The following is a 115,343-nucleotide window of genomic DNA, read 5'->3' on the forward strand; positions in this document are numbered from 1 at the left end:
TGAATATTTGCCAAAATGGAATTACCGTGCTGTTCCGACAATTGAGTAAATAGTGAAGTTATTAAATTTTCATTCCTTAGCCCGCACTACCAACACCGAACAAGGAGCCTCAGCCACAACCTCCGCACTCACCGAACCCTCCAAAATTCGCTTTAAACCAGTCAAACCCCGACAGCCGATCGCAATTAAATCCGCCTTATAAATATTAGCCAAACGCAAAATTTCCTCTGCTGGCTCCCCTGACACAATTTCTAAATCGCTCTGGCAAGGCAACTTTTCCTGATAAGATTGCAGTAACTTCTCCACTTCTCGGTAAGCAATTTCATCTCCCTGAGCGTGAGGTCGATCGACAACCGTGTCAAAATCCAACGTACCAGAACTGACAACATGAACTAGAATCACCTTTGCCGTCGGTTCTAGCTGAAATTGCCCTACAACTTGCAATACCTGAGTCGCTAACTCTGAATTGTCGATCGCTACCAAAATAGTATTCAATACCGTGCACCTTTAAATCTCAGATAGTAGACTTTAAATTTATCCTTGATTGTCGCCTACTTTCCACAATTTCGCGCTGCCCACCAACATCATCATTACCTACGCACAAACCCGGTTTCTTAACATAATTGCGTCATTTAAGCCAGATACTTGAAGAAACCGGGTTTCTTAAACCCGCAGTCCGTAAGTAGGTAGGTGCAAATAAACTTTGCCGCCTGTCACAGAATGTAAAGCTACCGTAATCGCCAGCGAATTGCTTCGTTTGACTGCGTTTCACTCGTTTTTGACTACTTATGTATTTTCCCGCTCATCTACTTAAATCTCGATCGCCAATCCCAAATCTACCATCTAAAAATCACCCTCATTTTCTGTCCGCAGCCGCACCGAATCAGCATGAGAAGGAAGCCCCTCTGCTTCGGCTAAAACATTAATCGCCCTACTCACCTTCTTAAGTGCAGCAGGCGAATATTGAATCAAACTCGAATGCTTCATAAAAGTTTCCACACCCAGCGGGGACGCATAGCGCGCAGCCCCAGAAGTCGGCAAAGTGTGATTCGGGCCAGCCAAATAATCACCTACAGCTTCCGGCGTCGAGCAGCCCAAGAAAATCGCCCCAGCGTGGCGAATTTGGTCGAGCAAAGCCCAGGGATCTGCAACTTGCAATTCCAAGTGTTCCGGGGCAAACTCGTTAGAGAGTTCCGCCGCCGCTTTGAGCGAGTCAACTACCACGACTAAACCATAGTTGGCGATCGCCTTTTCTGTTAAAGTTCGGCGCGGGTGATTGGTCAACTGTCTGTCTACCTCAGCAACCACTTTCCTCGCCAGCACCGAATCCGCCGTCAGCAAAATTGCCGACGCCATCGAATCGTGCTCAGCTTGAGCCAACATATCCGCAGCTACGTGTACAGGATTAGCCGAGCCGTCTGCTACGATCAGCACCTCCGACGGGCCAGCCAGAGAATCGATCCCCACCGTCCCGTAAACCAGTTTTTTAGCCAGGGTGACGTAAATATTCCCCGGCCCAGTAATTAAATCCACCTTCGGAATAGTTTCCGTACCGTAGGCTAAAGCTGCGATCGCCTGCGCCCCGCCTACCCGATAAATCTCATCAACTCCCGCTTCCTGAGCCGCCACCAGCACCGCAGGATTCATTTTCTTCTCCTGTCCGGGGGGAGTACACATCACCAGTCTCGGAACCTTGGCGACCTTCGCAGGAACCGCATTCATGATCACCGAGCTTGGATAGGACGCCTGACCGCCAGGAATGTAAATTCCCGCTCGATCGACCGGGGTGTAGCGTTTGCCCAAAACAATCTCGTCATCACCAAACTGCACCCAAGACTTCGGGACGCGCTGTCGGTGAAACGCCTCTACCTGTTTGCAAGCCAGCCGGATTGCATTTAATAATTCTTTCGACACCTGCTGGTAAGCAGCATCCAATTCGGCGCCGCTCACCCGTAAATCTTCCACATTTAGGGTCATGCGGTCAAATTCAGCAGTGTAGTGCAGCACAGCCTGATCGCCTCTGCGCCTTACAGCTTGCAGCACCTCCCGCACGGTGGCTTCTTTGTGAACAACAAGTTCGTCATGGGTGCGATCGCAGATTCGTCGCAGTTCAGCTTGTGCCTCAACCCACTGAGTAATGATTCGCAGCATGGAGATTAGGAATGCCGTCTATAAATTCACTAACATTTGCTTGACAATTGGGGATTTTTGTGGCGCTCGATTTCCTGCAGAAGTAGGTCACCACCAGTCCACAAGCTTAAACCGCGAGACTCGCGGCATTTGCAAAGGCTTCAGTGCAGCGTTTAAATCTCTGTCGAGTATTTTGCAACACTGAGGACAAGTCACAACCTTTCTGAGGAATTGTGCGCCATAAAACCGGGTGCGGAGGGAGAGGGTTCGATCCCAGAGCGGGAGAGTGTCCGAGCCCGAGAGTGAGTGAGGGGGAGAGTGTGCAAGCGGGAGAATTTTGATTCTGCCTTCTACCTTCTACCTTCTACCTTCTGCTCCGGCTACCTTGTACCTTCTACCTTCGGTAAGTGCTTCTTGCCGAACCCCAAATAACCCGTACTCTTTGTTATAGCTTAACTTGGATTTTTCAGGGAATCACATTCTTTGCAGAATAGATGCTATATTAGTTTTTCCAACACCTGATAATTTTTTTATAAAAAAACGCCAAATTATTGTATACTTGAAAATTGCGCGCAAGAAACCGTGACTTTAACTCGTGACTGTGGAAACACCGCAAAACGCCTTCTTAACACCAGTGTCATACCTTTGGGTATCGTCAGGGATACAAAGCAGGCAGTTAAATGAGTCAATAAAAAATTATTGCGCGGGCGATCGCCAAAAAATACCCACAGACTCAGATTTATCTGAGCGAATGGAGAGTGGCTGTCTGACTCAGCCGTTTAAAATCAAGCTTTTTGCGGATCGATCCCGAAAAGGTTGTCCTTCCAAATCCCCGTGTCTTGAGACTGTCTTGAGACTAAGGTGTATCAATGAATACCTACTTCCAGCAACTGAACTATGGCTAATATTAAGTCCGCCGTCAAACGAGTCAAAATCGCCGAACGCAACCGCTTGTACAACAAATCTTACAAGTCAGCGGTCAAAACTTTGATGAAGAAGTATTTTGCGACAGTTGACAAATACGCCGCAGCTCCGAGCCCTGAATTAATGCAAGAAGTCCAGCAGCGAATGTCTGAGGCCTACAGCAAAATTGACAAAGCTGTCAAAAAAGGTGTACTCCACCGCAACAACGGCGCTCGCAAAAAGTCCCGCTTGGCAAGAACCCTCAAGCCACACGAAGCATCCTCGGTAGCATCTTAAGACAGAAGGAAGTTCGGCAACGGATTGTGTACGGGATTTAATGGATTTAATCGATTTTGAGGGAAGAATTCAAGCGTGAAGTTCGGCAACGGATGGTGTATGCGATTTAACGGATGGATACTGAGGGAAATAAGGAAGAGGAAAGATTTTTCCTACTCTCCCCCTCTCCCAGTCTTCCACTTGCTTGCAGTCTCCCACTCCCCACTCTCGCCCTCTCGCCCTCATACCTCACCCACTGGGACTCTCCCGTATCACCTCTAATCTGCTTCCCCCATGCAGCTCATCGACACTCACGTTCATATCAACTTTGAAACCTACAAATCTGAGTTAGAAGCCATTCGAGAACGCTGGCGCGAAGCTGGTGTAGTTCGGCTGGTTCATTCTTGTGTAGAGCCAGAAGAGTTTGCCGGAATTCAAGCAATCGCCAATCAGTTTGCCGAAGTCTCCTTTGCGGTGGGACTCCACCCCCTAGATGCCGACAAGTGGAAAGACGAGACTGCGAGCCAGATTAGGGAATTAGCAAGTTCGGACTCTAGGGTAGTGGCGATCGGCGAAACCGGACTGGACTTTTATAAAGCAGACGATCGAGAACACCAGTTTAAAGTGTTTGAGGCACAGCTTGAAATCGCCCAGCAACTTGACAAACCAGTCATTATCCACTGTCGCGACGCCGCCGCCCCAATGGCCGAAATGCTGAGGAACTTTTGGCAAACACGCGGGCCAGTGCGCGGGGTCATGCACTGCTGGGGAGGTACACCCGAAGAAACCAAGTGGTTTTTAGACCTAGGTTTCTACATCAGTTTTAGCGGCACAGTCACCTTTAAAAAAGCCTTGCAAATACAAGAATCAGCTTGTATGGTAAATAGCGATCGCATCCTAGTCGAGACAGATTGCCCTTTTCTCGCCCCCGTACCCCAGCGGGGAAAACGCAACGAACCAGCCTACGTCTACTATGTAGCCGAACAAGTTGCTAAATTGAGAGGAGTTTCTCTCTTAACTTTGTCCCAGCAGACAACCGAAAATGCGTGTCAGCTATTCGGTTTTTCAGTTTAGCTATAGAAGAACAAAGAAACGATGAAAACAGGTCGATTTAGGGGCCAGCGATAGAGAAAATCCCATTTATATCCTGCAGAAAAACCGGATTCATCCTTTATTGGAGATTCTTTTGGCGTTGCCTGCTGCGATCGGATTTGCGTCCTATAATAAAAAGAACCGACCGATCGGGCGTTGGCTTACTATCCGCGACTGCGATGTCGCCCGGGAAATGCCAACACAACGCGAGTACGCTAACCTTCGGGATCGGCAAAAACTTCACGCAATACCTCAAAATTTCACGCTCAAACTTACACATCAGAAAAAACTTGGAAACTCAGCAATTTGGCAATAGCTGTCAAGTCAATTTTAGGAGTCAAAAGTGTAGAAATTTTATCCTGGAACACCACGATATCGGAGCTAAAAGCATCTCAATCGAAGCCAAAATCAGCATAAAACTTATGCGAGCAACCAGCACAAATAACCGTTGCAGCAGTTGGCAGGATCGCAAAAATATCATATAAATTCTCTCACACAATCCATCAAAAAAACGCAACAAGGTAAAAAAGCCAAGCCTTGGCGCCATGTAAAAAGCTAGAGCCACTGCGAAAAAAGGATACCCATGACCACTAAAGATTACACAGAATTCGCCTTCACCTTGCCCGACCTGATCGAAATCCAGCGGGCAAGTTTTCGCTGGTTTCTAGAAGCCGGGCTGATCGAAGAACTCGACAGCTTCTCCCCGATTACAGACTACACGGGCAAGCTGGAACTCCACTTCATGGGCAAAGACTTCAAACTCAAGCGCCCGAAATACGACGTGGACGAAGCCAAGCGCAGGGACAGCACCTACTCGGTGCAAATGTACGTACCCACCCGCCTGATTAACAAAGAAACAGGGGAAATCAAAGAACAAGAAGTTTTCATCGGCGATTTGCCCCTGATGACCGAGCGCGGCACTTTCATTATCAACGGCGCCGAACGGGTGATTGTCAACCAAATCGTGCGATCGCCCGGGGTCTACTACAAATCAGAAACCGACAAAAACGGTCGCCGTTCGTATAACGCCTCGCTGATCCCCAACCGAGGTGCGTGGCTGAAATTTGAAACAGACAAAAACGATTTAGTCTGGGTCAGAATCGACAAAACCCGCAAACTCTCAGCCCAGGTGCTGCTCAAAGCTTTGGGACTCACAGACGGCGAAATCTACGACTCCCTGCGACACCCGGAATACTTCCAAAAAACGATCGAGAAAGAAGGACAATTCGGCGAAGAAGAAGCTTTGATGGAGCTCTACCGCAAACTGCGTCCCGGCGAACCCCCCACCGTGGCGGGCGGCGAACAGCTCCTCAACTCGCGCTTTTTCGACCCCAAACGCTACGATTTGGGCAGAGTCGGCCGCTACAAACTCAACAAAAAATTGCGATTGACAGTCCCCGATACCATGCGGGTGCTGACATCGCAAGATATCTTGACGGCGATCGACTACTTAATTAACCTCGAATTCGACATCGGCTCTACCGACGACATCGACCACTTAGGCAACCGTCGCGTCCGCAGTGTCGGAGAACTGCTGCAAAACCAAGTGCGCGTCGGCCTCAACCGCTTAGAACGGATCATCCGCGAAAGAATGACCGTCTCCGATGCCGACTCCCTCAGCCCCGCTTCTCTGGTCAACCCCAAACCGCTGGTAGCAGCAATCAAGGAATTCTTCGGTTCCTCCCAGCTATCCCAGTTCATGGATCAAACCAACCCCCTAGCAGAACTGACGCACAAGCGCCGGCTTTCAGCCTTAGGTCCAGGAGGTCTGACACGGGAACGCGCCGGCTTTGCGGTGCGAGACATTCACCCGTCCCACTACGGCCGGATTTGCCCGATCGAAACACCAGAAGGCCCCAACGCCGGTCTGATCGGTTCCTTGGCAACCCACGCCCGCGTCAACTCCTACGGGTTCATCGAAACTCCTTTCTATCCAGTAGAAAAAGGACAGGTGCTGCGCGACAAAGCCCCCGTTTACATGACAGCCGATGAAGAAGATGATTTGCGCGTCGCCCCCGGAGACATCAGCCTCGACGAAAACAACAACCTCTTGGGCGAAACCGTAGCCGTCCGCTACCGCCAAGAATTTACTACCACCACTCCGATGCAGGTGGACTACATGGCGATTTCGCCCGTGCAAATCGTCTCCGTGGCGACATCGCTGATTCCGTTCCTGGAACACGACGACGCCAACCGAGCTCTGATGGGATCGAATATGCAGCGGCAAGCTGTGCCGCTGCTGAAACCAGAACGGCCCCTAGTCGGTACGGGCTTGGAAGCTCAGGCAGCGCGAGATTCCGGGATGGTTGTGGTTTCCCGGATTAACGGCGAGGTAATTTACATTGACGCTACCCGAATTATTGTCAAACCCCTAGCTGTGGATGCCGAATCGAATTCCAGCGAAGAACATTTCCTGATTCGGGAATACGACGATCTCAAAGTCAAACAGCCCTCGGTTTGGAAGCAAAAATATGCTGGCTGCATCGAACACGAACTGCAAAAATATCAGCGCTCTAACCAAGATACTTGTTTAAACCAGCGTCCGCTGATTTATGAGGGCGATCGAGTAGTTGCCGGTCAAGTTCTCGCCGACGGTTCCTCCACTGAAGGGGCAGAACTCGCTCTGGGCCACAACATCCTCGTAGCTTATATGCCTTGGGAAGGCTACAACTACGAAGACGCGATGCTAATTAGCGAGCGTTTGGTGTACGAAGATGTCTACACTTCGATCCACATTGAAAAATACGAAATTGAAGCCCGCCAAACCAAACTCGGCCCCGAAGAAATCACTCGCGAAATTCCTAACGTCGGCGAAGACGCGCTGCGCCAGCTAGACGAACAGGGCATTATCCGCAAAGGTGCCTGGGTAGAAGCCAGCGACATCCTAGTCGGCAAAGTCACCCCCAAGGGCGAATCCGACCAACCGCCGGAAGAAAAACTGCTGAGGGCAATCTTCGGCGAAAAAGCCCGCGACGTGCGCGACAATTCCCTCCGCGTCCCTAACGGCGAAAAAGGCCGCGTGGTGGACGTGCGGGTGTTTACCCGCGAACAGGGCGACGAACTGCCTCCCGGCGCCAACATGGTCGTCCGCGTCTACGTAGCTCAAAAACGGAAGATTCAAGTCGGCGACAAAATGGCCGGCCGCCACGGAAATAAGGGTATTGTGTCCCGGATTCTACCGATGGAGGATATGCCCTACTTACCCGACGGGACTCCCGTTGACATAGTGCTCAATCCCTTGGGCGTACCGTCGCGGATGAACGTAGGTCAGATTTTTGAGTGCTTGCTAGGATGGGCCGGCGAAAATCTGTCGATGCGGTTCAAGATGGTGCCTTTTGATGAAATGCACGGCGCTGAAAAGTCGCGGGAAACCGTACACGGCAAGCTGCAGGAGGCGCGCGAAAAAACCGGCAAGCCTTGGGTGTTTAACGAAAAGCACCCCGGCAAGACTATTGTCTACGATGGCCGAACTGGGGAACCGTTCGATCGCCCCATCACCGTCGGCATAGCCTATATGCTGAAGCTGGTGCACTTGGTAGACGATAAGATCCACGCCCGCAGCACAGGCCCTTACTCGCTGGTAACGCAGCAGCCTTTAGGCGGCAAAGCGCAGCAGGGGGGTCAGCGGTTCGGGGAAATGGAAGTCTGGGCTTTGGAAGCGTTCGGCGCAGCTTATACTTTGCAAGAGTTGCTGACTGTCAAGTCGGACGATATGCAGGGCAGAAACGAGGCTTTGAACGCCATTGTTAAAGGCAAAGCCATTCCGCGCCCCGGTACGCCGGAATCTTTCAAGGTGCTGATGCGGGAGTTGCAGTCTTTGTGCTTGGATATTGCCGTGCACAAGGTGAATACATCTGACGAGGGCAGCGAACACGTTGAGGTGGATTTGATGGCGGATGCTGGGGGCAAGCGATCGCCCTCCCGGCCTACTTACGAATCGCTTTCTCGTGACGAACTTGACGAGGATTAGGCATTAAAGATTAAAGATTAAAGATTTTTTGACAGCATTCAATTCTTTAATCTTTAATCGACAATCTCAAATTAAAATGCCTCAGCAGTGGTACGAACACTGGTGAGGCGAATCAACGCTCTAAAGAGGAGAGACGCTGACATGACTATTGTAACAGTTGTCCCAGGAATAGAAGGAGAAGTTGACCGGGCGACTGGCTGTATTAACTGGCGAGGGAGCAAGTTTGGCAACGGTTACGCGCGCAAGTGGCTCGAAGGCAAAACGGTATTAGTCCATCGATTAGTCCTCGAATCAAAAATAGCAGGATTCCTCGGTTCCGGTTATTTTGCTTGCCACATCTGCGACAATCCAAGCTGCATCAACCCAGCACATCTCGTCGCTGGAACTGCGGCTGAGAATACGCAGCAGATGATGGGGCGCGATCGCAAAACTCCCAGACGCAAAAGTATTCCGGGTATTGGCCAACTCTCGATCGAACAACTGCGGGAAATTCAGCGTCAATATTTAGCTGGAACCATCAAAAGCCACCTAATAAAAGAGTATGGCGTACACTATGAAACTATTACTAAGATACTTCAGGCAAAAATTCCCCATAACTTCACTACAGTTCCCCCCGGTTTTGTAGGAGAAATTCAAGACAGCGGCTGCATAATTTTTCAAGGTGCAAAGGATGGTCGAGGTGGTTATGGCAGGTACTTTAAAAATAGGAAATCCCAATCAGTTACTCGTGCTGTTTTAGCAGAGAAATTAGGATGTGCAGTTCCGACTTCGATAGATGCTTGTCATACTTGCGATAATCCCAGTTGTATTAATCCAGAACACCTTTGGGGTGGAACTCGCACTCAAAATTTATTAGATGCTTCTAAGAAAGGACGCACTCAAGGCAAAAGTCATCCCCTTTCCAATGCCAAATTAGACTGGGAAAAGGTGCGAGAAATTCGACAAAAACTAGCAGCAGGACAGAGAGTGAAGGATGTAGCTCACGAATACAGTGTTGGTCGCAAAACCATACACGATATTAAGTATCACGTCACTTGGAAGGAAGCAGGCGAAGAGGTTCCAGTTCCTCGCATGGGTGGATATCTCGATCGCAAATTGACTTTCGAGCAAGCTCTTGAGGTACGAAAAAGAATTAGAGGTAGAGAATCAATCTCTAAAATCGCTGATGACTTTGGAGTATCGTCAAGTGTCATCTCTGATATTAAAAACCACGTCACATATAGAGGAGTATAACATTGATTTAAGCCGTGAAACAAGCCAACAAAAAAGATAAACTACCACAAATAATCGACTGTAAATTATCAATTGGAGTCAAGAATGGCTAAAATAGAACAACGCTTTGATTACGTCAAGATTGGGTTAGCTTCACCAGAAAGAATTCGACAGTGGGGAGAGAGAACTTTACCCAACGGTCAGATTACTGGAGAGGTGACAAAACCGGAAACCATAAATTATCGCACGTTAAAACCTGAAATGGATGGCTTGTTTTGCGAGCGCATTTTTGGGCCTGCAAAAGATTGGGAATGTCATTGTGGCAAGTACAAACGAGTTCGCCATAGAGGCATTGTTTGCGAGAGATGCGGTGTTGAAGTCACTGAATCTCGCGTCCGCCGTCACCGGATGGGATTTATTAAATTAGCAGCTCCAGTAGCTCACGTTTGGTATCTCAAAGGCATCCCGAGTTACATGGCAATTCTATTAGATATGCCGCTGCGAGATGTCGAACAAATCGTGTATTTCAATGCCTACGTTGTCCTCAATGCAGGTAATGCAGAGAAGCTGCAATACAAGCAATTGCTCACGGAAGATGCTTGGCTGGAAATAGAAGACGAACTTTACAGCGAAGATTCCACACTCACAGGTGTAGAAGTGGGGATTGGTGCTGAAGCTTTGCAAGTTTTGCTGCAAAATATTCCGCTAGAAACTGAAGCGGAAAAGCTGCGGGAAGATATTGCTAATGCTAAAGGTCAAAAGCGGGCGAAGTTGATTAAACGCTTGCGAGTTATTGACAACTTCATCGCTACGGGTTCTCATCCCGATTGGATGGTGCTCAATGTGATTCCGGTGATTCCCCCGGACTTGCGGCCGATGGTGCAGTTAGACGGCGGGCGTTTTGCAACCAGTGACCTCAACGACCTCTATCGGAGAGTCATCAACCGCAATAACCGCTTGGCGAGACTGCAAGAAATTCTGGCGCCGGAGATTATCATCCGCAACGAAAAGCGGATGCTGCAAGAAGCTGTGGATGCGCTGATTGACAACGGTCGCCGGGGCCGGACGGTGGTGGGGGCAAACAACCGCCCGCTGAAGTCGCTGTCGGACATCATTGAAGGGAAACAAGGTCGCTTCCGGCAAAACTTGCTGGGGAAACGGGTTGACTACTCCGGACGTTCGGTGATTGTGGTGGGGCCGAAACTGAAAATTCATCAGTGCGGTTTGCCGAGGGAAATGGCGATCGAACTGTTCCAGCCTTTCGTCATCCACCGCCTGATCCGCCAAGGATTGGTCAACAACATCAAAGCTGCCAAAAAACTGATCCAGCGCAACGATCCCAGCGTTTGGGACGTGCTTCAGGAGGTGATTGAAGGACACCCGGTAATGCTAAACCGGGCGCCGACGCTGCACCGTTTGGGGATTCAAGCCTTTGAGCCGATTTTGGTGGACGGGAGGGCAATTCAGCTTCACCCGCTAGTCTGTCCGGCTTTTAACGCTGACTTTGACGGCGACCAAATGGCCGTGCACGTGCCTTTGTCTCTGGAATCTCAGGCGGAAGCACGCTTGCTGATGCTGGCTTCTAACAACATTATGTCGCCGGCAACCGGAAGACCGATCGTTACTCCTTCTCAAGATATGGTGCTCGGTTGCTATTACTTGACAGCCGAAAATCCTGATGCTCAAAAAGGAGCCGGTCACTATTTCTCCAACCTCACGGACGCGGTTGTAGCTTACGAACAAGGAGTCGTTGACCTGCACTCTTACGTCTGGGTGAGGTTTCAAGGCGCCATAGAAAACACAGAACCCGAGGGAGAACCGCTAAAGGTGGAACGCTCGACCGACGGTATAGTGACGAAAGAATACAAGTTCCGCCGGGTTCGGGAAGACGGAGAGGGCAAGGTGATCAATCAGTTCATTCGCACTACTCCGGGCAGGATTATCTATCACCAAACCATCGAATCAGTAATTAACAATTAGAAATTGGGAGGAAAATTGGTAAGAGGTAATGGGTAATCGGTAATCGGTAATAACTGACAAATAATCGCTAACAAATAATAGCGACCCAAGCAGGAAAATTTACCAATTACTAATTACCAATTACCAATTACCAATTACCAATTAAGTAGGTAGGTGCAAATAAACATTACTATGGGTAGGGCGGGTGAGTGCATTCATCTCCTCACTTACATCTCCTTCTTATACGCTAAACCGGCCCCTACAAGATGCTTCTGGTTTTTTCGTGCCGCTCTACTTACCAATTACCAATTACCAATTACCAATTACCAATTACCAATTACCACTACTCAGAAAAATGACAGAAAAGAAGGAAATTGTTTTTCGCAATCGAGTTGTTGACAAAGGTCAGCTCAAAAAATTAATCTCTTGGTCTTTCATGCACTACGGAACGGCCCGTACAGCGCAAATGGCAGATAAACTCAAAGACTTGGGTTTCCGCTTTGCCACACGAGCGGGAGTTTCGATTAGCGTAGACGATTTGCAAGTGCCCCCGTCGAAACGATCGCTCCTCGATGCAGCCGAAGAAGAAATCCGTATCACAGAACAAAAATACACCAGAGGCGAAATCACTGAAGTCGAACGCTTCCAAAAAGTAATCGATACCTGGAACAGCACCTCAGAAGACCTCAAAGACGAAGTAGTCAAAAACTTCCGAGCCACAGACCCCCTAAACTCGGTCTACATGATGGCCTTCTCCGGTGCGCGGGGGAACATTTCTCAAGTGCGCCAGCTAGTCGGAATGCGCGGATTGATGGCTGACCCGCAAGGAGAAATCATTGACTTGCCAATTAAAACCAACTTCCGCGAAGGACTCACCGTTACCGAATACATCATCTCTTCCTACGGAGCGCGCAAGGGTTTGGTAGATACGGCTTTGCGGACGGCAGACTCGGGCTATCTGACCCGCCGTTTGGTGGATGTATCCCAAGACGTAATTGTGCGGGAAGTGGACTGCGGCACCCAGCGGGGAATTCGAGTGCGGCCGATGACGGACGGAGCAACAGTGCTGATTCCCCTGAAGGACAGGCTGCTGGGGCGCGTTTTCGCCCGAGATGTGGTGCACCCTAAAACCGGGGAAATCGTGGCTTACGGCAGCGAAAAAGCTGTCCGAAATCAGCCAATTACCGAGGAGTTGGCGGGGGAAATTGGTAAATCTGGGGTGGCAGAGGTATATTTACGATCGCCCCTAACTTGCGAATCTACGCGCTCGGTCTGTCAGCACTGCTACGGCTGGAGTCTCGCCCACTTGCAAATGGTGGACATGGGAGAAGCGATCGGCATTATTGCAGCTCAGTCGATCGGGGAACCGGGAACCCAACTCACCATGCGTACCTTCCACACAGGTGGCGTATTCACCGGAGAAGTGGCGAAACAAGAACGCGCCCCCTTCCCGGGCGTAGTGAAATTCAAGAATTTGCGCACCCGCTCGTTCCGCACCAGACACGGCGAAGAAGCACTGGTGGCAGAAAACAACGGCAAACTTGTATTTGAGGGCGACGGCTTTGAAGAAGGAAAATCCGGCGCCAAAAATCAAAAACTGAAAATCGAATTGGCGATCGTCCAGGGTTCTACTCTGATGGTCAAAGACGGACAGCGCGCCATTCCCGGTCAAGTTTTGGCAGAAGTGCCGATCGTCGGTCGCGCCGCCCGCAAAACTACGGAAAAAGTCACTACGGACGTAGCCTCCGACTTAGCCGGAGAAGCCAAATTTGCTGATTTGGTGCCAGAAGAAAAAACCGACCGCCAAGGGAACACAACCCGCACAGCCAGCAAAGGCGGGCTGATTTGGATTCTCTCAGGAGAGGTCTACAACTTGCCCCCCGGCGCCGAACCAGCGGTGAAAAATGGCGATCGCATTCCGGCCGAAAGCGTCATTGCCGAAACGAAACTCGTCTCCGAACACGGCGGCGTAGTCCGTATCGCTGACCCGAGAGAAATCGAAATTATCACCGCGCAAGTCCTGCTCGACCAAGCCATCGTGCGGGCCGAAAGCGCAGGCGGCCGCGACCACTACACGATCGAAACAGCTTCTAAGCAGCGGTTTTCGCTGAAGACGGCTCCCGGGAGCAAGGTGATTAACGGGGAAGTGGTGGCGGAACTGCTCGACGACAGCTACCGCACAGCGACAGGGGGCATTGTCAAGTACGGCGGGGTGGAAGTCCACAAGCGCGGCAAAGCTAAACTTGGCTACGAAGTCGTCAAAGGCGGGACTCTGCTCTGGATACCGGAAGAGTGCCACGAGGTGAATAAGGATATTTCTCTGCTGCTGGTGGAAGATGGCCAGTACGTGGAGGCGGGTACTGAGGTGGTTAAGGATATTTTCTGCCAAACCAGCGGGGCAGTGGAAATCACTCAGAAAAATGACATCCTCCGGGAAATTGTGATTAAACCGGGGACACTCCATGTGGTTGACCGCCCGCCGCTAACTCTCGGGGAAGGTCAAATTGTCAACGCGGGTCAAGAGATTTTCCCGGGCTTGATTGCCGAAGAGTTGGGCTATGCCGAGTATATCGAAACTCCTGAGGGCCCGGCTTTGCTGCTGCGGCCTGTGGTGGAATTTCCAGTACCTGACAAGCCGCCGGTGCCTTCTCAGACGGCGCTGAATGAGTCAATCTCTTTGAAAGCGGTGCAGCGACTGCCCTATAAGGATGGGGAGCGCGTCAAATCGGTCGAGGGATTGGAACTGCTGCGGACTCAGCTTATTTTGGAAATTGGTTCCGGAGCTCCGCAATTGGCGGCGGATATCGAGCTGCTGCCGGATGAGGAAGATGCTATGGCTTTTGGGGCTGACGGTTCGGGACCGGCTTGGGGTTCGCCTGAAGACGTTAGTGCGTCGCAAGAGTTGGCGATGACTGTGGCCGATGGGGGCGATCGAGCTTCAAAAACTTTCCGCTTGCAGTTGGTGATTTTGGAATCGCTGGTAATTCGGCGGGACGTGTCTGCCGATCCGACTCAGGGCAGCACTCACACGCGGCTGTTGGTGGAGGATGGGCAGTCGATCGCGCCCGGGGCAGTAGTCGCCCGCACCGAGATTCTCTGCAAAGAAGCGGGTATCGTTCGGGGCATCCGCGAGGGACTTAACGAACCCGTGCGCCGACTGTTGGTAATGCGGGATGCGGATTCTATTTCGATCTCTGTGGCGGGTACGCCGGATGTGAGTCCAGGTCAACTGCTGGTGGCTGGTACTGAAATAGCTCCGGGGGTTGTTCTTGAAGAGTCCGGCCAAGTTGTGAAGGTTGTACCTGCGTCGGAGACAGAACCGGCGAAACTCTTGCTCAGAGTGGCTCGCCCTTACCGGGTTTCGGCCGGTGCGGTGCTGCACGTAGACGACGGCGATTTGGTGCAGCGGGGTGACAATTTGGTGATTCTGGTGTTTGAGCGGGCAAAGACTGGGGATATCATTCAGGGTTTGCCACGGATTGAGGAACTTCTCGAAGGTCGCAAGCCGAAGGAAGCCTGTATTTTAGCCAAGCGGCCGGGAACGGCTCGGGTAGTTACGGATGATGATGTTGTGGAACTGGCGGTGATTGAGGATGATGGCCGGATTGAGGAGTATCCTTTGTTGCCCGGTCAAAACCCGATCGTTTCCGACGGACAGCGCGTGGGCGTTGCCGAAGCTTTGACCGACGGGCCTGCTAACCCTCACGAAATTCTAGAGGTGTTCTTCCACGTGCTCAAGGAGCGGCAGCCTACTTTTGAGGCGGCTTTGGAGAGTTTCCAACAGGTGCAGACATTTTTGGTGAATGAGGTGCAGTCGGTTTATCAGTCTCAAGGCGTGGATATTTCTGATAAACACATCGAAGTAATCGTCCGCCAGATGACTAACAAGGTGAGGATGGAAGATGGCGGCGATACTACTATGCTCCCGGGCGAGTTGGTGGAATTGCGGCAGGTTGAGCAGGTGAATGAGGCTATGTCAATTACTGGTGGAGCGCCTGCGGATTATACTCCGGTGTTGCTGGGGATTACTAAGGCTTCGCTGAATACTGATAGCTTTATTTCTGCGGCTTCGTTCCAGGAGACTACGCGGGTATTGACTGAAGCTGCGATCGAAGGTAAGTCTGACTGGCTGCGCGGTCTGAAGGAAAATGTCATCATCGGCCGCCTAATTCCTGCAGGTACTGGGTTCAATGCCTATGAGGATGCTGGGGTTCAGGATGCGGGTTTTGATGGTGCTGTGTTTGATGAGGACATCCACGATTTGCAGGAGGATGTGGTTTTGGACGATCGCACTGCACGTCGCGCTTATACGATCGAGAGCGGTTTTGAGATCGGGCGCGGGTCAGAGCTTGAGGCTGATGAGGATTTTGAAGAAGTTGAGGTTGATGATGACGATTTTGTCGCTGAGACTGAGGATGATGCCTTGGGGCCTGATGCTGACGATGATGATGATATCGGTTTTGACTTCGATGAGGACGAAGACTAATAATAGTTTTGAGATTGCATGAATGAGTGAATAGCGTTGCGATCGCTGAGGAGAGGTTCCTCGCCGCAACGCACTCTTCGATCTCATGAGTTGAAAAATCTCAAATTTTTCCTCACTCATTAAAAGTCAGAACTCGTCGCATTGTGCGATCGGGATCTCCAAAGGAAAAAGGAAGAAGGAAGAGTCAGAATTCAAGAAAACTTTGTAATTCAAGAGTTTTAATGGTTTGTTGTTTCAAACAAAAAATTCTTTCTTCCTTCTTCCTTTTTCCTTCTTCCTTCTTATTCCCACTTAATGTATGGTTCACTCAATCAGGCAGCAAAGCCTTGATCTGATCGACAAACTCTTGATGGTCTACCACAGGTTTAGAGATGTAACCATCAGCACCGCTTTGATCCAGAAATGTTTCTTTATCACCGGCCATCGCGTGAGCAGTCACCAAAATAATCGGCAGCGAGGCCGTTTGCGGGTCAGCTTTGAGCAGTTGAGTAATCTTAATGCCGTCAACAGATTTCCCCTGGTACACGCTGCGGGAAAGTGACACATCCATTAAAATCAAATCAGCTTCGCCGTTTGCAGCAATCTGCATCACCTCTTCAACATTTTCCGTGTGCTTCACGGCTAAGCCCCCCCGCTTAGTCAGAATTTTGGAAAAAACCCGAGCATTAACCAAATCGTCCTCTACAATCAGAACGGTTTTCATAAATAAATATGGGAAGTATAGAAACTTTGTGACTTTAGTCCAAAGAGGAACACGGCACGGGGAGTACATTCCCCGTCAAAAATGCAGAGTTTTTAGCGCCATCAGCCGGGAACCCTGCAAAACCCGTATGTATATCTTTGATCTACTAGGTGTCAGAAGGTGTAAAGATGCCTAGAAGCATCCAGTACCATCATCATTTAGACTACTACACACAGACAGTTTAGTTGTTTTTTATAACTAGACCTGACACTGGTGAGAGTCTCAAGATTCTCAGGTAGCAGGTTTCTAGTACAATCTTGGGCGCATGGACGATGCCTAGAAACCGGGTTCTCGATCGTTTCGGCGGGCTATAACGAAGTATTGCTACGAAAAACCCGGTTTCTGACTACCCGTGCGTCCAGGACTATAGTATCCTCTCTTTCGGTCAAGCCTCCGGCTTCTACCATTTTAGATTTTAGATGGGGAATGAGTGACTGGATATGGGTTTGGATCGCCGGCCTACAGTTGCATTCTTTTTTGAAACTGATATGAGAGTCGGGGATGTGTGACAATTATTTTCTTTCCTGCTCTTAGAATCAAGCCGTGTTTATTAACATACTCCCGCCGCAGCATTCGGAGTAGCGAATCTAGCGGGGATTGTTGGAAATTCCTAATTCTCAGTTTTGACCGATCGAGACGGCTTAAAATATCGACGCTTCCGTTCATCAAGCGGAGGTCAGACTAGGAGATGTCGCGATGAGAGCTTTTGACTGCTGAATTCTTCAATATCGCCATTTTTGACACTCTCAAGCGAGTCACCGCGACGCTCCATTCTGGAATAAGCCAAAACTTGGACTTCACTCGTAGTCCAGACACCTCTACACGCTCAAAACAAGTACCCCTACCAGAGGTATTGCAATTGGGCTTACTTTTTTTTTAATGCTTTCCGAGTCGATCGCGCTTGCCAAAATGCGCTAGGCTCTATCTTCTACCAGTGCTGATTGATCAACGCTACGGCTGTACCGAGACGAGATCGATCGGGCTTTTCTCCTGAAGAGAATATTTCTTCGCGTAGATGGTTATTTCTAATTGCAATTAAATTCTATCATAGATTGACGGGGACTAAAGTCCCTCGTGACGCTTTGCTAGGAAGGGCTAAAGCCTCATTACGTTCTGAGCTTCTGGCATTCGGTGTTCTCCTGTGAATCAACCTTCTGACGGCGGGCAGTAAATAGACAGGTAGGCGCAAATGAAGGCAACATAGAGGTTAGGGTAAGAGTGGAGAGTAAGAGGCAAGCGTTGCCCGTCTTCGGCACTCTGATTCTGCTTTCACAAGTTAAGTTTATTTTTATTCTCCAACTGGGCGGCTGGGCCGAACTTTCGGTTCGCCTGCGGCAAACGCTTTTCACTCGAGACAGGCAACCTCGGCATTATTGACAGAGGCTGTCTTCACTCAGGAATTAACGGACACAAGGACTCATGGCTAAACAACTCAACCTACTTTCCGGGCAAGTAATTTCTACGCCTCTGCACGCCGAGATGCAGCAATCGTACCTCGAATATGCCATGAGTGTGATCGTCGGGCGAGCTTTGCCTGATGTCCGCGACGGTTTAAAACCGGTTCACCGTCGAATTTTGTACGCGATGCACGAACTCGGTCTGACGCCAGACCGACCTTACCGCAAGTGCGCGCGGGTCGTTGGAGATGTTTTGGGAAAATATCACCCTCACGGCGACCAATCGGTTTACGACGCTCTGGTGCGCATGGTTCAGGAGTTTTCGAGCCGCTATCCTTTGCTTGCGGGTCACGGCAATTTCGGTTCGGTGGACAATGACCCGGCTGCTGCTATGCGCTACACGGAAACTAGGCTGGCACCGATCGCCCACGAAGCTATGCTAACCCAAGTCGGCGATGCAACTGTTGATTTTACTGCTAACTTTGACAGTTCGCAGCAGGAACCGACTGCGCTGCCTGCTCAGTTGCCGTTTCTGTTACTCAACGGCTGTACTGGCATTGCTGTGGGGATGGCAACTAATATCCCGCCGCACAATTTGGGGGAGGTGGTAGACGGTTTAATTGCTTTGATTGAAAACCCGGAACTATCGGACGAGAAGTTGATAGAACTGATTCCGGGCCCTGATTTTCCGACCGGAGGGGAAATCGTCGCTACAGAGGGCATTGTTGACGCCTACACTAAGGGTCGAGGCAGCATTGCGGTCAGGGGTGTTGCTGGGGTGGAAGAGGTGCCAGGTAATCGCAAGGTGCGCACTAAAACGGCGATCGTGGTCACGGAGTTTCCGTTTCAGGTAAATAAGGCGGCTTGGATTGAAAAGGTGGCGGAGTTGGTCAATTCCGGCCGCCTCGACGGTATTTCTGATTTGCGTGACGAGAGCGATCGCGAAGGCATTCGAGTTGTGATTGAACTCAAGCGGGAATTTACCCCTGAAGCGGTTCTCGCTCGCCTTTACCAACAAACTGACCTGCAAACAAATTTTGGCGCGATTTTGCTGGCAATTGTTAACGGTCAACCGCGACAGTTGACGCTGAGACAATTGTTGCAGGAATTTCTGGATTTCCGGGAAGTGACTCTTACCCGCCGCTACAATTACGAGTTGCAGGCTGCGGAACGCCGCTGTCATATTGTCCAAGGCTTAATGTTGGCTTTGACAAATCTCGATACAGCGATCGACATTCTCAGAAATTCTCCTGACGGCTCTACTGCTAAGCAAACTTTGCAAGTTCGCCTCAATTTGAGCGAAAGTCAAGCTGATGCTATTTTGGCGATGCCGATGCGCAGGCTGACTGGTTTGGAAAGGCAAAATTTGCAGTCTGAGTTTGATGAGTTGATGGCTAATATTCAAGAATTGCAGCGGTTGTTGAGCGACAGGCGCGAACTTTTGAAGGCTTTAAAGAAGGAATTTCGATCGCTCAAACGCAAGTACGCTGACCCCCGCCGCACTAAATTCGCCAATGGAACTGGACGCGCAGCAAACGCCGAACCACAATTTTCTGGTAAGAAAAATTCTGCGGTGAAGCAGTTGTCGCCGGCAACGATTCAGCCTAACTTATTGCCCGTTCTAGAGGCAGAGGAAACTATAGTTGAATTTTCGCACAAGCAGTACGTGCGGCGCTTGCCCGCTGGCGAACGGCCTCGCTCGAAAAGTCGCGAAAAATCGGTTTCAGCTTTAGAAAAAAATGAAGATTTTATTGTTACCGCAAAGCAGACGAAAACCGATCGCACTTTGGTCATCTTAACTCCTAACGGCAAAGCTTACCCGCTGAAAGTGGCCGATATTCCTAGTAGTAGCCCAAAAGACCGGGGAACGCCGATCGTTAGTTTGTTGTCGCCGAGTGCTACTAAAGAAAGTGCCGGTCGCGCTTTGTCGGAAATCACAGTTGCACACTTTATTTTGCCGGAAAATTCGGAAGCGGCGGATTTAGTAACTCTGACTCAGCAAGGGAAAATTAAGCGCTTGCCGATGCAGGAATTTGCTGATTTGACTAATCGCGGCGTTACTGTTGTTAAACTCAAGGAGGACGATCGGCTGCGCTGCGCCAGTCTGGGCAAAGTCGGCGAGCAAGTGGCGATCGCAACTTCAGGAGGCCGAGTCCTCCGGTTTGATATCGATGACGAACAACTGCCGCCAATGGGCCGCGCCGCCCAGGGTTCTCAAGTAACCAGGTTGCGGAAGCAGGAACAGTTGGTGGGCTGCATCACTCTCGACCCGGACGACAGTTTGGTGCTATTTTCGGAGTTGGGTTGGGCAAAACGAATGCCTGCAGGTTCTGTCAGACTTACTAACCGAGGTGAAATTGGCACTCAAGCTTTTCGTTTCTCAGAGCCTAAAGATGCTTTAGTTGGCTTGCTGCGGGCTGTTCCCGATACGGATGTCAAACTTTTAACTAATTCTGGCCGTCTACTGCGATCGGCTATTGATGCTATAGCTTTTTGGGGGAAAGATTCTGGGGGCGATCGAGTTTTTGACCTCAATCCGGGTGAAAAAATTATCAAAGTTATCAGCAGTCAATAGTTCTTAGTCATGGGTCATTCATTGTGTCATTATTCGCTGTGAGTCAATTAAAGATTGCCTTTGTTGTCTTCGAGCGTATACGTCCAATTCCATTCCCCATTAAGCCTTGTTCCCAGGCAAAGCCTGGGAATACATACCCGGAGGCTCTGCCTCCAATTCCCCAATCTAAAATCTAAAATCTAAAATCTAAAATTGTTTGATGGCGCAAGTTGTATTAGAAAATATCTACAAAAGTTTTCCGCTCCGCCAAGGAGAACAGGAAAAAGAAGCAAACAGCGTCGCAGAAAGTGTCTCGCCTGCGGCCGATCGCCCTTCCTCTAACAGCGTTTTGCGCCGCATTAACCTGACGGTCGAAGACGGGGAATTCATGGTGCTGGTGGGGCCTTCTGGCTGCGGAAAAAGCACTTTGCTGCGATCGATCGCCGGTTTGGAAGTTTTGACGGCCGGCAATATTTGGGTTGGCGATCGGGTGGTTAACGATTTGCCTCCTAAAGACCGAAATATCGCTATGGTATTTCAAAATTATGCTCTCTATCCTCACTTAACAGTTTACGATAATCTCGCCTTTGGATTGCGTCGCTCCGAAAGGGAGAAAGAGGAAGGAAGAAGGAAGAAGGAAGAAGGAAGAAGGAAGAAGGAAGAAGGAAGAGAGAAGAAAGTAGAAGGGATAAGGGGGAAGATACAAGGAGAAGAAGGAAGCATCCAGAAGAGAGAAAAAATTAGGAAGAAGGTAGAAGAGGTTATTAATTATTTAGCTTCTAATTCTTTTAAAAATCATCTAGTTTATCCTTTGTTTGAGGACTTTTTAGGAGGAGCGACTCGCAAGCTGCCTCCGGGTTTGCGCTATTTGTCGGAACGGGAAAAGGCAGTAGGAGAACGAGTCCTGAAAGTAGCTGAATTATTGCAAATAGAATCTCTTTTAAATCGCTTGCCGAAACAACTTTCGGGAGGGCAAAAGCAGCGCGTAGCTTTGGGTAGGGCAATGGCTCGAAATCCTGAGGTGTTTTTGATGGACGAACCGCTATCGAATCTTGATGCGAAATTGAGGGCGGAAACTCGATCGCAAATTGTGCAGTTGCAGCGACAGTTGGGAACTACAACTATTTATGTGACTCACGACCAAACTGAGGCGATGACTATGGGCGATCGGATTGCTATTATGAATAGAGGTCAGCTTCAGCAAGTAGCTCAACCTCTAGAGCTTTACAACAAGCCGGCTAATTTGTTTGTTGCTGAGTTTATCGGTTCTCCGCCGATGAATTTTTTGTCGGTGGAATTTAGCGCTCCGCTGTTGATTTCTCACCCGCAATTTCGCTTTACTTTACCCGATATTTGGGCAAAAAGTCTACAACAATATGACGGGCGAGGGCTAATTTTGGGCATTCGGCCGGAACATCTGAGCATTCACCCTCCTGCTACCAAAAATCTTTCGGTACAAGTGGAAATTGTAGAGGCTTTGGGACACGAAACTTATTTGCGGGTCTGTTTGACGGATGCTCCGGCCGTGCGGATGCAAGTGCGGGTTCCGCCTGAGCGATCGATCCGAGTTGGCGAGGAGCTTTGGTTGGCCATCGCCCATGACAAAATTCACTTGTTCGACCCCGATACTGAATTGGCTATTTTTCCTGTTAGGTAAAATCCTCAAGGTCGATCGACCGTTTTGACCGATTTTATACTTCACAAAGTTGAAGTTTTTTCAAGTCACTGTTATATTAATTTACATAAGCCTTACAAAAGTTAACGAAAGGAGTTCGCACTATGCAAGAACAAAAACGCAACGCTTGGAACTGGGGCTTCAGCGAAGGAGCCGAAAATTGGAACGGTCGTTTGGCGATGATTGGTTTCTCTGCCGCTGTCATAATCGAATTGGTTTCCGGTCAAGGCCTGCTTCACTTTTGGGGCCTGATGTAATTTTCTAGTTAAGACTTTTGTGACACTGCAAAGCTTGGGAGTTCCGTAACGGACTCCCTAAATTTTGGCAGCGCGATTTGGGCAACAAATAGCCACTTGATCCGTGCAGTTAGCAGCACAAAATTTAACAGCTATAGCCCAAACCGGGGCGGGGGGTCTCCCCCCCAAAAAAGAGTGCGAATCACTCTTTTGGGTGATGCTAGAAAATTACTCTAGCGGATATATTCTTTTAAGATGCTGTTGCGGTTGGGATGGCGCAACTTCCGCAGGGCTTTAGCCTCGATTTGGCGAATCCGCTCGCGGGTGACGTTAAAGATTTGACCAATTTCCTCCAAGGTCTTCATCCGTCCGTCATCTAAGCCGTAACGCAGCCGCAGTACATCCCGTTCTCGGGGGCTGAGAGTATCCAAAACGCTTTCCAAGTCTTCCCTGAGCAAGTTTTTTGAGACTTGATCTTCTGGTGTTTCCCCGTCTGATTCAATAAAATCTCCCAGACGTGAGTCTTCCTCTTTGCCGATCGGAGTTTCTAGAGAGATTGGCAACTGTGCGGACTTAGCAATGAACCGCAACTTCTCGATCGTCATCTCCATGCGGGTAGCAATTTCTTCTTCCGTAGGCTTGCGACCCATTTCCTGAGACAGGAGTTTGGTAGTTTTCTTGATCCGCGAAATGGTTTCGTAAAGGTGAACCGGCAGGCGGATAGTGCGCGATTGGTCGGCGATTGCCCGGGTGATGGCTTGACGTATCCACCAAGTTGCGTAGGTAGAAAACTTGTAGCCTTTTTCGTGATCGAATTTTTCAGCCGCCCTGATCAGACCTAAAGAGCCTTCCTGAATCAAATCTTGGAAAGACAAACCGCGATTCATGTATTTTTTGGCGATCGACACCACCAAACGCAGGTTTGATTGCACCATTTTTTCCTTTGCCCGACGGCCGACGTGGAGTCGGTGACGGAATGCAGGGAGTGCCATATCTACAGCATTAGCCCATTCGCTGTCTTTGGGTTCGCGGTCTAACTCTTCAAGCAGTTGTTCTCGAACTCGCTCTAATTCCAGCAAATCTGCAATCTTGCGCGCTAGTTCAATCTCTTCGTCAGCTCGCAGCAGTCGAATCCGACCGATTTCTTGCAGGTAAAGACGAATAGAGTCTTCAGTATAATGCTTTTTCTTTGCCTGTGCCCGACGACGGGCTTTGGCACCTTTGCCAGATTTAGTGTCTTCCTCAGATTGAGAATCTAAGAATTCTTCTCTATCGTCTTCTTCGTCGATAAAGAGTTCCAACTCGCTCTCAGGTAGAACGCTTTCGGCGCTCCGAAGCAACTCGATAGTTTCCATTTGGGGTGTGATTGTGGTTTCGAGTACGGTGTTAGCCTGGATCATGCCGTCTTCCTCATGCTCCTGAATTAAAGAATAAATAACAGTGGAATAGTGTCTGTTTGTAGTTTAGACAAGTTAGCCAGTATTGACATTCCCGCAGGAAGAAATAGTGGGATTTTCGGTCGGCTAGCTGGATATGTTACCGAAACTGCACCAGTTTTATGAGTCAAAGTTCCAGTTATGGTTTGAAGCAGGGAGCGCATTCAATCGATCGCAAAGTTTAACATCGCGACATGGGATTGAGCGTGCGGCTTTTTCTTTCGGAGCGAGTTACCACATTATCTGCGATACCTTGCCCAGAGAAGCAAACCATGAAATGCGATCGATCGCACCTCAAAAAATACTAACTTTTTTACTCTGTACTTCGATCTTTTACCAGTACAAGTTTTCCGGCACGGAACCCTCTAACTTTTGTGTTCGATGTGTCGAACTTTTTATGCGCCTGGTGCTTTCATGATGTTGTCAGACATGACAGTTTCATGGCAAATTTTCGCCACCTTGGATGCGGGTCTGCTGGCTCAAATGCAACAGCAGAGATTCAAAACACCAAACGGGGAGAATCGGATCTTGCAAAGACCTTTCCGATTGTAGCCTTTCTCACAAAAAATGGAAGTTGTTTTCCATTGTTTGTCAAGAACTAGGAAAACTCTATCAGCTTAGCTTGACAATAGGGAATCGTGTCTAAATCTGCTAAATCCTGAGAATGGCCAGTAAAAACTTTGGCACAATCGAACGGCGCTGTTTTCTGCGCATATCTGGGTGAACGGCTGCGGCGTAGTTGGCCAGACAGTTAGCAGACAGTTTTTGACTTGCCGGAATTGGGACCAATACAATCCGTGTAGATACACCCATCATTACCCTGTTTCCCTGAATTGAATCATACGCAATGTGCGATTGAATAAAGCTCGTAGCTTTAGTTTTAAGCCGACAACTCTGGATTAGAGACCGACTCTGACCCCAAATGAAGCGTTGCGGGTTGAGTAATGCAACAGGGGCTTTCATTGTTAAGTTAGCTCAAATCTCAGAAATTGGGTTTAATTTTGACGTTAAATCACATTAAGTTCTTAACGTCACTTTCTCATTTAAGCAGTTCGACACGAGTTTGTCGCGTCAGCGGCAAAAACCACCCGGATAAATTCTACTGAGACTTAACGCAATGCGCAATGCTCGGCTGCAAACTGCTCTAAAATTTGTTGACTTCCGGCTGGCACTTGCGCGATCGCACTTTCTCACAAAAACCACAATTCGCCATCTTCCGGAAGTATAACTTCACGATTCCTTTAAATATATCGTAACAGTGTGAAGATTTAATAAAGCCCTTTAATCAATTTTAGGTAGCATTCTCGAATTGTCTTGATAATTTCAAGCAGACGGAACAAAATCCACAGAGGGCGTTGCTGCAACTGCCTGCAGATGATAACTCTGCAAGGGAAGGAAAATTTACCAGTTAGCGATGTGCTTGCTCTTGTTGGACAAGGCATAAGCTGCTGGATGCACTTAAAGATTTGGAGCGGTAGGACGCTGGTGCGATGCTCAAAGTTTTGTTATTATTTACAGAGCTTCCTCAGAAAGAACGTATCCGGGCTTTATTTTCTACCCGCCTTTAAATTATGTGGCTTGACTGTTAAGGGATGAAGCTATCAAGAAAAATTTCCGCTCTGTGTCTATATTGACAACCCAAGGAAGGTTTACTAGAAAAAAATCACCTTTGCAAGAGAAAAATTCAGTAATTAATCGGGGCGATATTATCATCTTTTTATAGCGCGTGTTTGTAGTCAGGACTTCAATTTTTTTTTGTGAATAAGGACTAAAGTCCTGACTGCGAACTTAATTTAACCGCGACACAAATTACTGCTGATTCCGCAGCCGAGGGTTAACAAACTCGTTTAATCCTTCCCCCACCAAAGACAGTCCCACTACCATTAAAGTCATTGCCAAACCGGGAAACAAAGCTGTCCACCAAATGCCGGTAGGTAGCGCATCTAAAGCTAAACGCAAGTCGTGTCCCCATTCGGGAGTTGCTTCGGGAAGTCCTAATCCGAGAAATCCTAAACCTCCTAATGTTAAAATTGCATCGGCAGCGTTGAGGGCAAACAGCACCGGTACGCTCTGAATCACATTCAGAAACAGGTAGCGCGAAAGCACTGTCCAAGTGTCAGCACCCATTGCTCGCGCGGCTTCGACAAATAATTCGGTTTTGACGCTGACGGTGTGATTCCTGACGACGCGGTAGTATTGAGGGATGTAGGAAATGCTCAGGGCGATCGCAGCATTCAAAACTCCTTTTCCCACTACAAACGCTAGCGTCAGAGAAAGCAGCAGCCCCGGCAAAGTATAAATTGTATCCATTAAAAATAACAATACTCGATCGAGCTTACCGCCCAAATAACCGCTAACCAAACCCAGCGGCACACCGATAAACAAACTCAAAGCAGTGGCTAAAATTACCACTTGCCAAGCCGCCCGAGAAGCAAACAGCGTGCGGGAAAACACATCGTAGCCGCTGCGGCTAGTACCGAACCAATAATTCGCCGACGGCGGTTCGTGGATGGGGTTAATCAAAGCCTCAGTAGGATTTTGCAGCCATCCCCAAGCTTGCATAGCTGGAGACAAGGTGGCTACTAATACAAACACGGCAGTTATTGTCAAACCTGCCCACATCATTTTCATTGACAGGCTTGACGGTGAGGCACTGTTGAGAAATCGCGGCAGTCGGAGGCGGCTTTGAGCCATAATGACGATCGACCAATATAAGACTTTTAGATTTTAGTAGGACTCAGGCGAAAAAACCCGGAACTGTTAAAAATCCTCTTTCTTATTCGCCAAACACTCGCGAGAAACCGGGTTTTTTCGCGGGATGCAGCTAAAAAAAAAATCGGTTTCTCCCCTGCACGGGACTGGCGCGCAGGGGAGAAACCGGGTTTTTGGCAGGTAGGACGCAAGTCGAGTTTAGGTTAAATTTCCCTTGGCGAATCTCAAATCTAAAATCGATCGAATGTCCTACAAATTACTGGCAATTAACTCGCGGTACTGGCTTTTCGGCTTAACTCCTTTGAGCTCAGCTACCAAATCTTTGTCTTTGAAATACTGAATCGTCGGCGTACCAATCACGCCAGCATTTTCAGCAATGTCTGGATCTTCTTCAATGTCGATTTCCACGTAGTGGATTTTGCCCTCGAACTCATCTACTACTTTGCTCAAAATCGGCTTGAGGCTGTGACAAGGGCCGCAAGTCGGAGCGGAATATTTGACCACAATCAACCGATCGCTATCGTGGAACAACTTCCGCAAAGCATAACCTCCTTCGTGGCGCGTGTCTGTGATATCAAAGTTCTCACTGGTTTTGCGAACTTTTTGAGCTTCCGGCGCTGCTGTGGGTTGCTCGGATTCCTCGGTTTGATGGAATTCCTGCGTTAAATTGTTGACTGAGAGCCAACGTTCTGCCAGCATCGCTCCCATACAACCGCTACCGGCCGCGGTGATGGCTTGGCGAAACTCGTGGTCTTGCACGTCGCCGACGGCGTAAACTCCCTCGACGCTAGTTTCTACCGAACCGTGTTTGGTAACGATATAGCCTACTTCGTCGAGTTCTAACTGACCTTGGAAAAGTTGAGTGTTGGGAGTGTGACCGATCGCGTAAAACAATCCTTTCACCAACAAATCGCTCTCGGCGCCGGTCTCGATATTTCTAATTCTCACCCCGTCCATTTTGCCGCCCGGTTCGCCCAAGATATCCACTGCTTCGGTGTTCCAGTGCACGGTAATTTTGGGATTGCTCAGCACTCGGTCTTGCATGGCCTTGCTGGCGCGCATCCGATCGCGCCGCACCAGCATATGTACGTGAGAGCCGTATTTTGTCAAATAAATAGATTCTTCCGCGGCCGTGTCGCCCGCGCCGATGACAGCTAAATCTACTCCTTTAAAAATTGGGGTAGCGCCGTCGCAAATCGCACAGGCAGAAATACCGTGACTCCAAAATACGTGTTCGCTAGGCAGCCCCAGCCTTTTCGCCGTCGCGCCTGTAGCGATTACTATCGTGTGGGTTTTGATTTCTCTATCTTCCGATCGCACGGTAAACGGCCGCTGGCTCAAATCCACCGAAATTACATCTTCTGTGTATAATTCGGCACCCCAGCGCGCTGATTGAGCTTTCATCCGATCCATGAGCTGTGGCCCGGTGATGCCTTCGGGAAAGCCGGGAAAGTTTTCGACTTCTGTGGTGGTCATCAGTTGACCGCCGGGGACGCCTCCCGCTTGGTAGCCTTCAAACACTAAGGGTTTCAGGTTTGCCCTCCCGGCGTAGATTGCTGCTGTGTAGCCTGCAGGGCCTGAGCCAATAATTACTAGGTTCTCTACGGTTTCGTTGGTCATAGCTATTTAATTAAACTCATAACGACTTCGCTTTACTAATTCTAGCAGAGTTTGATCGAGTTTGGTTGATGCCATTGTGCGATCGAGCATCTATATCTATTGTTGAGGGTCGATCGGTCTTCGGGGCAACTCCAGCTTGTTTTATAAGCAAAAACAATCTAAAAGTCGATTTAGTTTTAAATGTTCGATCTATTTTGACCGCTGAAATCTTAAGCAAATCTAAAGATGACCAAAATTATTGACTTCATTCTCAATTATTTTACCTGTTTACTCGCTTTGAGGCTTGTGGTACGATTTTCACAATCCAGCGGCATTATGACTAATTTAAGTTTTTGACGCTGAAAGCTTTTAAAATCCTAAAATTAACGAACTCTGCAAATGTAATAAATACAATTGTTTATGCAAAATCCGCATTTTCTGGTTTAAGAATTGTAACGGAGATTGGGTAAATTTGACAAAATACATGATTTGTGGTATTAAAAATGCGATCGGGGGAAATTAGAAGGAAATTTTTAACCGCTTCGGAAGCACAGGCGGGACGCCCGTGCCACGATAAACATAGAATTTTGTAATTGTGTCTGAATGGATAAAATCAAGATATTGTTTGTGTGCAGTCAGAATAAGTGGAGAAGTTTGACTGCCGAGAAAATATGCCAGAAAGTTAGCGGCTACAGCGTGCGATCGGCTGGAACGGAAAAAGGTGCAAGAATTAGAGTAACTGAGGGTCTTGTCGGTTGGGCGGATTTGATATTTGTGATGGAGAAGAAGCATGGCGATCGACTTCGCAGCAAATTTCCCGAAAGCCTCGAAGGCAAGAAAGTTATTTGCCTGCAAATCCCGGACAATTACCAATATATGGAACCGGAGTTAGTCGAGCTTTTGCAAGCGAAACTCAACCCCTATATGGAAATGCCAGATAACGAGATAAATTTTATGCAGCGAGTTTTGGAACCGGAAGTGATGGATTCCTTGGAAGAGGCGATCGAATACGATTCGATGGATTTTGCGGAGGTTAATGCTGCTTTTGCTCAGAGTGCTGTGGCGTTGGGGCCGGTTTTTGGAAACGTTTTGGATGCGGGGACGGGTACGGCGAGAATTCCGATCGCAATTTCTCAACTCCGGCCAGCATGGAAATTGACTTGCATCGATTTGTCGGCAAATATGCTGAAAGTCGGGGCAGAAAATGTGGAAAAGGCGGGCGTGCGATCGCAAATCAGTCTCGAATTAATTGATGCTAAGGCAATGCCTTACCCTGACAACTATTTTGACATGGTGATTTCTAACAGCATTATCCACCATTTGCCCGATCCGCTGCCGTTTTTGCAGGAAGTCAAGCGGGTGTTGAAGCCGCAGGGAGCAATTTTTTTGCGGGATTTGCTGCGGCCGGAAAAAGCGGCAATCAGGGATAATTTAGTCAAGCTGTATGCGGGAGATTGCAACGCGCATCAGAAACAGTTATTCAGCGATTCGTTGCAAGCAGCATTTACGCTGGATGAAGTTGAGGAGACGATCCAAAATGCCGGGTTGGATGGGTTGAGAATTTATGAATCTTCCGACAGACATTGGACGGCAGAACGTGCTTGGTGCGACTCTTTGTAGCCACGGGACGATCGCCCGATAAAATTTTACACGCAGTATTGCACACCTTCAAGCTAAATACTTGCCCAAATCCGAGCAACTGCGGAACCGACCCACGACGCTTTTATTGTCAATTGGGAAGCAGGCGAACAATAACCTAGGAATTCAGACGCTGTTTGTCAGGCATAATCGATTCATGCTCCTTTCCAAAATTGTCTAATCAATTTATTGTTTAGTCAAGATGCTTAAGCATCTTATATAAAAAATGTGCGATCGAGGATATGCCGAAAAAGCCCGTTCCGCGACCTGAAGATGAAGAGTCGCATTTGAAGAAGCTCAGGGAAGAACTGGAGATGAGTCAGGAAGATTTGGCGCGAGAGCTTGGCGTTTCGTCGCAAACAATCAGCCGTTGGGAGTTGGGGAAGAACGTACCCACGTTCACAGTCAAGCAAATGAAAGCTTTGGAGAAATTGCTGGCTAGCATCGGCAGGTCGATCGGCGATTTGCCAGACAATCTGTGATCGAAACCATTAAACAAGCCCACGGATAAATCCGTGGAGCAATTTTTCCAATCTAAAATCTAAAATCTAAAATCTAAAATCACTCGATCGCGCCCTCGGTCTTTAGCTTGATAAAGCGCGCGGTCTGCCGCTGCAATCAAGTTTTTTTGTGCTGCGGACGATCGAGGAAACGTACTCGCTACCCCCAAACTCAGCGTCACGAGAGAACACGCCTCCGAATTAACGTGTTCGATTTCTAGTTCTTTGATCCACACTCGAATTTTCTCTGCAATCCAGACAGCTATTTCAGGCGAAGTCCGAGGCAAAATCACTGCAAATTCTTCGCCTCCGTAACGGGCTACCAGAGTCTCGCCCGAAACTTCGCCTGTCGAGTAATTTACGGCTTCCAAAATAGCTTGGGCTACCTGCTGCAAGCAAGCATCTCCCGCCTGATGTCCGTAAGTATCGTTGTATTTCTTAAAAAAGTCAACATCGCATAAAATTAAAGAGATTTCTGCTGCTGCTTCTCCCAATTCTTGCCATTTTTTCTCTAAGTATTCGTTAAAACAGTGGCGGTTGGCAACCTGAGTTAAGCCATCTAAGTTGGCAAGGCGATACAATTCCGAATTAGCTGCTTTTAATTGAGAATTAGCGGCTTCTAGCTCGCATTTCGTGAGCGCTAAGTTGTAATAAAGTTCGCTCATAAACCAAGTAGCTTGTTGGTGAATTTGGGATAAAGCTACCCACAGTTGATGCACGTCTAACAATCGGTAAACTTGAGGTTCTAACTGCACAACAATTGGCTCGTAAAGCAGTTCAGGCGGTCGCTGCACGGCTCGCTGAGCTGCCAGGACAATTAAGGCTACTCCTGGTAAAATCAAAATATCGGTTTGAGCTATTTGATACAAAGCTATAATCGGTCTGCAAGCAAATATATCTACTCCATAAGGGCGGCTCATGCGTTCCATAAATCGCCGACGCGATATCATCCCTAAAAATTCGCCATTTACGGTCAAGATAACTCCCGGAAGCAGCGGGTGAGCTTGAAAAAACCGGGCTACTTCTTTGGCTAGGGATGAAGCTTCAACTTGAAAATTCAATACAGCCAGATCCTTAAGAGTAGACTCTAAAGATAAATTTTTTGGTAGTTTTTCTGGCGAGTTAGAGGGCGAGATAAATTCAAAAGACACAGCGCAGATCCGAATAAATAAATAATAAAGAAGCAATAAAGCTAGTGTCAGGTATTAACTTATACTAACATTTATATATTAGCAGTGGCTGTATTTTTGACGACACTGTTTATTTCAAGGGATAACCTGCTGCGTTAGCTTCTGCCGTGCCTCCTGCACTGCATTGATTCATCTTCACTGAATTATAGATTTAGGGAATTATTACTCCTTTTTTGATAGTGGGCTTTTTGCGTAGTAAAAAAAACAGGTTTCTGGGCAAGTCCTCAACTCATTCACGGCGTCCACAAACTCAAGAAACCAGGTTTTTAAACCGGGCTGAAGCTGTAACGAGGCTTTGCGTAAAAAAAACGTGGTTTCTGCCACTGTTCTCAACTCAAAACTCAAAACTCCACATTCCCTCACCAGCCCCAAGTTCCTGGCCCTCCCTTAAACGGGCCGACAATATCTTTGGTAATCCAGCCGCCGTAAAAATCCCCTGGTTGAGATTGCACTAATTCGCCGTCCACATAACAGGCATCCATCTTGCTCGGATAAAAAGCTACATAATCTTTAATAGCCTCAAAGACTTGGGTGGGATTGGGATAAAACCAAGCAGCATTTACTACTTCCTTTTCTCCCACCGTCACAGTGTAATAACCGGCTTGTCCCTTCCACTCGCACCAAGAACCCCGTAAAGTTTTGTGCAAATATTCCATTTTGATGTCCTCGGGGCAGATATAGTAGGCAGGAGGGTGGCTTGTCTCCAATACCCGCTGAGGACGGCGCGTGTCGGCGATCGTCACTCCATTAAAAACTATCTGTACGTGTTTGGTCAATTCCTCAAGGCGAGGGGGACGCGGGTAATCCCAAACAGACTCTTGACCGGGGCCGGGCTCTATTCGATCGAAGTTCATTTGCACAATCTCCCCTGCAAAAAAAACACTTAGCGACTTAGCATTACAATTTAATGTACCCTTAATCGAGTCGCTGCTTCAGACCAAACCAGCTTTTCTCAACTCTTCGTAATATGAGTATTCGCGGTATAGACGTTTCCGACTACCAGCCCAATGTCAATTGGCAAGCAGTTGCCCGGGAAGGTATTACCTTCTGTTTTGTCAAATCGACGGAGGGTGCAACGTTAGTTTCCCAAACTTTTGCCCGCAATTGGGCGGCTATGAAAGCGGCCGGGATTCAACGCGGTGCTTACCACTTTTTTCGACCTGCAAGCAGCGTTCAAGGACAAATAGATTTGTTCTTGAAAACTGTCAAACTCGAAGCGGGGGATTTGCCGGCAGTCTTGGATTTAGAAACTACAGGCGGTTTGACTGTGACTCAATTGTGCGATCGAGCCGCAATTTGGTTAGAAGCAGTCGAAAAAGCCACGTTGATGCGCCCGATTATCTACACTTACCCCGGTTTCTGGGACAGCCTGGGGACAAAACGGTTTGCCGATTACCCGCTGTGGATTGCTCACTATACCAGTGCTGAGGAACCTTGGGTTCCCGGCGGCTGGAAAACTTGGACTTTTTGGCAGTACAGTGACACCGGCAGCGTGTCCGGCGTATCGGGCAATGTAGATACCAATATTTATGAAAGCGTCCGAGAAGGCGCCCTAAGTTATAAAGTTGCAGACATCCAGAAGGAATTAAGAATTAAAGGTTTTTATCAAGGCGCGATGGACGGTAAATTTGGAGCCACCACCACAGCGGCGCTCATCTCGTTTCAGAAATCTCAAAGTCTCAATCCAGACGGCATTGCAAGCCTCAAAACCTGGGCCGCTTTGATGCGAAAATCTCCCAAAGTAGTTGTCCCCCCACCAGCGCCGACACCCGCCCCGCAGCCGACTCCCACTCCAACTCCCCCTGCCATATCAGGCGTGCGGCTGACTCAGGTATTCTCGTCTTATCAAGCTAGCGCTAGCCAAGATACTGCCTTAATTTGGCTGCAAAGTCAGGTGCCTACCTCTGTTTTAGGGGACTTTGCTCAAAAATGGCGGGCAACTGCCTTACCTCCAGACACTAATTTGCGATTGATAGATGTCGGCAAATTTTATCGCGGTTTAGCACAACAAGACCAAGCTTTAGATTGGCTGCAAACACAAATTTCTCCGGCTATTCTTACCGAGTTTGCGCAAAAGTGGCGCTCTCAATCTACTGTCAATAATTCTCCGATTCGGCTGATAGATGCGTGCAAATTTTATCGGGCAGCACCCAACCAAAACCAGGCTTTAGATTGGCTGGAAGGGCGAATTTCGCCGGCAATTCTATCGGATTTTTTTCGCAGGTGGCAGAATGCCAATCGATGATAGATTAGAGATTTAAAATTGTAGATTTTAGATTGACTCTACAGATGAATCTTGCGATTTTAGATTCTTTTAGATTGTAGATTGACTCCAAAAATGAATCTGGGGGTTTGACGCCTCTGTAATTGAAAAGCCGCCAAATCGTGCTATTTGAGATTTGAGATTTGAGATTGACTCCATATCAAAACAAGTCAAATCCTCTCCCTCTGTGTCCGCATCCCCGTCGAACTCTCAAACATAACCGACAATCTCTCGCTTAGCTACAGCTTGCTGCCATCTTTGACGCCAAGAGGATTATCTGATAAAGTTATAGCGACTATCAAGGTTTTTTAATCTTATTGGGAAAAATCCAGGGCCGTGCCGAGTTTGTAAGCTGCGCCGAAAAGAGCGCCTGCACTCCAATTACCCGCGATCGAACATTTAAAACTGAGCGGGCAGCCTGTAACAATTATATCTATGGAAATCCCCTTTAACATCACCCAGTTGATGGTCATGACCGTCATCTGTGGCATCAGCGCTCAAGTTCTGGCGGCTTATCTGAAGGTTCCGGCGATCGTCTTTTTGCTGTTGTTTGGCATTTTAGCCGGCCCAGACTGCTTGGGATTGCTGCACCCCAATCTGCTGGGCAGCGGTTTGGAAGTTATGGTATCGCTTTGCGTAGCGTTAATTCTGTTTGAAGGCGGCTTGAATTTGGAATTGCGAGATTTGGGCAAAGTTTCCGGCAGCATCCGCAATTTAGTTACGGTAGGCACTTTAATTACGCTAATTGGCGGCGGAATGGCCGCACACTGGTTGGGGGAATTTCCCTGGCCGATCGCATTTCTGTATGCTTCTCTAGTAGTCGTCACCGGCCCGACAGTAATCGGCCCTTTGCTCAAACAAGTATCGGTTGACAAACAAGTCGCCGCCTTGCTAGAAGCTGAAGGCGTTTTAATCGATCCTGTCGGAGCAATTCTGGCGGTATTGGTGCTGAATATTATTTTAAACGGCAATCCTGATTTGCTGGTTTTGTTCCGAGATTTAATCGTGCGGCTTTTCGTTGGCGCAATCGTCGGAGTTGCAGGCGGTTGGCTGCTGGGATTCATTCTCAAGCGATCGCGATTTCTCTCAGAAGACCTCAAAAACTTAGTAGTTTTAGCCAGTTTATGGGGATTTTTCGGCTTAGCAGAAGAAATCCGCAGCGAATCGGGACTGATGGCAACTGTGGTATCCGGCATCGTCCTCAGAACCGCTGCTGTCCCAGAAGAAAGGCTGCTGAGGAGGTTTAAAGGTCAACTTACAGTCCTTGCTATTTCCGTGCTGTTCGTGCTGCTGGCGGCCGATTTATCCCTCGCTAGTGTGGTCGCCCTCGGTTGGGGAAGTTTGTTTACAGTTTTAGCTTTAATGTGGGTAGTGCGGCCGATCAATGTTTGGTTGTGTACTTGGAACAGCGGACTGAATTGGCGGCAGAAATTATTTATTTGTTGGGTAGCGCCGAGGGGAATTGTCTCAGCGTCGATCGCATCTTTATTTGCAATTTTGCTCACCCAGCGGGGAATCAACGGCGGAGACTCGATTAAAGCCTTAGTTTTCCTAACAATTATTATGACAGTTTTCGTCCAGGGACTAACCGCCGGACGGATGGCTCAACTTTTGGGCATCACCTCAAAATCTGTAACCGGTGCAGCAATTGTGGGGTCAAACCCTTTGAGCAGATTAATTGCTCGCTTGTTTCAAGAACGCGGAGAATCTGTGGCAATTATCGACACCGACCCGGAAGCTTGCGCACAAGCAGAACGAGAAGGTTTGCGAGTGTTTTTGAGCAGTGCTCTCGACCACAGCGTGTTAGAAGAAGCCGGACTGGATTCGATGGGAACTTTTCTGGCAATGACTAACAATGGCGAGGTAAACTTAGTGTTAGCTCAGCGAGCGGCCGAGGAGTTTGCACCGCCGAGGGTTTTGGCAATATTCCCCAAAGATCCGCAAGCAAATACGCCTGCAAATCAGGCTAAAATCAATCAAGCTTTTGTCTCCGATTTGTCGCTGAAGGATTGGAACGAATATTTGAGCGACGGCGAAGTAAAATTGGGGGAAACTGAGTTAAAAAGTGAGGGATTGCAGTTTCAGATTGCTCACTTGCAAGCTTTGGTTCAAGCCGGGGAGTTGGCGCCGCTGCTGCTGGAAAGGCAGGGGTACTTGCAAGTAGTGTCGGCGACCCAGATTTGGCAAGCGGGCGATCGAATTATTTATTTGCTGTACGATCCGACACCGAAATTGTTGAAAAGATTGTCTGGTTCGTCGCAGTCTCGTTTGACTTTGGAAAAGCATCAAGTAGTTGAAGAAGTGCCGGTTCCTCCTCCGGTTTTAGAGCCGGTTTTGGAGGAAATGGAAATAGCAAAGGATGCTGAAATTTTGCAGCCGCCAGTTTCGCGGTAAGAGCAGTATCCCCGATCGTACTGTGTAATCTGCTTGTCGCGATCGTCCTTACTCTGCCTCCCCAATTAAAGTAAATGCCGCCCAATTTCGCGGCCCAGGATGAGTTTTCATTGTAGTTAACATTGCTTGCCGAAGTGCCTGTGCTTTGTCGGGATTATTTTGCAAGTTTTGATAAAACGACTGCATCAATTCAGATGTGGGCGCATCGGGAACTGCCCATAAAGAAACAATCACACTCGGCACTCCTGCCGAAATCAAAGCGCGCGACAAGCCAATCACTCCATCCCCGGTAATCCTGCCTTCTCCGGTGTTGCAAGCACTCAAAACGACTAAGCTTGCTTGCAGTTTCATGTCGAAAATCTCTTCTGCGGTTAATAAGCCGTCATCGCTACCAGAAGGAGCCAGAGCGATCGCACTTCCCAATCCGCGCACATCATCCAGCAATCCATGCGTTGCCAGGTGAATAATCGATGCTTGGGGCATTTTTTGGACGATCGCAGCTTTTGTCCCTTGAGCGCCTGTGATGGCTTGGGTATTGAGCAGAGGCGCGATCGCTCTAGCTTCGGCTTCGGCCCCAGGTAGAGGAGACAATTGCTGTTTGGGAGCTCCCAGATAGGCAGACACACTAGGCATCGTGGGATTGCCCAAGACTAGAGCGTTACTGCTGTTGGCTGGCTTCTGTACCAACTTCTGCCGTTGCTGTCTTGTCAAATCCAAAACTTGAATCGAGGGGGCGGTGAGAATCGTGTGTTTTTGGATTAAGTAAGTACCGTTAGCATCTTGGAGAGCGGGGAAGGGCACCTGGAACAGGGAACGTTGAGGAATGAAAATGACATGGGCATTGGGATCTTTTGGCAAAAGCGTTTCAATTGGGTCAATCAGCAGTTGATGCAGTGTCGGTAAGTTGGGTTGCGGTTGAACAAAACCGGTACTGCTGCGACTGCGAACGGCAAGAAACTCCTGATTGCCAATAATTAGATCGGTTAGAGAGGCTTTGTGCTGCTGCCAGAGAGGTTTGATGTCTACCTCGCGGAATGTGATTTCGCCTGTGGGTTGAATCACCCAGATGTAGAGCGCGGATTCACGCCCTACTTGTATGCCCTGAATCTGGAAGTCCTCGTAGATGATGGAATACTGCACCAAAGTGGCGTTCTGTGCTTTGGCTATTTGGCGGATTTGATCCTGGTTGGGAGCAGTGGCGATAACCGGATTGGCAGAATCAGATGATAAGCGTTGTGTGAGTAGATCGACAAAGGCACGAGCACGTCCCCGTTCCGCAATTTCTAAAGCGGCGATCGGGTTATTCTGAGCCACCCGAACTTCTTGTAACATCCGATAGGTGCGAGCTTGTCCTTCAAAGATGGAGATTTTATTCGCGTCGTTGGAGCCGAGCATTTGACGCATTGATTCCCAAACTTGAATCCCATTGACGAGAATTTTCTCAGCTTCTGTTAGGTTGCCAGCTCTCAAGAACGCCGATCCCAAGTTGTTGAGCGCCTTACCTTCCCCGTCGCGGTCTTTAATTTCGCGTGCGATGACTAAATATTGCTGTGTATACTCAATGGCTTGAGAATAGTCGCCCAGAGAGCCGTAAGTGCTTCCCAAGTTGTTGAGCGCCTTACCTTCCCCGTCGCGGTCTTTAATTTCGCGGGCGATGGCTAAACTTTGCTGTAAATACTTGATGGCTTTGGCCAAGTCGCCCAGAGAGCCGTAAGTGATTCCCAAACTGTTCAGTGTCGCACGTTCCCCGTCGCGGTCTTTAATTTCACGGGCGATAGCTAAACTTTGCTGTAAATACTCAATGGCTTTGGCCAAGTCGCCCAGAGAGCCGTAAGTGATTCCCAAACTGTTCAGTGTCGCACCTTGCCCGTAGCGATCTTTAATTTCGCGGGCGATGGCTAAACTGAGCTGTAAATACTCAATGGCTTTGGCATAGTTCCCAAGAGAGTGGTAAGCACTTCCCAAATTGCCCAGCGCCCAACCCTCCCCTCGGCGGTCTTTAATTTCGCGGGCGATGGCTAAGCGCTGCTGTGTATACTCAATGGCTTGGGCATAGTTGCCCAGAGATTTGTAAGCGTCTCCCAAAGTGTGCAGTGCCCTACCTTCCTCTTTGCGGTCTTTAATTTCACGGGCGATGGCTAGACCCTGCTGTGAATACTCAATGGCTTGGGTCGAGTTGCCCAGCAAGTAGTAAGCACCTCCCAAAAGGTCTAGTGCTGCACCTTGCGATTGGCGGTCTTTAATTTCGCGGGCGATGGCTAACCACTGCTGTGAACACTCAATGGCTTGGGCATAGTTGCCCAGAGAGTGGTAAGCGGCTGCCAAATTGCCCAGTGCCATACCCTCCCCAAGGCGGTTTTTAATTTCGCGTGCGATCGCTAAATATTGCTGTGTATACTCAATGGCTTTGGCATTGTTGCCCAGAACGTGGTAAGCGTTTCCCAAATTGCCCAGTGCCATACCCTCCCCAAGGCGGTCTTTAATTTCGCGGGCGATTGCTAAACTCTGCTGTGAATATTCAATGCCTTTGGCATTGTTGCCCAGAGCGCGGTAAGCGACTCCCAAATTGCCCAGTGCTGCACCTTCCCCTTGGCGGTTTTTGAGGGCGCGATAAATTTGGAGTGCCTGTTGCCAGGAATTCATTGCTGCTGGCAATTGACCAGTCTGATACTGTTGAATCCCCTGCTGCAATAGCCGATCGGCCTCGGTTTTACGAGCATCGGTAGTTTTAGCGATCGCCGGGAAGAGAGAGTCAGGAGTAGTTAATAGGGACATAGTGGCAACCAGGAACAGGGAAATGGAAGCTAGGAAAACATGAGTGAGCCTAGAGTGGGTCGATTTGAGTCGCTTAAATGGGGAATACAGCATAGGATTCTAGAGTTGGAATTTAGAGAATTAGCCCGATCGCTCTTTCTGCAGTCGTCGTGCGATCGCCTCAATCTGCCACAGGCGATCGACCTTCATAGAAGCTTACTCTGTCTCCCCGATCTCGCGGCAGGGATGGGGACTCTAATCTGAATTAGACGACTATTTTAGCGATCGCCCGATCGGCTTGAATCAAACCATATCCAGTGGCATAGTCAAATCCAACAGCAAAACCGGGCGTGTTTGGATCGTCCATATCCAGAGCCGTCTGCTCTAATCCTCGATTAATGTCCGCAGGACTTAAGTGGGGATTTGCAATGCTATCCTGTCAACCCATTCCGATTAGCTGTTGTCGTCAAAATGTACTCAACTTGAGCCGGAGTTAAAGTCGGATTGGCATTCAAAACTAAAGCCGCTACACCCGCTACTTGTGGCGTTGCCATAGACGTGCCACTTCTGAGCTCATAATCCTCATCAGGAGTGGTAGAAACTATCTCTACTCCCGGAGCAACTAAGTAATCTAAAGGTGTAAAACCCGAGCGGTTAGAGTTATCAGCCATGCGGCCTCTTACATCAATGCTGCCCGCAGCAATTCCCCAGAGATTGGCATTACGAGCTGGATAACCTGGTTGGAGACCACCCTCATTTCCGGCTGCCATAACCACAACAGAGCCTTTATTATTTGCATACTCAATTGCGTCATTCACCTGATTGGAAGGGTAAGAACCACTGAGGTTAATTACATTGGCTCCATTATCAGCAGCATAGCGGATTCCAGCAGCAACATTATTCGGCGAGCCGGGACTAGAGGCGGGCCATACTCTCACAGGCATAATCTTTGCATTGTACGCAACTCCTGTGATGCCAAAATCATTTCGCTCTGCCGCGATAGAACCTGCTACGTGAGTGCCGTGACCGTAGAAATCATTACCTATTGGGTTATTATCGATCTGATCTCTTGGGTCGTTGTCGTTAGACACAAAATCCCAACCACGAATATCATCAATATATCCGTTGCGATCGTCATCGATGCCATTTCCAGCAATTTCACCAGCGTTCTGCCAAATATTGCCATCCAAGTCGGGATGGGTGTAGTCAACACCAGTATCTACGACAGCTACAACAATGCCATTTCCTGTAATGTTCTGATTCCAAACTTCAGGTGCATTTATGACATCTAGCGCCCAATTAGTTCCGCCAAAATTGGGAAGAGCAGGGAAAAGAGTTGAGCGGTTTAAGGTGCTAGAAACTGCGGCATTTGCATTCACCAAACCGTAGCCGTAATTACTATTAAAAGGGCCGCTAGGTGTTGTAATATCTGGCACTACAGGAACAGAGGTTGCAGAAAGACTCAGGTTGTAATTGGTAGAGCCTGAGTAGCTCTCGACTTGGACATAGTATGTCCCAGGAGCCAGATTGAATTTATTAATCACATCGGGGGTAGTGCCAGAATTATTAGAGGAGCTAATAAATTCACCATTTTCAACTACACCGTTGCTATTTTTATCTTGAATTAGCCATACGTCAGCATCCGCGCTCAAACCGTCGAGACGCAGGCTAAAATTGCTCTTAGTGTTGATATCGAATCGATAGAAATCGTCGGAATCTCCAACTCCGACAAAATCAGTTAAGCTGATGCTACCGTTCTCAACACCAACAAGATTACGAGCTGTCGAAAGAGAGTTACCTGGATCGGCTAAATTCAACTGGGAAGCAGAGATAGTTCCTGTTAGCGGATCTGCAGTTGCGATCGCCGATTGTGATTGCGGTTTGAGTTGAGAATCGGCGACATCGCCAGTAACTCGATCGCTCGCAGGGAAACTGAGGCCCTGGCCTGCATCAGCTACAATAAAATCTGCTATCTGTGTCTGTCGATCGAAGCTGGATGCTGTGGGATTAGTCAAGCTAGATTCAGGACTGTAACCAGAAGCATTCAGTGGAGCGATCGCTCCTTTGAGCAAGTCGCTGTTAGCCGGAAATGTTGATTGGGCGATCGCGTTTGGCTGTTGATTGAAATAAAGGCGCTCGTTAGGATTAGTTGTGATGTCTAACATAATTTAAAACCTCAGATATTTAGATTCATTCTTGATTTAAATCTTACGCAGCACAGATCGAAAAATCATTCGTTCTACCCACAGACTGGATCGAGTACGGGGTGCAAAATAGATTGCGGGAAAGTGCAAAGTATGTGAATAGGTAGATAGATGGTTCGCTCAAATACAGCAGATTCCACGTTTATGAAGGACACCCGCCTATCGATCTATCCCGCCGTAGGGACGCGGCAGTGCCGTGTCCCTACTTCATAAACCTGGAATACGCTGTAAGTTTTGAGATTGAAGCGCGATCGCGAACAAAGATTCATTCCGCAGTCAGCCAGAGAATTAATTGCCTGTCTCATAGCACAAGTCCTCTAAAAGAGGAGTGAATAATATAACTCATTAGTCTTCTTTCAGATATAAATCAATTCAACTATCAAATAGAAATCTCGATCCTCCTGAAAGCGAGCTAGCAGTTCCGGTATGCGATCGTGCTTGCCCAATTTGCGCAATACTCGCGCTTCCCGCTCGAACAACTTGGTTGTTTCGATCGACTGACTTTTCAAACGTTTGACTGCACATAAAGGGCAATGGGGCACATCTTCATCTTCCGCAAGATCAGTATCGCTAAACTCGGTACTTACCAAATGTTCGGTAATTCGGTAACGCATTGGCAGTTTTCTGTCCAGCATCGCATCTGGCGGTACGGGGGGTTGACTTTTTTGTACAGATTCCGACTGCACGCTTTGCTGTGCCACTCTCATCGCGGACTCCCACAAATTTTTGTTGCGGACTCTTTCGTCCGGGTCGATAATTCCTGCATCTTTCAATACCTCTGTCAGCAATTTCCACAAATGATAAGCAACGTATCGCCCTAAGTAGCATATTTGATAGTTCCGCGCGATCGCATAATTATTCTTGATTTCTTGGTATGTCAAACCATCTAACACTCCTTGAATAATTGCTCGCTGTAAGCCGTTCAATGGTTCGCCTCTCTTTTCCTGTACCAGGTTATCTAGAATGTTTGTAGCTGATTCTGCATTCATAAAGTTACGCAGTAAGTTGACAGTTGACAGTTGACCTGTAGTAGGGGCGGTGCCAAGATGCCCCGCCCTCTTAGTTGATAGTTGACAGTTGACAGTTGATATAGCAATCCTAAATGAGTCGTAAATTTTTTACCCCGTTCTACAAATTCACAAATTCGGATGTATTGTCGCCAATTAATCGCCGAGGTTCTGACGGATCGGGTTGTAAAACCATAAAAAAATCCTCTTAACACTTGACTTAAATCTTAAGCAACCCAGATGGAAAAATCATTCGTTATACCCACAGAATTGATGAAGTATTAAGTGCAAAATAGATTGCGGGAAAGTGCAATGTATGTGAATATGTAGGGTAGATGGTTCACTTCCATCAGTTTTGAGATTGAGAAGATAACTCGGCGGTTGAAACCGCGTCTACACAAAAAAAGTCGGCCTTCGCCGACTAAAGAATAAAGATTGTTTCTGATTGCATCGGAATTATTACTATCGGAAATTAGGAGACGGCACTGCCGTCTCCTCTATCATTCCGGTACAAACGGAATTGATAAAATTTAGGATAAAATTTAGGATAAAAACATTGAGCCGATCGCGCTATTCATAAAAACTTACTCTGCCTCCCCAATTAAAGTAAATGCCGCCCAATTTCGCGGCTGGGGATGAGTTTTCATCGTGGTTAACATTGCCTGCCGCAATGCCTGTGCTTTGTCGGGATTATTTTGCAAGTTTTGATAAAACGACTGCATCAATTCGGATGTCGGCGCATCGGGAACTGACCATAAAGAAACAATCACGCTGGGAACGCCTGCCGAAATCAAAGCGCGCGACAAGCCAATCACTCCATCCCCGGTAATCCTGCCTTCTCCAGTGTTGCAGGCACTCAAAACGACTAAGCTTGCTTGCAGTTTCATGTCGAAAATCTCTTCTGCAGTCAATAAGCCGTCATCGCTACCAGAAGGAGCCATAGCGATCGCACTTCCCAATCCGCGCACATCATCGAGCAATCCATGCGTTGCCAGGTGAATAATCGATGCTTGGGGCATTTTTTGAACGATCGCAGCTTTGGTCCCTTGTGCGCCTGTGATGGCTTGGGTTTTGAGCAGAGGGGCGATTGCGATCGCTTCAGCTTCAGCCCCAGGTAGAGGAGACAATTGCTGCTTGGGTTCTCCCAGAGAGAGAGACACGCTTGGCATCGTAGGATTGCCCAATACTATAGCGTTACTGCTGTTGGCTGGCTTCTGTGCTAGCTTCTGTCGTTGTTGTCGAGTCAAATCCAATACTTGAATCGAAGGGGCGGTGAGAATCGTGTGTTTTTGGATTAAGTAAGTGCCGTTGGCATCTTGGAGAGCGGGAAAAGGCACCTGGAACAGGGAACGTTGAGGAATGAAAATGACATGGGCATTGGGATCTTTTGGCAAAAGCGTTTCAATTGGGTCAATCAGCAGTTGATGCAGTGTCGGTAAGTTGGGTTGGGGTTGGGTGGAGCTAAGACTGCTGCGACTGCGGACAGCCAAGAATTCTTGATTGCCAATAATTAAGCTGGCTAGGGAGGCGTTGTGCTGCTGCCAGAGGGGTTTGAGGTCAACTTGGCGGAACGTGATTTCGCCCGTGGGTTGAATCACCCAGATGTAGAGCGCGGATTCACGCCCTACTTCTCGGCCCTGAATCTGGAAGTTTTCGTAGATGATCGAATACTGCACCAAAGTGGCGTTCTGTGCTTTGGCTATTTGGCGGATTTGATCTTGCTTGGGAGAAGTGTTAATAACCGGATTGGTAGAACCTGAAGATAAGCGCTCACTCAGGAGATCGACAAAGGCACGAGCACGTCCCCGTTCGGCAATTTCTAACGCAGCATTTGGGTTGTTCTGAGCCACCCGGACTCGTTGTAAAATCCCATAAGTATTAGCTTGTTCTTCAAAGATGGAGACTTTATTCGCATCGTTGGAGCCGAGCATTTGACGCATTGATTCCCAAACTTGAATCGCATTAACGAGCATTTTCTCAGCTTCTGTTGGGTTGCCAGCTCTCCAGAACGCCGCTCCCAAGTTGTTGAGCGCCGAACCCTCCCCAAGGCGGTCTTTAATGGAGCGGGCGATGGCTAAATGTTGCTGTGTATACTCAATGGCTTTGGTATAGTTGCCCAGAGATTGGTAAGCACTTCCCAAATTACCCAGTGCCTTACCTTCCCCAAGGCGGTCTTTAATTTCGCGGGCGATGACTAACTGTTGCTGTGTATATTCAATGGCTTGGGCATAGTTACCCAGAGATTGGTAAGCACTTCCCAAATTACCCAGTGCATTACCTTCCCCAAGGCGGTCTTTAATTTCGCGGGCGATGACTAACTGTTGCTGTGCATACTCAATGGTTTTGGCATAGTTGCCCAGAGATTGGTAAGCGATTCCCAAATTGCCCAGTACCCTACCTTCCCCAAGGCGGTCTTTAATTTCGCGGGCGAGCGCTAACAGTTGCTGTGAATACTCAATAGATTTGGCATAGTTGCCCAGATCGCCGTAAGCGATTCCCAAATTACCCAGTGCCGCACCTTCATTTTGGCGGTCTTTAATTTCGCGGGCGATGGCTAAACTCTGCTTTGAATACTCAATGGCTTTGGCGTAGTCACCCAGAGACTGGTAAGCGAGTCCCAAATAACTTAGTGCCGCACCCTCCCCCTTGCGGTTTTTAATTTCGCGGGCGATGGCTAACAGTTGCTGTGAATACTCAATGGCTTTGGCATAGTTGCCCAGAGACTGGTAAGCGATTCCCAAACTGCCTAGTGCCACACCCTCCCCTTCACGGTTTTTAATGGAGCGGGCGATGGCTAAACTCTGCTGTGTATACTCAATGGCTTTGGCGTAGTCGCCCAGAGACTGGTAAGCGAGTCCCAAATAGCCCAGTGCTATACCTTCCCATTCGCGGTGTTTAATTTCGCGGGCGATGGCTAACATTTGCTGTGAATACTCAATGGCTTTGGCATAGTCGCCCAGAGACTGGTAAGCGAGTCCCAAACGGCCCAGTGCTACACCTTCCTGACGGTGGTCTTTAATTTTGCGGGCGATGGCTAACAGTTGCTGTGAATACTCAATGGCTTTAGGATAGTTGTCCAGAGATTGGTAAGCGAGTCCCAAAATGTATAGTGCTGCACCCTCCCTTTGGGGGTGTTTAATTTCGCGGGCGATGGCTAAACTCTGCTGTGAATACTCAATCGCTTTGGCATAGTTGTGCAGATCGAGGTAAGCGAGTCCCAACAAGCCCAGTGCTGCACCCTCCCCTTTTCGGTTTTTGAAGGCGCGATAAATTTGCAGTGCCTGTTGCCAGGAATTCAGCGCTGCTGGGACTTGGCCAGTCTGATACTGTTGAAGCCCCTGCTGTATTAGCCGATCGCCCTCTGCTTGACGAGCATCGGTAGTTTGAGCAGTAGCCGGGAGTGGGAAGTGGGGAGGAATATAAAAAGCAACAGATAAAAGGTAAAAGGCTAGGGGAAAGAGAAAGCGCGATCGCACTTTACAATTACTAGATTTAAACAGTGTTAGCGAGAAAGGCTGCATGGGATTTTAGGGTTTGGGTTGCGGGACTTGGCGCTGTTGTTCGATCGCTCTTATTTGCTTCAATCGATCGCTCCAGTCTTTCAAAGGTTCGGCTTCCGAACTAGCAAGAGCATCTAGCAATTCCAGCACAGCCGCTTGGCTTTGAGAAGTCTCAGAGGCTTTGCGCGCTTCGGCGATCGCGTCATACCACAGCCCAGCCTCCGCATACAGGTCGATCCGCTGTTGGGGAGTTTGCGCGGCTGCAAGTTGAGTCTGCAACGACGCCGCAGGCCCAACGACTTGGATTTCTGCCGCCGCCACCACATTCCTCGAAGGAACATTCGGATCGCACACCAACACCACTTGCCACTGATAGGATTGCCCGATCGACAGTTGGGGCAGATTTGAGGGCAAAGCAACCGACATAATCCCCGGCTGACTCTGCATCTCGGTTCTGTAAAGCAGTTGTCCCGATCGAGCAAACAGCCTCAATTGCAACGGGCGAGGAGTGCGATCGGGTACAAACCAGGTAAAGGTGGGATGCCCAGAAATCGTCTGTCCCACATGACTAAACGGCACCAACGCAGTCAATATCGCTGGTGAATTACCTTCGCAACTGCCGCCGCGAGTGGTATTCGTCCCCGTATCTTTCGGTTGAGAAGGGTCTTGAGGAGGAGTGTATTTTGCCAGCGCTACAGGAGCGAGAGAGAGCGAAACACTCAGCATTAAACTCGCAATGCCCGCAGAGTAAATGGTTCGACGCTTCAATCCGTGATTCATCATCGCAATCCCCTCTGTAACTGTTTCTAGAGTAATCAACAATACACAAACACAATAGAGGACTGCCCGCAAGCTTCGTTTGCGGGAAGGTGCAAAGATATATCAATTTGGCTCGGAATGATTTAACCGCAGAGAACGCAGAGAACACAGAGGAAGAGAAGGAAGAGATGAATACAATATAGAGGACACGGCAATGCCGTGTCCCTACCGAAAATAATATTGTAGGGACACGGCACTGCCGTGTCCTAATTTTGGCTAATAGTTCGGATGCTAACTCTGAGGAACCAATTACCAGAACCAGCGCGGTCTGGCTGACCAAGTTAACTCGCACACTGTCCCCCTCGGTACATTTGGGTAGCGCCGAAATGTTCCCCCTAATTGTCTGGCTAAATTGTTTGCCAATTGCGTTCCTAATCCTGAAGGTTGGAGTTGAGAGTTTAGATATTGAGTTGTCTCCCTGTCCCAGTTCGTTTCACCGGAACTCAGCGCTTCTGCGTCAGACGGGTTTTCCCCGCCATTATCCGTCACCCGAATCACCTGCCGATCGCCCTCCTGAGTGCAAATTACGGTCAAGCGAGTGGCTTCGATCGCGTGTTTGCCGACATTGCAGAGCGCTTCTTCCAGAAAGCGGCAGAGTCCTCGCTTGTGTTCCAACCGCAGATGCGAGGTGTTCAAGGGATCGAACTGCACAATTCTGACTTCGATCGTTGTGAGGTGGGGCAGTTCTTGTTCTAGCGTGTTGCAATAGATATTGTAGAGCAATTCATGCAGTGGGGCTTGTAACGCCAATTCGATCGCACTTCCCATGCGGAGATGCGGTTCATCCGCGATCGCATCTCGCTGCACAGATCCGTAAACTGCCCGTAATTCTTCATTCAGGCGTTGCAACTCCGGTAAAAATGGCGACGGTGTGGCTTCTCCCTGAGCGGTTCTCAAAATTCCCACCAATGTTTGTAACGGGCCGCTGTGAATCGCATTAAACGTCTGCTCGATCGCAAATTGACGTTCCTCTAACCGCAGTCGGAGTTCCTGTTCGTGGCGATAAAAAAACGCTGCCATCAAGCCAGCCCCATTCAACACCAGCACCAACAACACAGGTACGATCGGCACCCACCAGCCCAACAGAATTAACCCGTAACATATCCCGATCGGGCTGATGCTGGCGATTAAGAGCCCCAACAAAATTTTCCAGGGCGATCGCAGAAATCGCCCCAAACTCATCCCCAAGAGTCCCCAGACCCCAATCCAGAGCATTTCCCAGCCATCCGCCCAAACCCGAAGCAACGATCGGCGATCGAGCACCGCGCTCAGGATCTGGCTGGTGGCGTGGGCCTGCATTTCGACTCCGTAAATCCGTCCGGGATTGATCCCTACGATCGCACCTGAACTTGCCAGATCCTTCGCACTAAAAGACATCATCCCAATCAACACAATTTTGCCTCGAATCCAATCCGGGTTGACCTGTCCCGATTTGATTTGCGAGAGAGAAAGCACGCGAAACGGTATCCCGCTGCGAACATTCAGCAAAATCTGGTTGCCGCCTGCATCCGCCCCCACATATCCGCCGGAATTGGGTTGAAGCCTGGTTAACTCAGTATTACCAAACCGCAAGGCATCGCGATCGTGGATGCCATTTTCTAACGCAATACCTTTTGTGGCGAGATAGCGTTCCGCCAGTCGCAGGGAAAACGAAAAACGGTATTCCTGCTGGGGGTTGTGAGCGCCCAATAAACTGCGGCGCTGATAGCCATCGGCATCCAGAATGGTATCGGCAAAGCCAATTTGTTCTGGTGGTAGCGCGGGCGGAGGTGCGACGATAAAGCCACTGCGATCGGGCAGGGCAATCTCCACTCCGATCGTATTCTTGCTGCTGCGAAACACCGATGTTAGTTCGGCATTACCCGGTTCAACCGGAATATCGCGGACAATATCCAGCCCGATCGCGATCGGTTGATAGGCCTGCAAGCGTTTAAGCAAATCGGCAATTTCGCGATCGGGAATCGGATAAGTTCTGGCGCGTTGAATATCTTCCTCGGTGATACTTACGATTACAATCCTTTCATCCATTGGCTCAGGGGGACGCAGCCGCAGAAATCGATCGAACGTCACCAACTCCAAAAACTGAAGCGCACCGGTCAATCGAGCGATCGTCACAGCGACAATCACCATCGCCCCTGGAAGCGCTCCTCGTCCCCAAGTCGTGACGCCCGCTTTCACTGCTTGCCATCGATCGCGCTTCACTAATCAATCAATCCTTGTTCCCTAGCTCGCACTTGCGTTTGAATCCGCAGATTCTTATGATCCTCAGGATACACCTCTAGCACATTTCGAATCTGACTCCAGTAAGACTGCACAGTGCGTTCAGAAACATTCATCCGTTTGGCGATCGCAGTATCCTGTAAGCTCTCTTGAAAAGCAAATTGCAAGACCTGCATCCAGGCGGGTTTGAGTTGCAGCCCGTTGCGGATCTCTTTGGGTGTATAAATCCGCTCGTGCAGGGCCCAATCAACCATTGTCAGCAACTCTTTCATGGGCTCGCTCTTATCAACAACCGTGAAGCCGCCCATGTGATTGTCTATCAATGGTTTCCGCCAAACTAAAGTCCGAACATGGGCACTCTGCACCACAATATTCAGACTCGGATACTGCTCCATCAACGTTTTGAGGAGTTGAAGCCCTGAATGCGCTTGCGCGGTTTCGCCGATCGTCTCTGGCATCACCAGATCCACAATCACCAAATCCGGGGTCGTCTGCGCTATTTGCTCAAGGGCTGCCTGAGCCGTCGAAGCCGTCAGAATGTCTGCCTCTGGATATTCTTGCTTCAGAATGTTAAGCGTGCCGCCTAACACCATCGCATGGTCATCCACGACTAAAAATGTTCGTTTCTGCGGTTGAGGTAAAGTCTGGGGCATAGTTGATTCGTTGCCACACAACATCGTCAGTTTAGGTAATCCGTCAACCCATTTTAGATTTGGGATTTACGATTTTCGATTTGTGACCTAGTTGAAACTAGGGGCTTTAAACCGCTGAAATTCTCATTCAAAATCCCAAATCCCAAATCTAAAATCGTCTCGGTCATCTTCTTACTATAGAGGAATTACCTGGCTCCCGTCCTGCATCTGTCCGCCAAATGGGGTTGTGGATGTCCGCAACGAGAATTGCGCTAAAGCGCAGTTCTCTTATAATCTAGGTGTCCAAGCAAGAAGAAAGATGATTTTATGGCAGCCGAAGGTTCGTATCAAGCCAGTACGTTCAATCTGGAATTGGAGGGAGAAATTCAGCGGTTAAAAGCTCAAGTTCTCCTCAGTTGGGTTAAGGAAGCGCGCACTTTAAAGTGGTTCGGTTTAGCCAACGGGATGAATGTTTTGGAAGCGGGTAGCGGGCCGGGATTTTTCACAGAAAAACTGTTAGAATTGCTGCCAAACAGTGCGGTAACATCGGTAGAAATTGACCCGGTAGTACACGAAAAAGCAGTAGCATATTTGCAGGACAAAGGGGGCGATCGAGTAGATCGCATCCAAGCATCGGTTGCAGATACTGGTTTGCCGGCTAACACTTTCGATTTTGCGATCGCGCGTTTGCTGTTCGTTCACCTCCCAGATCCCGTCGCAGCAGCTAGAGAAATATTCCGCATCTTGAAACCGGGCGGAAAACTGGTGATTATCGATAGCGATGCGGATCTGTTTTGGCTGACAAATCCACCTTGGTCTGTCGAGATTGTCAGGGAGAAATTCAAGCAGGTAATGGCATCGCGGGGCGGAAATTTATGCGTCGGGCGAAATCTGTGCCACATTCTCAAAGAAGCTGGGTTTGTTAGCGTTGATTTAGAAGCGGTTGTCAGCCACAGCGATATCATCGGAATTGAGGCGTTTCAACCTTTGCTTGACTCCGGCCCCATTTTGCAATTGGTCAAACAGGGCTTGGTTTCAGAGTCGGAAATAGAAAGCTATCTGGTTTCGCGGGATGAGTTTGTCGCTGCGGGCGATCGATCGATGATGAGTTTTTGGTTGATGGCTTGCGGGGAAAAAAATCAATAAGATTAAGACACATATTTCACACAATATTGATGTCCCGTCGCAGCAAAATCTCTAGCACTCTTGCTACATTCCCAGCTAACAAAGCAAGCTTATGTAACAGTAAAATAGAAAAAAAATCAAAATAAATTTTCCCATCAGTATGAGGTTAAACCTGCACGTATAGCTGTATAATCGCATCATATTAAATCCGCTAGCATCGTCCTGCTAAAATCGAGTTAACAGTCAACAATCACGGACGGTGCAACCGAACTCGATCTAATTCATCGGCGTGAATCTGTATTTATCTGCCCTCATCTGCGGTTAAAAAAAGATAATTTATTAACCGCAGATGACAAGGGATTGACGCAGATTCACGCCGATGCCGAGAATAGAGATAGGAATAATTCTGCTCCTAACAGATTTAATATCAAAGTTATAAATTTTCATATTCATGAGCTTAGTAACTTTACACGTACAAGTCTAACAAATCGTTAGAGCCGATCGCGCAAAGGTTGTTTGTGAGAGCCAATGGTTGTCGGTCACATTTTAGCTTAACCAATCAAGTCCTTAGCTAAGCCCTCGTAGACGATCGCACTTTTTACCAACTCCTTAGCATTCAACCCACTGGCCGAACCCCATTAAGAAACTCCGTCCTTGCCTCAATCCTTGAAGGCATTAAAACGCAGCGTACCAACAATGCTAAATCCAACTCCGGCAAAAACTCACTTCTTGAAACTTGCTCGTAATCATCCTCGCGCAGCCGATAGACAGCAAGCCGATTATTTTCCCAAAACCAGACTTCTGGAATGCCAAGTCGCAGATATTTAGCTAGTTTATTTGTGCTACCGCTAGTAATCGTTACTTCCACGGCTAAATCGGGATGCTCTTTTCTTGAACCTATATAATAAGACTCGTCTGGTTCAAATGATACATCTCTTGCCCGGTCTCTGCGAGTTGCACTCCCTACAGGAAAGAATTCAATTCCAAGTTCAAAAAAGTATGCTTCCAGTAATATAGCGATCGCTTTTTTAAAGGTTTCATGTTCTTCCCCCACTGTCATAAACTCGATCCACCCATCAAGATAAGTTATCCGTAAACCCGGAGAATCGGCCATCAAAGATTCGATCGCCTCAAATTGCTCCCAAGTATAATAAGCGGGGAGAATCAATCGCTGTTCTGCAAGCGTACCTATTTCTTCTAAAATTTTTGCTGTCATAGGTATCACCATCCTACTTGAATATTACTAGCCCCTACCCAGCACAAACCAGGCAGGGGCATTCACTCACATTCTAACTTAATGAACTAGCTCGATCGCCCTTTTAGTCAACGCCTCAGCAGTCAACCCGTTAAACGCCATTAATTGACCAGCGCTAGCAGTAGTTTCCCCCCGCTTCCAAGCGAAAGTATCCCGCTGGCAATTGCTGCGGAGCATCACAGGTTCCAACATCCCAGAAGCACCGCCTGTCACGCCAATCAAGGCATCTCCGCCAAACATTTCGGCAAATTTCTCATCGCTCAAAAAGCCGCCGTCAGCTTCCGAACAAGTATCCCAAGCAACATCGCTAGCACGATACAAACGCCGAGGATTCACAACAGAAACAATCCGCACTCCAATGCCTTCTGTTTCCAAAAATGCCGCCGCTTCAAACACTGGCATTAAAGTCATGTCGCCGACAACAGCAAACACAACTTTTTTGCTCCCTCCTTGATTGTGGGGAGCTTGCGGGGAATCGACTTCGTGCAAGACTATTGCACCGTCTTGCAAAGCTTGGCGAGTCTGTTCAAAAGTAGTGCGAATTGGCAGCGGCGACTTGCTCGCAGTAATCACAACTCCCTTATTTTTAGCAGTCAAAGCCCACTCGTAACAAGCTTGAATGCTGTTAGCATCCGGTGGAAACAAAGGAAACACATTTCCGTTCCGCATCATCGCCGCAAAATAAGCCTCAATTTCCGGCCGCTGGTGCGTCCAACCGTTGCGGCCTTGTTCCAATGCACCCGCTGTAAATAAGGTGACAGTTGCCGGAGTTGGACGGCGCAATTCTGCCATTGCTTGGGTTACAGTTTGCCAAATTGGTAAACCGTTGATGGCAAAAGATTCGTAGGAACACCACAAACTCCGCGCTCCGAATAGCGATAAACCTACGGCTAAACCGGCGCAAGCATCTTCGCTCAAAGGTTCGTAAACTTGACCGTTTGGCGATTGATTGTACAGGTCATCTGTCGTCGGGTGAATAATCTTGAGAGCTTGGTTGATATTGGCAATTGCCGATGCTTCATTGCCGTCAGCATTAGTGACAATAAAAGTACGATCGCGCTCGCCAACTTTCCCCACCAAAACCCCCATTGCTGTTGTCGAAATCTTCGCTTCTCCCCCAACTGCAAATTCTTCCAAAGGCAATTCGCCTAAATCTGCCAGCGGCAATGTAAACTCAGTAACAACTGTTTTTGCCGCCGGCCCGCCGCCCGCACGCTCGCAATTTGTCCGTACCAACTCCCAAGCAGCAGCAGTCAAAGCGCGCTCTTTTAAAGCACTGATAATGTGCGGAGCATCCAGCGTATCTTTCGGATAAAGGTTGTGAGATTTTGCTCCGCGCGCGTGCACGCCGGCACCTTTCAACTGTTTGATAATAAACACAGTTAATTTGCCGCCGAGAGCAGATTTTGCCGCTTTGTCAACTCCTTGTAAAACAGCTTTGGTAAATGCCATCCGCTGTTCGAGCGAAAAAGCAGTGCTGTCAACATAATCTTCCGGTTGATTTTTATCGTCAAATTCCTTAGCATCAACTAAGATAACTTCTTCAAAACCGTTGCCTTGCCAATAAGCAATCATTTCAGCATTAGTTTTAGTCGAAACCATGCTGTGATGTTCCTGAGAATATCCGTTCCAAACCAAGACAGGCAAAAAGTTAGTAACGCTGGGATAAGCAGTGTGGAAATGCGCCATGCTGCTCATCGGATAGGGTTCGCCCATGCCGCCGTCGCCCATTGTGAAAGCAAACAGTTTTTCGCGGTGCAAAAGTGCTCCAGCCATTGCGAAATGCTGCCCTTGTCCGAGGGGACCGGCCGGTGCTAAAAGACCGGGAATGAAACCGGAAAGATGTCCTAACAAACCGTCTTTTTCTCGGAATTTATCGCGCACTTGCTGCACGTTAACAATTCCCATATCCTCCAAAGATCGATCGAGAAACATGGCACTGTAAAAGCCGGGGGCGTGATGGCCGACTTCGGTGACAATGTTCTTGTGTCCGAGCATCACCAAAGCGGCATAAGCCTCAGCTTGGCTAGCAAAACCCCCCGGATGTCCCGATGCCTTGCTGGCGGTAACTTGCAGCGTCAGGTAGCGCAGGGCGTCTGCTCCCAGCATCGTTTGAAAGACGGCGACGGGATCGGTAGGATCGGCGATCGACTTGTTCCCCTCGGCGATCGCAGGTGCTTTTCCATAAGTCTCAAAACCAGGGACTGTTTCAGAAAAATATTGAATGCCTTCGCAAAAAGCGGGCGTTGTTGACGTTGCCTGCGGAGTAGTTGCTGTCATGCTTGATACCGGAAAAATTTGAATTGGATTAATGTAAGAGTAATTTTATAGCTTCCGTGTTCCAAAAAATCATTAGTTCTATTATGTCAGTGATAAATAAGTAAAATATCTCTATTTTTCAGCTAATAAGTAGTTGTTTGAGAACCCCGAATTATTAAAAAAGTCGGGGTTCTGTGTTTAGCCATTACTAATCCCTCTAAAACCTCAAATCGCAAATCTAAAATTGTTCCAGCCGTTCCCTGACATCGATATACAGCACAGTACCGCTTTCAGAAAGAGAAGGCACAGCCTTTTGATTCCCCAGCCAAACAAAAAAACTGCTAAGTGCAGGAGTCGGATCTTGATCGCGGCGCAGCGTGTAGATCAAACCTTCGCAAGGCCCATTAACGCGGCTAGTCGTGCAAATCGCTTTCTGGTTATTTACAATACCCACAGTCACATAATTTAGCTGTTTATTTCGGTTATAATTCTCAAGGCGCTGAGTCACTTGTTGGCAGCGAGTTAGAGGATCGTAGCCCGAACTAGAAAAGAAATTAGAATTCCAGCGAATCCAAGGCTCTCTGAACCCTTGCGGATTTTGATACACAGTCACCGGCTCGCCCGTTGAGGTATCGCACACAAATCCTCCATAAACCTGATTCGGTTGGTTTTGACCCGACGCGCTGCTGAGAGAAAGATTGCTGAGAATATCAAAGCCATTACGCTTATTTTGTGATAGCAACGCCATAAAAGCATCGATTGGGATTGCCGCGTTCAACCCCGTTTTTATCTCCTCAATCTGACCGTTCCACTGACTCCTAATTGTGCCAACAGTATCTCCCTGACCGTGAATTCCTACCACCCTGCCATCAGCATCAAACACAGGCCCGCCGCTCATCCCGCGCCTGGTTACAGCTTGGTAGCGCAGACGGTACCCCGATGAGGCGCTGCCCAAGCGAGAAGAGATGATACCAGCAGTAAACTCAAGTTTTCGTTCAAATCCCGAAATTGGCAGCGGATAGCCAGAAACGTAAATAGCAGAACCGACAACAGCACGTTCTGACTCGCCCATTGGTGCTACTGGATACTGTTCTCGGCTCTGAAACTGTATCAAAGCCAAGTCTATATCCCGGTCATTTTTCGGGAGTCGCTGTATTCTAATCGCAGCATAATCCTTCTCCAAATGAGTACGAATGCTGTATTTTTGAGCGAGGCTTGCCACCACATGATTAGCTGTCAGAACAGTGTAAATATTACCCTGTTTGGCAATAATTACTCCCGATCCACTAGCAAAAAAACCCAGCGTGTTGTTGACTTCCACAGTTGTCAACATCGCTAGCTGGGCAATTTCTTCGGGTGTTTTGGCACAAGCAGCATATTGTTGGCTGACAACCGCAGCCACTGTTACTGCACCGGTCAAAATGATTGTCAGTGCGTCAAACCGCAAACCCCACGAATTCATCGCTAACTCCCTAGATGAGACGAGACGAACTGCAAATATATACTGATAGGAATTCCCCAACTGGATTTAACCATTTTTTCCAATAATTCCGTTGTCGGTTCACTTCCATCTTCAAAAGCATAGACTCCAAAATCTGGATCTCGATACTTACCTCGACCGTTAATCCCAACCAAGAAACCTTTGGCATTAAAAATTGGGCCACCACTCATACCGATTTTAACCTCATTTGTATAACCCAAGCTATAACCTTGAGGCAAAGATTTGGGCAGCAGCAGTTCTACGACCCCCCCCGCTACAGCCAACACCTCAGCACCGATAGGGAATCCGGCCGCCAGCAGCGGCTCTCCCACCGCAGCCGGCTCGGCGCTAATCGGTGCTACTTTATACTCGATCGCGCTGCTAAACTCAACGATCGCCAGATCGGTATCGCCCAGCCGCCTCGGAACTCCCAGCGGTTGGTGGAGGAGGCCGTCGCCGGTGACAATTGTCCGATCGCCCCGGGCGATCGCCACAACGTGCCAATTAGTAAGCACCGTATAGGTTTGCCCCTGCCGCCGGACGATCGTCCCCGAACCAAAAGATTTCCCCGTCTGGATGCGTACCGCTGTTTGACGCGCCAAGTTTTCCACATCCACTGCCGGAATTGGCAATGGGATTGAAAAATTGCCAATCTTTAAGGCAGTCCGGACGGCGGGAAAAAAGGGGGCAGTTCCGCCCCATCGGCAGTGTTTTCCCCTAGCTTTTCCCTGACATCAATGTAAGGAATTTTACTACTTTCAGCCACAGAGGGCATCCCGACCAGTCCTTGGCGCCAAGCCAACAAGTTATACAAAGAGCCGATCGGGTCTTGACCGGGCCTGAGTGTATAAATCAAATTTTGACACAGACCGTTGATTTGATTTGCCGTGCAAATGACATTTTGACCGTTCATCTGACCCGCAGTAATGTACTTCAGCACCCGGTTGCGGCGATAGGTTTCGAGGCGTTGACTCACTAATTGACACCGAGTTATCGGATTGTAGCCAGAACCGGAGAAATAATCGGAAGTCCACTCAATCCAAGGCTCTACGGCACCTTGAGGGTTTTGGTACACCGTCACCGGCGCACCGGTCGAGGTGCTGCACCAAAATCCACTTTCCCCCGGTGCAAGCCGACTGTAACTCGGTTGAGAAGCAACCGTCAGGCCGCTGAGGGCGATCGCTGTTGCCACCACAACTTTTGTCAATAATTGCTGTTTCATAATGTTTTCACTCTTTTGGATGGGATGCGGCACAAAAATTCCCAAATGCTGCGATAACACCCTTGACGCGCCTGTTCATTACAGATCCGCTGACTTGGGAATTATGTTATTCGCGACTTGACCAGAAACCAAGTTTTTTTACGAAAACACTTCGTTGCAGCCCTTCTGTTTGGTTAAAAAACCCGGTTTCTTTGGTCTTGATGCGTAAGTCCTGATATTGTTCGCGACTTGCGCTTGACCTCTAACCGCCCCGAAGGCGAGCTTAAAATGCGCGCGCAAGTCTAAATTCTGTGCTCTTTCCTACTAATCAAACTCAGGCTGCCGCAAACCGGAAAGAGGCTTTTCACCTCAGACATTGGGATGACTCGAATTGCAACGGTACATCACACCACTGACAAGGTATTTGATATGACTTGCGATCGGCGCCGCTAGCTCGATCTGCTGAGATACGGAGACGGTAGGGCCGTACAAATGAATAGTCTTACCCCTCTTACGTAATCTCACTCTAAATTAAAGGTATTAACAAGAACTCTTAACTTGTTTTCTTCTCCGTACTGCCAGAAATACTTCTAAGTGAGTGTAATCAGGAATTAAGTGCTTTCTACCACCAAAGTTCACCCTCCATACACTGACGTTTAGTAAAGTATTAAAAACTATGAACCGTATCTACAAACAGTTGGGGTATTTAGCAACTGGATTAATTCTGCTCGGCGCTAGCAGTTGTTCTAGCTCAGATGCAGCTAACTCGGCCGAAAACCAGAGCCAACCCCCAGCAAGCGCCCGTCAGTTCCTACACCTACAACTAACGGGAAATCAAATTGAGGCTCGCTCAACTCAAGCACCTTCGCTCTCTAACTCTGTTACCCCAGTTTTAGGCAGTTCGGTAGGAGCAGAGAATACTGTCACCATTAAGGTTTATAAGGTAGACAATCTGTGTCAAACTCTGAAGCCGGAAACAGTTACAGGCCCAGACAACCAGTTAATGTCATCGGCTGTTAATGAAGTGTTAAAGCAGCAGATTTTCGATAGTCTTGGTTTGGCTGGTTATCGCCTCAAGATCGATCGCGACCTCGGAATAGCTACCGTGGATCTGCGAGCCTCCGGAAATTCGCGGCAGAAATTGCAAAATCTGTCCAGTTGTCAAATGTTAGGTTTGTTCGGGGGCGTGCGCCAAACTTTAACCAGTTATGCTCCTTGGCAAATCAAAACAGTTCGTTTTACAGAGCTTGGAGAGGATATTTTGAGTACCGTTCGAGAATAAGCTATTAAAATTATTGGAGATGGGACTGACGCACTTCTCCCCTTAAAAAAAGGGTTGGGAGGGACTGAATAAACCTTCAAACCCTTTGAGATTTTTTGATGCTGCTAAGTCCTGTGACCAAAACCCAGGTAATTCCTATGACACTACCTAACGGCCCCAAAGCTCCACCCTTGGTGCAGCTAATTCAATGGATCGGCGATCCCCTGACATTCCTGGATAAATGTGCCAAACAATACGGCGACATTTTCACAGCTCAAGTGAACAACGGGCAACCCTTGGTGATGATCCACCACCCCCAAGCTGTCCAGGAGATGCTCAACAGCAACGCGTTTCACGCTCCAGGCCGCCTGAATAGTATTCTCAAAGCGCTCGTGGGAGAACAATCCATGTTTCTCCTCTCAGGAGAAAGGCACAAACGCGAGCGCCAATTATTGATGCCACCCTTTCACGGGGAACGGATGCGGAATTACGGCCAACTAATTTGCGATATTGCTCAAGATGTTGCCAGCAAATGGTCGGTCGATCGACCTTTTGTGGCCCGCAACGCGATGCAGGAAGTCACCATGCGGGTAATCTTGCAAGCTGTCTTCGGGCTCGATGACGGGCCGCGATTGGAAGAGCTCAGGCCCCTACTTGGCTCAGTCCTCGATATGACCAACTCTCCCCTGCGATCGAGTATGCTGTTTTTCGGCTGGATGCAGCAAGATTGGGGCTCTTGGAGTCCTTGGGGACGCATGAAACAGCGGCAGCGGAAAGTTGACGCACTGATCGACGCGGAAATTAAAGAACGCAGACAGCAACCAGACGCCAACCGCACCGACATTCTCAGCTTAATGATGGCCGCGCGCGACGAAAACGGGCAACCAATGACCAATGAAGAATTGCGCGACGAGTTGATGACGCTGCTGGTGGCAGGCCACGAAACCACAGCAACGGCCCTAGCTTGGGCATTTTACTGGATTCACAGTTTGCCCTCGGTGCGCCAGAAGTTACTGCAAGAATTGGACAGTTTGGGGGAAAATCCCGACCCGATGGAGATTTTCCGCTTACCTTACCTGAGTGCAGTTTGTCAGGAGACCCTGCGAATTTACCCCGTGGCAATGCTGACGTTTTCGCGAGAAGTTCTCAGGCCCGTGGAACTGATGGGACATCGACTCGAACCGGGGACGGTTGTCATCGGCTCGATTTATTTGACCCACAGACGGGAGGATTTGTATCCAGAACCGCTGCAATTTAAACCGGAACGGTTTTTGGAGAGGCAATTCTCGCCTTACGAGTATTTGCCTTTTGGAGGCGGCAGCCGCCGCTGTATCGGCTTGGCGCTGGCGCAGTTGGAGATGAAACTCGTGCTGGCAACCATTTTGCGGGATTTCGACCTAGTATTGGCCGAGAAAAAGCCCGTACAGGCCAAACGCCGAGGGGTGACTTTAGGGCCTGCCGGCGGCGTGCGGATGGCCCTGCTGGGGCGGCGGATGCCACAGCAGAAGCCTGAAGCGGTTGCTAGTGGGGTTTAAAGTCGCAGCAGTTGCAGCGGGCGATCGAACTTTCAGCTTTGAGTGCAAACATTTTAGGGAGAATGTGCGATCGTCCGCCAATGCCACGATTTTTTGTAGCACCGGCTACAGATAAATAGCTAGAATCCTTAACCTGTAACCCTCGCACCCTCTCAATTTTCAAATTTTAACTCTAAAATAGTAGGAGCCTTGCAAACACAGCCTGAAAGCAAAAGTGGGTGATTGCAATAGTCCTCTTGATATCTCAAAAGCCTCCCTGCCATACTTTAAAAACATATGCATACCCTGTTATTCAGCAAGGTCGGAAGCGTGTTGGCATTGCCTGCAATCTTCCGGCCTCTTTATTTTTTGGGCTACTTCAGGCATTGGGTACAAGATGCAGAAGGCAAGGCAAAACTATAAATTCTCCCCATGTCCGCATCTGCCCCTCTCCCCAATCTAGAGCTTCTGCCTCTAATTGAAATAGCATCCGACACCAAGTTTAAGGAATCACTAAGGAATAATTAATAACTTCTTAAATGATCTCTTTCTGTCCTTCTCTCAATCTTCTGTTTTCAGAAATTCCGATACCGAGACAGACTTCGGGAGACTCTCCAGATCTTGAATTTCGCTTTCGTGGGCAAAAAACTCGACTTCTTTGTCGTCAATCTGGATCTGATAGCTAGCGGTAGCTGTCACAATCCGCCGCTTTTTTTTATCTTCTATTAAAACCCAACACACGACAGGTCTTACCCATCTTTCAACGTGCTGGCTTTGCTTCGTACTCCCAAAGGCATACCAGCCTTTAGCTTCAATAATTTGAAGCACTTTAAAATCGTTACTTGCCATATATTTCTATCGCGTTAACTTCAGTATTCTTCTTAGATATAACGGCTAGCTTGCTAAGCAGGGCAAAGGTTTGGCAATTCCAATCCGCACTAGATAACCTGATTTTTATTCAGGAGAAGGGGGTTGGCAGGGCCTGGTCTGCGTTGTTGCCTGCTAAATGTAGTGCGAGCTTTTTGTACTCTCCCACAATTACCGTAAAGTATCTATACCGCATCCTCAAAAATTATTCTCGCATTAGCCTCAACAGCAGCCAACTAGACCTTAGCTAGCTGCATCTAAGTGGATGCCAACTGCTTCTAACGCCTGGTTGTGAGAGCAATCGGCATACAATCTTGTTAAGACTTTTTGCTGCAATCAACTATCATCTTTACCCGATGGGGTAAAACTTAACTAGAGGTTGCCGCTTTCAATTCTAAGCCTCGGCGCGCCTAATTCCTAATTAATTGTATGGTGTAGTTGATAATTGCCAAACCGTCGATCGCACTAAACTACCGTGTCTGACTCTTCAATTACCATCACCGTTAAACTGTTCGCCGCCTTCGGTGAAGCCTACGGCGTTTCAGAACTTACATTAGAACTTCCTCCCGAAACCCCTGTGTCTCAAGTGCTCGAAAGCTCGATCGCCCAATATCCTCAATTAGAACAATGGCGCGATCGCACCCGCTTCGGCCTCAACCTGGAATTCGTCTCCCCCGACACCATCCTCCAAGACGGCGACGAAGTTGTCCTCATCCCTCCCGTCAGCGGCGGGTAGGCTAAGTTGGTCAATCAAAAATTCGAGGTTTTGTAGTTGTGTTCGATCGCACGACTGCCTAATTGTTAGCCCAAAAAATATTTATTAAGTTTTGTAACAATTCCGTATGTCAATCATCCTTGAGCTCGCTCAGGATCGCGTGCGGACCTGACAATCTGGATTCCCAGCCCGATACTGAAAACAAGTCAAATCCTTGTGCGGTGGGCGTCCCGCCCGCCCAAATATCAAAGTTAAATACACCGCTGTTTAACTGAAAAATCAATCCCGACTAAAAAAATCGGGTATGGTTGACGGGGTAAATTGACCGTGCTAATCTTGCACAAGAATAAGAAAACATCGCAAAACTAGAGAGTTGAGCTATGACCCAGGCGACCAGAACCCAATCCACAGCAGCAACCTTCACAGCCCTCAAATGTAAAGAATGCGGCGAAGAGTACGAACTCCAAGCAAAGCACGTCTGCGATTGCTGTTTTGGCCCGCTTGAAGTCAAGTACGACTACGACGCCATCCGCCGCACCGTCACTCGCCAAACCATCCAAGCCGGCCCCAACTCGATCTGGCGCTACCGCGCATTTTTACCAGTCGCTACAGATAACGTTATCGATGTCGGCACCGGCATGACTCCTTTATTAAAATCCCACCGCTTAGCCCGCCGCCTCGGTCTAAAAAATCTTTATATTAAAAACGATGCCGTCAATATGCCCACTCTCAGCTTTAAAGACAGAGTGGTGTCAGTCGCCCTCAGCAGAGCGAGAGAATTGGGTTTCACAACGGTATCCTGTGCCAGCACCGGCAATTTAGCTAACTCCACCGCTGCGATCGCCGCCCACGCCGGACTCGACTGCGTAGTCTTCATCCCCTCCGACTTAGAAGCAGGCAAAGTCCTAGGCACTCTGATTTACAATCCCACTGTCATGGCAGTTCACGGCAACTACGACCAAGTTAACCGCCTCTGTTGCGAAGTCGCTAATACACATGGCTGGGGATTTGTCAATATCAACTTGCGTCCCTACTATTCAGAAGGCTCGAAAACCCTGGGCTACGAAGTTGCCGAACAGCTAGGCTGGCAATTGCCCGATCACATCGTCGCTCCCCTGGCCTCCGGCTCTTTGTTCACAAAAATTTACAAAGGCTTTCAAGAATTCACCGAAGTCGGTTTAGTGGATGAAAAGAAAGTCAGATTCAGCGGTGCCCAAGCTGACGGCTGTTCCCCCATCGCCCAAGCCTTCCGCGAAGGCCGCGATTTCGTCAAACCGGTGAAACCGAATACAATTGCTAAGTCGATCGCGATCGGCAATCCAGCCGACGGTATGTACGCCCTCGACATCGCCCGCAAAACAGGCGGCAACATCGAATCCGTCAGCGACACCGAAATCATCGAAGGCATGAAACTCCTAGCAGAAACCGAAGGCATCTTCACCGAAACCGCAGGCGGCACTACAATCGCAGTCTTGAAGAAACTCGTAGAAGCAGGTAAAATCGACCCCGACGAAACTACCGTCGCCTACATTACCGGCAACGGCTTAAAAACCCAAGAAGCCGTTCAAGGTTACATCGGCGAACCCATCACCCTCGAACCAAAAATAGAAGCGTTCGAGCGTGCCCTAGAACGCGCCCGCACGCTCGAACGCTTAGAATGGCAACAAGTTTCGGTTTAACAGCTATTAGTCAGTAGTCGGCAGTCATCAGTCATTAGTTGTTAAGCTTTTGACTGATGACAACTGACCGATCGCTGAGGACTAATGACTGAGGACTAATAACTAATAACTCATGACTACTGGCTAAGGACTAAAAAAATGACTGTCAAAGTTTTAATTCCCACTCCCCTGCAAAAATTCACCAACAATCAAGCCACCATCGAATGCGGCGGCGACAACATTTCCGAACTGATTGAATCGCTGGAAACCAATTGTCCCGGCATCAAAAAAAGCCTGTGCGACGAAAAGGGAGAACCCCGCAGATTTCTCAACTTCTACGTCAACAGCGAAGACATCCGCTTTTTGGATGGCTCAAAAACAGCCCTCCAAGATGGCGATGAAGTTAGCATTGTTCCAGCAGTTGCTGGTGGCTGATTAGTTTTAAAATAAACGCAAGTGAACGCAGATAGATTTAAATAACTATCTGCGTTCACTTGCGTTTATTTACGGTTAAAAAACAACTCCCTCGCTAACCGAGGGAATTATACCAAATCCGGGATTTGGTAAGTAGCTCTCATAACGTTTTAATTCCGCTGAAACGGTTTGTGAAAGATTCTCCAAGAGTAAACCCTGCCCAAACAAAGCAGTAAAAGTAATCCCAAAAACCCAAAAAGCCACCGGCTTTTTTCTGCGGGCTTTCCAAAAAATTGTAGCGATTGGGGGCTTTCTATAAGACTGCTTCCTGAAATACATCGAGTCGGAGTTCTTCAATCTTGACAAGTTTGAAGGTCTTACCGAGATAAATCTCAGGACTTACGTCGTCTATGCTGACGTTTTTTAGGTGCAGCTACTTACTTATAAAACCAAATCTAGGTTTGTAGTTGCGCTTGGGCGCCCAAGCGCAACTACAAATCTAAAACTTATTTCTTTGCGCAGTGCGTTAGGGAATTATCGCACTAGGAAGCTGCCCTTGCAGCAGTCCGGGGACGGCGCCGGCCCGTCACCTGATTGGCAGGAGATGGCAAGGATGGGGATGATGGCGATGATGGCGATGATGGCGATGATAATAGCTTAGGTGCTTCCAGGGAACCCGGAGATACTTCTGCCTTTTCCGATCGCACAAAGGACGCTTCTTCAGGAATTTGCATCAGGAATACCAGCAAGGGATTGCTTTGAAGTTCCCGGCGCATCACTCGCTGAATAGCCTTTTCTATTTGCGTTTGAACTCCTACCCAGTCAACATTAACTTGTGAGTCAGCAGTAGCAGGTAGGACAAATTCCGACCAACGATCGCTCAAAACTGTTTCAATGGTTTGAGTGATTAATTTGATCACAACTTCGCGATCGGCTGATGTCACTACACCTTTCAAGTGTACTTCCGGCTTAGCAACTAATTTGCCATCCCAATTCAAAGCCGCCGCTACAGTTACAACGCCATCTCCGGCCAATTGCTGGCGTTCCTTGAGGACGTTCGCTTTGACAACGCCCGATCGAGAAGAATCTACCAATTCAATTCCTGAAGGCACTTTACCGCCCACTCGCATGGAATTTTCCGTTAATTCTACGACATCGCCGTTATCAATAATCACCATATTGCTAGCGGGAATGCCCATGCTTTGAGCCGTTTTGGAGTGCTGGATCAGCATCCGGTGTTCCCCGTGCACTGGCAAGAAGAACTTGGGACGAGTCATGTTAATCATTAACTTTTGGTCTTCCTGACAGCCGTGACCCGAAACGTGAATGCCTTTGTCGCGGCCGTAAACCACGTTTGCTCCCAGCATCATCAGTTTATCGATCGTGTTTACCACTGCGATCGTATTTCCCGGAATTGGGTTAGCCGAGAAAATGACTGTATCGCCCTTTCTGATTTTCAGTTCGTGATGTTCGCCGTTAGCAATGCGAGTCATCGCCGCCATCGGTTCGCCTTGGGAACCTGTGGTTAAAATCAGAACCTTGTCATCGGGTAAATTGCGGATTTCTTTCAGAGGTTTGAAAAGACTATCTTCGCATTTGATGTAGCCGAGATTGCGGCAGTGAGCGATGACGTTAAGCATCGATCGACCAACTACTCCTACATACCGATTGTTTTTCTTAGCCAATTCTAAAACAATTTGCAAACGGTGTACCGACGAAGCAAAAGTCGTGATCATTACCCGTCCCGTTGCTTGAGCGATAATTCTGTCTAAATTCGGAGCAACAGAACGTTCTGAAGCAGTAAAACCGGGAACTTCCGAGTTAGTAGAATCGCTGATCAAGCACAGCACGCCTTTTTCGCCGTACTCCGCCAGTTTCTGCAAGTCAAAATGTTCGCCGTCCACAGGAGTGTGGTCAATTTTAAAGTCTCCGGTGTGAATCAAAATTCCCACTGGAGTGTGAATTGCTACCGTGAAACTGTCGGCCATCGAGTGAGTGTTGCGAATGTATTCGACTAAAAAATGCTTGCCAATTCTTACCGTGTCGCGGGGTCTAACTGTCCTCAATTCTGTGCGGTGAGACACTCCCGCTTCTTCCAATTTTCCGGCTAGCAAAGCCATCGCCAAACGCGGCCCGTAAATCACCGGAATTTCAAATTGTTTGAGGTGATAGGGGATGCCGCCAATGTGGTCTTCGTGACCGTGAGTGACGATCATACCTTTAATTTTGTGGCTGTTTTCCCGCAGGTAAGTCATGTCTGGGAGGACAATATTTACACCGTGCATTCCATCTGTCGGGAACGCTAAACCTGCATCTAAAAGAATTATTTCGTCGCCGTACTCGAACACACAAGTGTTTTTACCGATTTCGTGCAGCCCGCCGAGGGGAATCACTTTTAGAGCAGATGCAGTTGTATTTTTGATCATGCGTATCCTTTGTTAGTTATTTTGTTATTTGTCTGTTGTCTGTTGTCTGTCGTCTGTCGTCTGTCGTCTGCTGTTCGTTGGTAGGGCAATATTTTTCCAAATATTTATGGAAAACTTCCCTGGGGGTTTTACTATCCCCTACATTCAGTTGTCTTTTGCCTTCAGTCTTTAATCCTCTGTCTTTAATTTTTGACTGTTAGCTAATTACTAACAATTAATTACTAAGGACGGATGACTAACAACTAATGACTTATCGCAACCAATATTCAGTTGTCTGAAAACTCGTTCTCGCCTGTCTAGATAGCTGATACTGCGGCTAGCTGGCTCAGTACGTCCTTTAACTTTTGAGTCATCTCAACGGGCGGATCGCACAGGGGCAGACGGGTGGAACCTACATCCCAGCCTTGAAGTTTAAGAGCTGTCTTGACGAGAATGGGATTTGTGGTGAGAAAAAGAGCTTTAAACAGGTCAAAAAGTTGCAAGTGAATCTGGGTAGCGACTTGAACTTGACCGCTCTCGAAAGCTTCGATCATCTGTTGCAGTTGCTCTCCTACCAGATGGCTGGCTACGCTAACTACACCAGATCCTCCTACCGCCAACATCGGCAAAGTTAGGGAATCATCTCCAGAATAGATGGCAAATTCAGGGGATGTCAAGCACCGAATTTGACTTGCTTGATCCAAGTTGCCACTTGCTTCTTTTACGGCCACAATATTGGGGATTTCTGCCAATCTAGCAACCGTCTCCGGCAACATATTCTGACCGGTGCGACCGGGGATGTTATATAACATTATAGGGAATTCTGGAGCAGATTGCGCGATCGCCCGAAAATGATTGTACAAACCTTCTTGCGGCGGCTTGTTGTAATAAGGAACCACCTGCAAACAGCCGTCTAACCCGAGGTTAGCTGCTTTTTGGGTAGCTGCGACTGCTTCTGAAGTAGAATTCGATCCCGCTCCTGCGATTACCAACGCCTTACCGGCCACCGCCTTTTGTACCACCTGAAATAATTCGTACTCTTCATCCCAGGTCATAGTGGGAGACTCGCCCGTAGTTCCGCACACTACCAAGCTATCCGTACCGCGATCGGCTAAATGAACTGCCAATTGTTCTGCTACCGCATAGTTAACGCTGCCGTCTTCCTTAAACGGCGTAATCATTGCAGTCAGAACCCGTCCAAACTTTACCACACTTTCTCCGATTTTAGACTGTTGATTTTTGATTTTAAATTTTTGATTTCAGATGAAAGGTTTATCTAAAATCCCCCATTTCAATTTTCAAGTTGCGAGGGTTCCCCCTAATTAGAAGCCGCAGCCACTGGGGTGCGCAACAAATCTTTTTGGGCCAGCAACTCAGCTATCTGGACCGCATTTAAAGCTGCCCCTTTGCGGATTTGATCGCCAGACAGCCACATCTCCAACCCGCAGGGGTGAGAAATATCTTGGCGAATCCTGCCGACTAACACCTCATCCTTACCGCTGGCCTCTACAGGCATCGGGAAATAATTAGCTTGCCAGTCTTCTACCACCTTAACCCCGCTTGCCTGCTTTAAGATTTCCTTGGCCTCGATCGCGCTAAAAGGCTCTGCAAACTCTAGATTAATCGCTTCCGAATGAGCGCGGAGTACGGGAACCCGCACGCAAGTTGCCGTAATTTTAATCTCGTCCGTACCAAAGATCTTCCGAGTTTCGTTTACCATTTTCATTTCTTCTTCACAATACCCCAAATCGTTAATCGGGGTGTTGTGCGGAAACAAGTTAAATGCTAAGGGGTAGGGAAATATATCTGTTTTGGGCATTTCCCCCTGCAAAATTGCTCTTGCTTGAGCTTTCATTTCCTCCATTGCCCTCGCCCCAGCCCCGCTGGCAGACTGGTAAGTCGCTACCACTATGCGCTGTACCGGCTTAACTTTGTGAAGCGGCCAAACGGCAACTGCCATCAAAATCGTCGTGCAGTTGGGATTAGCAATTATACCTCGGTGAGTTGCCGCCGCTTGGGGATTGACTTCGGGAACCACTAGCGGTACGGTCGCATCCATGCGGAAAGCGCTAGAATTGTCAATGACCACTGCTCCGGCTGCCACCGCTTGCGGAGCCCATAATTTAGAAGTAGAGCCGCCGGCGGAGGCGAGCACCAGATCTACATTATCAAACGATCGCGCCGAAACTGCTTCGACCGGCAGCATCTCGCCGCCAAAAGGCAATGTAGTGCCTGCTGAACGTTCCGAAGCCAGCAGCTTCAAGTTAGAAATCGGAAAACTCCGGCTGTGCAAGAGTTCTAGCAACTCGGCCCCGACTGCGCCGGTGGCTCCTAAAATGGCAACTCGATAGGATTGAGACAAATTACTTTCCTCCAAAAATTATACTCTAAACGATCGAAATCAAAAATTTAAATAACTGCAATTCTCAATATCAAACTTAATTAATGTTATGCGACATCAGGAGCATGAGAGGATGGCAATGGTGCAGTTAACCGAAACGGCCGATCGAACTTCCCGATCGATCAGTGCGATTGTAACCCAATGCCAGTTTAGCATCTTTTGCCGTTAGCGAATCCCTCAAAGAGGATCGCCCCGCGCCAATCCGCATCGTTCTGCCAGCAGGCGCATCCGTTGACTTTGACGGGCTGCCCAAAACATTGACATCTAAGGGCGATATGTGCTATGGTTCATCGGCGATTAGTGGACTTAACCTCCACTTTCCTAGCAGCAAAAGCTAGTATCCTCACACTAAAACTATTTGGCAAAAGCCAAAAAAGTAGCCGGTTACGACTTACAGTCTCATCCGGTAGAGGTGTTTGTAGTTGTGCCGCTACAAGTCAAAGCGTACAAACTTAAAATGCAGGCAAAGTCAGATTTGTATGTATTTTATTACACTATTGTTAAATATCAAAAAAGCCGATGAAAGTAACCCAGGAAAAACTTCCAGCTAGCCAAATTGGTCTGGAAATCGAAGTACCGTCAGAAAAGTCAAAACAAGCTTACGAACAAGTAATTAAACAATTTGCTCGCGAGGTCAATATTCCTGGGTTCCGCAAAGGCAAAGTTCCCCGTCAAGTTTTGCTACAGCGCCTGGGTCAGACTCGCTTGAAGGCGACTGCTTTGGAAAATTTGATTAATGAGTCGCTGCAAAAAGCCCTCGAACAAGAAAAAATTCCGGCAATTGGCAGTTTTGAACTGCGCACCGAGTTTGAAGAATTATTAGCTAAGTTCGATCCAGAACAGCCTCTGATTTTTTCGGCTAAGGTTGACGTAGAACCAGAAGTGAAATTGGGTCAGTACACAGGTTTGCAGCTTCAAGCAGAAGAAGCTAAGTATGATGAGGCTCAGGTAGATGAGGTACTGGCAAAATATCGATCGGACAAAGCTGCTTTAATCCCCGTAGAAGGCCGGCCGGCTCAGTTGGGAGACACGGCTTTGGTAGATTTCTCCGGTAGATTTGCGGAAGCACCCGAAGGCGAAACTCCCGCAGAAATTCCCGGCGGTCAAGCAGAAGATTTTCAAGTAGAATTGTCGGAAAATCAGTTTGTACCGGGCTTTATCCAAGGCATGATCGGGATGAATCCGGGAGAAACCAGAGAAGTTTCCGTGGAGTTCCCCGATGAGTACAGCAGTGAAGAATTAGCGGGAAAACCAGCAATCTTTACGATTACCCTCAAAGAACTTAAGGAAAAAGAATTGCCGGAGTTGGACGACGACTTCGCCCAAGAAGTCAGCGAGTTTGAAACTTTAGCAGAACTCCGCGCATCCCTCGAAACTCGGTTTAAAGCAGAGCAAGAAAACAAGACATCAGCTAATAAGGAAAAAGCTATATCAGCAGCACTCGTGCAGCTAATAGAAGTGGAAATTCCCGAAACAATGCTCGATCGCGAAATCGATTATTTGTTGAATCAACAAGCCGTCCAATTGAAAAATTACGGCATAGATATCAACCAACTGTTTACGGAAGAAAATATGGGCCCGATGCGGGAACGCTCGCGTCCGGAAGCAGTCGATCGGCTCAAGCAGACTCTAGCTCTGGCAGAAGTAGCCAAGCTGGAATCCTTATCTGTGGAAGACGCAGAAGTAGCAGCAGAAGTAGCAAAAGTCAGAAAGCAGTTTCCCAAAGGAGATTTTGATCCCCAAAGGTTGCAGGAATTTGTAAGGGAAGACTTGCTCAAACAAAAAACCCTGAAATGGTTGGAAGAAAAAGGGACAATCGAACTCGTCCCTGAAGGCTCTTTGAATCCCGCAGCAGAAGAATCAGAAGAATCAGACGCTGAAGTTTCAGAAGAAGAAGAAGCAGCCACAAGCGTCGAAGTGGAAGTTGTAGGCGAAGAATAGAACTTAATGTGTTCAAATGTCCTAATTGGGGGCATGGAATCAACCGTGGTTTTAACCGCGCACCCGCAGCTTACTGGAAGCTGCGGGTGTCTATTAGAAGCAGCAACGATTTACAAGTAAGTGTTTTAACTCATTCACGCCGCCAGCGTTGTGCAAAGCGCACAAAGCAATCTCACGTACTCAAAACTCCGCATTTCCCCGATATCCGTTCAGAAGAGGCATAATAGTTAAAAGCTGGCGGCTTAATTTAAAGCTTTCATCAGCAGCAAATTGTCTAGAATCCTTGACTGGTGTCTTATGGTTGTATCTCAATCTTCCAATTACCTAATTACAAGCTATAACGATTTTGATGTCAGTACCAGCCCCAGCAATGTAGTGCCGATGGTACTAGAACAGTCGGGGATGGGCGAGCGGGCTTTTGACATTTACTCGCGCTTGCTGCGGGAGCGAATTGTGTTTTTAGGAACTCCCGTAACCGACGAAGTTGCTGACTCGATAGTGGCTCAGCTATTGTATCTGGATGCCGAAGACCCAGAAAAAGATGTCCAAATGTACATAAATTCCCCCGGCGGCTCGGTGACGGCCGGCATGGCAATTTATGACACAATGCAGCAAATCCGCCCGGATGTGGTGACGATTTGTTACGGTTTGGCAGCGAGTATGGGCGCATTTCTGCTGACAGCAGGAGCAGCCGGCAAGCGGATGTCTCTTCCGAGTTCCCGGATTATGATTCACCAGCCGCTTGGAGGCGCTCAAGGTCAAGCAGTTGATATTGAGATTCAAGCCAAAGAAATCCTTTATCATAAGCGTAAGCTGAATCAACTGTTAGCGCACCACACAGGTCAACCGATCGAGAAATTAGAGGCGGATACTGAGCGCGACTTCTTTATGTCAGCCGAGGAAGCCAAAAATTACGGTTTGGTCGATCGAGTTATCGAAAAGGAAAACCTTCCGGCGGCGGGAGAGAATGTCACTGCACTGAATTAAGAGGCTGTTATGTCTAAGTACGACTCCCATCTAAAATGTTCGTTTTGTGGCAAGTCTCAAGAGCAAGTACGCAAGTTGATCGCAGGGCCCGGGGTGTATATCTGCGACGAATGCGTGGACTTGTGCAATGAAATTTTAGATGAGGAGTTGTTTGACTCGAGTGCAGTGCCGGCAGCGGCGGTGGCTCCGAAGCAGGAAACGACGCAAAAGCGCCGCGCTACCTCGGGCAAAAGTATGTCGCTGAGCCAAATTCCGAAGCCGAGGGAAATTAAAAATTACCTCGACGAAAATGCGATCGGGCAAGATGAGGCGAAAAAGGTGCTCTCGGTGGCAGTTTACAACCACTACAAGCGCCTGAGCTTTATCCATGCAAAAAATAGTGGCAAACACCCGCCGGAAGAAGTAGAACTGCAAAAATCGAATATTTTGTTAATCGGGCCGACGGGCTGCGGAAAAACTCTGCTGGCTCAGACTTTGGCGGATATGCTAGACGTGCCGTTTGCGGTGGCTGACGCGACGACGCTGACGGAAGCGGGCTATGTCGGCGAAGATGTGGAAAATATTTTGCTGCGGCTGCTGCAAGTGGCAGATATGGACGTGGAAGAGGCGCAGCGCGGAATTATTTATATTGATGAAATTGACAAAATTGCCCGCAAGAGCGAAAATCCTTCGATTACGCGGGATGTGTCGGGTGAAGGCGTGCAGCAGGCGCTGCTGAAAATGCTGGAGGGGACGATCGCCAATGTACCTCCCCAAGGCGGCCGCAAGCATCCCTATCAAGACTGCATCCAAATTGATACCAGCAATATCATGTTTATTTGCGGCGGCGCTTTTGTCGGTCTTGAGAAAGTAATAGAGCAGAGAACGGGCAAAAAGTCAATGGGTTTTATTCAGCCCGGAGAAGCTCAGCCGAAGGAAAAGCGGGCCGCTGACGTTCTCAAGCAACTGGAACCGGATGATTTGGTGAAGTTTGGGATGATTCCTGAGTTTATTGGGCGGGTACCGGTGGCGGCGGTGTTGGAACCGTTGGATGAGGAAACGCTGATGGCGATTTTGACTGAGCCGCGCAATGCTTTGGTTAAGCAGTATCAAAAGCTGCTGAAGATGGATAACGTGCAGTTGGACTTTAAGCCGGATGCGATTCGGGCGATCGCCCAGGAAGCATACCGCCGCAAAACTGGAGCGCGGGCGCTGCGGGGAATTGTCGAAGAATTGATGTTGGATGTGATGTACGAGTTGCCGTCGCGCAAGGATGTTGCCCGGTGTACGATTACTAAGGAAATGGTCGAGAAGCGATCGACCGCCGAGCTGTTGGTACTTCCGTCTTCGCTGCCCAAGCCAGAGTCAGCTTAAAAGCAAGGTTTTCAGCACAGCCACTTATGGAATCTCGCATTCAATCATACCTGCGCTTTGCCGCGAGCCAGCAGCGCGACACCGAGCGGATCGGGCCGTTCCTCGCTACCTTCAGCCGCCACAGCGCCAACCCTTATCTGAACTATGCAATTCCCGACGACGGCGCCGCACCCTCGCTCGCCGATGTCAACGCCCTAATCGCTGCGTACTCTCAGCGCGGGCGACAGCCGCGTTTGGAGTATGTCGCGAAACTAGCGCCTGCTGTCGAAGAAACGCTGATCTCCGCCGGTTTCACCGTTGAAGGACGCTTGCCGCTGATGACTTGCACTCCGGGTTCCGAGAAATTGCTTCCCGTCCCCCCAGGCATCGAACTAATTTTGCCAGTTTCCGAGGCCGAGATCCTCGGTACAGCGGCGGCGCAACACGAGGCTTTCACAGAGGCTGCACCAAGCCCTGAAGACGTTGACACTCTTCGGAAAAGTCTGGCAGCAGGCAGCATCGCGGTACTCGCCCGCGTAGAAGCAACGGGCGAACCTGCGGGGGCTGGAATGTTTACTGTGCCGGCAAATCAGACGACAGAAATCGCCGGTATCGGCGTGCGCGTCCCTTTTCGCCGGCGGGGCATAGCAGGGGCCTTGACGGCCCGGCTGCTGCGAGAAGCTTTCGAGGCCGGTGTTGCGGTGGCGTTTCTGATGCCGGGACACGAAGAGGAATTCCGAGTTTACACCCGCGCTGGATTTTGTGCGATCGGCGAAATTTTGCACATTTCGCTGCCGCAAGCATAGATTTACCAATCTATAAAATCATCCTCATTTAACTCAGAAGATAACTCGGAAAAATCCGGTTCAGATTCCAATCTAAAAGTTTCCGACTCCCAAATCTCCAAGTCATCAGATAAATCGACTACTTCCCCGTCAAATATATCAGCCAACTTCCTAGCCGAATTTGCGACATCTCGCGCGTCATCACGCACCGCTACAGCCTGAGCGTTAGAGTCATTTTGAGAGTCTGTAGAGGCGTTTGTGGGCGATCGCGATTCCGAAGTTGTCGGCACATTAACGGCGGTATTTTCAGCCGCTATCGGGTGTTTTTGTTCTTCTCCACCCTTCCCCAAAAAATCATCTGTAATCTCAGAAGCCGCCGAGTTCTGCACCTGTTGGCCGGCATCATCCGCAGGATGAGAATTCCTGGGATTTTCGCCAACACGTCCGTTATAATTTGGCAAATTATTGGCGCGGGAACTATTACTTTCACCGGGATTTGTCAAGCCCACTTTTACTGTTACTCGACGGTTAAAAACTTGCACAAAAGCTTCTTCTATATTAGCTACTTTGTCTTTAACCATATTGAGCAACGGCTGCGAACTAATCTTAACATGAGCAGTATTATTGCTAAAAATTACTAGCTGTCCGTGTTGGCGAAGCAGCGATTGAGTGCCGTGCGGTCGCACGCGGTCAAGTATCTGTTCCCACACTCGATTTAAATCGATTTCATCGGCTGAATTAGTCGGTGAATAATTTGTTTGATTCGTTTCAGCAGTTGGTACAGGTGCGGGAATTTGTGCAGGAGGTGCGATTTCTTTTGGATTAGCCACAGGCGGCGGCTGAGGTGGAGGATTTTGCGAATTGGGAACTGAAGATTGTTCAATATTAGATGTCTGGTTCTCACCCTTGCTAAGGGGGGGTTGGGGGGGGTGAATTTGTGATGGAGCAACATTTTTCGCTGGTTCGGCTGCCGGTTGCTGCTGAGATCTAATTGCTGAGGGCAGCAATCCCAACAGCGTTACTTCCAGCCACAAACGCGGCTGAGTGGTATTTTTAATTTGCACTTCGTGGGTTTGCAAATGTTTCTGACCTGCCAAAATCAACTCGACATTCCAATCGCGGGCAAAATTGCAAATTTTTTCCCAAGTTGCAGATGTTAAAGCTACTAAATCTAATCGCTTTGGTGCAGTTTTGGCTATTAGCAAATCTCGGTAAAAGCTCGCGAGACTTTGCAGCACGATTAGCGGTTCCCGACCGCGATCCATGAGGTGGCGGGTCATGTCTATTAATGCTGTAGCGTTATCTGTATCAATAGCTTGCAGCAAATCCATTAAATCATTTTCAGGGACTGCACCGACTAGATCCCAAACTTTTTCGACTGTTACTTGACCGGGAAATAAGCTCAGTTGGTCTAGCAAACTTTCGGCATCTCGCAGACCTCCTTGGGCCATTTGAGCGACCATTTGTACTGCATCACTGGCAATATTGATATTTTCTAATTGAGCAATTTTGTGCAAGTGCGCAATCATTGCTTCGAGGGGGATGCGGCGGAAGTCGAACTTTTGGCAACGAGAAATAATAGTGGGTAATACTCTTTGTGGGTCGGTTGTTGCGAGGACAAATACAACGCGGTCTGGCGGTTCTTCTAATGTTTTTAATAAAGCATTAAATGCCTGGGTACTGAGCATATGAACTTCGTCTATTACATATACTTTATAGCGGCACTGTACGGGAGAAAATTGAGCTCGTTCGATTAAATCCCGAATGTTATCTACTCCCGTGTTGCTGGCGGCGTCAATTTCGATGACATCTAGCGTCGAACCTCGGGCAATTTCTTGGCAAACGTTGCATTTGCCGCAGGGTGTCGGGGTGGGGGCAACCGTAGAAATACAGTTGAGAGATTTGGCGAAAATTCTGGCACTGGAGGTTTTACCGGTGCCTCTGGGGCCGGTGAATAGATATGCTGGTGCTATGCGCTCTTGCAGGATGGCGCTGGTGAGGGTTTGGGCGATCGCCTCTTGACCGACTAATTCGGCAAATGTCTGAGGGCGATATTTGTGGTGCAGGGGTTCGTAAGTCACGATCGAATATGGGTGGTATTAGCTGTAATCTTAGCTAAGGAGACGTTGTTCGATCGCACCACAGCTCGACTTTCACAGCAAGCCGCCCGGTGGGCTTGCAAGGCGGGAGCGAGCGCACAGTAGGAATTAGCACCCTCCCAACGTCCGCGCCTCGATCGTCCGGGCGATCGACTGTTCTCCTTGATGTTTTCTGCTGTTCGCTCCCAGAGTTACGATTAATTTATGTGTATTTCTTTTTATTTTGCTAGAAACGGAGACCGCCGAACAAACATTTTTTTTCGCTCTATTGGTATAATATATTACAGACAATTCACCATTTCTTTTTGCCACTGCCAGCGCAGGATTTTCCGAGATTTCGGAAACCTGCTTGCTATTAAAGATAAAGTATTAATTAGAGGGTGCGTGCTCCAGTTGCAGAAATCCAGTTGTACCAAGATGATGGTGGAATGATGTCAATGTTGGTTGATCGAGTTGCACTACCAGCTCTACTCTGGAGTCCTGTATAAATATAGCGTCAAATTTTACCCTTTAAAAGCCCATGTCAACCCAAATAATCCTTGTAGAACCAAGGTTGGCAGTAGCCTCTCCCAAACCTAAACAGGCTAAACCCGGACATCCGTCCTCAGACCAACTCTTCATGGGAGCCTCGGGATTACTGTTGTTATTGCTTATCGGTTTAGCGGTGTTTACCAAGCTAAAACTCGGCGATTTGAGCAAAAAGCTCAAATTTGAGGAGTTTAGAAATCGAGAACTCCAGAAAAAATACAAAATGGCTCTGGAAACAATCTCAAAAATGGAAAAGAATCCCGACCTTATCCACTCCCGAGACTTTAATTTAGACTACTTGAGAATGCGGATGGCGGAAGAAGTTTTTCACTTTGGCATTGTGAACCAGATCAAGCAAAAAGTCAAAGACAAAATTAGTATTGCCCTACGTCCGACGCAGAGTGCGGTGGGAGAGAAAAACGGGTCGGCGGGCACCGGCAGGCAAGTGGATTCGATGTTTGATATCGAATACGAAACTGGCGATCCCGCAGTAAAAATAGAAAAACGAGTGCTGTTTCGGATTCAAATTAAGCTGATGAAACTGCCGACTCAGGCAACATCGGCGACAATTAATCAAATTATTGACTGTTTGGAAACTTATCTGAGTCCTTCTGACGACCACGACAGTTGGCAGCCGACAATTCAAGGTCGCATCGTTCATATTGAGTGGGATCAAAAAGCAAAGCCGACGCCGATGTTGGTGCTGGAACAGTCGAATGAAGGGGTGAATGTTACCTTTAGGACTACGAGAACGCCTGCCGGCAGACCTGCAAATGACCTTGAGAGGCAGTTGACAGGAGCGAAAGGCCAAAAAAACGGCAAAAGTAGTTCTAAAACTTCAGCCAAAGGTGCAACAAAAAGTCCTGCTAAGGTAGGAGGAAAGCGTCCCAGTTCCCGCAAATAAGTTTAGGTGGATTAATTTTATTTTTGCGAAAGAACGCCTGTGGCAGCGGCTGTTGATGTATCTTGTGCGAGGTAGCCGTCTTCCATGTGAATAATGCGATCGGCTATGTCTAAAATGCGGTTGTCGTGGGTGACCAGCAAAATAGTGCAGTGCTGTTCTTTGGCCAAACCTCGCATAATTTCTACCACATCTCGACCTGATTTACTATCTAGGGCTGCTGTGGGTTCGTCGGCTAATACTAATTTCGGCTGGCTGACTAATGCCCGGGCGATCGCAACTCTTTGTTTCTGTCCGCCAGAAAGACTGTCCGGGTAATAATCTATTCTTTCTCCCAAGCCTACAGCTTCCAGCATTCCCTCTATTTTATCATTAGTTTCTTGACGAGAAAGATGGCTGTGCAGTTCTAAAGACATTTGCACGTTTTGCCTAGCTGTCAAGCATTTGAGCAAATTGTGAGCTTGGAAAATATAGCCGATGTCGCGCCGGACTTTAACTAATTTATTTTTCCCGGTTCCCCGCAATTCTTGGTCGAGAATTTTAAGACTACCTTCTTGGATCGATCGCAAAGCTCCTATCAAGGTTAACAATGTTGTTTTACCAGACCCCGAAGGTCCAGTCATCAACACGATTTCGCCCGGATAAATTTCGAGGTTGATGTCAAATAATGTCTGTTTGCGAAGTTGTCCTTCCCCAAAGGAATGATTGAGATTTTTAATTGAGACAACTGGTAAAGTATTCATTGGTAATTTGTTGCTGTTAATTCGTAATTGGTAATTGGTATTTCCTTCTTCCTTCCTTCTTGCTTCTTTCTTTCTTTCTTCTTCCTTCTTCCTTCTTCCTTCCTTAAAAAATATCTGCTGGGTCAGCCGCCTGCAACTTCCTAACTGCGATCGCCCCCGAGACAGAACACATGATCACTGTCATTGTAAACACAGTTACAACTTTTCCCAAACTCATGTACATCGGTAAACTCGTAGCAGTTCTAGCTAAACCGTATAGCACCACAGAAATCCCAAGTCCTGGCAGATAACCAAGGATTGCCAAAATTAAAGCCTCTTGAAAAACCACACTCAAAAAGTAACCGTCTTTATATCCCATCGCCTTTAACGTAGCGTATTCTGGCAAATGGTCATTAACATCAGTATAGAGAATTTGATAGACAATCACGATTCCAACGATAAACCCCATTGTCGCGCCGAGAGTAAAAATAAATCCGATCGCCGTGCTTTCTTCCCAATATTTTCTCTCAAAAGCTACAAACTCTTCTTGAGAAGCAATTGTCACGTCTTGCGGTAAACTTGCCCTCATTTTTGCAATCACAGCCTTGACATCCGTTCCCGGTTGCAAGTGAACAATTCCGACATCAATTAAACCTCTACTTCTTCTACTATGAAAAATCCGCAGAAAGTTCAAATCGCTAGTAATAATATTGCCATCAGCACCGAAAGATGCTCCTAAAGTAAATAACCCCTCTACAGTAACGCGGCGGTTATCTATTTCAGTTTCCACAGGCTTTCCCTGGTTAAAATATTCTGCTACTGGGCCAAACTCCGGGCGCGAAGCTCGATCGAATAAAACGACATCGGGAAGTTTGATTTTGTCCAAATTATCTTTGACTTCCGGCATTTCAAAGATGGGATGACTGGGGTCAAAACCGATTACCATCAGTTGGCGGGTATTGCTTTTGTCTGGGGCGGGATTTTTCCACAAACCAAAGCCTAAATATACCGGGCTAATTCCTGTAACGCTATTAAAACTCAAAGCTTGATACAAACGCCGCTGGGGAAAACTTTTCATGGCTATTAAAGCCGTTGACTGGGTGCTGGTGATGAAAATATCGCCTTTTAGCTGTGCATGAAAGCTGACGGAACTTTCAAATAGTGCATCTCTAAATCCGAACTGTATAAACATCAGCAAGTCGGCGAAGCCAATGCCGGCTAGCGCGATTACTAAGCGCATTTTTTCGCGGGTTAACTGTGCCCAAGCTAGCGGTATTTTTGCCATAATCCTCCGATTTTAGATTTGAGATTTTGGGTTGGGGATTGAATAATTTTAGGAATTAAGCACGGGTGTTGAGCAACGGGTTTTTTTTACCCTTATATTTGATTCAAACCCTTAATCTCGGTAAAAAACCCGGTTTCTTGAGTCCCCATGCGTAAGTCCTGTAAACGTAAAATTTAGATATTTATTTTAACTTCAACCTGTAAGTTTGTTAGGGCTGCAACTTTCTTGCTCGATTCGGGATCGAGCCGAATTCTTACTTCGATAACTCTCGCGTCGGTGTCGGCGGCGGGGTCTGTATTAAGGACATCTTTTTTGCCGATTTGTTTGCCGATGCGATGGACTGTGCCTTCCAAAGTGCCTCCAAATACCGGGCTGCTGACGGTAGCGCGCTGGCCGTTTCGCACTTTGGCGATGTCGGTTTCGTAAATTTCTGCTATGGCGTACATTTGATCGGTGCCGCCTAGTTCTACGATGCCGTCTTGAGTGTTGACACCTTCTCCTTGTCGGCTGTGAACTTTGAGGATGTAGCCGGATACGGGTGCTTTGACGTAACTTAAGTTTAAGTCTACTTGAGCTTTTTGTTTAGTGGCGATCGCACTTTCAATGGCGGCTTGGGCGGCTTGCACGTCTTCGGGACGGACTTCGGCAATTTGGTCGAGATTTGCTTTGGCTTGATTGATTTGTTCTTGGCCGGTTTCTGCTTTTTGTTTGAGTATTGCTTCGGCTTGATTGATTTGTTCTCTACCAGTTTCTATCTTTTGATTTAAAGTGGCTCTAGCTTGGTTAATTTCCTGCCTGCCGGTTTCTAACTTGCGTTTGAGATTGGCTCGCGATTGATTAATTTCCTGCTTGCCTGTTTCTACTGTTTGTTTGACTGTCGCTTTTGTTTCGACTATTTGCTCTTGCAGTGTTTGCACTGTTTTTTCTAATACAGCTTGAGCTTCTTTGACTTTGTGGCGAGCCGTCTCTGTTACTAAGCGTTTGGTGTCGTAGGCGGAAGCAGAAATTGCGCCTGTTTCTGAGAGTTCTTTATTGCGTCGTTCCTCGGCTTCGGCGTTCGCCAATTCGGCTTTTAGCCGATCGACTGTAGCGTTTTGAGAGGCAATTTCGCCCCGCAATTGAGCTTCTAACCTAGCCAATTTGGATTGCTGCACCTCTGTTTCTCTTTCTAGTTGTGCCTCAAATTTGGCAAGATTAGCTTGTTCGGCTTCGGTTTCTCTTTGCAGCGCTGCCTCGAATTTGGCGACGTTAGCTTGTTCGGCTTCGGTTTCTCTCCGCAGTTGAGCTTCTAATCGGGCGATATTGGCTGATTCGCCTTCGGTTTCTCTTTGCACTTGTGCTTCAAACTTGGCAACTTCTGCTTTTTGAGCGCCGACAACGCCGGTTTTCGCGCCTGCTTGAATTTTCGCTAATTCTGCTTGTTTGACTTTGATTTCTTTGTCGGCTTGTTGGAGGATTGCTTGGAGCCGATCGCGCGTATCGAGAACTGCTATGATTTGTCCTTGAATAACTCGATCGCCCTCTTCCACCTGCAAGAGTTCAATTCTTGCTCCCTCCGACGCCGAAGGGGCCGACAATTTGATAACTTCCCCCTGCGGAGTCAACCTACCCAAAGCTGTGACGCTGGTGCGGGTGGCGACGGGAGTTGCAGCAGCCGTTGCAGCCGCTGCCTTTAACTCTTCGGCTTTTCTAATTTGAGATACTTGCCAAAAACCTACTCCTGTGGTAACGATAGTGGCAGCGATCGCTAAACCGATTACTCCTCGCCCTGGGGGTTTTAAAAATGATTTATCCTTGACCCGTGATTCCTTTCCCATGACTTATAAAGTAGGTGATTTCCTCATTAAGTTTTGCCCACCTACTATGAAGTAGTGTAAACCAAATTCAGCTATTTAGGAAAATCAAACAGCACCTCAGTCATGTAATGTTCGGCCCAATCTTGACCGAAAGCTTTTTCGAGTACGCGGCGGGTTTTGTCGTTTTGCTGCTGCTGGCTGCAGTAGTAAATATGAGCGTCGAGAATTTTCGATTCTTCGGCCGCAGAGACTGGTTCAGAGGCGACTGCCTGTTGGCAGTGAATTTCCACGTAGGATTCAACTATGTCCAGAAATCTGTTTTCTTCTTCCATCGACTCTGGTCGCACAAACAGACAAAATTCTGAGAAAATATCCCCCCATTCTGGAATTTGGCGGGGAGAAGAAAATTGGTTGACGGGCAAAATTTCCAGTTGAGTTCGGTAGGTTTCCGACAAAGTTCGCTCTCGATTGAGGGGAGAAAGGTCTGCGATCGCGGCGCTAACTTGGCCTTTGCCTGCTACTATATCCGTACCGAACATCGGCAAAGCATAATTCGGTCTGGGAAACATCACGCAGTGCAGTATGTCAAGTACCGGCCCGACTTTAGCGAGTTCGAGGTGTATTTTGCGGAACTGGGGCGTTTGATAGCAGCGGTTTTCAATGATCAGTTTTTCTCCTTCCAAGCGCCCTTCTACGTATCCCAACTCAGCGGGCAGGTGGTAGGGTTCCAGGTCTAGATAGCGGTGCCATACTGCTTCCATCCGGTCTGCTAAATTGCGGATGAGGTAGTGCTGTTGTTCGCGGAGGGAAGGCTGGGATATTTCTAACATTCCTATTTATCGGGGGATAGCTTAATAAAACTTGATTCTACTGTTGCAGGATGCAGGAAAAAAGGTAGATACTTTAACAATATCAGTAGATTGACTTACGATCGAGCAAGTTTTACAGGAGATTTTGTATGTTTGGTCTGGGATTGCCCGAAATGGGCATTATTGCGGTAGTCGCTATTCTAATTTTTGGCCCCAAGAAAATTCCTGAGTTGGGAAATGCTTTGGGCAAAACGCTGCGGAGTTTCAAGGAAGGGGTAGGTCTAGGTGATGATGAATCGGTCCAGAAGGAGAAGGAGAATGAGGAAGAGGGTCAGCCGAAGGTGTAAATTAGGTTTTTAGTGAGGAACTTATACCGAATCCGGGTTAGAAATCCGCGCTCTGACTCAGCGGTTGAAATTGATCGTACACAAACTTTCGCCCCTCTCTTGGAGACTAACAAATAAAGGGGGTATTTAAGCCAGATTTGGTATGAATTCTGCGGTTGAAACCGCTCCTCAACAAAGTTTCGTTCCTCTCTAAAAGATTAAGAAATAAGGCGTGTTTAAGCCCATTTTGGTATTAAGTGTGCGGTTGAAACGCTCCTCAACAAATTTTCTTTCTTCTCCAAGAGGCTAAGAAATAAAGGGGTATTTAAGCCACATTTAATATTAAGATGTACAGGACTTAATTTTGACGTTCCTATTTCTTGAAACTATCGTGTGGGGGCAGTAAAAAGCGCTCCACAAGTTAAATATAAATGCCGCCACAGCTTAGTTTGAGCGAGTTTTATGAGGGCTGAAGCCCTCACTACGAATTTATTCTATAAATTTTTGTTCTCTAACTTCGAGGGAATAATCTTTGACAGCTTGGGTAATCGTTTCTCGCAAATTGGCGTAAGCTTTCGCAAAAGGCGGCTGTTTTTCAGAAAGTCCCAACAAATCGGAAGTAACTAAAACTTGACCGTCGCAGTGCGGCCCGGCCCCGATACCAATGGTGGGTATAGTTAATTTTTGGGTAATTTGAGCCGCTAAGTCTGAGGGAATGTGTTCTAGCACGATCGCAAAAGCACCGGCTTCTTGAAGCGCGATCGACTCTGCTATGATGCGATCGGCTGCTTCGGCTGTTTTTCCTTGTTTTTTGTAGCCGAGTTGGTGTACCGACTGCGGAGTTAAACCGACGTGTCCCATCACCGGAATTCCGGCGGATGTCAGTTGCAAAACTGTGGCGGCCATTGCTGGATATCCACCTTCTAATTTTACAGCTTGAGCCCCTGTTTCTTTCAAAACTCTCCCGGCCGAGTGCATGGCTTGCTGCGGACTTTCTTGGTATGTCAAAAACGGCAAATCGACAACAATTAATGCTTGTTCAACTCCGCGGCGCACAGCTTTAGCGTGGTGCAGCATTTCATCCAGAGTTAGCGGTAGCGTAGTTTCGTAGCCTAAGACTGTCATGGCGAGGGAATCGCCGACTAGGATGATATCTACGCCTGCTCGATCGATGAGTTGAGCGATCGCATAATCATAACCTGTCAGGGCAACAATTGACCGCCCTTGTTGTTTCCACTGAATTAATTGATGAGTAGTGACTGACATTTTAGTGCAAAAATATAATATTATCTCCTGCTATTACTTATAATATCAAATCCGGGTTCCATACTCGTCGATCATTCGGAGCTTGAAATCGCTTCTTGTCAAACCAAGTCCGAGCAGAGGGGGACTAAGAGTAAGAGGCGAAAATTATCGGGATTTTATACCCGAATATAACTTTGGCTTCCCTCTGCCGGCAAAACAATCAACCGCTGATTTTTCAAGTCCGGTTCTAAACCCAAATCTTCGAGAGGTATTAAGCCGAGTAAAGGTTCTTCTCCTGCGGGAATTTCTACACAATCATACCTGCCTTCTCGTCCAGCTACGGCAAGAGTGACATCTTTGAACAGACGAAATTTTCTGGTTCCTATTGCCGTATGTCCGTCGATTTCACCTAGCATTGGCAAACCCAACTGACTGATAATATCTGCTGGTAAGCAGAGTCGAGTTGCTCCTGTATCGACTAAGACGTTATCGATGGTGATAGAGCGTATTTGCTCTGCGGGGATGAACCCTCTTTCTCCCAGAATTTCATCGATGTGATTGGTGACGGTTATTGTTGCGGTGACTCTGCCCATTTTTTTGTCCTTTTGTTTTGCTATAGAATGTTTACGTTACTTTTCGACTAAATAATCTATAATCTAGGCTGCATATTGTACATTTTAACAATATTTGTAACTAAGAGCGATATTTTTATTTATTCCTGAAGTTCTGCTAATAACAGTTCCCCGAAAGGATGTTTTTGCAATTGCTCAAATGTCAAATGTCCTTTACTTATTCCTTCACGCCACAGCCCAACATAATTTCCCCAAACTATGAGAACATGAGGATGATTTTCTGACAATTTTCTGCGAATAATTTCCACAGCTTGCAAAAACAGCGACTCCGCTTCCGAGTACCTACCTTGGGATTGATAAAGTCCGGCTAAATTGTTGAGGTGAGTAGCTAAACTGGGATGGTCTTCAGGAAGCGATCGCCTGTCTATTTCCACAGCTTGCAAATACAGCGGTTCCGCTTCCGAGTACCTTCCTTGGGATTTATAAAATAGGGCTAAATTGTTGAGGTGAGTAGCTACATCGGGATGGTCTTCAGGAAGCGATCGCCTGTGTATTTCCCCAGCTTGCAAATACAGCGGTTCCGCTTCCGAGTACCTTCCTTGGGATTGATAAAGTTCGGCTAAATTATTGAGGTGATTAGCTAAAATGGGATGGTCTTCAGGAAGCGATCGCCTGTGTATTTCCCCAGCTTGCAAAAACAGCGGTTCCGCTTCCGAGTACCTGCCTTGGGATTCATAAAGTCCGGCTAAATTATTGAGGTGATTAGCTAAAATGGGATGGTCTTCAGGAAGCGATCGCCTGTGTATTTCCACAACTTGCAAAAACAGCGGTTCTGCTTCCGAGTACCTTCCTTGGAAATAATAAAGTCCGGCTAAATTGTTGAGGTGAGTGGCTAAACTGGGATGGTCTTCTGGGAGCGATCGCCTGTGTATTTCCACAACTTGCAAAAACAGAGATTCCGCTTCCGAGTACCTTCCTTGGGAACGATAAAGTCCGGCTAAATTGTTGAGGTGAGTGGCTAAACTGGGATGGTCTTCTGGGAGTGATCGCCTGTGTATTTCCAATGCTTGCAAAAACAGCGGTTCTGCTTCCGAGTACCTGCCTTGGGATTTATAAAGTGCGGCGAGGTAACTCAAATTACTGGATAATTGCGCTTCCAAATCTAACTCTTGTTGAATGGCGATCGCCTTTTTAAAACAGTCGATCGCCAATTCATATTCTTGCTGAAAGTTTTCGCACTCTCCAGACTCTATCCTTCTGTCATAAATCTTCCCCATACTCGCATAAAAACTTGCCAAACTGGGGTCTTGGAGTCCTTTTTTCTGTTCTGTTCGCGCGATTAAATCCTGCAAATCTTCCAGCGGAATCAAACTCGGCGGTTCGCGATCGTCCTCTTCAACTAGGGATCGAAAGGGTTCAAATTCAGTTTTGGTAATAGCCGCAGTTTTTTTAGTATCAAAGCGAAACACACCTTTCCGCCAACTCCAAAAATCAGGAGATTCATTGCTAATCAAAACTTCAATTTGTCGCGTCACCCACAAGACAATCGAAAACGGAAACTCCCGCAATGCTTCCCGCGTCCATTGCAAATATCCAAAAAACACTTCTTGTTCCGATCGACTTTCGCCAAATTGTTTAAAAAACCGCAGTTTTTCCACACCCGTCACGGTGATAACGGCTTTTCCCCGCTGCTGCAAATATGCTTCTTGTTCGACTAAATTGGCGATCGCCGATCGCAAACTCGGTTCACCCCTCGCCAATTCTACGCGATAGCGGCGGATATCCGGTTCGAGTTCTGCTTCATAATCCGAAATCAGGCGATCGCGACAGTCGCTATCATCGCAAACTGCGATTAGCAAGTTGAGAATATCTTTACCCGCTTCTATTGACACGAGTAAATCTTCATAATTATCTTGGTTTTGACTGTTGAGATTCGACATAATTAATTGTCATTAGTATCGAAGTCTCGATCCCCCTAAATCCCCTTAATAAGGGGGACTTTGAGAATACTCTTGTCCCTCCCTTATTAAGGGGGACTTTGAGAATACTCTTGTCCCCCCCTTATTAAGGGGGGTTAGGGGGGATCGACTTTGGACTCAGACATTACCTTAGTCGGCATAGGCCGACTTTGTTTGTGTAGCAACGGTTTCAACCGCCGTTTTAACGCCAAGTTTAATTGTTGAGTATAAAAGAAATTATTAACGCGGAAAATCATCTCGCTGCTTTAACAATTCTAGCACGATCGGGTGAATGTCGTACCACAAAACACCATTGCGATACTCCAAAACATACAACCCGTGCAGCAAGTCCAAAAACCCTTGTGCTTTCGGGTCAGCGGGTTTAAAATCTCTGTAAGTTGCAATCAACATCTCATAATCAGTCGTTCCCAAACGGGTATCGAAATCGATCCGCAATTTATTAATCGCTTCCTCAAACACCTCAGCATTAATTTTAACCGCAGCTTCTGGATTCCGCCGCACCAACCGCAAACAAATGCGGCAGCATTCGTTTGCAATTCTAATCAATTCTCGCAATACTCCACCGCTGTATGCGACAACGCGATCGAGTGTTTCCGGTTCGATCAATTCGCTTCCCAAACGTTTAGCTAAAATCTCTTTCAATCTCGCCGCCGGTTCCGCCATTGCAACAGCATCAGCATTTCGGCTTTCGCCGCGTTTAAACAGCTTTGTGACTGGCATGAACACGATTTGATCGTTAGTTTCTGTTTCCACGGTAGCGGCCAAAGAGACATCTCGCAGCGCGGAAATAGGAGTCGTTAAAATCATCCTAAAATTCGGCAAAAACAGCGCTTTGATATGTTCTTGATAAACTTGGCGAACGACACCTAAATCCAACTTGTCCAGGTCATCAATCACTACAATTACGTCTTTTTGCGCGCCTTTTTGAACTACGGCAGCAATCTCGTTAATTCTGGCAACCAAATCCGAAACTTTGCGAATAAACTCTTGTTTGATTTCTTCGCGAATCGTCGCATCAGCTTTTAACTTGCCTTGAATCATCTTAAACAAGTCAAACCCCACCGATCCGCTGGCGCCCAATTCGTCAATTGTTGTTTTAGTTTTAGTGGCAAACCAGTTATAAAATGATTCTTTAATTGATTCTTTGATGGGAATTTGCTGTTTTTCCGCTGCATCCATCAACTGAACTGCGATCGCAAACAAGATATTGATATGATTGACATCCGACATTTCAATCAAGTCGGAAATTGAGAAAAAGACGGTAAAATAGCGATCGTCCATCTGGCGGCAAAACTCAGCCAACAGTGTAGACTTGCCACAACCGCGATGTCCGCTAAAAATAATTTTACCCCTACCGGAAGGGTCATCTTCTACTAATTGCTCTAATTGTTCGAGAACCTCCGTCCCGTATTCTACTCGGAAGTTTTCCACTTCTTTCGGAGTTATCAGCGGCGATAACTCCATATTTGCATAGGCTGTCCGAAAAGATTCTAGTAATATTTTTGACATGGCACTCTGAGGCTATTATTTAATCTTATGGACGATTATAAGCTTTCTAGCACCTAAATTGTAGATTTTTGGGCAGGTAAGATACCCACCCCACAAGAGTTTTTTTGTGTCCGTAGATATCCCGGATTTTTTACCGATCGGTCATTTAGGTGCTGTCCCCGATCGAACTGGCGATCGCAAATCTTGCGTCAAATTCCAACATCCATTGCGATGCTCAAAAATATAAGCACCGGGTTCTCCATAAGTGCGGATCGGATCGCCATTGTTATCTTCTGCTTCCATATCTATACCAAACTCGGCTTTCACATAATCTACGCGGAATGTTCGGCGATCGATCTTTTTGACATTTATTTTCAGTTTATTGTTCAGTTGCTCGCGGAGGCTAAGTTTTTTTGTCGAAGAGTCCACATAGATGTACGAATAGTCGATTAAGCCAATTCTAAAATCATCGTAGTTTTGCTTACCGATCACCTTTAAAAGCTTGCTGGGATTTTGATAATCTCGGATTTGGATATCCGACCAAGTATAGGTATTGCGTATCTCTTTGTTTTGATAGTCGTAGCCTCTAACAAAATCCTGGAAAAAGCTTCGGTATTCCTCTAGCGAACACGATACAGGCGCCGATTTTCTCGGACTCTCGATTTGCGATACTTTGACATTTGCGATCGAATGTCGATCGACACTAACATCGTTTTGGTTTGTCCAAAAGTCAGGGCTCGCATTGTGGCGTTGCAAAACTGCGGGATGATTTTGATTGTTTTGTGGGATGGGCGTCCCGCCCGTCCGCTGTATTTTCAAAGCAGGCGGGACGCCTACCCCACAAGAATCACCCTCAAATTTTGCAACGCCTGCATTCGAGATTGCTACAGATTCCTGTGCTGTTTTGGCAGCATTTGAAGCTTTCGTAGAAGAGTCGGCACAGACTCCTATTAATGCTAGCAACAACAGAGCCATCATCTTTCTGTAATTCATGCAGATTTGTCCTCCATCAATGCTTCAATGTGATGCGATCGAATCTCACAGTCCACAATTAGAAATAAACATCTCGCGTCGCATTGCTAACCATTCATTGCTGCTGGCTTTATCACCTATACTAATTTGCTGCCCTGTCGTTTGAGGATGACGGCTATAAAAAATTATATCTGCAAGGCGATCGTAGGTTTGCTCGTATGTTTCGCCGTTAATTACTGTGAATTCCCATCCTATATCTCCTGGTTCGGGCCTATTGCAGACTTCTTGTGCGGGCTTAACTCGCGGATCGATTTCTGCGCGTAATCTCTGCCATTCATTTATATAGTTGCGATCGCCAGCTTGCAGTTTTCGATTGTTGAGTTCAGGATTAACCTTGTAGAACAAGAAATCCGTTAATCTATCAACGGTTCGATCGCGCGATTCGGCTTTGGCTAGATTGGCCCCACCGAGCACAAGGGCGATCGCCAGAGCACAAACCATTGAAAATCTTGAGACTGGTTTAATTGACAGCGACTTGAGTAGCATATTGATTTGGTGTTAATTTCTACCGCCAACCCAACCACCTTAACAGCGGCACAATTAAATAATGACTTACTCCCAAACAAAGCCCGATCGCACTTCCCAACAAACCAAAAAACACAATTGATCCCCAAATTTGCAGCCAGCCTAATGTAGCGTTAGACAGTGACAAAATCCCCAAGAAACTCCCCGGAAAAATGTTCCAAGCATTCAGAAACAGAAACATTCCCGTAGAGAAAACAGCCACTACCAAAGCGTGAACTAATTGATGGCTGCGCAAACCCATTCCCACAGTCAGAGAGGCGATCGCAAAAGCTCCCAAAATAACCCCCTGCACGCCGCTAGAAGCTGTTGCTTCCATCCAGCACAAACCCGCCAACAAATAGCCCTGAGCTCCCATCAATCCAGACAGCCAATACTGTTTTTGCTGGCGAAAACTCCCCGCATCCGTCAAACCGATCGCAGTTCCCAACCCCGCAAATCCAAACAGCAGCACTTCCGGCCCGACAGCGAAAGTCATATTAGGAATTAATTGGTGCAAACCTTCATTCAGAAAACTGGCAATTTCCGGGCCAAGAGGCGAAGCATAGCCCAAAACCAAACCGCCGATCGCCCCCGCACTTCCACCAACGCCACCGAGCACCATTTCCCAGCCGGTATCCAGAGAAGCTACCACCATTTGGGCGATCGCGCCGAACAGCAAAACCGTCAAACTTGCCGTTTTTTGTGCCCCCGCCACCACTACTTGCCGGCAGAATTCTAAAATAGCTTGACCCATTGGGGCGATCGCGATTTTGCCCTTACTCCTAGCATAAATCTCCTGCAAACGCGCCCGAACATCGCCAGCCGTCGCCGGACGCTGCTGCACGTTCGATCGCACCATATCGTCCAACAAATTCGCCAAAGCCGGACTCACAGATACAATGTGGCGCCACCGCAACTCTCCCGTCATCGGATCTTCAATTTCCGCCGGATACTTCCCCGTCAGCAAATGAATGCAAGTCCGCCCGAGGGCATAAAAATCCGTCGCCGGCACGACACCGCCTCCCACAATTTGTTCCGGCGGACTGTACCCGGGCGAAATCAACCGCGTCGAACTCGGAGAATCTTTCCCCACCCGTTCGACACCGCCCATTTGTTTAACTCCCCCAAAGTCGATCGCCACCAATTGCAGTCCGCCCAAACCCTTGTTAAGCAATACTTGGGGCGATTCCGGGTCTCGCAGCATCAAATTTGAGGGTTTAATGTCGCGGTGAATAATCTGACACCTGTGCAACTCCTCTAAAATTTCCACAGCTTGACTCAGCCAACTAAACACCCATTCCTGCGGACAGCCCTGAGGGTGTTCGTCGAGAACTTCTTCTAAAGTTTTGCCGTGAATCTTTTCCATTACCAAGCAAGGCAGTCGCTTCGCAGCAGGATTTCCCTCACCGCCTGCAAAATTTTGGGTTTGGACGTGAAAATAACCGTCAGGATCGACTCTAGGGACGCCTGGGTGCCGCAAAAGTGCCAAAACCCAAGCTTCTTGCTCGAACAGTTTCAGCGCTTTCGGGGCAGTTTCGAGCAACACTTTCAGGACGCGCTCGGTTTGAGTTTCTGTGTCCCAAACTGTGAAAATCGCTGCAAAACCCCCGGAACCGAGGCCTTGTAGAGGCACGTAGCGATTTTTTAGCCGCAGCGGTGCCCCGCAACTATGACAAAAATTGTTGCCCCAAGTCTGAGGGTAGGGCCTTGGGCAATCTGGATTGATGCAGTGGACGGCTTTTGAAGGGGGGTGAGGCACAACCAGAGTAAAAATGGGGCTAAATATCCATAGTAGACTTACGCGCTGCTAAGGCAGAAACCAGGTTTTCAGCGAGGTTAAATTGCTGTAACGACGGATTTGGTTTGAGAAACAAGCTTGCTGCACAAGTCCTGTCCATATTATGTGCTATGCTGTCGATTTTTGAGTTGGCGGTCTGAGAGTCAATCGATTTTAGATTTTAGATTTTAGATTTTAGATTTTAAATTGCTACATACTAAATTGTAGTTGAGATCGATCGGGCGATCGATCTCAACTGCCAACCACAGCTTTAGGTATTTCTAACTAATTTCCGCTGACTCATTACCCATTACCAATTCTGATTTTTAAGTATTAAATTCTTTACATAAACAGTATTTATCCGCTGTTCGGCTCGCTGCACAATATATTTCCCTCGATCGAAATTCCTCTTCCGGCTCTGCGATCCCCAGCCTTTCCTCCTGCATCCTTGGTCGCTTACATTCTATAAGATATGTTACAAATATTTTCCTAATGTAAAGCAAAATAAATAATACTTATGATGATTAAAAGAATATTAAAATTCCAGAGCGCCAGTTTATTGATATATTTTTAACAGCCTGCGATCGGGCAAAAAAATTAAGCGAATACTAGGAAGCGAGATATGGCTTACGCGCAAACCCAAACTCAATCAAAGGCTGGGTATAAAGCCGGAGTTCAAGACTATAAACTAACGTATTACACGCCGGACTACACGCCGAAAGATACAGATATTTTGGCTGCTTTCCGCGTCACACCGCAGCCGGGAGTTCCCCCAGAAGAAGCTGGAGCTGCTGTGGCTGCTGAATCTTCTACAGGTACATGGACGACTGTTTGGACTGACCTCCTGACCGACCTCGACCGCTACAAAGGTCGCTGCTACGACATCGAGCCAGTTCCCGGCGAAGACAACCAATACATCTGCTTCATTGCTTATCCTTTGGATTTGTTTGAAGAAGGTTCCGTCACCAACTTGCTGACCTCTTTGGTCGGTAACGTTTTCGGTTTCAAAGCCCTGCGCGCTCTGCGGTTGGAAGATTTGCGGGTACCCATTGCTTACCTGAAAACCTTCCAAGGCCCTCCTCACGGTATTACCGTTGAGCGGGACAAATTGAACAAGTACGGCCGTCCTTTGCTGGGCTGTACAATTAAACCCAAATTGGGTCTGTCTGCTAAGAACTACGGCCGTGCCGTTTACGAAGTTCTGCGCGGCGGTTTGGACTTCACCAAAGACGACGAAAACATCAACTCGCAACCGTTCATGCGCTGGCGCGATCGTTTCTTGTTCGTTCAAGAAGCTATTGAAAAAGCTCAAGCAGAAACCGGCGAAGTCAAGGGCCACTACCTCAACGTAACTGCCCCCACCTGCGAAGAAATGATGGAGCGGGCTGAGTTCGCTAAGGAAATCAAAACCCCCATCATCATGCACGACTACCTAACCGGTGGTTTCACTGCAAACACCACCTTGGCCAAATGGTGCCGCCGCAACGGTATCTTGCTGCACATTCACCGCGCCATGCACGCCGTGATTGACCGTCAGAAAAACCACGGTATCCACTTCCGCGTGCTTGCCAAGTGCTTGCGGATGTCCGGCGGCGACCACCTGCACTCCGGTACAGTTGTGGGCAAACTCGAAGGCGAAAAAGGCATCACGATGGGCTTCGTAGACTTGATGCGCGAAGACCACATCGAAGAAGACCGCAGCCGCGGTATTTACTTCACCCAAGATTGGGCCTCCATGCCCGGTGTCATGCCGGTTGCATCTGGCGGTATCCACATCTGGCATATGCCGGCTTTGGTGGAAATCTTCGGCGACGACTCCTGCTTGCAGTTCGGCGGCGGCACCTTGGGCCACCCTTGGGGCAACGCACCTGGTGCAACTGCTAACCGCGTTGCTTTGGAAGCTTGCGTCCAAGCTCGTAACGAAGGTCGCAACTTGATGCGCGAAGGCGGCGACGTGATCCGCGAAGCTTGCAAATGGTCTCCTGAACTCGCTGTTGCTTGCGAACTCTGGAAAGAAATCAAGTTTGAGTTCGAGGCAATGGATACTGTTTGATGATTTTGGGTTTGAGATTTTAGGTTTTAGGTCGCAAACTTGCTGGGAAGTCTTTATCTTTGAAGAAGATTTACCAGTAAGTTTGCATCCAAAATCTAAAATCCAAAATCTAAAATTTGAGGGAGCTGGGGTCAAAAATGGATCTCAAACAAGTTGCGAAAGACACCGCTAAGGTGCTGGCAAGTTACCTAACCTATCAATCCGTGCGGATGGTGGTCGCTCAGTTGAGCGAAACCAATCCTCCTCTGGCAATCTGGTTGAACGACTTTTCCACTAAGGGCAAAATCCAAGATGGAGAAGCTTACATTCAAGAGTTGCTGAGGGAAAATCAAGATTTAGGATTTCGGATCATGACTGTGCGAGAGTATCTGGCTCACGATGTGACAGAATATTTGCCAGAAATGGTTTCTACTGGCATTCAACAGGCGAATATGGAACACAGACGCCAGCATTTAGAGCGAACTACGCAACTTAATTGGTCTGTTTCTAGCAGTAATCCTGAAACATCAATAGATTCTGAACCGAATCTGGATAATTTGTCGAGTTAATCGATCGACAAGTGCGATCGAACACACACCTTAGAGATACAAAAAATGAAGACTTTACCTAAAGAGCGTCGTTACGAAACTCTGTCCTATTTGCCCCCGCTGAATGACGCCCAAATTGGCAAGCAACTCCAGTACATCCTGGATCAAGGCTACATTCCCGGCGTAGAATTCAACGAAACCTCTGCTGCTGAAATGCGCTACTGGACTTTGTGGAAGTTGCCTTTGTTTGGTGCTCGCAGCGTCAAAGAAATCATGTCTGAAATTCAAGCTTGCCGCCAAGAAAATCCGACGTGCTACATCCGCGTCATGGGTTTTGACAACGTGAAGCAGTGCCAAGTGCTGAGCTTCATCGTCCACAAGCCTAACACCAGAGGCTACTAAAAAGTATTGGCTGGCTAATCTAAATTTTAGGTTAACAGTCATTGCAGATTAGAGGCAGGGAAAATTCCCTGCCTCTTTTTTTATGTTTGTACTAAGGACTTTAATCCTTCTTCTTCCTTCTGCTATAGCTTACAAATAGCTTTTAAAACTTGCAGCAACAAAATTGAAGGTTCAGGCTCCATCATAGTCAGAAAGGGCATTAGCTGATAGGTTGGGGGATTTCCTCTTCGGATATTGACAAACTGATAAAACTCTCCGCTAGTTGCCAATCCCCAAACAGACTCTTGATATTCTAAACTTTTAGAGGCGTAATTTAGAAGTTGGGGCAAACCAGCGCGGGGAGCAATTAGACTATTTTTAGATTCTATTACTAAAACCCAAAATGGTATATCAGCGGCAATTTGTTTCTCTTTATTGATTGCTAAAATGTCAAATCTGCCTGTAATCGTTGTGTCTTCATGTTCTATAGTTATGTTAGCAATCTCTTGTTCTAGACTCATCTTGATTGGGCGGCGGTAGAAGCCAGCCAATCGCATTAAGGGAAACGTAGTTAAAGCCTGTACCAGTCCTTCAGAGACTCTTTCCACTGAGAGGTATTCGCGAAAATCGTTGCGGATTTGGGCGAGTTCTAACTGTTCTATCTCTGTTAAGGATTCTAAGGATAAAAAAATTGTGTACGTGTCATTATTAAGCTGCTCTTGGAATTTCAAAAATTGACTTACTTCACCGAGCATTATATTTTTGGCGTTAATAGTTGTTGTCATATTTTGATAGGTATTTAAGTTTTAGTTATAATTATAACATAGAGATTGTGACAGTCAATTTGTACCATTCTTAGGAACAGGCAAGATGCCTGTTCCACGACATATTAAAATATTAAATTTTTTGTGGGGCGGGCATCTTGCCCGCCCATGGAAGTGACAAATGGGATAACTGCGAACCTAATTTATCCTTTCCATCACAATCCCATCAACTACTTCATAACCCCAATTAAAATGTCGATTTGCCAACTGCTGGGCCATGTCATATTCGCCCAAATTGCATAGTTCAACTAACATTTGATATGCTTCATCTCTTTCTCGCTGCAACCTTTCCTGCCGCAGTTTTTCTCTCTCTTGCTCAGAAGGATTTGGTCGCTCTTCTCCCAGCGGATTGATATTGCTAATTCGTTTCATATCCGCCTCCTAAAAAGGGATGGATTCGACTATTTCACCGTCTACTATTTCGTACCCCCAGTCTGGATTTGCAGCTATTTGTTTTTCTACTATACTTCGACCGAGAGGAGTTTGGTAAGCTTTTTGCAAAGAGGAAATACTGGGAATTTCGGCGGGAGTTGGCGATGCTGTTTCAGCAAGTTTCGGCAGTGCTGGAATCTGGTCAGATGTAGATTGATTGAGGGCTAATTGCGGCGCGATCGCCCCTAGTTTCCGCATCACGCTATCCTTGGTGATTTGCGGTTTTTCGTTGAAGGAAGAGGGCAGATATGGGGTGTCAACGCCTTGGCTTTTGGCTTTGAGCGCATCGTCAGCAATACGATCGCACTTTCGCAAAAATCCCTCCCACAAATCTTTGCCCAAAACCGGGTTTCTCAAGTCAGCACGAGCTCTGGAGACTGCTGCTTCTAGCGGTTCTCCTTTGTGGACGTAATACTGAATTCGCTCCTCTTCAAAGGCAGGATAAGGCACTTCCGGCTCTATTTCCCAATCTCGCTTAACTTTCTGACTTTCTCCTAAAGGGATTCCGGCGACAAATTCCTCCCAAAAATTCGAGGCTAAGCCTTTTGTCATACCGTCAATAATTTTAAATGCCCATCCCGAAGGATGACCGAATCCTAAGCTGTGTTCTTTTGCATATTCTTCTAAAGCTCGCTGAAAGTTGTGCAGTTGTTCTTGGGAGTTCCAAGGGCCGCTAAATCGGTAATTTGGGGTGACAGCAACGGCTATTTGCTGGCGGGGTTGCCCGAAATATTTGTCGGTTTTAACTGTATAATTTGGGGGTGATGTTTCGGGGAATATTTCTACAGAGTGATTGTTGTTTTCGCGGGTTGTCTGTGTTGTAATATCCGCAGGATTAATTGTCCAGAAGTTATTGAGTTTTTCCTCGAAAGCGTCAATGTCCGCCCAGAGTTCTAGGGTTTCCGTGTTGGGATTTGGTAGTTTTTCTTTCAAGAGCGATCGCACTTTGAGTTGCTGTCTCGCTAATTCCTGTTCTTCCTGATTTAAACCCGTGGCTTTTTCTATTTCTTTGCTGTTAGTTTTCACCCATTCGCCGGAGTAAGAATGTTGTGCTTGCCATTGCAATAATTGGCACAGAAAAATACTGGCTGTGACTCCGCCGGTGATTTTGGCTAGTTTGGGATAGTAGATAGCGGGATTTCCTAGATTGCCTAAAAATATTCCTATTCTCATTTTGTATATTCTTAATTCCCTGGAATCGTAGGGTGTTTATGGGCGCACCTTACCTTCAATCCTAGCGTGCGCCTAGGCCCACCTTACCTCGACTAAACTAGCATGGAGAAACTTAAGATTTTCTTTAAGCTTCACTCTATTCCCGACTGAATGGAGTTTCTAGAGGAAAGACGGGGATCGCTTATTCGATCGCCTGATTGACAGGACTGAGTTAAACGTAATAATAAATTATTTACTGTACAGATCCTCCCAAAATGAATCCAGAACGCCAAGAGGCTTATTTGAACTTAATCGAGCGAGTGCTTACCTGTCCCAACGGCCAAGAACCAGAGGTTTTGAGTTCCTGTTCCGATTTAATTGATGCGGGATTTGTGCAAATGCTAATCCAGATATCGGCTTCAATGGCCCGCGAAGGTGACGAAGATACTGCTAATTTTTTAGTGCAACTTGCTCGTTTGCTGGGGAAATCTTTGGGTTTGTCGCCGGATTTGGTACCGGCGGGGTACAGCAGTGCACAGGGGTAGACAAGAATGGCGATCGCCTGGTTGTATCGTGTTTTGAAAAATGAGGGCGATTTCCTACCCTTGGGGATAGCTTCGCCTCACCTACTTTTTAAATGTAGCGATGGCTTTACAGTTTATATTCTAGAGGCTCGCAAAAATCATTCACCCCTGTTTTAAATACATAAATAATCACCGAAGTCACCAAAATATCAGGACAAATTTTTGCTGCCACTAAATCTCTAAATGCTGCATTCAATTGTCCGTTTGTCAACTCTTCTTTAACCTCTGATTTGCAGATAGCAACACGGCATCTTTTAGCCAATCCGTCTAACCAATTTTCTGATATATTCGGTTCTTGTCCGGCTTGAATTGCTAGAGATATCGCTGCATCTTCGATGTTACCTTCGCAATCTTCGATTTCATCGAGGGCTTTTAGGGCTGCGGGATATTCGGCTAATTGCGAGCGAAATTGGGCAATTTGTTGTGAGGTAATAATCACCATATTATTTTCCTGTTTTCTCTGCTTGCGGGACAATTTTAGCAATTAAAGTTGCTATTATAGCATTTTTTTGATTTACGTGGGAATTGGGCGATCGAACTTAATTACCTTTTCCACGGATATTTTGCACTTCGTAATAGTCGAGCTGGGGCTTGAACCTCGTATTAAAGCTTAAGTCAGAGCTATGAGGAGGGATGTTAAAATTGACAAAAAGCGGCGCTAAAATAGGTTAGTAGGACTCATATTTCTAGGAAGTTAGGAAAAATGACAACCGTTACTTTAAACTTAGATACTGTCGAACTAACAGATGAACAGTTTTACCGTTTATGCCAAATGAATCGAGATTGGCAATTTGAACGGACTGCTAAAGGAGAAATTATCATTATGTCACCAGTAGGCGGAGTCAGCGGCAATAGAGAAGCCGATTTAATTGGCTTGGTTTGGATGTGGAATCAACAAACGCAGTTAGGGAGAGTGTTTAGTTCTTCAACAATTTTTCGGTTGCCTAATAATGGCGATCGCTCTCCAGACGCAGCTTGGGTTAGCTTGGAAAGATGGTTGGTTTTAACAACAGAAGAACAAGAGAAATTTCCGCCAATATGTCCTGATTTTGTCATAGAATTGCGATCGCGCACAGACCCCCTGCGGCCGCTTCAGGAGAAAATGCAGGAATATCTAAACAGCGGTTTACGCTTGGGTTGGCTGATTAATCCACAAGACCAACAAGTAGAAATTTATCGCCATTCTCGCGAAGTAGAGATTGTACAATTTCCTGTGAGTTTATCGGGAGAAGATGTCTTGCCCGGATTTATGATTAATTTGCCGATGATTTGATTTTGTATCAAATTTTTCCTGTTTCCAACTGTATTTTCTTCGGACAAATATCATCATCGTACCAACCAGTCAAAGCCACCGCCAAAGCATCCGCCGCATCGTCGGGTTTCGGAATATAACCCAACTCTAACTCCCGCGCCACGGCCTCTTGCACTTCAGATTTATCCGCATTACCGCGGCCGGTCAAAGCTTGCTTAATTTGAGCCGGCGTAAACTCGAACAGCGGCACTCCACACTGCGCCAATACTAGGGTCAAAACGCCCCGCGCTTGGGCTACAAGTATCGTATTTCCCATCTTGTAAAAAAACAGTTTTTCGGCAATTGCTAGATCGGGTTTAATCTGTTCAATTACCTCGTGCAAATCGTCGTAAATTGTTTTCAACCGCTGTCCCATTTCCTGTTTTGGCGTTGTTTGTATGACGCCGCAATCAATCAGGGAAACGCTGTTTTTATCTTGTTTGCCGGGGACAATTTGACAGGAAATTGCCCCGTAGCCAAGATTTGCTAAACCCGGATCTAATCCTAAAATTCGTTTTTCCATTGCAGAAATTAGTAATTGGAAATGGGAAATGAGGTATTAAAAATTTGGGAAATGTTTCATCACCACCAATTACCAATTACCAATTACCAATTACCCCTCTGTTGTTTCTAGGCCGAATACCCGATCGAACACTTTTGTCACTTTATAGCCTGAATCTATTGATTCTAGCGGGTCTTTCCGCAATCGGTGCCGCAAACACAGAGTCATCACCCGGCGAATATCGTCCACAGTCACCTCTGTGCGACATTCCAAAGCCGTGAAAGCTTTCGCCGCGCGGTTTGTGACCAAATCGCCCCGCAGTCCGTCTACGTCCAATTCTGCGCAAACTTGGGAGATTTTTACTCGCAAATCTCGATCGATAGTTACCGATTTCAACCTTTCCTGAGCTTCCACCAACTTCTGCTGCATATCATCTTGTTCGTGCTGATATTTCGCGAGAAACTCCGGCGGATTTTGGTCAAAACTCGATCGCTGTTCGACAATTTCCACTCTTAAATTCGGGTCTTTTACAGTCCGAATTTCTGCGTGCATCCCGAATCTGTCGAGCAACTGCGGCCGCAATTCTCCTTCTTCTGGATTCCCGGAACCGATTAAAATAAACTTAGCCGGGTGGCGGATCGAAATGCCTTCTCTTTCCACAGTATTCCAACCGCTGGCGGCGGAGTCGAGCAAAACATCGACTAAATGATCGTCGAGCAAATTGACTTCATCAACGTAAAGAATGCCGCGGTTAGCTTTAGCTAAAAGCCCGGGTTCAAAAGCTTTAACACCTTCCGACAAAGCTTTCTCGATGTCGATCGTACCGCAAACTCGGTCTTCCGTAGCGCCCAAAGGTAAATCTACCATTTGAACTTTCTTGCGCGCGATTTTAAGGTCAGTTTGAGATAAAGTGCGATCGCGCACCTCATCGCTCATCAAATCCGGATCGGTGGGATGACTGTTAAAAGGATCGTCAGCCACCACCTCAATTTCCGGCAGCAAATCAGTGAGGGCGCGGATTGTGGTAGATTTGCCAGTACCTCGATCGCCCATAATCATCACCCCGCCAATTTTGGGATCGATGACATTCAATAGCAGCGCCAGTTTCATCTCCTCCTGGCCAACAATTGCAGTGAAGGGAAAAACAGCGCGGCGGGCTGGGGTAGCGGTAACGGTTGGTAGAACGCCCGCATTCAGGTTATTGCTGACTTCGGCAGTAGGACTCACAGGATAACTCAAAATATAATAATTGCTTGTTTATTGTGACATACAAGCGGACAACAATCGATCGGCAGCCTTGAAATCCAAGTACAGAGTTTGTCTGATTCCTCTCAAAACCCCGCCAAAAACAGACTATTTCTGAGACACAGAACGCGCAAACTCTAAAATTTGTTGCTGGCGTTCATCAGACAAACGTTCAACCATCGCACCTAATAGCTCAGATACAGACAACCAACGCCTTTCTTTCGACTTCCAAACAACTAAAAACTGCTCGGTAGACAGAGTACACAAAGCTATCATTTCGCCACAGCTATCGCTAAATTCTACTTCATATTTTCCATCATCATAACAATCTACAATTGCCCCTCTAACACCCTGGTGCAAATTAGATTCTGGTAATGTTACTAACAATTCGACTGCATCAAATAAGTCGGGCACGATCGTGCTTGCCCTCCGAACGAATAGTCTTACCAGTCTCGCCCCATTACTACCCGGTTCTACGATCCAACCTGTACGGACAATCCCCTGCTGTCCCTGTGCGCCCACAATTTCCAAGTCTACAGTATAGCGCTGTCCGTGTTTGTCATTTAGTCCTAAAACTGCTTCATAATCAAGAGTTTTATCTGAAATCTGTGCTAACAGCAATTCATAGTTTTCTTGGCTAAATCCTCAACGACGCTGAAATATTACAGCTTTATCGCTACCGACTGGATTATCTAAATTAAGAGCATACTCTGTTAATTTTCGAGGATCGATAACGAGATGGCTGACAAGTTCTTTCAGCTTCATGTTTGTTTACATAACACTAATTTTACCACCCAACAGATTAAAGAGCTGTTTTGGGAACCAGATCGACTTTCAATTTTAGTTCTAACGTACAATAACTAATAACTAATAACCCACAACTACCACTGTGGCTCGGAAGCCATCAAAGCAGTCGCAGCCTCGCTCGGTAACGGTTTAGCAAAAAAATAACCCTGACCGTATTCGCAGCCGATCGACCTCAACCTAGCTAATTGTGCCGCCGTCTCCACACCCTCAGCAATCACATCCATACCCAAAGCGTGAGCCAGCGCCACAATCGTCCGCACGATCGCCACATTCTCCCCCTCGCTTTCGATCTCCATCCGCCCCACAAACGACTTATCAACTTTCAAAGTATCCGTAGGAAACCGACTCAAATAACTCAACGACGAATAACCCGTGCCAAAATCATCAATTCCCAAGTTGACATTTAACGCTTTCATCTGCTTCAAAACCGCGATCGCCGACTCCACATCATCCATCACCACACTCTCAGTAATCTCCAACTTCAAACTCTCGGGGCTCAAACCCGTTGCCCCCAAAATAGCCTGAATGCGATCGACCAAATCCGGCTGAGCAAACTGCTTCCCAGATAAATTTACACTCATAATCAAAGGCCGATCGAAATCAAACATTTCCTCCCACCGTCGCAACTGCCGGCAAGCCTCCTCCAGCACCCAGTCGCCCAGCGGCACAATGGCCCCCGTTTCCTCAGCCACCGGAATAAACTTCACCGGCGAAATCAAGCCCCGCAGCGGGTGCTGCCAGCGTACCAAAGCCTCAAACCCAATAATCCTCCCGCTTGCCAAAGATACAAAAGGCTGGTAGTGCAGCAAAAACTCCTGACGCTTGAGGGCCATCCGCAAATCAGTCTCCAACTGCAACCTCTCCACCGCCAAAGCGTGCATCGAAGCATTAAACACCTGATACCTTCCCGTTCCCAAAGCCTTCGCCCGGTACATCGCCGTGTGGGCGTCCCTCAGCAAGTGTTCCGGCTGTTCGCTCACAGTAGCAGCGGGTTCGCCCCCCAGGGCAATCCCGATGCTCGCCGTCACAAACACCTCCTGCCCATTCAACTCAAAGGGCACAATTAAAGCTTGGTGAATGCGATCGGCCAAATCCACCGCACTGCCAACATCAACATTCCTCACCAAAATCGCAAAATCGTCGCCCCCCACCCGCGCCACAGTATCCCCGGAGCCAATACTTGCCCTCAACCGCTGCACTACCGACATCAGCAGTTCGTCCCCCGCCAAATGACCCAAAGAATCATTAATCACCTTAAACCTGTCTAAATCCAAAAACAGCACCGCAAACAGATAGCTGCGGCGGCCCCTAGTATTGGCGATCGCCCGCCCCAGACAATCCACGAACAAATCCCGGTTGGGCAAACCCGTCAGAGAATCGTGAAAAGCATCGTAAAGCTTCCTGTAAGCGCTGACGCCCCCACCAGTCAACACCAAACTCAAAGCCGGCGACACCAGCGGCACCCACCCACCCCCAGTAAAAATCCCAAAACTAATCCCCAACAGACCCATCAACGCCGCACCCCCAACTAATCCCGCCCTCGCAGGGTGCTGAATCCGCCAAGCCACAACCCCGCCTACCATCGCCCAAGTACCGTTCCACAAAATTTCCGCCCATTCCGGCCACACCCAAAACACCGATCGCCCATCCAAAACAGCACTCAATATTTGGCTGAGCATTTGCGCGTGCACCAGCACCCCCGGCATTTTCGGACTTTGCTTTTTAACCGGGCTGTAGGGCGTCAGAAACACGTCTCTGGTGCTAGGTGCAGTCGTCCCGATCAGCACGATCTTGTCTTTTACCCAACTCGGGTCAACTTCTCCGTTCAACACCTGCCGGATACTGACTTGTCGCGCCACCTGCTTGCCAGAACGGTATTTGAGCAGAATTTGGTAGCCTCTGGCGTCAATATTTGCATAGCCGCCGCTGTCAGAAGTTAAAGGCACAAATTCTGCTTTTCCCCAGTTGATTTGTTTGGGATTAATCGGGCTAATTGTCGGCAGCAGTCTGTCTTTGAGATACAACAAAGCCACTTGCATAGAAAACGAGAAAGCAGCAGTCTTCTGTGCTTGCGAGACTGAAAGTAAATTGCGGCGTACAACGCCGTCAGCATCGAGCACGAAGTCGTTAAAACCAACCCGATCGGGCGGTATCCCCGGAGGCGCCGGCACTCCCGGACTTTCTGAATCGCTCAATTGGTTGATCGCCACAACATTCGGTGCTTTCAGCGCGGCCAGCAATTCTTGGTGTCCCGGCGCTTGAGGCAAATCCCGGTACAAATCCAAGCCTATGACTTTTGGCTGATACTTTTGCAGTTTTGTCAAGGTTTGAGCGATCGCCTTGTCGGAAATCGGAAATCTCCCCAAAGCTTGAATATCGGCCTCAGAAATTGCCACTACCAGCAGCCGCGGATCGGGGCCGGAATCTAGCTGCAAGCGCACTAACGAGTCAAAGCTCCCCAATTCCCAGCTTTGCAGGCCTCCCAACTGCCTAACTCCCATATTTAGCAGCGTTACAGTCGCGCCCGCCAGCATTGCAGGCAAAATCCTGACCCGTCGGTTTTGAGAACTCAGGTCGAAGCCAGTTGCGACAGACATTACAAATCGAAGATTCCGAGAGAAGTTGGCAGTCACAAAAAAAATATGTCGGTGCAAATTAGCTTTGCCCAAGTCTGTTCTTACAGAATTGGGCTTAATATGAGATTGAATATAATTTTTTCAGAACTTGTGCCGCAACCGAGTTTCTTTAAGCTAATAACTCGATTTGGCAAAGTATTTCTCGGATGGGAACCGGGTTTCTGAAGATTTGCCGACAAATTCTGTCTTTAATTCCTTGTTTCCCCAAATTCCCACAAGCGTTAAAATTTAGTCGATCGAACTTTCTGGATATTTTTGAGATTATGGCGAATCAACTTCCGATTCCGGTGATTGTTAACGGTGCAGCAGGCAAAATGGGCCGTGAAGTAATTAAGGCGATCGCCCATGCTAGTGACATGACCTTATTTGGGGCTGTAGACCGCTCTCCTGAGTGCCTCAACGCCGATGCCGGGGAATTAGCCGGATGCGGCCCGCTAGAAGTTCCCATCACTGACGACTTGCAAGGAATGCTGGTATTAGCTGCTCAGGAAAAGCAGTTAGGGGTAATGGTAGATTTTACGCACCCGAAGTCGGTTTATGAAAACGTGCGATCGGCTATAGCTTACGGGATTCGCCCCGTAGTCGGCACTACCGGATTGAGCAGCAAGCAAATTGAAAACTTAGCTGAATTCGCTGAAAAAGCCAGCACTGGATGTTTGATTATACCGAATTTCTCGATCGGCATGGTTTTGCTCCAACAAGCCGCTGTCACGGCATCTCAGTATTTTGAACACGTAGAAATTATCGAGCTGCACCACAATCAAAAAGCCGACGCCCCCAGCGGTACGGCAATTCAAACTGCCCAAATGCTAGCAGAAATGGGAAAAACATTCAATCCCCCCGAGGTGGATGAAACCGAAAAATTAGCCGGAGCTCGGGGCTCTTTAGCCGATGAAGGGATTCGCATTCACAGCATCCGTTTACCCGGTTTAATTGCCCACCAAGAGGTAATTTTTGGCGGCGCCGGTCAAGTTTATACTTTACGACATGATACGAGCGATCGAGCTTGTTATATGCCCGGAGTGTTGCTGTCTATACGCAAAGTCCTTGAACTGCGATCGCTCGTTTACGGTCTGGAAAAGATCTTGTAGTCATTAGTCATTAGTCATTAGTCATTAGTCCTTGGTAATGTGGAATTAATCTAACTTCTAACTTATGACTTCTGACTTCTGATTTCAACATCAATCCCTTAAATCCGTTACAACGCTTATACAATCCCCTGCCGAACAGACATCCGTTGCATTTGTTACAAAATCTGTTGCCGAACTTCCTATGCTAATTCCCTTAACCCGCGAAACCTTTCAAGAACTAATTCCCGCCGTCGCCACGGGAGCGCAATACAAATATATCTGGGGAAAACCGCCCGATTTTTTAAGGCGAATGTTAATCTCAGCGGTAACAGTAGTTTTCGTGCTGATATTCTATAACTTCGCCGGTTCCGATGTCGCGCCGCTAGTTTTAATCACCGGATTGATAGCTGGTTTGTACTGGCTGTGGGGGCCGATTTTGTGGGCGAGTTTGCGGAATGCAGAATGCCGCAAATATAAATACTGCGGTTTTTGGCAAGGGCGAGTTTTGGATATTTATATCACAGATGAAGTCACAAGTCAAGAAGAAACAGTCAATCAAAAAGGACAACTCGTAATTGTTGACAACTTAGAACCGCGAATTAATTTAGAAGTTGGCGACAAAACCGGATTTACCACTACACTCCGAGCTCCCTTGCAGAAAAACCACCAAGGAATTGCCCCCGGTCAAGCTGCTTTAATGTTAATCATGTCAAATCAAGAAGATTTGGGCCGGATTGCTAAAGTTTCAGATATTTACATTCCCAGCCGCGAAGTGTGGGTGAGTGACTATCCTTATTTGCGTAAAGATGTATTTGTTGAGATGAGTCAGCAAATTAAGAAAGGCAGGAAAAAAGACCGCGATCGCACGAATCAAAGCAGAGATGTAAAAAGGCGATCGCCCGCTGATTATTAATTAATAAAACAGAGTCCCTAATCCACGTTCAAGATTGTACTCGGCGGTTGAAAACGCCCAGTCTAATAAAGAAGTTTTCAACGCGGATTTGGTATTAATTTCTGCTCGAAGGTCGAGTTTTCGGACGCCAGAAAAATTCAGACAGCTTCATTTTTGGTTGACCTAGCCGTTTGCGCCACGCTTCCATATAAGTGTAAAATACCGGAGTAAGATACAGCGTTAAAACTTGCGAAAACAGCAATCCACCGACGATCGCAATTCCCAACGGGCGGCGCGATTCGGAACCGCTACCAACTCCCAGGGCGATCGGCAAAGTTCCAATTAAAGCCGCCATCGTTGTCATCATAATCGGACGGAAGCGGACGATGCACGCTTCGTAAATGGCATCAAACGCGCTTCTGCCTTCTTGGCGCTGTTTCTCGATCGCAAAATCTACCAGCATAATACCGTTTTTCTTGACAATTCCCACCAGCAGAATAATCCCGATAAACGAATAGAGATTGAGTTCAACCTGAAAGATTACCAGCGTTAACAGTGCACCAAATCCGGCTGACGGCAAACCTGACAAAATTGTCAGCGGGTGAATGAAATCCTCGTACAAAATGCCGAGAATTAAATAAATCACCACAATAGAAACCAGCAACAACCAACCTAGATCGTTAAAAGATTGGTTGAATACCTGTGCGGCACCTTGGAAACTTGTTGTCACTGACGGCGGCAAAACATCCTTTGCAACTTTCTCGATAGCTGCGGTTGCTTGATTCAGCGATGTGCCTGGAAGAGTGTCAAAGGAGATTGTAGCAGAGGGCAATCCAGTTAGGTGATTGACGGTTAGCGGGCCGACTGTTTGGGTGACATTTGCGATCGCACTTAGCGATATCATTTGTCCGGTGTTCGATCGCACGTACAGCATCGACAAAGCACTCGGATCGCGCTGATACTCAGGCTTTAGTTCTAACACAACCGTAAATTGATTGTTCGGGGTATAAATCGTCGAAACTTGTCCAGAACCGTAAGCTGCGCTGAGGGTTTTTTGCACTTGTTGAGCGCTAACTCCGACGGTTGTGGCTTTGTCGCGATCGACTTTAACTTGAAGCTGAGGCGTGCTCAGTTGTAAATCGCTATCCACACCGCGCAATCCCGGTAGCGTTTTGATTTTAGCTAACAATTCCGGCACCGCTTGACGCAGCGCTTGCAAGTCTAAACTTTGCACCGTAAACTGATATTGTGAATTCGTTTGTTGACCGCCGATCGGAATCGCAGCAGGAGAGCGTAAAAAAGCTTGAATGCCGGGAATTCCGCGCAATTTAGGAGTGAGTTGTTGGATGATTTCGTCGGCACTGAGGCGGCGCTGCGATCGGGGTTTGAGCCTAATGGTGATGCGTCCGTTGTTCGCGGATGCGTTCGGGCCGCTCGCACCCACGGTTGAGTTCAACGCTGCGATGTTGGGATTTTTCCGAATAATATCAACGACTTTTTGTTGGTGAAGCAGCATATCTTCAAACGAAATATCTTGCGCTCCTTTTGTGTTAGCCATCAGTTGTCCGGTGTCTTCAGTCGGAATAAAGCCTTTCGGAACCAGAACGAACAGATAAGCCGTAAACACCAGCAGAATTACAGAAGCAATCAGCGTTACGAAACGGTATTTCAAAACAGGTTTTAGCGTCCATTCATATCCTTGCAGCAACAGCTCGAATCCCCGCTCTGAAAGGTTGTAGAAGCGGTTTTGTGGGTGTTGGTGGGACGATTTGAGAAATCGACTGCACAACATCGGCGTGAGGCTCAGAGAAACAAATCCCGAAACCAAAATTGCCACAGAAATTGTTACAGCAAATTCGTGGAATAACCGACCGATCAACCCACCCATAAACATGATGGGAATAAATACGGCGACTAATGAAAGCGTCATTGAAACAATGGTAAAACCAATTTCTTTCGACCCTTTTAATGCTGCTTCTAGCGGTGCTTCTCCCATTTCTTGGTGGCGAACAATATTTTCGAGAACCACGATCGCATCATCCACCACAAACCCCACTGAAAGCGTCAGCGCCATCAGAGACAGGTTATCTAACGAGTATCCCAACTGATACATCACCGCAAACGTGCCGATAATCGCCACAGGTAAAGCTAAACTCGGAATTACCGTCGCTGTGAGGTTCCGTAAAAATAGAAAAATCACTAAGACAACCAGACACACCGACAAAACTAAGGAGAACTTCACATCGTCTACAGAAGCCCGAATTGATTGAGAGCGATCGTACATAATTCCCATTTCGATCGATTGGGGAATTTGTTGTTTGAGGGCGGGTAACATTTGCACGATCGAATCGACGATTTCGACAGTATTTCCATCGGGTTGAGGCTGTACTGCCAGCAAGATTGCAGGTTGATTTGTAACATTTTTATCGGTGTACAAATTCAAGACTTTGTTATTCTGCACGTCGTCAATCACGTTTCCTAAATCTTGCAGCCGCACTGCTGCGCCATTTTTGTAAGCAACGATCAGCGATCGATATTCTGCTGCACGGTTCAATTGACCGTTTACCTGAATTAAATAGCTTTTGTTATCGCCAGAAAGGCTTCCGGTTGGCAAGTTTACATTTCCTTGCGTAACTGCGGTTCTAACTTGATCTAATCCGATTCCCCTTGAGGTCAATTCTCGCGGATCGAGTTGAATCCGCACTGCATATTGTTTCTGCCCGTAAACCTGCACTTGTGCCACACCGTCGATCGCTGAAATAGGTTGTGCGATCGTCACTTCTGCTGCTTCATCCACTTCTGCAATTGGCAGGGTTTTTGAGTACAAATAAAGGTATAGAACCGGCGCAACTGAAGGGTTAACTTTCCGGTAGGTTGGCGGTTTGGGCATTCCAGATGGCAATGAACCTGCGGCGGCGGCGATCGCAGCTTGTACGTCTTTAGCAGCAGAATTCACACTGCGGCTGAAGTCGAATTGTAGGGAAATGTTTGCGCTACCGGTGGAACTGGTGGAGTTAAACGAATTGAGGCCAGCTATTTCAGTGAACTGTCTTTCTAGCGGCGCGGCAACTGAGGATGACATTGTTTCGGGGGTTGCACCGGGTAAGCTAGCGGAGACACTTACAAAGGGATATTCAACGTGAGGTAGGGCGCTAATTGGTAGCAGAAAATAACTCATTAAACCGAAGATTAGGATGCCGATTGTGACCAGTGCGGTCATTACTGGGCGACGGATAAATATTTCTGAAAGGTTCATAAAACTTAGTTGGTAGTGAGATGTCGAACCGTGAGGACACGGCAGTGCCGTGTCCCTACAATTAATCGGGGTAGGGAAACGGCATTGCCGTCTCCTCTTCGCGAGGATAATCGATTATTTTGGGGTAGGGAAATGGCATTGCCGTGTCCTCTTAAAACGGTTATTTTACCGTCCTCATTTAAATGAAAAAACTTGCCGAAACTTCACCTCATTGAGCTTTTTCCGCCACGATTCCATGTAGATGTAAAAGACGGGCGTGAGATACAGTGTCAAAACTTGTGAAAACAAAAGTCCGCCGACAACGGCAATTCCTAACGGGCGGCGAGATTCCGAACCCGCACCAACTCCAAGGGCGATCGGCAAGGTTCCCATTAATGCCGCCATTGTGGTCATCATAATCGGTCGGAACCGCACTAAACACGCTTGATAGATTGCTTCCGCTGGTTTTTTGCCGTCGTTGCGCTGGGCTTCGATCGCAAAATCCACCATCATAATGCCGTTTTTCTTAACAATCCCTACCAGCAAGATGATGCCGATGAATGAATAAACGTTGAGCTCAACGCCAAACAACATCAGCGTTAATAATGCGCCAAATCCCGCCGAAGGCAATCCCGACAGAATTGTAATTGGATGGATGAAATCTTCGTACAAAATACCGAGAATCAAATAGATGACGAGAATTGCGATCGCCAACAGGATACCCAAACTCGGTAGCGAACTTTGAAATCCTTGGCTCGCACCCTTATAATTGGTAGAAATACTGTCAGGAATTACCGATTTCACGATTTTGTCGATCGCACTATTTGCCGTTCCCAGCGCCACCCCAGGAGCGAGGTTGTAGGAAATTGTCGCAGCATTCATCCGCCCGACGTGGTTGACAATTAACGGTGCAGTTCCCGGAGTGATTTTGGCAAACGTTGCTAGCGGTACTTGTGTTTGACCGCCAGAATCATCACTCGAATTACTGCTTGTTGTCGCAATGTAAAGCTGCATCAAAGCATTTGGATCTTTTTGATACTTTGGTTCTAGTTCCAAAATAACTTGATACTCGTTGCTTGCACCGTAAATCGTGGAAACTTGGTAAGCGCCGTAAGCATTTCTCAGGGTGTTTTCAATTTGACTGGCAGTAATTCCTAATGCTGAGGCTTTGTCGCGATCGATATCAATTTTGATTTGAGAAGTCATCTGCAAATCGCTATTAACATCCTGAATTTCTGGCATTGCTTTCATTTTGTCAACCAGTTGCGGGACGTATTGCCGCAGCGGTAGAACGTCAGAACTTTGCAGCGCGAGTTGATACAATCCAGTGCTTTGTTGAGTGCCCAGCGGGATTGCCGGAGGATTTTGCAAGAAAACTTGAATGCCGGGAATCTCTGCTAGTTGCGATCGCAAATTCTGCACAATTTCATCGGCTCCCATCTCCCGCTGCGAGATCGGTTTCAGCCGAATAAACAAGCTTCCCGAATTTCCGGCAACTGCCGCCCCGCCGCCATTTGCACTCGCTCCTGCCCCGATATTCGAGTTAACTGCTTCCACATTTGGATCTTGGCGAATCGCGCTGACAACGGCTTGCTGGTGGCGAACTAATTCATCAAAAGAGGCATCTTGTGCAGCTTGAGTAATGCCCGTGATTTGTCCGGTGTCTTGGCTGGGAATAAAGCCTTTGGGAACCGCAACAAACAATCCAACTGTGACAAACACCATTGCGAATGACAAAATCATCGTGGTGCGGTGATATTTTAAAACTTTCTTGAGGCTCCAATCGTACAAACTTAAAAAGACCTCGAATACATACTCTGAAGCTCGATAAAGCCGGCTTTGATTGGCGTGATTTACCGGACGCAAAAAACGGCTGCACAACATCGGTGTCAGACTCAAAGATACAAAGCCTGAAACCAAAATTGAAACTGCAATCGTCACTGCAAATTCATGAAACAAGCGCCCCAACAACTCGCTCATAAATAACATCGGAATAAACACCGCCACCAAGGAAAGCGTCATCGATAAAATCGTAAAGCCGATTTCCCTAGACCCGTTTAGCGCCGCTTCTCGCGGGCTTTCTCCTTCTTCTATGTGGCGGACGATGTTTTCGAGCATGACGATCGCATCATCGACTACAAAGCCGACGGATAGCGTCAGTGCCATCATCGACAAGTTATCTAGCGAGTAGTCCAATAAGTGCATGACGCCAAAGGTTGCGATCAGGGAAACCGGCAGCGCTAAACTGGGAATGACTGTTGCAGACAGATTGCGTAAAAATAAGAAGATAACTAAGATAACTAGGGCGATAGTCAAAACGAGCGTAAACCGAACGTCCTCAACCGAATCGCGAATCGATTGAGACGCATCGTACATCACCCCAAGATCGATCGAACTCGGAATCTGAGTTTTTAAGTTGGGCAGCAATTTTTGAATCGTTTCTACAACTTCTACAGTATTTGTGCCCGGCTGTCTTTGAATCGTGAGGATAATTGCGCGATCGTTGTTATACCAACTAGCAAGTTGAGTATTTTCTACGCTGTCAACCACTCGCCCTAATTGTTCGAGATAAATAGGCTGTCCATTTTTGTACGTCACGATTAAACGGCGGAATGCTGCTGCATCCTGAAGCTGTCCGTTGGTTTGCACGGTAAAGTTTTTATGGCTACCGGAAAGGCTTCCTGTCGGTAAGTTGACGTTTCCTTGTTCGATCGCAGTTTGCACTTGATCGATGCCAATTTGCCGCGTTGCTAACTGTTGCGGATCGAGTTGAATTCTAGCAGCATATTTTTGAGAACCGTAAATCTGTACTTGCGCCACACCGGCGATTGTCGAAAGCTTTTGCGCTAGATAGGTTTGTGCGTATTTATCAACCTCAGAAAGCGGAAGCGTTGGTGAAGTGAGATAAAGGTAAAGAATTGGCCCGTCGGCGGGATTGACTTTGCTGTAAGTCGGCGGATTTGGCAAATCGTTGGGCATTTGGCCCGAGGCCGAGGAAATAGCCGATTCCACATCTTGCGCCGCATCGTCAATATTGTGGCTGAGATTGAACTGAAGCGTAATTTGAGTTTTGCCGCTGGTACTGGTTGAGGTTAGCGTATCGAGTCCAGCAATGCTGGAAAATTGCTTTTCTAGCGGGCGCGCCACCGATGCAGCCATCGTTTCCGGGCTGGCGCCGGGCCGGGAAGCGCTGACTTGAATCGTGGGATAATCGACGTTTGGCAAATCGCTAATCGGCAGTAAGCGATAACTCATCCAACCAAAAATCAGAATGGCCGCCATCACCAAGGTGGTCATAATTGGACGGCGAATAAACGGTTCTGAGAGATTCATTATATCAATTCCGGTTTTACCGGAATGACTGTTGACTGTTGACTGTTGACTGTTGACTGTTGACTGTTGACTGTTGACTGTTGACTGTCAGTCGCAAAACTGAATGATGGTTGACTATTTAACCTTCGACTTCGCGATCTGGCAATAACGAAACGAAGTGAAGCAATTGCAGGGGTTTGAGATTACTTTTGTCTGCAAAATAACTTTCGATAATCCAAATATAAAATCGCTCGCCCTAGGGATTTTTGCGCGATTTCCATGACTTATTTCCCGATGAATTAGAGTCGCCGCCAGATTTTACACCTGTTTCTTTGGCTCCAGATGTGTCTGAATTATTATTGCCTTTAGTATTATCTGAATTATCTTTAGCATCCGCTGCGGTTTTAATGCGAATCTTGCTACCATCAACCAGATTTGCTTGTCCGTCGGTGACAACTTCATCACCCGCATCCAGACCTTTTTGAATCACAGTTAAGCCGTTGATTGTATTGCTGACAACTACAGGCACATTTTCCACTGTATCGTCTTCTTGGGCGACAAACACGAATTGTCCGTTCGGCCCTGTCTGTACAGCTTGTGAGGGAACAACAATCGCATTTGGTTGTTGACTTAATGTTAGAGTTATGTTAACAAATTGACCGGGAAAAAGTTTGCCATCTGCGTTATTAAAGTCGCCAATCAGTTGAATTGAACCAGTGGCATTGTCAACCGTATTGTTCACAAATGACAAGGTTCCCGATATCGGACGATTGTTTCCGGCAAAGGTGACATCAACTTTAAGTTTGCCGTTGTCTGCGTATTTTTGGATGTCTGGGAGGTTGGATTCAGGAACCGAAAAGGCAACTTGAATTGGATTAATTGTGGAGATTGTCACCAAGGGTTTGTCGGTGCTTGGTTGCACCACATTGCCTTCTGTCACCAGCACATTTCCGGCGCGCCCGTCGATCGGCGCATAGACCTTGGTATAGGATGATTCCACCTGAGCATTTTTCAAGGCACCGCCGTCCGCACTCAACCCAGCTTGAGAACCCTCGATCGCAGCCCGATCGCCTTCCACGACAGCCCGAGCATTCTCAATCCCCACTAAATCGCTTTTCACCGCCGTCTCAGCATTCTCAATCCCTACTAGATCGCTTTTTACCGCCGTCTCAGCATTGGCGATCGCCACTTCATCACTTTTGACGGCTGCCTCAGCATTGGCAATCCCGATGCGATCGCTCTTCACCGCCGTCTCAGCATTGGCGATCGCTTGCTGGTCAAGATCGACCGTTGCCGCAGCGGCTCGGCTGCTGGTAGCGTATTGTTGGGCTTGATCTTGACTGATTACTCCTTGCTGGTAGAGAGCTGCGTACCGTTGACTTTGTGCTTCGGCATATTGGGCTTGAGCTCGATCTTTGGTCAAGGTGGCGATCGCTTGCTTGACTGCGCCTTGGTCTTTTTCCAGAGTCATTCTGGCTTGTTCGACGACTCCTTTGTCTTTAGCCAGAGTCATTCTGGCTTGCTGGACAATTCCTCGGTCTTTTTCCAGGGTCGCTTTGGCTTGCTCGACAATTCCTCGGTCTTTGTCCAGGGTTGCTCTGGCTTGTTCGACAACTCCTCGGTCTTTAGAAAGGTTGGCTGTGGCTTGTTGCACCTGTGCTTGGCTTTTTGCTACGATTCCTTGAGCTTGCTGGATCGAGGCAGTTTGAGAGCGATCGTCGATCGAAAACAGCAGTTGTCCTTTCTTAACTTCTTGTCCTTTCTTGAAATAAACTCCTGTAATCCGCCCGCTAGCTTGTGCTGTCACCGAGACAGTAGAACTCGATTGCACGTTGCCGATCGCTTGCAACTGTATCGGAACAGTTTTTTGCGTTACTGTTGCCACCGTTACCGGAGTCACTTGCAGTCTGCCGCTGCGGCTCGGTTTTTCCGCTTTAGGAGCAGTCGATCGCTGCCAAACCAAAAATCCCAACCCACCCACCAGCAGCAACCCCAGCAAAAACAGCGCAATCCGCCCTTTCGCCAGCACCTTTTCCGTCGGTTGTTTGGCTGCAACACTGTCCGCCGGTTTGCTCTCCGGCAAAGTTGGAGCTTCCTGAAAAACTTCACGGAGAGCGTCCTTTGGAGTTTCACTAACAATTTCTACGTTATGCGTCGGTTGCTCGTTCAGCTTCTGATTTTCGTCAGGAACTTTAGGGCGAGTGCCATTCCGACTTTCACTAATAATTTCCTCGATCATCACAAACCTCCTTTGTAACTAACATCTTGCACTATTCTCAAAAACAGGCTTTCCGACCTGTTCTACAAAAGATGAATTTTATCGCTTCACAGGCATCTTTCCTGTTCGTAAAAGGCTTATTAACAATGGTGCAAAAGGTGAGCAACATCTCATTTGTAACTAACATCTTGTATCATTTATCATTCTCAAGAACAGGCAAGATGCCTGTTCCACAACACATCAATTTTCTTGTGGAGTAGGTCGGAGAACCCGCGCAAGTCCTGTATCAGTTTCGCACTGCAAGTTACCCAATCAGAACGTTATTGCGAACTTGTTTGAGACTGCTTTTGTCCCCGAGGATAAGCAGTCTTGAGAATTTCTTTAATTTTTGTCTTTTGTTCGGCGGTGAGATTTAGCTCCGACAAAGCTTTTCGCATTTTTTCACCTCCCTTGACTTTAGTTTCTAACTGTTGTACCTGCTCGGGCGTCAACACCGCTTCGACTTGTTTGCGAAGTTCCTCGCGTTTCTGTGCGCGTTCTGCATCCGTTGCTTTCGGTTGCGCTGAACTTGGAGTTGCAGTCGCCGCGACAGGTTGAGCAGCTTGGGAGGAAGCAGAATCCGCCTTCGCTTGGTCGGAACTTACTGGATTGGTCGCCGTCGTCTCAGGTAGGGTAGGTTCGGAAGCATTGGATTGCGTACAAGCAGACAAACCGCCTACCAAAAGTGCACCGACGAGGAGAAATGCTGGTGCGATCGTTGTTCTTTTCATGATTTACTGCGTCTAATTAACCTTCACCACCAAATCTTATAGGCTAAAATCAGTCAGCGCATGACCCAAGACTCCTAACTTGACCAGTCAAAAAGCACTTTGCGGTTGTGACTTTTTTCCTAGTCCCAAATGCCAAAATCAGCCGAAAAGGCTCTAGCGCGATCGTTGGCAGATTCGCTAAGCTGCTACACATAACTTGTCTGTTATGGCAAAAGGGGAGAGCGGGAAGAGCGGGAGAGTGGGAGAATGGGAGAGTGGGAGAATTGCTCAATGACCAATTCCCTCAACATTCATCCGTTAAATCCCGATTCACTGCGCGTTGCCGAACTTCCTTCTGAACATAAGGGGGTAACGTGTTTTTTGACTCCAAGATACCTTCTACAATTAGGTCAGCGACCTTGCTTGAATCGCTCCAGCTTTTGATGGGGAAAAGTTCTATGATTCGCTTGACCTATCCGTCCTTTCGTTTGTTGCTTTATTTGGAGTGGCTGCTGCTGGCGACGGCAGCCTTGATGGAAGTGCTGCATCCATTTCATTCGCTCTGGTCGCTGCTGTTACGGGTTGGCGCGATCGCACTTTTTGGCGCGCTCGGGTTGCGTTTGCCAACCGTTCGGTTAGGTAGAAAAATTTTATTTACAGCCCTAGAATTTGGCTTGATTTTGCTGCCAATTGTCAATGAAGGGTTATCGAGCCGATCGAGCTTTTTGCTTTTTCTCGTGCTGCTGATGCGCAGTTGTCTGATCTTCCGCCAGCCGGGGCAGGTGACTGTCTTGGGTTTAGCTCTGCTTTCCTATAGCTCGCTACTGTTATTAAAACCTATTTTACCTGAAAAAGTCATTGCAACTGTTTGGGAATGGCGATTTAGCAATGTGTTATTATTTGGCTTGACATTAGTGTTCGCTTTATTGTTAATTAATGCGTTGATTGCGGAACGCCAAAGCCGAGAGCAATTAGAAATCGCTCACGATAAATTAGCCGTAACTCACGAACAACTCCGCCACTATGCACTGCGAATTGAAGACCAGGCAACTTTGCAGGAACGCAATCGGATTGCCCGCGAAATCCATGACGGACTCGGACACACCCTAGCAGCTCAAACGATTCAGCTCAATAATGCCCTCTTGTTCTGGAAATCGGAGGATGAGAAAGCGCTGGGGTTTCTGAAACAGGCGAAACAACTCGGATCGGAAGCTTTGTTAGAAATTCGCAAATCTGTTTCGGTTTTGCGATCGAATCCTTTGCAAGGATT

General features: G+C 47.7%; 85 protein-coding genes and 1 pseudogene (1 of these 86 running past the window's edge). 34 read left to right on the forward strand and 52 right to left on the reverse strand.

The features are described from left to right. Positions 1-69: 69 nt before the first annotated feature. Positions 70-495: a universal stress protein gene (locus QUA54_RS02615; protein ID WP_333413046.1), complete on the reverse strand. Its 426-nt coding sequence runs from the start codon at positions 493-495 to the stop codon at positions 70-72. A gap of 348 nt (positions 496-843) precedes the next feature. Then, complete coding sequence (gene hisD / locus QUA54_RS02620; RefSeq protein ID WP_333413048.1) at positions 844-2,151, reverse strand: histidinol dehydrogenase; 1,308 nt, start codon at positions 2,149-2,151, stop codon at positions 844-846. A gap of 876 nt (positions 2,152-3,027) precedes the next feature. Between hisD and rpsT the strand changes: the two genes are divergently transcribed. The 6 genes from rpsT (at position 3,028) to QUA54_RS02650 (ending at position 16,028) form a co-directional block, all read left to right on the forward strand. Continuing rightward, entirely contained in the window at positions 3,028-3,330 is a 303-nt protein-coding gene (rpsT, locus tag QUA54_RS02625) for a 30S ribosomal protein S20 (RefSeq protein ID WP_172186467.1), read from the forward strand. Between the two features lie 273 nt (positions 3,331-3,603). Beyond that, positions 3,604-4,383: a TatD family hydrolase gene (locus QUA54_RS02630; RefSeq protein ID WP_190745716.1), complete on the forward strand. Its 780-nt coding sequence runs from the start codon at positions 3,604-3,606 to the stop codon at positions 4,381-4,383. Positions 4,384-4,984: 601 nt separating this feature from the next. Further along, positions 4,985-8,371, forward strand: a complete 3,387-nt coding sequence (gene rpoB / locus QUA54_RS02635) for a DNA-directed RNA polymerase subunit beta (RefSeq protein ID WP_333189347.1) — start codon at positions 4,985-4,987, stop codon at positions 8,369-8,371. A gap of 141 nt (positions 8,372-8,512) precedes the next feature. Further along, the gene (locus QUA54_RS02640) at positions 8,513-9,604 is read left to right on the forward strand and encodes an HNH endonuclease (RefSeq protein WP_333413051.1); all 1,092 of its coding nucleotides are present in this window, start codon (positions 8,513-8,515) and stop codon (positions 9,602-9,604) included. An 84-nt stretch (positions 9,605-9,688) separates the two neighbouring features. Next, entirely contained in the window at positions 9,689-11,563 is a 1,875-nt protein-coding gene (locus QUA54_RS02645; protein WP_172186462.1) for a DNA-directed RNA polymerase subunit gamma, read from the forward strand. Between the two features lie 334 nt (positions 11,564-11,897). Next, on the forward strand, positions 11,898-16,028 hold the full coding sequence (locus tag QUA54_RS02650; RefSeq protein ID WP_333413053.1) for a DNA-directed RNA polymerase subunit beta'': 4,131 nt from the start codon (positions 11,898-11,900) through the stop codon (positions 16,026-16,028). Between the two features lie 307 nt (positions 16,029-16,335). On the opposite strand, the gene QUA54_RS02655 is transcribed toward QUA54_RS02650, so the two are convergent. Beyond that, positions 16,336-16,731, reverse strand: a complete 396-nt coding sequence (locus tag QUA54_RS02655; protein ID WP_172186460.1) for a response regulator — start codon at positions 16,729-16,731, stop codon at positions 16,336-16,338. 1,458 nt (positions 16,732-18,189) lie between these two features. Here QUA54_RS02655 and QUA54_RS02660 point away from each other — a divergent pair. The 3 genes from QUA54_RS02660 (at position 18,190) to QUA54_RS02670 (ending at position 22,653) form a co-directional block, all read left to right on the forward strand. Beyond that, on the forward strand, positions 18,190-20,742 hold the full coding sequence (locus QUA54_RS02660) for a DNA topoisomerase (ATP-hydrolyzing) (RefSeq protein WP_333413055.1): 2,553 nt from the start codon (positions 18,190-18,192) through the stop codon (positions 20,740-20,742). A 199-nt stretch (positions 20,743-20,941) separates the two neighbouring features. After that, on the forward strand, positions 20,942-22,378 hold the full coding sequence (locus QUA54_RS02665) for an ABC transporter ATP-binding protein (protein ID WP_333413250.1): 1,437 nt from the start codon (positions 20,942-20,944) through the stop codon (positions 22,376-22,378). Between the two features lie 122 nt (positions 22,379-22,500). Then, positions 22,501-22,653, forward strand: a complete 153-nt coding sequence (locus QUA54_RS02670; RefSeq protein ID WP_172186457.1) for a chlorophyll A-B binding protein — start codon at positions 22,501-22,503, stop codon at positions 22,651-22,653. Between the two features lie 212 nt (positions 22,654-22,865). Here the strand turns inward: QUA54_RS02670 and rpoD are convergent, their stop codons facing one another. From rpoD to trxB, 3 genes are all read right to left on the reverse strand, one after another. Beyond that, positions 22,866-24,032, reverse strand: coding sequence for an RNA polymerase sigma factor RpoD (rpoD, locus tag QUA54_RS02675; RefSeq protein WP_172186456.1), 1,167 nt, complete (start codon positions 24,030-24,032; stop codon positions 22,866-22,868). A gap of 1,845 nt (positions 24,033-25,877) precedes the next feature. Further along, positions 25,878-26,762, reverse strand: a complete 885-nt coding sequence (locus tag QUA54_RS02680) for an ABC transporter permease (RefSeq protein WP_333096144.1) — start codon at positions 26,760-26,762, stop codon at positions 25,878-25,880. Positions 26,763-27,029: 267 nt separating this feature from the next. Continuing rightward, complete coding sequence (gene trxB, locus QUA54_RS02685; protein ID WP_333413057.1) at positions 27,030-28,400, reverse strand: thioredoxin-disulfide reductase; 1,371 nt, start codon at positions 28,398-28,400, stop codon at positions 27,030-27,032. Between the two features lie 582 nt (positions 28,401-28,982). On the opposite strand from trxB, the gene QUA54_RS02690 reads away from it, so the two are divergent. Together QUA54_RS02690 and QUA54_RS02695 are read left to right on the forward strand one after the other, a co-directional pair. Further along, a complete protein-coding gene (locus QUA54_RS02690; RefSeq protein WP_333413059.1) occupies positions 28,983-29,999 on the forward strand; it encodes a methyltransferase domain-containing protein in 1,017 nt (338 codons plus the stop codon). 260 nt (positions 30,000-30,259) lie between these two features. Beyond that, positions 30,260-30,499, forward strand: coding sequence for a helix-turn-helix transcriptional regulator (locus QUA54_RS02695; RefSeq protein WP_172186452.1), 240 nt, complete (start codon positions 30,260-30,262; stop codon positions 30,497-30,499). A 59-nt stretch (positions 30,500-30,558) separates the two neighbouring features. On the opposite strand, the gene QUA54_RS02700 is transcribed toward QUA54_RS02695, so the two are convergent. Together QUA54_RS02700 and QUA54_RS02705 are read right to left on the reverse strand one after the other, a co-directional pair. Beyond that, positions 30,559-31,668, reverse strand: coding sequence for a diguanylate cyclase (locus QUA54_RS02700; protein ID WP_333413061.1), 1,110 nt, complete (start codon positions 31,666-31,668; stop codon positions 30,559-30,561). Positions 31,669-32,066: 398 nt separating this feature from the next. Further along, positions 32,067-32,561, reverse strand: a complete 495-nt coding sequence (locus QUA54_RS02705) for a DUF427 domain-containing protein (RefSeq protein ID WP_333197229.1) — start codon at positions 32,559-32,561, stop codon at positions 32,067-32,069. A gap of 113 nt (positions 32,562-32,674) precedes the next feature. On the opposite strand from QUA54_RS02705, the gene QUA54_RS02710 reads away from it, so the two are divergent. Continuing rightward, positions 32,675-33,952 carry a GH25 family lysozyme gene (locus QUA54_RS02710; protein WP_333413063.1) on the forward strand — a complete coding sequence of 426 codons (1,278 nt, stop codon included), beginning with the start codon at positions 32,675-32,677 and terminating at the stop codon, positions 33,950-33,952. A gap of 453 nt (positions 33,953-34,405) precedes the next feature. After that, positions 34,406-36,364, forward strand: coding sequence for a cation:proton antiporter domain-containing protein (locus QUA54_RS02715; protein WP_333413065.1), 1,959 nt, complete (start codon positions 34,406-34,408; stop codon positions 36,362-36,364). A gap of 48 nt (positions 36,365-36,412) precedes the next feature. On the opposite strand, the gene QUA54_RS02720 is transcribed toward QUA54_RS02715, so the two are convergent. The 8 genes from QUA54_RS02720 to QUA54_RS02755 all read right to left on the reverse strand — a co-directional run bounded on the left by QUA54_RS02720 (position 36,413) and on the right by QUA54_RS02755 (position 49,521). Further along, entirely contained in the window at positions 36,413-39,139 is a 2,727-nt protein-coding gene (locus tag QUA54_RS02720) for a tetratricopeptide repeat protein (RefSeq protein WP_333413067.1), read from the reverse strand. A gap of 410 nt (positions 39,140-39,549) precedes the next feature. Beyond that, the gene (locus QUA54_RS02725; protein ID WP_333413068.1) at positions 39,550-41,283 is read right to left on the reverse strand and encodes a S8 family serine peptidase; all 1,734 of its coding nucleotides are present in this window, start codon (positions 41,281-41,283) and stop codon (positions 39,550-39,552) included. Between the two features lie 206 nt (positions 41,284-41,489). After that, entirely contained in the window at positions 41,490-41,627 is a 138-nt protein-coding gene (locus QUA54_RS02730) for a hypothetical protein (protein ID WP_333413070.1), read from the reverse strand. Positions 41,628-41,678: 51 nt separating this feature from the next. Next, positions 41,679-42,311: a hypothetical protein gene (locus tag QUA54_RS02735; RefSeq protein ID WP_333413073.1), complete on the reverse strand. Its 633-nt coding sequence runs from the start codon at positions 42,309-42,311 to the stop codon at positions 41,679-41,681. A gap of 602 nt (positions 42,312-42,913) precedes the next feature. Beyond that, positions 42,914-45,850: a tetratricopeptide repeat protein gene (locus QUA54_RS02740; RefSeq protein ID WP_333413075.1), complete on the reverse strand. Its 2,937-nt coding sequence runs from the start codon at positions 45,848-45,850 to the stop codon at positions 42,914-42,916. Between the two features lie 6 nt (positions 45,851-45,856). Beyond that, positions 45,857-46,612: a DUF928 domain-containing protein gene (locus QUA54_RS02745; RefSeq protein ID WP_333413077.1), complete on the reverse strand. Its 756-nt coding sequence runs from the start codon at positions 46,610-46,612 to the stop codon at positions 45,857-45,859. A gap of 285 nt (positions 46,613-46,897) precedes the next feature. Further along, positions 46,898-48,850, reverse strand: a complete 1,953-nt coding sequence (locus tag QUA54_RS02750) for a CHASE2 domain-containing protein (RefSeq protein WP_333413078.1) — start codon at positions 48,848-48,850, stop codon at positions 46,898-46,900. Continuing rightward, positions 48,850-49,521, reverse strand: coding sequence for a response regulator transcription factor (locus tag QUA54_RS02755; protein WP_333413080.1), 672 nt, complete (start codon positions 49,519-49,521; stop codon positions 48,850-48,852). Before QUA54_RS02755 ends, QUA54_RS02750 begins: the two co-directional genes overlap by 1 nt. A gap of 306 nt (positions 49,522-49,827) precedes the next feature. On the opposite strand from QUA54_RS02755, the gene QUA54_RS02760 reads away from it, so the two are divergent. Next, a complete protein-coding gene (locus tag QUA54_RS02760; RefSeq protein ID WP_333413082.1) occupies positions 49,828-50,646 on the forward strand; it encodes a methyltransferase domain-containing protein in 819 nt (272 codons plus the stop codon). A 595-nt stretch (positions 50,647-51,241) separates the two neighbouring features. Here the strand turns inward: QUA54_RS02760 and QUA54_RS02765 are convergent. The 5 genes from QUA54_RS02765 to QUA54_RS02785 all read right to left on the reverse strand — a co-directional run bounded on the left by QUA54_RS02765 (position 51,242) and on the right by QUA54_RS02785 (position 56,841). Further along, positions 51,242-51,841: a Uma2 family endonuclease gene (locus tag QUA54_RS02765; protein WP_333413084.1), complete on the reverse strand. Its 600-nt coding sequence runs from the start codon at positions 51,839-51,841 to the stop codon at positions 51,242-51,244. Between the two features lie 78 nt (positions 51,842-51,919). Beyond that, complete coding sequence (locus tag QUA54_RS02770; protein WP_333413085.1) at positions 51,920-54,160, reverse strand: phosphoketolase; 2,241 nt, start codon at positions 54,158-54,160, stop codon at positions 51,920-51,922. 217 nt (positions 54,161-54,377) lie between these two features. After that, the gene (locus QUA54_RS02775) at positions 54,378-55,601 is read right to left on the reverse strand and encodes a COP23 domain-containing protein (protein ID WP_333197240.1); all 1,224 of its coding nucleotides are present in this window, start codon (positions 55,599-55,601) and stop codon (positions 54,378-54,380) included. 2 nt (positions 55,602-55,603) lie between these two features. Continuing rightward, positions 55,604-56,251 (reverse strand): serine protease, encoded by a 648-nt coding sequence (locus QUA54_RS02780; RefSeq protein WP_333413088.1) that lies wholly within the window; start codon positions 56,249-56,251, stop codon positions 55,604-55,606. Positions 56,252-56,274: 23 nt separating this feature from the next. Then, on the reverse strand, positions 56,275-56,841 hold the full coding sequence (locus tag QUA54_RS02785; protein ID WP_333413089.1) for a COP23 domain-containing protein: 567 nt from the start codon (positions 56,839-56,841) through the stop codon (positions 56,275-56,277). A 655-nt stretch (positions 56,842-57,496) separates the two neighbouring features. Between QUA54_RS02785 and QUA54_RS02790 the strand changes: the two genes are divergently transcribed. Together QUA54_RS02790 and QUA54_RS02795 are read left to right on the forward strand one after the other, a co-directional pair. Then, a complete protein-coding gene (locus tag QUA54_RS02790; RefSeq protein ID WP_333413091.1) occupies positions 57,497-58,102 on the forward strand; it encodes a hypothetical protein in 606 nt (201 codons plus the stop codon). Between the two features lie 137 nt (positions 58,103-58,239). Beyond that, the gene (locus QUA54_RS02795; RefSeq protein WP_333413093.1) at positions 58,240-59,616 is read left to right on the forward strand and encodes a cytochrome P450; all 1,377 of its coding nucleotides are present in this window, start codon (positions 58,240-58,242) and stop codon (positions 59,614-59,616) included. On the opposite strand, the gene QUA54_RS02800 is transcribed toward QUA54_RS02795, so the two are convergent. Together QUA54_RS02800 and QUA54_RS02805 are read right to left on the reverse strand one after the other, a co-directional pair. Further along, the gene (locus QUA54_RS02800) at positions 59,603-59,779 is read right to left on the reverse strand and encodes a hypothetical protein (protein WP_333413095.1); all 177 of its coding nucleotides are present in this window, start codon (positions 59,777-59,779) and stop codon (positions 59,603-59,605) included. The two genes, QUA54_RS02795 and QUA54_RS02800, sit on opposite strands and share 14 nt — an antisense overlap. Before the next feature lie 377 nt (positions 59,780-60,156). Beyond that, positions 60,157-60,444: a hypothetical protein gene (locus QUA54_RS02805; RefSeq protein WP_172188041.1), complete on the reverse strand. Its 288-nt coding sequence runs from the start codon at positions 60,442-60,444 to the stop codon at positions 60,157-60,159. Positions 60,445-60,937: 493 nt separating this feature from the next. On the opposite strand from QUA54_RS02805, the gene QUA54_RS02810 reads away from it, so the two are divergent. The 3 genes from QUA54_RS02810 to QUA54_RS02820 all read left to right on the forward strand — a co-directional run bounded on the left by QUA54_RS02810 (position 60,938) and on the right by QUA54_RS02820 (position 63,270). Next, positions 60,938-61,198 (forward strand): MoaD/ThiS family protein, encoded by a 261-nt coding sequence (locus QUA54_RS02810; protein WP_172188039.1) that lies wholly within the window; start codon positions 60,938-60,940, stop codon positions 61,196-61,198. Positions 61,199-61,557: 359 nt separating this feature from the next. Next, the gene (gene thrC, locus QUA54_RS02815) at positions 61,558-62,856 is read left to right on the forward strand and encodes a threonine synthase (protein WP_172188037.1); all 1,299 of its coding nucleotides are present in this window, start codon (positions 61,558-61,560) and stop codon (positions 62,854-62,856) included. 138 nt (positions 62,857-62,994) lie between these two features. Beyond that, positions 62,995-63,270: a MoaD/ThiS family protein gene (locus tag QUA54_RS02820; protein WP_172188035.1), complete on the forward strand. Its 276-nt coding sequence runs from the start codon at positions 62,995-62,997 to the stop codon at positions 63,268-63,270. A 521-nt stretch (positions 63,271-63,791) separates the two neighbouring features. Here QUA54_RS02820 and QUA54_RS02825 read toward each other — a convergent pair. The 4 genes from QUA54_RS02825 to QUA54_RS02840 form a co-directional block, all read right to left on the reverse strand. After that, a complete protein-coding gene (locus QUA54_RS02825; RefSeq protein WP_333413097.1) occupies positions 63,792-65,675 on the reverse strand; it encodes a ribonuclease J in 1,884 nt (627 codons plus the stop codon). A gap of 296 nt (positions 65,676-65,971) precedes the next feature. Then, positions 65,972-66,865 carry a 4-hydroxy-tetrahydrodipicolinate synthase gene (gene dapA, locus QUA54_RS02830; RefSeq protein WP_333413099.1) on the reverse strand — a complete coding sequence of 298 codons (894 nt, stop codon included), beginning with the start codon at positions 66,863-66,865 and terminating at the stop codon, positions 65,972-65,974. Between the two features lie 107 nt (positions 66,866-66,972). Next, positions 66,973-68,016, reverse strand: coding sequence for an aspartate-semialdehyde dehydrogenase (locus QUA54_RS02835; protein ID WP_333413101.1), 1,044 nt, complete (start codon positions 68,014-68,016; stop codon positions 66,973-66,975). Positions 68,017-68,143: 127 nt separating this feature from the next. Then, positions 68,144-68,308 (reverse strand): hypothetical protein, encoded by a 165-nt coding sequence (locus QUA54_RS02840; protein WP_333413103.1) that lies wholly within the window; start codon positions 68,306-68,308, stop codon positions 68,144-68,146. A gap of 105 nt (positions 68,309-68,413) precedes the next feature. Here QUA54_RS02840 and QUA54_RS02845 point away from each other — a divergent pair, with 105 nt between their 5' ends. The 5 genes from QUA54_RS02845 to QUA54_RS02865 all read left to right on the forward strand — a co-directional run bounded on the left by QUA54_RS02845 (position 68,414) and on the right by QUA54_RS02865 (position 73,121). Then, positions 68,414-68,578 (forward strand): hypothetical protein, encoded by a 165-nt coding sequence (locus QUA54_RS02845; protein ID WP_172188025.1) that lies wholly within the window; start codon positions 68,414-68,416, stop codon positions 68,576-68,578. Beyond that, the gene (gene tig, locus QUA54_RS02850; RefSeq protein WP_333413105.1) at positions 68,575-69,996 is read left to right on the forward strand and encodes a trigger factor; all 1,422 of its coding nucleotides are present in this window, start codon (positions 68,575-68,577) and stop codon (positions 69,994-69,996) included. The genes QUA54_RS02845 and tig overlap by 4 nt, the downstream gene beginning before the upstream one ends. A 297-nt stretch (positions 69,997-70,293) precedes the next feature. Continuing rightward, on the forward strand, positions 70,294-70,983 hold the full coding sequence (gene clpP / locus QUA54_RS02855; protein WP_172188021.1) for an ATP-dependent Clp endopeptidase proteolytic subunit ClpP: 690 nt from the start codon (positions 70,294-70,296) through the stop codon (positions 70,981-70,983). 9 nt (positions 70,984-70,992) lie between these two features. Beyond that, entirely contained in the window at positions 70,993-72,336 is a 1,344-nt protein-coding gene (clpX, locus tag QUA54_RS02860) for an ATP-dependent protease ATP-binding subunit ClpX (protein ID WP_172188019.1), read from the forward strand. Positions 72,337-72,362: 26 nt separating this feature from the next. Further along, entirely contained in the window at positions 72,363-73,121 is a 759-nt protein-coding gene (locus tag QUA54_RS02865) for a GNAT family N-acetyltransferase (RefSeq protein WP_333413108.1), read from the forward strand. A 2-nt stretch (positions 73,122-73,123) separates the two neighbouring features. On the opposite strand, the gene QUA54_RS02870 is transcribed toward QUA54_RS02865, so the two are convergent. Continuing rightward, a complete protein-coding gene (locus QUA54_RS02870) occupies positions 73,124-75,181 on the reverse strand; it encodes a DNA polymerase III subunit gamma/tau (protein WP_333413110.1) in 2,058 nt (685 codons plus the stop codon). A 538-nt stretch (positions 75,182-75,719) separates the two neighbouring features. Between QUA54_RS02870 and QUA54_RS02875 the strand changes: the two genes are divergently transcribed. Then, entirely contained in the window at positions 75,720-76,631 is a 912-nt protein-coding gene (locus QUA54_RS02875; RefSeq protein WP_333189393.1) for a hypothetical protein, read from the forward strand. Between the two features lie 17 nt (positions 76,632-76,648). Here the strand turns inward: QUA54_RS02875 and QUA54_RS02880 are convergent, their stop codons facing one another. From QUA54_RS02880 to QUA54_RS02895, 4 genes are all read right to left on the reverse strand, one after another. Next, positions 76,649-77,371, reverse strand: a complete 723-nt coding sequence (locus QUA54_RS02880) for a DevA family ABC transporter ATP-binding protein (RefSeq protein ID WP_333413112.1) — start codon at positions 77,369-77,371, stop codon at positions 76,649-76,651. 103 nt (positions 77,372-77,474) lie between these two features. Next, on the reverse strand, positions 77,475-78,635 hold the full coding sequence (gene devC, locus QUA54_RS02885; protein WP_333413113.1) for an ABC transporter permease DevC: 1,161 nt from the start codon (positions 78,633-78,635) through the stop codon (positions 77,475-77,477). Between the two features lie 173 nt (positions 78,636-78,808). Further along, positions 78,809-80,452, reverse strand: a complete 1,644-nt coding sequence (locus tag QUA54_RS02890; protein WP_333413115.1) for an HlyD family efflux transporter periplasmic adaptor subunit — start codon at positions 80,450-80,452, stop codon at positions 78,809-78,811. A 71-nt stretch (positions 80,453-80,523) separates the two neighbouring features. Then, on the reverse strand, positions 80,524-81,261 hold the full coding sequence (locus QUA54_RS02895) for a phycocyanobilin:ferredoxin oxidoreductase (protein WP_172188005.1): 738 nt from the start codon (positions 81,259-81,261) through the stop codon (positions 80,524-80,526). Positions 81,262-81,389: 128 nt separating this feature from the next. Between QUA54_RS02895 and tatA the strand changes: the two genes are divergently transcribed. Then, positions 81,390-81,587: a twin-arginine translocase TatA/TatE family subunit gene (gene tatA / locus QUA54_RS02900; protein ID WP_333301729.1), complete on the forward strand. Its 198-nt coding sequence runs from the start codon at positions 81,390-81,392 to the stop codon at positions 81,585-81,587. Between the two features lie 468 nt (positions 81,588-82,055). On the opposite strand, the gene panB is transcribed toward tatA, so the two are convergent. The 7 genes from panB to QUA54_RS02935 form a co-directional block, all read right to left on the reverse strand. Beyond that, positions 82,056-82,832, reverse strand: coding sequence for a 3-methyl-2-oxobutanoate hydroxymethyltransferase (gene panB / locus QUA54_RS02905; RefSeq protein WP_333413118.1), 777 nt, complete (start codon positions 82,830-82,832; stop codon positions 82,056-82,058). Between the two features lie 155 nt (positions 82,833-82,987). Beyond that, positions 82,988-83,404 (reverse strand): aspartyl protease family protein, encoded by a 417-nt coding sequence (locus QUA54_RS02910; RefSeq protein WP_333249738.1) that lies wholly within the window; start codon positions 83,402-83,404, stop codon positions 82,988-82,990. A gap of 119 nt (positions 83,405-83,523) precedes the next feature. Beyond that, positions 83,524-85,323: a tetratricopeptide repeat protein gene (locus QUA54_RS02915; RefSeq protein ID WP_333413120.1), complete on the reverse strand. Its 1,800-nt coding sequence runs from the start codon at positions 85,321-85,323 to the stop codon at positions 83,524-83,526. A 258-nt stretch (positions 85,324-85,581) separates the two neighbouring features. Next, complete coding sequence (locus QUA54_RS02920; protein ID WP_333413122.1) at positions 85,582-86,871, reverse strand: ATP-binding protein; 1,290 nt, start codon at positions 86,869-86,871, stop codon at positions 85,582-85,584. A 141-nt stretch (positions 86,872-87,012) separates the two neighbouring features. After that, complete coding sequence (locus QUA54_RS02925; protein ID WP_333413124.1) at positions 87,013-87,843, reverse strand: hypothetical protein; 831 nt, start codon at positions 87,841-87,843, stop codon at positions 87,013-87,015. A gap of 45 nt (positions 87,844-87,888) precedes the next feature. Next, positions 87,889-88,368, reverse strand: a complete 480-nt coding sequence (locus tag QUA54_RS02930) for a hypothetical protein (protein WP_333413126.1) — start codon at positions 88,366-88,368, stop codon at positions 87,889-87,891. 19 nt (positions 88,369-88,387) lie between these two features. Beyond that, complete coding sequence (locus QUA54_RS02935) at positions 88,388-90,145, reverse strand: serine/threonine-protein kinase (RefSeq protein WP_333413128.1); 1,758 nt, start codon at positions 90,143-90,145, stop codon at positions 88,388-88,390. 640 nt (positions 90,146-90,785) lie between these two features. On the opposite strand from QUA54_RS02935, the gene QUA54_RS02940 reads away from it, so the two are divergent. From QUA54_RS02940 to QUA54_RS02950, 3 genes are all read left to right on the forward strand, one after another. After that, complete coding sequence (locus QUA54_RS02940; RefSeq protein WP_172187991.1) at positions 90,786-92,216, forward strand: form I ribulose bisphosphate carboxylase large subunit; 1,431 nt, start codon at positions 90,786-90,788, stop codon at positions 92,214-92,216. A gap of 137 nt (positions 92,217-92,353) precedes the next feature. Continuing rightward, on the forward strand, positions 92,354-92,764 hold the full coding sequence (rcbX, locus tag QUA54_RS02945) for a RuBisCO chaperone RbcX (protein ID WP_333197277.1): 411 nt from the start codon (positions 92,354-92,356) through the stop codon (positions 92,762-92,764). Between the two features lie 45 nt (positions 92,765-92,809). Further along, positions 92,810-93,145 (forward strand): ribulose bisphosphate carboxylase small subunit, encoded by a 336-nt coding sequence (locus QUA54_RS02950; protein WP_333413131.1) that lies wholly within the window; start codon positions 92,810-92,812, stop codon positions 93,143-93,145. 122 nt (positions 93,146-93,267) lie between these two features. On the opposite strand, the gene QUA54_RS02955 is transcribed toward QUA54_RS02950, so the two are convergent. The 3 genes from QUA54_RS02955 to QUA54_RS02965 form a co-directional block, all read right to left on the reverse strand. Continuing rightward, positions 93,268-93,909, reverse strand: a complete 642-nt coding sequence (locus QUA54_RS02955) for a restriction endonuclease subunit R (protein ID WP_333413133.1) — start codon at positions 93,907-93,909, stop codon at positions 93,268-93,270. A 177-nt stretch (positions 93,910-94,086) separates the two neighbouring features. Continuing rightward, entirely contained in the window at positions 94,087-94,320 is a 234-nt protein-coding gene (locus QUA54_RS02960; RefSeq protein WP_333413135.1) for a hypothetical protein, read from the reverse strand. Positions 94,321-94,329: 9 nt separating this feature from the next. After that, positions 94,330-95,553 carry a hypothetical protein gene (locus QUA54_RS02965; RefSeq protein ID WP_333413137.1) on the reverse strand — a complete coding sequence of 408 codons (1,224 nt, stop codon included), beginning with the start codon at positions 95,551-95,553 and terminating at the stop codon, positions 94,330-94,332. Between the two features lie 254 nt (positions 95,554-95,807). Here QUA54_RS02965 and QUA54_RS02970 point away from each other — a divergent pair, with 254 nt between their 5' ends. Beyond that, positions 95,808-96,077, forward strand: a complete 270-nt coding sequence (locus QUA54_RS02970) for a hypothetical protein (protein WP_172187985.1) — start codon at positions 95,808-95,810, stop codon at positions 96,075-96,077. A 106-nt stretch (positions 96,078-96,183) separates the two neighbouring features. Here the strand turns inward: QUA54_RS02970 and QUA54_RS02975 are convergent, their stop codons facing one another. Then, a complete protein-coding gene (locus QUA54_RS02975) occupies positions 96,184-96,558 on the reverse strand; it encodes a hypothetical protein (RefSeq protein WP_333413139.1) in 375 nt (124 codons plus the stop codon). Between the two features lie 261 nt (positions 96,559-96,819). Here QUA54_RS02975 and QUA54_RS02980 point away from each other — a divergent pair, with 261 nt between their 5' ends. Further along, positions 96,820-97,389, forward strand: coding sequence for a Uma2 family endonuclease (locus QUA54_RS02980; RefSeq protein WP_333413141.1), 570 nt, complete (start codon positions 96,820-96,822; stop codon positions 97,387-97,389). A 7-nt stretch (positions 97,390-97,396) separates the two neighbouring features. Here the strand turns inward: QUA54_RS02980 and ruvC are convergent, their stop codons facing one another. From ruvC to QUA54_RS03005, 5 genes and pseudogenes are all read right to left on the reverse strand, one after another. Further along, entirely contained in the window at positions 97,397-97,930 is a 534-nt protein-coding gene (gene ruvC / locus QUA54_RS02985) for a crossover junction endodeoxyribonuclease RuvC (protein WP_172187982.1), read from the reverse strand. Between the two features lie 90 nt (positions 97,931-98,020). Continuing rightward, entirely contained in the window at positions 98,021-99,136 is a 1,116-nt protein-coding gene (gene bchI, locus QUA54_RS02990; protein ID WP_445301522.1) for a magnesium chelatase ATPase subunit I, read from the reverse strand. A 126-nt stretch (positions 99,137-99,262) separates the two neighbouring features. Continuing rightward, a complete protein-coding gene (locus QUA54_RS02995) occupies positions 99,263-99,568 on the reverse strand; it encodes a DUF4926 domain-containing protein (RefSeq protein WP_333413252.1) in 306 nt (101 codons plus the stop codon). 27 nt (positions 99,569-99,595) lie between these two features. Next, positions 99,596-99,919: pseudogene (locus QUA54_RS03000) on the reverse strand (DUF6883 domain-containing protein); the annotation flags it as partial. 116 nt (positions 99,920-100,035) lie between these two features. Further along, a complete protein-coding gene (locus QUA54_RS03005) occupies positions 100,036-102,558 on the reverse strand; it encodes an EAL domain-containing protein (protein WP_333413144.1) in 2,523 nt (840 codons plus the stop codon). Between the two features lie 302 nt (positions 102,559-102,860). On the opposite strand from QUA54_RS03005, the gene dapB reads away from it, so the two are divergent. Together dapB and QUA54_RS03015 are read left to right on the forward strand one after the other, a co-directional pair. Then, positions 102,861-103,688 (forward strand): 4-hydroxy-tetrahydrodipicolinate reductase, encoded by an 828-nt coding sequence (gene dapB, locus QUA54_RS03010; protein ID WP_172191861.1) that lies wholly within the window; start codon positions 102,861-102,863, stop codon positions 103,686-103,688. A gap of 181 nt (positions 103,689-103,869) precedes the next feature. Further along, on the forward strand, positions 103,870-104,580 hold the full coding sequence (locus QUA54_RS03015; RefSeq protein WP_333413147.1) for a phosphate ABC transporter permease: 711 nt from the start codon (positions 103,870-103,872) through the stop codon (positions 104,578-104,580). A gap of 94 nt (positions 104,581-104,674) precedes the next feature. Here the strand turns inward: QUA54_RS03015 and QUA54_RS03020 are convergent, their stop codons facing one another. The 4 genes from QUA54_RS03020 to QUA54_RS03035 all read right to left on the reverse strand — a co-directional run bounded on the left by QUA54_RS03020 (position 104,675) and on the right by QUA54_RS03035 (position 114,094). Beyond that, positions 104,675-107,815 carry an efflux RND transporter permease subunit gene (locus QUA54_RS03020; RefSeq protein WP_333413149.1) on the reverse strand — a complete coding sequence of 1,047 codons (3,141 nt, stop codon included), beginning with the start codon at positions 107,813-107,815 and terminating at the stop codon, positions 104,675-104,677. Positions 107,816-107,989: 174 nt separating this feature from the next. Then, the gene (locus tag QUA54_RS03025) at positions 107,990-111,127 is read right to left on the reverse strand and encodes an efflux RND transporter permease subunit (RefSeq protein ID WP_333413151.1); all 3,138 of its coding nucleotides are present in this window, start codon (positions 111,125-111,127) and stop codon (positions 107,990-107,992) included. 235 nt (positions 111,128-111,362) lie between these two features. Beyond that, positions 111,363-113,345, reverse strand: a complete 1,983-nt coding sequence (locus tag QUA54_RS03030) for an efflux RND transporter periplasmic adaptor subunit (RefSeq protein ID WP_333413153.1) — start codon at positions 113,343-113,345, stop codon at positions 111,363-111,365. 299 nt (positions 113,346-113,644) lie between these two features. Beyond that, complete coding sequence (locus QUA54_RS03035; protein ID WP_333413155.1) at positions 113,645-114,094, reverse strand: hypothetical protein; 450 nt, start codon at positions 114,092-114,094, stop codon at positions 113,645-113,647. A 437-nt stretch (positions 114,095-114,531) separates the two neighbouring features. Between QUA54_RS03035 and QUA54_RS03040 the strand changes: the two genes are divergently transcribed. Then, positions 114,532-115,343 carry the 5' portion of a sensor histidine kinase gene (locus tag QUA54_RS03040; RefSeq protein ID WP_333413157.1) on the forward strand. The gene runs 385 nt beyond the window's last position, so only the first 812 of its 1,197 coding nucleotides appear in the window; it begins with the start codon at positions 114,532-114,534; the stop codon falls past the right edge of the window.

Origin of the sequence: Microcoleus sp. MOSTC5, assembly GCF_036701825.1 — a bacterium.
GTDB lineage: Bacteria > Cyanobacteriota > Cyanobacteriia > Cyanobacteriales > Microcoleaceae > Microcoleus > Microcoleus asticus.

Bases quoted from the DNA above. Each gene is read 5' to 3' on its own strand.
- hisD (WP_333413048.1), bottom strand. From the start codon at position 2,151: ATGCTGCGAATCATTACTCAGTGGGTTGAGGCACAAGCTGAACTGCGA.
- rpsT (WP_172186467.1), top strand. From the start codon at position 3,028: ATGGCTAATATTAAGTCCGCCGTCAAACGAGTCAAAATCGCCGAACGC.
- QUA54_RS02630 (WP_190745716.1), top strand. From the start codon at position 3,604: ATGCAGCTCATCGACACTCACGTTCATATCAACTTTGAAACCTACAAA.
- rpoB (WP_333189347.1), top strand. From the start codon at position 4,985: ATGACCACTAAAGATTACACAGAATTCGCCTTCACCTTGCCCGACCTG.
- QUA54_RS02640 (WP_333413051.1), top strand. From the start codon at position 8,513: ATGACTATTGTAACAGTTGTCCCAGGAATAGAAGGAGAAGTTGACCGG.
- QUA54_RS02645 (WP_172186462.1), top strand. From the start codon at position 9,689: ATGGCTAAAATAGAACAACGCTTTGATTACGTCAAGATTGGGTTAGCT.
- QUA54_RS02650 (WP_333413053.1), top strand. From the start codon at position 11,898: ATGACAGAAAAGAAGGAAATTGTTTTTCGCAATCGAGTTGTTGACAAA.
- QUA54_RS02655 (WP_172186460.1), bottom strand. From the start codon at position 16,731: ATGAAAACCGTTCTGATTGTAGAGGACGATTTGGTTAATGCTCGGGTT.
- QUA54_RS02660 (WP_333413055.1), top strand. From the start codon at position 18,190: ATGGCTAAACAACTCAACCTACTTTCCGGGCAAGTAATTTCTACGCCT.
- QUA54_RS02665 (WP_333413250.1), top strand. From the start codon at position 20,942: ATGGCGCAAGTTGTATTAGAAAATATCTACAAAAGTTTTCCGCTCCGC.
- QUA54_RS02670 (WP_172186457.1), top strand. From the start codon at position 22,501: ATGCAAGAACAAAAACGCAACGCTTGGAACTGGGGCTTCAGCGAAGGA.
- rpoD (WP_172186456.1), bottom strand. From the start codon at position 24,032: ATGATCCAGGCTAACACCGTACTCGAAACCACAATCACACCCCAAATG.
- QUA54_RS02680 (WP_333096144.1), bottom strand. From the start codon at position 26,762: ATGGCTCAAAGCCGCCTCCGACTGCCGCGATTTCTCAACAGTGCCTCA.
- trxB (WP_333413057.1), bottom strand. From the start codon at position 28,400: ATGACCAACGAAACCGTAGAGAACCTAGTAATTATTGGCTCAGGCCCT.
- QUA54_RS02690 (WP_333413059.1), top strand. From the start codon at position 28,983: ATGGATAAAATCAAGATATTGTTTGTGTGCAGTCAGAATAAGTGGAGA.
- QUA54_RS02695 (WP_172186452.1), top strand. From the start codon at position 30,260: ATGCCGAAAAAGCCCGTTCCGCGACCTGAAGATGAAGAGTCGCATTTG.
- QUA54_RS02705 (WP_333197229.1), bottom strand. From the start codon at position 32,561: ATGAACTTCGATCGAATAGAGCCCGGCCCCGGTCAAGAGTCTGTTTGG.
- QUA54_RS02710 (WP_333413063.1), top strand. From the start codon at position 32,675: ATGAGTATTCGCGGTATAGACGTTTCCGACTACCAGCCCAATGTCAAT.
- QUA54_RS02715 (WP_333413065.1), top strand. From the start codon at position 34,406: ATGGAAATCCCCTTTAACATCACCCAGTTGATGGTCATGACCGTCATC.
- QUA54_RS02720 (WP_333413067.1), bottom strand. From the start codon at position 39,139: ATGTCCCTATTAACTACTCCTGACTCTCTCTTCCCGGCGATCGCTAAA.
- QUA54_RS02725 (WP_333413068.1), bottom strand. From the start codon at position 41,283: ATGTTAGACATCACAACTAATCCTAACGAGCGCCTTTATTTCAATCAA.
- QUA54_RS02730 (WP_333413070.1), bottom strand. From the start codon at position 41,627: ATGAGACAGGCAATTAATTCTCTGGCTGACTGCGGAATGAATCTTTGT.
- QUA54_RS02735 (WP_333413073.1), bottom strand. From the start codon at position 42,311: ATGAATGCAGAATCAGCTACAAACATTCTAGATAACCTGGTACAGGAA.
- QUA54_RS02740 (WP_333413075.1), bottom strand. From the start codon at position 45,850: ATGCAGCCTTTCTCGCTAACACTGTTTAAATCTAGTAATTGTAAAGTG.
- QUA54_RS02745 (WP_333413077.1), bottom strand. From the start codon at position 46,612: ATGATGAATCACGGATTGAAGCGTCGAACCATTTACTCTGCGGGCATT.
- QUA54_RS02755 (WP_333413080.1), bottom strand. From the start codon at position 49,521: ATGCCCCAGACTTTACCTCAACCGCAGAAACGAACATTTTTAGTCGTG.
- QUA54_RS02760 (WP_333413082.1), top strand. From the start codon at position 49,828: ATGGCAGCCGAAGGTTCGTATCAAGCCAGTACGTTCAATCTGGAATTG.
- QUA54_RS02765 (WP_333413084.1), bottom strand. From the start codon at position 51,841: ATGACAGCAAAAATTTTAGAAGAAATAGGTACGCTTGCAGAACAGCGA.
- QUA54_RS02770 (WP_333413085.1), bottom strand. From the start codon at position 54,160: ATGACAGCAACTACTCCGCAGGCAACGTCAACAACGCCCGCTTTTTGC.
- QUA54_RS02775 (WP_333197240.1), bottom strand. From the start codon at position 55,601: ATGAATTCGTGGGGTTTGCGGTTTGACGCACTGACAATCATTTTGACC.
- QUA54_RS02785 (WP_333413089.1), bottom strand. From the start codon at position 56,841: ATGAAACAGCAATTATTGACAAAAGTTGTGGTGGCAACAGCGATCGCC.
- QUA54_RS02790 (WP_333413091.1), top strand. From the start codon at position 57,497: ATGAACCGTATCTACAAACAGTTGGGGTATTTAGCAACTGGATTAATT.
- QUA54_RS02795 (WP_333413093.1), top strand. From the start codon at position 58,240: ATGACACTACCTAACGGCCCCAAAGCTCCACCCTTGGTGCAGCTAATT.
- QUA54_RS02805 (WP_172188041.1), bottom strand. From the start codon at position 60,444: ATGGCAAGTAACGATTTTAAAGTGCTTCAAATTATTGAAGCTAAAGGC.
- thrC (WP_172188037.1), top strand. From the start codon at position 61,558: ATGACCCAGGCGACCAGAACCCAATCCACAGCAGCAACCTTCACAGCC.
- QUA54_RS02820 (WP_172188035.1), top strand. From the start codon at position 62,995: ATGACTGTCAAAGTTTTAATTCCCACTCCCCTGCAAAAATTCACCAAC.
- QUA54_RS02825 (WP_333413097.1), bottom strand. From the start codon at position 65,675: ATGATCAAAAATACAACTGCATCTGCTCTAAAAGTGATTCCCCTCGGC.
- tig (WP_333413105.1), top strand. From the start codon at position 68,575: ATGAAAGTAACCCAGGAAAAACTTCCAGCTAGCCAAATTGGTCTGGAA.
- clpP (WP_172188021.1), top strand. From the start codon at position 70,294: ATGGTTGTATCTCAATCTTCCAATTACCTAATTACAAGCTATAACGAT.
- clpX (WP_172188019.1), top strand. From the start codon at position 70,993: ATGTCTAAGTACGACTCCCATCTAAAATGTTCGTTTTGTGGCAAGTCT.
- QUA54_RS02865 (WP_333413108.1), top strand. From the start codon at position 72,363: ATGGAATCTCGCATTCAATCATACCTGCGCTTTGCCGCGAGCCAGCAG.
- QUA54_RS02875 (WP_333189393.1), top strand. From the start codon at position 75,720: ATGTCAACCCAAATAATCCTTGTAGAACCAAGGTTGGCAGTAGCCTCT.
- QUA54_RS02880 (WP_333413112.1), bottom strand. From the start codon at position 77,371: ATGAATACTTTACCAGTTGTCTCAATTAAAAATCTCAATCATTCCTTT.
- devC (WP_333413113.1), bottom strand. From the start codon at position 78,635: ATGGCAAAAATACCGCTAGCTTGGGCACAGTTAACCCGCGAAAAAATG.
- QUA54_RS02890 (WP_333413115.1), bottom strand. From the start codon at position 80,452: ATGGGAAAGGAATCACGGGTCAAGGATAAATCATTTTTAAAACCCCCA.
- QUA54_RS02895 (WP_172188005.1), bottom strand. From the start codon at position 81,261: ATGTTAGAAATATCCCAGCCTTCCCTCCGCGAACAACAGCACTACCTC.
- tatA (WP_333301729.1), top strand. From the start codon at position 81,390: ATGTTTGGTCTGGGATTGCCCGAAATGGGCATTATTGCGGTAGTCGCT.
- panB (WP_333413118.1), bottom strand. From the start codon at position 82,832: ATGTCAGTCACTACTCATCAATTAATTCAGTGGAAACAACAAGGGCGG.
- QUA54_RS02910 (WP_333249738.1), bottom strand. From the start codon at position 83,404: ATGGGCAGAGTCACCGCAACAATAACCGTCACCAATCACATCGATGAA.
- QUA54_RS02915 (WP_333413120.1), bottom strand. From the start codon at position 85,323: ATGTCGAATCTCAACAGTCAAAACCAAGATAATTATGAAGATTTACTC.
- QUA54_RS02920 (WP_333413122.1), bottom strand. From the start codon at position 86,871: ATGTCAAAAATATTACTAGAATCTTTTCGGACAGCCTATGCAAATATG.
- QUA54_RS02925 (WP_333413124.1), bottom strand. From the start codon at position 87,843: ATGAATTACAGAAAGATGATGGCTCTGTTGTTGCTAGCATTAATAGGA.
- QUA54_RS02930 (WP_333413126.1), bottom strand. From the start codon at position 88,368: ATGCTACTCAAGTCGCTGTCAATTAAACCAGTCTCAAGATTTTCAATG.
- QUA54_RS02940 (WP_172187991.1), top strand. From the start codon at position 90,786: ATGGCTTACGCGCAAACCCAAACTCAATCAAAGGCTGGGTATAAAGCC.
- rcbX (WP_333197277.1), top strand. From the start codon at position 92,354: ATGGATCTCAAACAAGTTGCGAAAGACACCGCTAAGGTGCTGGCAAGT.
- QUA54_RS02950 (WP_333413131.1), top strand. From the start codon at position 92,810: ATGAAGACTTTACCTAAAGAGCGTCGTTACGAAACTCTGTCCTATTTG.
- QUA54_RS02955 (WP_333413133.1), bottom strand. From the start codon at position 93,909: ATGACAACAACTATTAACGCCAAAAATATAATGCTCGGTGAAGTAAGT.
- QUA54_RS02960 (WP_333413135.1), bottom strand. From the start codon at position 94,320: ATGAAACGAATTAGCAATATCAATCCGCTGGGAGAAGAGCGACCAAAT.
- QUA54_RS02965 (WP_333413137.1), bottom strand. From the start codon at position 95,553: ATGAGAATAGGAATATTTTTAGGCAATCTAGGAAATCCCGCTATCTAC.
- QUA54_RS02970 (WP_172187985.1), top strand. From the start codon at position 95,808: ATGAATCCAGAACGCCAAGAGGCTTATTTGAACTTAATCGAGCGAGTG.
- QUA54_RS02975 (WP_333413139.1), bottom strand. From the start codon at position 96,558: ATGGTGATTATTACCTCACAACAAATTGCCCAATTTCGCTCGCAATTA.
- QUA54_RS02980 (WP_333413141.1), top strand. From the start codon at position 96,820: ATGACAACCGTTACTTTAAACTTAGATACTGTCGAACTAACAGATGAA.
- ruvC (WP_172187982.1), bottom strand. From the start codon at position 97,930: ATGGAAAAACGAATTTTAGGATTAGATCCGGGTTTAGCAAATCTTGGC.
- QUA54_RS03005 (WP_333413144.1), bottom strand. From the start codon at position 102,558: ATGTCTGTCGCAACTGGCTTCGACCTGAGTTCTCAAAACCGACGGGTC.
- dapB (WP_172191861.1), top strand. From the start codon at position 102,861: ATGGCGAATCAACTTCCGATTCCGGTGATTGTTAACGGTGCAGCAGGC.
- QUA54_RS03015 (WP_333413147.1), top strand. From the start codon at position 103,870: ATGCTAATTCCCTTAACCCGCGAAACCTTTCAAGAACTAATTCCCGCC.
- QUA54_RS03020 (WP_333413149.1), bottom strand. From the start codon at position 107,815: ATGAACCTTTCAGAAATATTTATCCGTCGCCCAGTAATGACCGCACTG.
- QUA54_RS03025 (WP_333413151.1), bottom strand. From the start codon at position 111,127: ATGAATCTCTCAGAACCGTTTATTCGCCGTCCAATTATGACCACCTTG.
- QUA54_RS03030 (WP_333413153.1), bottom strand. From the start codon at position 113,345: ATGATCGAGGAAATTATTAGTGAAAGTCGGAATGGCACTCGCCCTAAA.
- QUA54_RS03035 (WP_333413155.1), bottom strand. From the start codon at position 114,094: ATGAAAAGAACAACGATCGCACCAGCATTTCTCCTCGTCGGTGCACTT.